At 46.6% G+C, this 115,343-nt stretch carries 91 protein-coding genes and 1 riboswitch (1 of these 92 only partly in view); of the genes, 19 read left to right on the top strand and 72 right to left on the bottom strand.

The features are described 5' to 3' along the window. A protein-coding gene (locus tag MHB46_RS22340) for a PTS ascorbate transporter subunit IIC (protein WP_341163454.1) crosses the window boundary here: on the bottom strand, nt 1–733 show its 5' portion. The gene continues 518 nt to the left of window position 1, outside the view; only the first 733 of its 1,251 coding nucleotides appear in the window; the start codon lies at nt 731–733; the stop codon falls past the left edge of the window. Nucleotides 734–1,053: 320 nt separating this feature from the next. After that, on the bottom strand, nt 1,054–2,076 hold the full coding sequence (locus MHB46_RS22335; RefSeq protein ID WP_341163453.1) for a substrate-binding domain-containing protein: 1,023 nt from the start codon (nt 2,074–2,076) through the stop codon (nt 1,054–1,056). Between the two features lie 335 nt (nt 2,077–2,411). On the opposite strand from MHB46_RS22335, the gene MHB46_RS22330 reads away from it, so the two are divergent. Next, nucleotides 2,412–3,605, top strand: coding sequence for a glycoside hydrolase family 5 protein (locus MHB46_RS22330; RefSeq protein ID WP_341163452.1), 1,194 nt, complete (start codon nt 2,412–2,414; stop codon nt 3,603–3,605). Nucleotides 3,606–3,907: 302 nt separating this feature from the next. Continuing rightward, on the top strand, nt 3,908–4,543 hold the full coding sequence (locus MHB46_RS22325; RefSeq protein WP_071642325.1) for a LysE family translocator: 636 nt from the start codon (nt 3,908–3,910) through the stop codon (nt 4,541–4,543). Between the two features lie 431 nt (nt 4,544–4,974). On the opposite strand, the gene MHB46_RS22320 is transcribed toward MHB46_RS22325, so the two are convergent. The 3 genes from MHB46_RS22320 to MHB46_RS22310 all read right to left on the bottom strand — a co-directional run bounded on the left by MHB46_RS22320 (nt 4,975) and on the right by MHB46_RS22310 (nt 7,305). After that, nucleotides 4,975–5,556, bottom strand: coding sequence for an NAD(P)H-dependent oxidoreductase (locus MHB46_RS22320; RefSeq protein WP_165178639.1), 582 nt, complete (start codon nt 5,554–5,556; stop codon nt 4,975–4,977). 74 nt (nt 5,557–5,630) lie between these two features. After that, complete coding sequence (locus tag MHB46_RS22315) at nt 5,631–6,215, bottom strand: TetR/AcrR family transcriptional regulator (RefSeq protein ID WP_165178640.1); 585 nt, start codon at nt 6,213–6,215, stop codon at nt 5,631–5,633. Nucleotides 6,216–6,654: 439 nt separating this feature from the next. After that, the gene (locus MHB46_RS22310) at nt 6,655–7,305 is read right to left on the bottom strand and encodes a DUF4183 domain-containing protein (protein ID WP_341163451.1); all 651 of its coding nucleotides are present in this window, start codon (nt 7,303–7,305) and stop codon (nt 6,655–6,657) included. 446 nt (nt 7,306–7,751) lie between these two features. Between MHB46_RS22310 and MHB46_RS22305 the strand changes: the two genes are divergently transcribed. Beyond that, nucleotides 7,752–8,165, top strand: a complete 414-nt coding sequence (locus MHB46_RS22305) for a DUF4183 domain-containing protein (protein WP_341163450.1) — start codon at nt 7,752–7,754, stop codon at nt 8,163–8,165. Between the two features lie 149 nt (nt 8,166–8,314). Here MHB46_RS22305 and MHB46_RS22300 read toward each other — a convergent pair whose 3' ends face one another. Next, the gene (locus MHB46_RS22300; protein WP_341163449.1) at nt 8,315–9,052 is read right to left on the bottom strand and encodes a cyclase family protein; all 738 of its coding nucleotides are present in this window, start codon (nt 9,050–9,052) and stop codon (nt 8,315–8,317) included. 362 nt (nt 9,053–9,414) lie between these two features. Here MHB46_RS22300 and MHB46_RS22295 point away from each other — a divergent pair, with 362 nt between their 5' ends. Next, complete coding sequence (locus tag MHB46_RS22295; protein WP_341163448.1) at nt 9,415–10,698, top strand: pectate lyase family protein; 1,284 nt, start codon at nt 9,415–9,417, stop codon at nt 10,696–10,698. Nucleotides 10,699–10,845: 147 nt separating this feature from the next. On the opposite strand, the gene MHB46_RS22290 is transcribed toward MHB46_RS22295, so the two are convergent. The 5 genes from MHB46_RS22290 to MHB46_RS22270 form a co-directional block, all read right to left on the bottom strand. Beyond that, on the bottom strand, nt 10,846–11,913 hold the full coding sequence (locus tag MHB46_RS22290) for an ABC transporter ATP-binding protein (RefSeq protein ID WP_013311421.1): 1,068 nt from the start codon (nt 11,911–11,913) through the stop codon (nt 10,846–10,848). 214 nt (nt 11,914–12,127) lie between these two features. After that, complete coding sequence (locus MHB46_RS22285; RefSeq protein ID WP_341163447.1) at nt 12,128–13,507, bottom strand: sensor histidine kinase; 1,380 nt, start codon at nt 13,505–13,507, stop codon at nt 12,128–12,130. A gap of 2 nt (nt 13,508–13,509) precedes the next feature. Continuing rightward, on the bottom strand, nt 13,510–14,220 hold the full coding sequence (locus MHB46_RS22280) for a response regulator transcription factor (protein WP_103049395.1): 711 nt from the start codon (nt 14,218–14,220) through the stop codon (nt 13,510–13,512). Nucleotides 14,221–14,388: 168 nt separating this feature from the next. After that, nucleotides 14,389–14,895, bottom strand: a complete 507-nt coding sequence (locus MHB46_RS22275; protein ID WP_165178647.1) for a hypothetical protein — start codon at nt 14,893–14,895, stop codon at nt 14,389–14,391. A 158-nt stretch (nt 14,896–15,053) separates the two neighbouring features. Continuing rightward, nucleotides 15,054–21,290 carry a WIAG-tail domain gene (locus MHB46_RS22270; RefSeq protein WP_341163446.1) on the bottom strand — a complete coding sequence of 2,079 codons (6,237 nt, stop codon included), beginning with the start codon at nt 21,288–21,290 and terminating at the stop codon, nt 15,054–15,056. Between the two features lie 189 nt (nt 21,291–21,479). Between MHB46_RS22270 and fabV the strand changes: the two genes are divergently transcribed. Together fabV and MHB46_RS22260 are read left to right on the top strand one after the other, a co-directional pair. Beyond that, on the top strand, nt 21,480–22,667 hold the full coding sequence (gene fabV / locus MHB46_RS22265; RefSeq protein ID WP_341163445.1) for an enoyl-ACP reductase FabV: 1,188 nt from the start codon (nt 21,480–21,482) through the stop codon (nt 22,665–22,667). A gap of 298 nt (nt 22,668–22,965) precedes the next feature. Continuing rightward, nucleotides 22,966–23,118: a DUF1540 domain-containing protein gene (locus tag MHB46_RS22260; RefSeq protein WP_013311427.1), complete on the top strand. Its 153-nt coding sequence runs from the start codon at nt 22,966–22,968 to the stop codon at nt 23,116–23,118. A gap of 155 nt (nt 23,119–23,273) precedes the next feature. On the opposite strand, the gene MHB46_RS22255 is transcribed toward MHB46_RS22260, so the two are convergent. Both MHB46_RS22255 and MHB46_RS22250 read right to left on the bottom strand, forming a co-directional pair. Further along, nucleotides 23,274–23,513 (bottom strand): hypothetical protein, encoded by a 240-nt coding sequence (locus MHB46_RS22255; protein WP_165178650.1) that lies wholly within the window; start codon nt 23,511–23,513, stop codon nt 23,274–23,276. A gap of 93 nt (nt 23,514–23,606) precedes the next feature. Then, nucleotides 23,607–23,978: a DUF4190 domain-containing protein gene (locus MHB46_RS22250; RefSeq protein ID WP_165178651.1), complete on the bottom strand. Its 372-nt coding sequence runs from the start codon at nt 23,976–23,978 to the stop codon at nt 23,607–23,609. Nucleotides 23,979–24,201: 223 nt separating this feature from the next. On the opposite strand from MHB46_RS22250, the gene MHB46_RS22245 reads away from it, so the two are divergent. Continuing rightward, nucleotides 24,202–24,789 carry a hypothetical protein gene (locus MHB46_RS22245; RefSeq protein ID WP_069080313.1) on the top strand — a complete coding sequence of 196 codons (588 nt, stop codon included), beginning with the start codon at nt 24,202–24,204 and terminating at the stop codon, nt 24,787–24,789. A gap of 11 nt (nt 24,790–24,800) precedes the next feature. Here MHB46_RS22245 and lpdD read toward each other — a convergent pair whose 3' ends face one another. The 5 genes from lpdD to MHB46_RS22220 all read right to left on the bottom strand — a co-directional run bounded on the left by lpdD (nt 24,801) and on the right by MHB46_RS22220 (nt 35,817). Next, nucleotides 24,801–25,148 carry a prenylated flavin chaperone LpdD gene (gene lpdD, locus MHB46_RS22240; protein ID WP_341163444.1) on the bottom strand — a complete coding sequence of 116 codons (348 nt, stop codon included), beginning with the start codon at nt 25,146–25,148 and terminating at the stop codon, nt 24,801–24,803. Between the two features lie 302 nt (nt 25,149–25,450). After that, nucleotides 25,451–30,964, bottom strand: coding sequence for a S8 family serine peptidase (locus MHB46_RS22235; RefSeq protein ID WP_341163443.1), 5,514 nt, complete (start codon nt 30,962–30,964; stop codon nt 25,451–25,453). 566 nt (nt 30,965–31,530) lie between these two features. Continuing rightward, complete coding sequence (locus MHB46_RS22230) at nt 31,531–33,156, bottom strand: S8 family serine peptidase (protein ID WP_341163442.1); 1,626 nt, start codon at nt 33,154–33,156, stop codon at nt 31,531–31,533. Between the two features lie 520 nt (nt 33,157–33,676). Then, nucleotides 33,677–35,458, bottom strand: a complete 1,782-nt coding sequence (locus tag MHB46_RS22225) for a SulP family inorganic anion transporter (RefSeq protein WP_341163441.1) — start codon at nt 35,456–35,458, stop codon at nt 33,677–33,679. Between the two features lie 29 nt (nt 35,459–35,487). Beyond that, a complete protein-coding gene (locus MHB46_RS22220; RefSeq protein ID WP_013311437.1) occupies nt 35,488–35,817 on the bottom strand; it encodes an ArsR/SmtB family transcription factor in 330 nt (109 codons plus the stop codon). 544 nt (nt 35,818–36,361) lie between these two features. Between MHB46_RS22220 and MHB46_RS22215 the strand changes: the two genes are divergently transcribed. From MHB46_RS22215 to MHB46_RS22205, 3 genes are all read left to right on the top strand, one after another. Further along, nucleotides 36,362–37,819: an RtcB family protein gene (locus tag MHB46_RS22215; RefSeq protein WP_341163440.1), complete on the top strand. Its 1,458-nt coding sequence runs from the start codon at nt 36,362–36,364 to the stop codon at nt 37,817–37,819. A gap of 1 nt (nt 37,820) precedes the next feature. Then, on the top strand, nt 37,821–39,101 hold the full coding sequence (locus MHB46_RS22210; RefSeq protein ID WP_250239969.1) for an AAA family ATPase: 1,281 nt from the start codon (nt 37,821–37,823) through the stop codon (nt 39,099–39,101). Between the two features lie 260 nt (nt 39,102–39,361). Further along, complete coding sequence (locus MHB46_RS22205; RefSeq protein WP_341163439.1) at nt 39,362–40,516, top strand: MFS transporter; 1,155 nt, start codon at nt 39,362–39,364, stop codon at nt 40,514–40,516. Nucleotides 40,517–40,636: 120 nt separating this feature from the next. On the opposite strand, the gene MHB46_RS22200 is transcribed toward MHB46_RS22205, so the two are convergent. From MHB46_RS22200 to MHB46_RS22190, 3 genes are all read right to left on the bottom strand, one after another. Continuing rightward, a complete protein-coding gene (locus MHB46_RS22200) occupies nt 40,637–41,389 on the bottom strand; it encodes an amino acid ABC transporter ATP-binding protein (RefSeq protein ID WP_341163438.1) in 753 nt (250 codons plus the stop codon). A 14-nt stretch (nt 41,390–41,403) separates the two neighbouring features. Then, on the bottom strand, nt 41,404–42,072 hold the full coding sequence (locus MHB46_RS22195) for an amino acid ABC transporter permease (RefSeq protein WP_023989825.1): 669 nt from the start codon (nt 42,070–42,072) through the stop codon (nt 41,404–41,406). A 73-nt stretch (nt 42,073–42,145) separates the two neighbouring features. After that, on the bottom strand, nt 42,146–42,997 hold the full coding sequence (locus MHB46_RS22190; RefSeq protein WP_043882305.1) for an amino acid ABC transporter substrate-binding protein: 852 nt from the start codon (nt 42,995–42,997) through the stop codon (nt 42,146–42,148). 278 nt (nt 42,998–43,275) lie between these two features. Here MHB46_RS22190 and MHB46_RS22185 point away from each other — a divergent pair, with 278 nt between their 5' ends. Beyond that, the gene (locus MHB46_RS22185; protein ID WP_341163437.1) at nt 43,276–44,577 is read left to right on the top strand and encodes an MFS transporter; all 1,302 of its coding nucleotides are present in this window, start codon (nt 43,276–43,278) and stop codon (nt 44,575–44,577) included. 128 nt (nt 44,578–44,705) lie between these two features. On the opposite strand, the gene MHB46_RS22180 is transcribed toward MHB46_RS22185, so the two are convergent. Next, the gene (locus tag MHB46_RS22180) at nt 44,706–44,963 is read right to left on the bottom strand and encodes a GlsB/YeaQ/YmgE family stress response membrane protein (RefSeq protein WP_023989828.1); all 258 of its coding nucleotides are present in this window, start codon (nt 44,961–44,963) and stop codon (nt 44,706–44,708) included. A gap of 296 nt (nt 44,964–45,259) precedes the next feature. Between MHB46_RS22180 and MHB46_RS22175 the strand changes: the two genes are divergently transcribed. Both MHB46_RS22175 and MHB46_RS22170 read left to right on the top strand, forming a co-directional pair. Then, complete coding sequence (locus MHB46_RS22175) at nt 45,260–45,523, top strand: YkgJ family cysteine cluster protein (protein WP_013311446.1); 264 nt, start codon at nt 45,260–45,262, stop codon at nt 45,521–45,523. A 36-nt stretch (nt 45,524–45,559) separates the two neighbouring features. After that, nucleotides 45,560–46,510 (top strand): acetylxylan esterase, encoded by a 951-nt coding sequence (locus tag MHB46_RS22170; protein WP_190297773.1) that lies wholly within the window; start codon nt 45,560–45,562, stop codon nt 46,508–46,510. A gap of 128 nt (nt 46,511–46,638) precedes the next feature. On the opposite strand, the gene MHB46_RS22165 is transcribed toward MHB46_RS22170, so the two are convergent. Further along, nucleotides 46,639–46,962 carry a DUF3817 domain-containing protein gene (locus MHB46_RS22165; protein ID WP_250260713.1) on the bottom strand — a complete coding sequence of 108 codons (324 nt, stop codon included), beginning with the start codon at nt 46,960–46,962 and terminating at the stop codon, nt 46,639–46,641. Between the two features lie 152 nt (nt 46,963–47,114). Between MHB46_RS22165 and MHB46_RS22160 the strand changes: the two genes are divergently transcribed. Next, complete coding sequence (locus MHB46_RS22160) at nt 47,115–48,119, top strand: LLM class flavin-dependent oxidoreductase (protein ID WP_341163436.1); 1,005 nt, start codon at nt 47,115–47,117, stop codon at nt 48,117–48,119. Nucleotides 48,120–48,441: 322 nt separating this feature from the next. On the opposite strand, the gene MHB46_RS22155 is transcribed toward MHB46_RS22160, so the two are convergent. The 4 genes from MHB46_RS22155 to MHB46_RS22140 all read right to left on the bottom strand — a co-directional run bounded on the left by MHB46_RS22155 (nt 48,442) and on the right by MHB46_RS22140 (nt 53,834). Then, nucleotides 48,442–50,055: a cellulase family glycosylhydrolase gene (locus MHB46_RS22155; RefSeq protein ID WP_341163435.1), complete on the bottom strand. Its 1,614-nt coding sequence runs from the start codon at nt 50,053–50,055 to the stop codon at nt 48,442–48,444. Between the two features lie 406 nt (nt 50,056–50,461). After that, the gene (locus tag MHB46_RS22150; RefSeq protein WP_025723818.1) at nt 50,462–50,713 is read right to left on the bottom strand and encodes a hypothetical protein; all 252 of its coding nucleotides are present in this window, start codon (nt 50,711–50,713) and stop codon (nt 50,462–50,464) included. A gap of 225 nt (nt 50,714–50,938) precedes the next feature. Beyond that, nucleotides 50,939–52,699, bottom strand: a complete 1,761-nt coding sequence (gene dhaK / locus MHB46_RS22145) for a dihydroxyacetone kinase subunit DhaK (RefSeq protein ID WP_341163434.1) — start codon at nt 52,697–52,699, stop codon at nt 50,939–50,941. Between the two features lies 1 nt (nt 52,700). Continuing rightward, nucleotides 52,701–53,834, bottom strand: a complete 1,134-nt coding sequence (locus MHB46_RS22140; RefSeq protein WP_341163433.1) for a glycerol dehydrogenase — start codon at nt 53,832–53,834, stop codon at nt 52,701–52,703. A 189-nt stretch (nt 53,835–54,023) separates the two neighbouring features. Between MHB46_RS22140 and MHB46_RS22135 the strand changes: the two genes are divergently transcribed. Beyond that, nucleotides 54,024–55,055 (top strand): PocR ligand-binding domain-containing protein, encoded by a 1,032-nt coding sequence (locus MHB46_RS22135; RefSeq protein WP_341163432.1) that lies wholly within the window; start codon nt 54,024–54,026, stop codon nt 55,053–55,055. Between the two features lie 249 nt (nt 55,056–55,304). Here the strand turns inward: MHB46_RS22135 and MHB46_RS22130 are convergent, their stop codons facing one another. The 23 genes from MHB46_RS22130 to MHB46_RS22025 form a co-directional block, all read right to left on the bottom strand. Next, entirely contained in the window at nt 55,305–55,793 is a 489-nt protein-coding gene (locus MHB46_RS22130; protein ID WP_341163431.1) for a hypothetical protein, read from the bottom strand. A gap of 338 nt (nt 55,794–56,131) precedes the next feature. Next, nucleotides 56,132–56,389, bottom strand: a complete 258-nt coding sequence (locus tag MHB46_RS26280) for an SUKH-3 domain-containing protein (protein ID WP_445667598.1) — start codon at nt 56,387–56,389, stop codon at nt 56,132–56,134. Between the two features lie 23 nt (nt 56,390–56,412). Beyond that, a complete protein-coding gene (locus tag MHB46_RS22125) occupies nt 56,413–56,577 on the bottom strand; it encodes an SUKH-3 domain-containing protein (protein ID WP_341163430.1) in 165 nt (54 codons plus the stop codon). Nucleotides 56,578–57,458: 881 nt separating this feature from the next. Further along, complete coding sequence (locus MHB46_RS22120) at nt 57,459–57,938, bottom strand: DUF6985 domain-containing protein (protein ID WP_341163429.1); 480 nt, start codon at nt 57,936–57,938, stop codon at nt 57,459–57,461. A gap of 4 nt (nt 57,939–57,942) precedes the next feature. Continuing rightward, a complete protein-coding gene (locus tag MHB46_RS22115) occupies nt 57,943–60,690 on the bottom strand; it encodes an HNH endonuclease (RefSeq protein WP_341163428.1) in 2,748 nt (915 codons plus the stop codon). A gap of 21 nt (nt 60,691–60,711) precedes the next feature. Then, nucleotides 60,712–61,104, bottom strand: coding sequence for a DUF4280 domain-containing protein (locus MHB46_RS22110; RefSeq protein WP_341163427.1), 393 nt, complete (start codon nt 61,102–61,104; stop codon nt 60,712–60,714). A 15-nt stretch (nt 61,105–61,119) separates the two neighbouring features. Then, nucleotides 61,120–61,644 carry a hypothetical protein gene (locus tag MHB46_RS22105; protein WP_341163426.1) on the bottom strand — a complete coding sequence of 175 codons (525 nt, stop codon included), beginning with the start codon at nt 61,642–61,644 and terminating at the stop codon, nt 61,120–61,122. Further along, on the bottom strand, nt 61,626–62,273 hold the full coding sequence (locus tag MHB46_RS22100; protein ID WP_341163425.1) for a hypothetical protein: 648 nt from the start codon (nt 62,271–62,273) through the stop codon (nt 61,626–61,628). Before MHB46_RS22100 ends, MHB46_RS22105 begins: the two co-directional genes overlap by 19 nt. Then, nucleotides 62,270–63,682 carry a phage tail protein gene (locus MHB46_RS22095; protein ID WP_341163424.1) on the bottom strand — a complete coding sequence of 471 codons (1,413 nt, stop codon included), beginning with the start codon at nt 63,680–63,682 and terminating at the stop codon, nt 62,270–62,272. The genes MHB46_RS22100 and MHB46_RS22095 overlap by 4 nt, the downstream gene beginning before the upstream one ends. Next, nucleotides 63,679–64,278 carry a hypothetical protein gene (locus MHB46_RS22090; RefSeq protein WP_341163423.1) on the bottom strand — a complete coding sequence of 200 codons (600 nt, stop codon included), beginning with the start codon at nt 64,276–64,278 and terminating at the stop codon, nt 63,679–63,681. The genes MHB46_RS22095 and MHB46_RS22090 overlap by 4 nt, the downstream gene beginning before the upstream one ends. Nucleotides 64,279–64,303: 25 nt before the next feature. Next, nucleotides 64,304–65,080 (bottom strand): DNA and RNA helicase, encoded by a 777-nt coding sequence (locus MHB46_RS22085; RefSeq protein WP_341163422.1) that lies wholly within the window; start codon nt 65,078–65,080, stop codon nt 64,304–64,306. 18 nt (nt 65,081–65,098) lie between these two features. Beyond that, entirely contained in the window at nt 65,099–65,251 is a 153-nt protein-coding gene (locus tag MHB46_RS22080) for a hypothetical protein (protein WP_023989850.1), read from the bottom strand. A gap of 60 nt (nt 65,252–65,311) precedes the next feature. Further along, nucleotides 65,312–65,824 (bottom strand): RDD family protein, encoded by a 513-nt coding sequence (locus MHB46_RS22075; RefSeq protein WP_341163421.1) that lies wholly within the window; start codon nt 65,822–65,824, stop codon nt 65,312–65,314. 63 nt (nt 65,825–65,887) lie between these two features. Further along, nucleotides 65,888–68,539 (bottom strand): molecular chaperone, encoded by a 2,652-nt coding sequence (locus MHB46_RS22070; protein WP_341163420.1) that lies wholly within the window; start codon nt 68,537–68,539, stop codon nt 65,888–65,890. Nucleotides 68,540–68,570: 31 nt separating this feature from the next. Further along, a complete protein-coding gene (locus tag MHB46_RS22065; protein WP_103049362.1) occupies nt 68,571–69,260 on the bottom strand; it encodes an iron-dependent peroxidase in 690 nt (229 codons plus the stop codon). Continuing rightward, nucleotides 69,257–70,576: a normocyte-binding protein gene (locus tag MHB46_RS22060; RefSeq protein WP_341163419.1), complete on the bottom strand. Its 1,320-nt coding sequence runs from the start codon at nt 70,574–70,576 to the stop codon at nt 69,257–69,259. The genes MHB46_RS22065 and MHB46_RS22060 overlap by 4 nt, the downstream gene beginning before the upstream one ends. A gap of 46 nt (nt 70,577–70,622) precedes the next feature. After that, nucleotides 70,623–72,500, bottom strand: coding sequence for a serine/threonine protein phosphatase (locus tag MHB46_RS22055; RefSeq protein WP_341163418.1), 1,878 nt, complete (start codon nt 72,498–72,500; stop codon nt 70,623–70,625). Nucleotides 72,501–72,522: 22 nt separating this feature from the next. Continuing rightward, nucleotides 72,523–73,353, bottom strand: coding sequence for a PP2C family protein-serine/threonine phosphatase (locus MHB46_RS22050; protein ID WP_341163417.1), 831 nt, complete (start codon nt 73,351–73,353; stop codon nt 72,523–72,525). A 35-nt stretch (nt 73,354–73,388) separates the two neighbouring features. Then, nucleotides 73,389–73,916 (bottom strand): FHA domain-containing protein, encoded by a 528-nt coding sequence (locus tag MHB46_RS22045; protein ID WP_069290165.1) that lies wholly within the window; start codon nt 73,914–73,916, stop codon nt 73,389–73,391. Between the two features lie 67 nt (nt 73,917–73,983). Beyond that, nucleotides 73,984–74,532: an FHA domain-containing protein gene (locus MHB46_RS22040; protein ID WP_023989858.1), complete on the bottom strand. Its 549-nt coding sequence runs from the start codon at nt 74,530–74,532 to the stop codon at nt 73,984–73,986. A gap of 32 nt (nt 74,533–74,564) precedes the next feature. Continuing rightward, nucleotides 74,565–75,014, bottom strand: coding sequence for a J domain-containing protein (locus tag MHB46_RS22035; protein WP_322173606.1), 450 nt, complete (start codon nt 75,012–75,014; stop codon nt 74,565–74,567). 130 nt (nt 75,015–75,144) lie between these two features. Then, a complete protein-coding gene (locus MHB46_RS22030; RefSeq protein WP_025685506.1) occupies nt 75,145–75,570 on the bottom strand; it encodes a hypothetical protein in 426 nt (141 codons plus the stop codon). Between the two features lie 119 nt (nt 75,571–75,689). Next, a complete protein-coding gene (locus MHB46_RS22025; protein ID WP_023989860.1) occupies nt 75,690–77,858 on the bottom strand; it encodes a hypothetical protein in 2,169 nt (722 codons plus the stop codon). A 638-nt stretch (nt 77,859–78,496) separates the two neighbouring features. Between MHB46_RS22025 and MHB46_RS22020 the strand changes: the two genes are divergently transcribed. Next, on the top strand, nt 78,497–80,584 hold the full coding sequence (locus MHB46_RS22020; protein WP_341163416.1) for a vWA domain-containing protein: 2,088 nt from the start codon (nt 78,497–78,499) through the stop codon (nt 80,582–80,584). Between the two features lie 43 nt (nt 80,585–80,627). Here the strand turns inward: MHB46_RS22020 and MHB46_RS22015 are convergent, their stop codons facing one another. From MHB46_RS22015 to gcvH, 15 genes are all read right to left on the bottom strand, one after another. Next, on the bottom strand, nt 80,628–81,539 hold the full coding sequence (locus MHB46_RS22015) for a serine/threonine protein kinase (RefSeq protein ID WP_254325064.1): 912 nt from the start codon (nt 81,537–81,539) through the stop codon (nt 80,628–80,630). 177 nt (nt 81,540–81,716) lie between these two features. Beyond that, nucleotides 81,717–82,970 carry an L-lactate MFS transporter gene (locus MHB46_RS22010; RefSeq protein ID WP_341163415.1) on the bottom strand — a complete coding sequence of 418 codons (1,254 nt, stop codon included), beginning with the start codon at nt 82,968–82,970 and terminating at the stop codon, nt 81,717–81,719. Nucleotides 82,971–83,160: 190 nt separating this feature from the next. Then, nucleotides 83,161–83,925: a LytR/AlgR family response regulator transcription factor gene (locus MHB46_RS22005; RefSeq protein WP_341163414.1), complete on the bottom strand. Its 765-nt coding sequence runs from the start codon at nt 83,923–83,925 to the stop codon at nt 83,161–83,163. Next, nucleotides 83,922–85,583 carry a sensor histidine kinase gene (locus tag MHB46_RS22000; RefSeq protein WP_341163413.1) on the bottom strand — a complete coding sequence of 554 codons (1,662 nt, stop codon included), beginning with the start codon at nt 85,581–85,583 and terminating at the stop codon, nt 83,922–83,924. Before MHB46_RS22000 ends, MHB46_RS22005 begins: the two co-directional genes overlap by 4 nt. Before the next feature lie 45 nt (nt 85,584–85,628). Next, entirely contained in the window at nt 85,629–85,877 is a 249-nt protein-coding gene (locus MHB46_RS21995; RefSeq protein WP_039272912.1) for a hypothetical protein, read from the bottom strand. 186 nt (nt 85,878–86,063) lie between these two features. Beyond that, nucleotides 86,064–87,560, bottom strand: coding sequence for a methyl-accepting chemotaxis protein (locus MHB46_RS21990; protein ID WP_341163412.1), 1,497 nt, complete (start codon nt 87,558–87,560; stop codon nt 86,064–86,066). A 284-nt stretch (nt 87,561–87,844) separates the two neighbouring features. Beyond that, a complete protein-coding gene (locus tag MHB46_RS21985; RefSeq protein ID WP_061828704.1) occupies nt 87,845–88,486 on the bottom strand; it encodes a 50S ribosomal protein L25 in 642 nt (213 codons plus the stop codon). A 231-nt stretch (nt 88,487–88,717) separates the two neighbouring features. Then, entirely contained in the window at nt 88,718–91,252 is a 2,535-nt protein-coding gene (gene pulA, locus MHB46_RS21980; protein ID WP_341163411.1) for a type I pullulanase, read from the bottom strand. A gap of 255 nt (nt 91,253–91,507) precedes the next feature. Then, entirely contained in the window at nt 91,508–93,163 is a 1,656-nt protein-coding gene (locus tag MHB46_RS21975) for an amino acid ABC transporter ATP-binding/permease protein (protein ID WP_341163410.1), read from the bottom strand. After that, the gene (locus tag MHB46_RS21970) at nt 93,156–95,321 is read right to left on the bottom strand and encodes a DUF454 family protein (protein WP_341163409.1); all 2,166 of its coding nucleotides are present in this window, start codon (nt 95,319–95,321) and stop codon (nt 93,156–93,158) included. The genes MHB46_RS21975 and MHB46_RS21970 overlap by 8 nt, the downstream gene beginning before the upstream one ends. A 214-nt stretch (nt 95,322–95,535) precedes the next feature. Beyond that, entirely contained in the window at nt 95,536–96,681 is a 1,146-nt protein-coding gene (locus MHB46_RS21965; protein ID WP_341163408.1) for a mannitol-1-phosphate 5-dehydrogenase, read from the bottom strand. Continuing rightward, nucleotides 96,678–97,112, bottom strand: a complete 435-nt coding sequence (locus MHB46_RS21960) for a PTS sugar transporter subunit IIA (RefSeq protein WP_341163407.1) — start codon at nt 97,110–97,112, stop codon at nt 96,678–96,680. The genes MHB46_RS21965 and MHB46_RS21960 overlap by 4 nt, the downstream gene beginning before the upstream one ends. After that, nucleotides 97,109–99,187, bottom strand: a complete 2,079-nt coding sequence (locus tag MHB46_RS21955) for a BglG family transcription antiterminator (RefSeq protein WP_341163406.1) — start codon at nt 99,185–99,187, stop codon at nt 97,109–97,111. Before MHB46_RS21955 ends, MHB46_RS21960 begins: the two co-directional genes overlap by 4 nt. Before the next feature lie 81 nt (nt 99,188–99,268). Next, a complete protein-coding gene (locus MHB46_RS21950) occupies nt 99,269–100,747 on the bottom strand; it encodes a PTS mannitol transporter subunit IICB (protein WP_341163405.1) in 1,479 nt (492 codons plus the stop codon). Nucleotides 100,748–101,124: 377 nt separating this feature from the next. Beyond that, nucleotides 101,125–101,523 carry a glycine cleavage system protein GcvH gene (gene gcvH / locus MHB46_RS21945; protein WP_341163404.1) on the bottom strand — a complete coding sequence of 133 codons (399 nt, stop codon included), beginning with the start codon at nt 101,521–101,523 and terminating at the stop codon, nt 101,125–101,127. A gap of 395 nt (nt 101,524–101,918) precedes the next feature. After that, a riboswitch (glycine riboswitch) is annotated at nt 101,919–102,017 on the top strand. 176 nt (nt 102,018–102,193) lie between these two features. On the opposite strand from gcvH, the gene gcvT reads away from it, so the two are divergent. From gcvT to gcvPB, 3 genes are all read left to right on the top strand, one after another. Next, nucleotides 102,194–103,294, top strand: coding sequence for a glycine cleavage system aminomethyltransferase GcvT (gcvT, locus tag MHB46_RS21940; RefSeq protein ID WP_341163403.1), 1,101 nt, complete (start codon nt 102,194–102,196; stop codon nt 103,292–103,294). A gap of 126 nt (nt 103,295–103,420) precedes the next feature. Beyond that, nucleotides 103,421–104,776, top strand: a complete 1,356-nt coding sequence (gene gcvPA, locus MHB46_RS21935) for an aminomethyl-transferring glycine dehydrogenase subunit GcvPA (protein ID WP_341163402.1) — start codon at nt 103,421–103,423, stop codon at nt 104,774–104,776. Then, on the top strand, nt 104,773–106,269 hold the full coding sequence (gene gcvPB, locus MHB46_RS21930) for an aminomethyl-transferring glycine dehydrogenase subunit GcvPB (RefSeq protein ID WP_076294374.1): 1,497 nt from the start codon (nt 104,773–104,775) through the stop codon (nt 106,267–106,269). The genes gcvPA and gcvPB overlap by 4 nt, the downstream gene beginning before the upstream one ends. 120 nt (nt 106,270–106,389) lie before the next feature. Here the strand turns inward: gcvPB and ptsP are convergent, their stop codons facing one another. The 7 genes from ptsP to MHB46_RS21895 all read right to left on the bottom strand — a co-directional run bounded on the left by ptsP (nt 106,390) and on the right by MHB46_RS21895 (nt 115,270). Beyond that, nucleotides 106,390–108,102, bottom strand: a complete 1,713-nt coding sequence (gene ptsP / locus MHB46_RS21925) for a phosphoenolpyruvate--protein phosphotransferase (protein ID WP_165178699.1) — start codon at nt 108,100–108,102, stop codon at nt 106,390–106,392. Beyond that, nucleotides 108,095–108,370, bottom strand: a complete 276-nt coding sequence (locus MHB46_RS21920; protein WP_341163401.1) for an HPr family phosphocarrier protein — start codon at nt 108,368–108,370, stop codon at nt 108,095–108,097. Before MHB46_RS21920 ends, ptsP begins: the two co-directional genes overlap by 8 nt. Before the next feature lie 110 nt (nt 108,371–108,480). Then, a complete protein-coding gene (ptsG, locus tag MHB46_RS21915; protein WP_250260684.1) occupies nt 108,481–110,526 on the bottom strand; it encodes a glucose-specific PTS transporter subunit IIBC in 2,046 nt (681 codons plus the stop codon). A 252-nt stretch (nt 110,527–110,778) separates the two neighbouring features. After that, a complete protein-coding gene (gene glcT, locus MHB46_RS21910) occupies nt 110,779–111,639 on the bottom strand; it encodes a glucose PTS transporter transcription antiterminator GlcT (protein ID WP_023989882.1) in 861 nt (286 codons plus the stop codon). 190 nt (nt 111,640–111,829) lie between these two features. Next, a complete protein-coding gene (locus MHB46_RS21905) occupies nt 111,830–113,365 on the bottom strand; it encodes a flotillin family protein (protein ID WP_061829261.1) in 1,536 nt (511 codons plus the stop codon). A gap of 48 nt (nt 113,366–113,413) precedes the next feature. Beyond that, entirely contained in the window at nt 113,414–113,932 is a 519-nt protein-coding gene (locus tag MHB46_RS21900; protein WP_341163400.1) for a protease, read from the bottom strand. A gap of 174 nt (nt 113,933–114,106) precedes the next feature. Further along, entirely contained in the window at nt 114,107–115,270 is a 1,164-nt protein-coding gene (locus MHB46_RS21895) for an iron-containing alcohol dehydrogenase (protein WP_341163399.1), read from the bottom strand. Between the last annotated feature and the right edge of the window lie 73 nt (nt 115,271–115,343).

Here is a 115,343-nt window from a genome sequence, read left to right as displayed (position 1 = left end):
ATTTGCTGACATAATCAGAACCAGCAACCAGTCCAGATACCAGTAAAAGCACAAGCATCGTCAAGGTCGTTGCAACATTGGGGTCGCGCAAAAAACTGATGCGGTCATTAATGTTCACATTTTCGGTGTCATTTTCACGGTTGCCAAAAACTTTCCCTAAATAGGTACCCAGAATGTAAGAGGTCATGGAAGCATGAGCAATCGTATATTCATCCGATTTAATAATGTTTTTGCTGGCATTCCGGAGTAGGTAAGGAAACACCGCCATATAGCTCCCAATTACCAAAGAACCGACGATAATCGTAGTCAGCGAACTGAGACCCAGACCTTTCATAACGGCTGTAGCGGCAAAGCTCATAAACAAAATCAAGTGAAGAGACAAATAAATGTACTTGAACTTGGTCAGGCGTGCAAGCACGATGTTAAGGATCATGGAAAAGAGTAGAATGAGCGCAGCATCCGCCCCGATCTGATCAATGGTCAGTGCCATAATGGCTTCATTGCTTGGTACGACACCTTTAAGGTTGAACGCATAAGAAAAAATTTGGCTGAAGTTAGTGAGAACGCCACCTAAAATGCCGCCGCCGACCTTGATCATGGTGAAACCCATAAAAGAAAGGGTAGTTCCCGTAATGATCTCTGATACTTTCTTCCTCTGGAATATAAGGCCGAGTAATGTCACAATCGCGATAATGATGGATGGCTCCCTGATAATGCTCATAAACATTTTCATAGTGATCTCCGACTTTCTTTTATTTATTTTCCATTCTTACTAAATCGATTTAGTAATACTCGAAAAAAATTTCCCTCTCGGGAATGTAAAAAGAAGCAGAATCATTTTTTGTGAATTAAATCACAACTTACCCCATACATTATTCGTTAAGTTCCATTCCTCCCCTCTCTTCAATCGCAATCATCACTAAAATCAGGACATACATAAATGAAAGGGTATTCATGACTCGAATCATAAGATCATTATAGCTCTTTATTTTCTTTTTACAATAGAATTTATAAAAACGTTTTCAAAAAGATGAAAAGGACTTATTCAATCATTCAGTTCAGTTTTTGGACAGATTCTCTGTGGTTAATGACCGGATTCATTCGGATGATTTCTGACAGCTCCTCAAGATCCTGTTCTTTTTGATCAATTTTCTCCAGCAGTAGCCTCGCACTTCTTTTCCCCATTTCAAAACTCGGCTGGGAAACGGTTGTGATCGGCGGATTATAAAAAGATGCAAAGGATACATCATCGATGCCAATCAAGGAAAAGTCATTAGGTATGGTCAGATGATTATTTTTTGCATAAATCAGCACCTGCTCCAAAATCATGTCATTCGTAGCAATAATTGCGGTGGGCGGATTCTCCATGTGGAATAGTTGTCCAATCAGATTAGGCATTTCATCCAACCTGCCGCTTTTGATATAGTTTTCATTCACTGATATGTCATGTTTGCCCAACGTATTTCGATAACCTGACAGCCGCTCACTTCGTGTGGTGATCGCTTTTTTGCCTAAGGGGAACGTGATAATCCCAATGTTGTTATGACCATGCTCAATGAGTGCTTCAACCGCAAGCTCGCTGGCCTTTTCATTATTCAACAGCACTGTGTCTACGCTGATTTCATCGATTTTTCGGTCCACAAACACGAAAGGATAGCCATTTTTGACAAGGGAAACATATAATTTCTTGTTCTCTTCCGTCGGGAAAATGATAAGTCCATCCACTTGCCGAGCAATCATCGACTGGACATACTTTTTCTCTTTGAGCGAATCATCATCGGTATTGCAGACAATGACCTGGACATTTTCCAGTTGGCATTCATCTTCAATGGCACGCACGACTTCTGTTGTAAATCTCGATAAAATGGTTGAAGAAATAACCCCCACAATGAAGGTCTTCTTCTGCTTGAGACTACGTGCCACCTCATTAGGTATATAACTGAGATCCTCAATCGCTTGCTCGATCTTCTTCTTGGTGTTTTCACTCATATAGTTGTACCTCTTTTGCAGAAACTGCGAAACTGTACTCTTCGACACCCCGGCACGTTCTGCAACTTCCTTCATCGTTGTCACCATAATTACCCTCCTTTCTTTTTCTGCATGTCAGGCGTATTAATTTTCAAATATAATTCTGCAACCTGTATGTAAAGTGAATTTCACTTTATTATATACCTTCTTTTACAGCAGGAAAATATAATAAATGAGGAGTTAGAGCGTGCCCTCAGCCCCTAAACAACCGCTCCCACAAAAGCTGGACACTTAGCTTAACCATCCGTTGCTACGAATCTATTGAATTCGAACGAAATCTTAGAAATATACGAATTTTATGAACTTGTTTGATGGAAGATTTGAACATAAAATGAAATTGTAATCGGTTACAAAAACATTCATATAAAGGAGGAAGCAAAAACATGAAGAAAAAAGGACTGAAAAAAACATTTTTCGTCATTGCCTCCCTCGTAATGGGCTTCACACTGTATGGCTATACTCCCGCTTCAGCAGATGCAGCCAGTGTGAAAGGATATTATCACACCCAAGGAAACAAGATTGTAGACGAATCCGGGAAAGAAGCGGCATTTAACGGCCTGAACTGGTTCGGTCTGGAAACCCCTAATTACACCTTGCATGGACTGTGGAGCCGCTCAATGGACGACATGCTGGATCAGGTGAAGAAAGAAGGCTACAATCTGATCCGTTTGCCTTACAGCAATCAGTTGTTCGATTCCAGTTCTCGTCCAGACAGTATTGATTATCACAAAAACCCTGATCTGGTCGGATTAACTCCGATTCAAATTATGGACAAGCTGATCGAAAAAGCTGGACAACGCGGTATTCAGATTATCCTTGACCGTCACCGTCCAAGCTCAGGTGGGCAATCCGAGCTGTGGTACACATCCCAGTACCCTGAGTCTCGCTGGATTAACGACTGGAAAATGTTGGCTGATCGTTATAAAAACAACCCTACCGTCATTGGTGCGGATTTACACAATGAGCCACACGGTCAAGCAAGCTGGGGCACAGGCAATGCCTCCACAGACTGGCGTCTGGCGGCACAACGTGCAGGGAATGCAATTCTGTCCGTGAATCCGAATTGGCTGATTCTCGTAGAAGGTGTAGACCACAATGTACAAGGCAACAATAGCCAATACTGGTGGGGTGGCAACCTGACAGGTGTAGCCAACTATCCTGTAGTTCTGGACGTACCGAACCGTGTCGTATATTCTCCACATGATTACGGCCCTGGTGTGTCTTCGCAGCCATGGTTCAACGACCCGGCCTTCCCGTCCAACCTGCCAGCGATCTGGGATCAAACCTGGGGCTACATCAGCAAGCAGAACATAGCTCCGGTGCTGGTCGGTGAATTCGGCGGTCGTAATGTTGATTTGTCTACTACTGAGGGGAAATGGCAAAATGCACTCGTAGACTATATTGGTGCCAACAACCTGTACTTTACGTACTGGTCCCTGAATCCGAATAGCGGCGACACAGGCGGTCTGCTGCTGGACGACTGGGTTACCTGGAATCGTCCAAAGCAAGATATGCTGAGTCGAATTATGAAGCCTGTTATTTTCGTAGCGGAACAAGTAAAAGAAACCGCCGAATAAGCCTGTCGCCTGCTCCGCGGGTGTATGACAACGGCCCATCCTTTGGGCATTTGATACAGGACAGACTGCCCATGTTTTTTGCTGATTATCGTGAATGAGTAACTACGTAGTATCCTCATTATAAAAGCCGCTTTTTCCCCCTTCAGGATCAGGTCATGCCAGACCTATAGAGGGGTGAAAAGCGGTTTTTTTAGGTAAACTTACATATACGTATAACAGATATTGAAGATTGACAATGAGCTATTTACTAAATTATCATTACCTTTTAATGTATTTCATAATGAATAGGTGGTGTTCACAAAATGTTTGGAATCGTAAATTATGAAGTATTTTTGCTTACTGGAATCCTCCTAAATCTAATTCCTGGTGCAGACACCATGTATATAATTGGGAAAAGCATTGCACAGGGGAGAAAAGCCGGTGTGTATTCTGTTTTCGGTATCATTAGTGGTTCTTTGATCCATACGTTGTTAGTTGCTTTTGGTTTATCAATTATACTTACAAAGTCAATTATCGTGTTCAACATGATTAAAATAATTGGAGTTATTTATTTAGTTTATCTAGGGGTTAGAATGCTATTAGATAAAACAAATGCAAGTTTTAGAGCATCTGAATCCAATAAACAACACAGCAACAGAAAAACATATCTACAAGGGATGTTGACCAGTCTTACGAATCCCAAGGTTTCTTTGTTTTTCATTGCCTTTCTTCCACAATTTATTGATACAAAGGCTTCTGGGCCCATTCCATTTATCATTTTAGGACTTACATTTTCGTTCACTGGATTGTTATGGTGCTTGTTTATTGCCTATTTTTCCTCTTACATTACCCATAAAATAAAAGTCAACCAAAGGCTTAGCAGCTATTTAAACAAAATAACCGGGATAATCTTCATCGGATTAGGATTAAATCTTCTTCGAACAAAGGCTCCTCAATAGACCTGAATAATTGTTCTCAAATGTTCCACTAACAGGAACGTTTTTGGATTCATCATATGACCGCCTATAGCTAAATGGTGGTCATATTTTTTTCAAGAATCAAAACAGTACAATAACAGCTAAGCTTTCCTCTTCTTCTTGACGCCTTCTTTCCAGTTTTACACATTGTAAATTTCCCATCGAATGGGAACCCAGCACAGTCTGTTTTTTATCCCCATGCATTATTGGGGCCCTGCCGGTCTAGCGATCGGATTTATTTTAATCGTTGCATCGATATTTATATAACGTTGATTGCAAAACATGAGCTATTCCAAAGACCACAATGCGGGCCAGTTGCTCCCATTGTGGTCTTTTTCCTTTTCGCAGGTCAATTATGATCGGTTACCGTCATGGTTTACCTGTAGGCCAATGGATTTGGGGCAGGTGAAAACCTAGCTCATGCTTCGCCCCAGCTGCTCCACCTTGCTCAGCCAATCGTTGCGCTGCTGATCCGATAATTTATTCATGAGATCAATCGCAGTAGAATGCACTGGTTTGACCCCACATAGATGCAGCGTGGAATCCTTCATCATCCGATGCCCAGGCTGTCCCTGGAAAAATCGGTAATACCAGTGCGGACCATCCATCGTTGTAATGAGGCGGGCCGTTCTTCCTTTTAGAAGCTTGTCAGGCAGGGGTTTTCCTTTTTGATACTTAAACGCAAACCCCGGCATAAAGGTACGGTCAATGAATCCTTTCATTAATGCAGGCAAGCTGCCCCACCAGATCGGAAAGACAAAAACGAGATGTTCTGCCCATTTAATCGACTCCTGTGCTTGGATCAAATCAGGTTCCAGCGGCAATTTATTACGATATCCCCCTAATAGATTTGGATTAAAGTCCAACGCGGATAGCTGCAACAAACGAACCTCTGCCCCTGCAGCCTTCGCTCCTTTTACATAGGATTGAGCCAATGCTTCTCCATAACTGCCAGCGACTGGATTCCCTTGAATCACCAATATTTTTTTAGACATATAAGCCACTTCCTACCTTCATATTATGATTTTGGTTAGAAAACACTAACTTTATATTTAAAAAGAAAAGGTCACTACTGACCTTTACTTAATAAAGCAGTTAAACGTTGTTTGACCTCTGCTGCAAATGGAACCAACTGCTGTGGAAGTTCACCTTCCAGGCTGGACACGGACAAGCGTGTAATGGCTCCAATGATGAGCACACCGGATAGCAGAGCATCCTGCTTCGGCAGTTCACCTTGTTGAATCCCCTGTTCGATGAATTCAGTCAACGCCTCCAGCGGCTGACGCACATTCTGGCTCTGGCTTGCTTCAACATACAGCTCATGATGCTGTGATAGTAGAAGCAAACCATACTGGTCCTCATCATGCATATTCAGCACTTCATCCACCAGTTGATGGAAACGACTGACGAAGCTCCCACTCTGCTTGCGATAGAAGTCAATTAATGTGGTGTAGCTATTGCAATATTGCCCGAATACTTCCAAAGCCATCGCATCTTTACTCTTAAAATGCTTATAAATCGCGGCATCCGTCACACCGGCAGCCTCTCCAATTTCTTTGACCGAAATCCCGTCAATTCCTTTGGTTGCAAATAAGCACATCGCTGCCTGCAGAATATCTTTCTTTTTGCTGTCTATATGTGTTTTCTTATTCATAAGATTATAGTAAGTGATAACTAACTAAAATGCAAATTATATTTATGCAGGCTCATTCCTTCTTTAATACCTTCATTTAAAATCTATTGTAATTAACTAAAAATACCATTTTTTATAAGTGGATGTTCTTAAATACGTTAAATGATACGTGTATCATCCCATTTTATTCATATAAAAAAGATATGTAACCGAATAAAACGGGCGCTAGGACAGGTGGGACTCATTATGCTTGAGGTGCATGCAGTCACCCAGCAGGGAAAAGACTCAGGCAGTCTTGGATATGGAGCGACGAGCACATTTCCCCGCTGCAAAAAGTCGTGCAAGCCATCCATGACCAAGGCCCCAAAGATAGTCTACAGCTTTGGCATGTCGGACGCAAAGGCTCGTTGCCCCAAGAAACAGCTATATCTGCCTCTGGGTTGCCTCACCGCGAACAGTATCATCCACTGGATCGCACACTAAACCGAACAATTTCCACAATAATAGGTGTGCCGGGGAGAATTGCTTCCCCTTCGTTAAGGCGAATCGTCAGCGATGCAGGTGTCAGGCTGTACAATGTGCTTTCTTGTATCATTCCATTAATGTATAGATTGGCGTAACTGTTGCTTCCGACATTAAAACGCTGAAAGACCTCCTGTACACCATCTACAGAAAATTGATCTGCCATAATCGTGATTGAAGATTCAATTGTAGCAGGCGCAAAATAAAAATACCGCTCAGCCGTAGGAACAATTTCAATATTTGAAATGTCAGTTGCCGGGCCGGTTGGGCCTGTTATACCTTGGGCTCCAGTAGGGCCCGCTATACCCTGTGCTCCAGTAGGGCCGGGTGCACCTGTTGCACCTGAAATACCTTGAACTCCAGCCGGACCTGGCACTCCTGGCGCTCCCCGTGTTCCTGCTGGACCCTGTATTCCTGGTATTCCTTGGACTCCCGGTGCTCCCGCAGTTCCCGGTATGCCTTGCGCTCCTGCTAAACCTGGAATGCCTTGTACTCCTGTCAAACCAGTTTCACCCTGTAACCCTGTCAAACCGGGAATGCCTTGTGCTCCTGCCGAACCCGGAACACCTCGCTTTCCAGTCTGGCCCATTCTTTTCCTCCGCATGACAGGAATATTTCTACACCGCCGTTGCATGATTAGCTTTGGAAGCTTTTTGGCATGGAAGCCCGTTTTTGTTCTACCTTTGAATGGATAACTTGTTTTACACTTTTTACGTTTGTTGATCTTGCAATGTACAGTTCTCTTTCCTTGCCTTCTTAGTGATGAATCGCGTCTCCTCATACCAGCCGTATACACCTCCTTCTCACATGCTTATTTATGTATTGTATGCATATCCCCCTTTAGGGTTTTAGGCATTTGTAGCATGCCGATCCCAAGTATCCGCTTCCATTTATATTTGTAGCAAAATAGGGCTTCTCCATTTACCCTATTATTAATAGAAAGGTTAATATGCCGTTTCCAAATAGGTTAAAAAATCATTTATTGATTAAGAGCCAGCAAAATGGTTCATACCACAAAGAAAGGAGATAAGAACCATGCCAATCATAAAACCTGTATATACAGCAGTAGCTACTGCTCCCGTAGCAACTGGTGGTGCCGTAACCACGACTGTAACCCCAGCCGTGACTCGTTTTTTTGCAACAATTACAGCCGGGATGATCGGCGCAACAACAACAACTGTTCCTGCCGCAAGCTTTGTTGATGACGCCGATGCTCCAGTTGTTGCTCTGCCGACATTAGCGGCTACGGATTCTGCTAATTATTATATTAATGGAGTGATTCAGCAGAGTTCCTTATTCACCCTAAGCACGGCAAGTCTGGTCATTGACTCCGTAGATATTACACCAGGTGTCCCTGTTGTCATAGAAATATCCGACTTTAGCGGCACGACCTCTACTATCACAACTCCGCCTACCATCTCTGCGCCTACGGTCACTATTATCACTTAACACTTTTCATATTTTTGATTCAAGATGGACTGAACGGTCATTTATGCTGTACATTACCCCGTATAAGCTAGAAAAGACCGCTTCAGATGTCGATATCTGAAGCGGTCTTTTAAATTATATAATCGTTTTCAAATGACTGGGTACTATGATTAAGGCAAAATAGCAAAGGAGCGCACCGGAAATCCGGGGGAATCTTGAATGCTCGGAACGATATTATATATGACCGCGCCCGTCGGGGGCAGCTTGTCCAAATTCGTCAGCACCTCAACCTGATAACGATCTTGCTCCAATATGTAATATTCCCCTACCAGCTTGCCCGCTTTGCGATAAGCTACAGAGGAATCGGTATCTAGTGTTTCATGTCCAATGGCAGCCACATTCCGTTCTTCTACCAAAAAGCGCAGCGCCTCCAGCGACCAGCCCGGGCAGTGTGCTTCTCCGGCGTCGTCCTTGTTTGAGAAGGCATCTGAATCAGGCCAACGTTTGCTCCAATCACTGCGAAAAGCGACAAAGGACTGATCAGCAATGCGTCCATGCTCTTTCTCAAAGTCCAAAATATCCGCAACCGTAAGTTCATAGTCAAAATTGGCTGCAACGGCTGCTGAACGATCAATGACAACTAGCGGCAAAACCAGCTCCTTCAACGAAAGCTCATGCAAGTAACGTTTGCCCTTCACAAAATGAACGGGTGCGTCAATATGAGTCCCATACTGACCCGGAAAGCAGTATTGTTTTACAAAAAAGCCATCGTCGTGGGTAAACAGGGTATCCACCTGAACATTATCGAATACTGAAAAATGGGGGATTTCAGGATAAAAAGCGTGGGACAAATCTACCCACTCTTTTTGCTTCAACAACTTCAAAATATCTGCTAAATGCTCTGCCATGATGCCCATTCCTCCTCAGCTTTATTACAAGCCATTTTACCTGAGGATTCTTCAAAAATCTATAAATCGAAATGAAATCGTTAACATTCTGAGAAAAACACATAAACAATTCCATATATTCATATATACATTTCCTATTCCGTGTGATTGTTAACGTTTTCATTATTACATATACGTCTTGATTGGAAAAAGAAGGGGTCTATTGAATTATATAAAAAATTCGACAAAAATTTTAGTATGTAACTTTTATTATATTAACAAATACTGGAACACAAAGTATGATAGAAAATGTAGAAACCACAGGAGCACCCGGGACTCCCTTCGTTCATCTACTCCATTAATCCAATATACGGAGGTATTTTATGAAAAAGAGATTTTCACTCGGAATCGCAGCAGCTCTACTGTTCACTACTCTGGCTCCTATAGGTGCACCTGCTCATGCAGCCAGCGATATTGGCAAGGAGACGCTCGGCAGCAAAAACGGATGGGCAGCCTTTTCTACAGGCACAACAGGTGGAGCTGCGGCGACTACCTCCAATATTTTCACCGTAACGAATCGCAAACAACTTGTTGATGCCTTAGGCAAAAACAGCAATAGTACGCCTAAAATCATTTATGTCAAAGGCACGATCAACGCCAACGTCGATGACAATAATAAACCGTTAGGATTGAACGACTACAAGGACTCTAAATATGAGTTTGACGCCTACCTCAAAGCGTATGACCCGTCCACATGGGGTAAAAAGGCCCCGTCTGGCACATTGGAAAAGGCACGTGAAGCTTCACAAAAAAATCAGGCCAGTCGTGTCGTCATTGAAATTCCGTCCAATACAACGATTGTCGGTCTGGGAAGCGACGCTGTCATTAACGGCGCAAACTTCCAGCTGAAAAAAGGGACAGACAACGTTATTATCCGTAATATCGAATTCCAGGATGCCTACGATTATTTTCCTCAGTGGGACCCAACGGACGGCAGCACAGGCAATTGGAATTCGGAATATGACAGTATTACAGTTAACGGGGCCACACATGTGTGGGTAGACCACAATACCTTCAATGATGGATCTCACCCCGATAGCCAAAACGGTACCTTTTACGGTCAAGAATACCAGCATCATGATGGACTTCTTGATGTGATTAACCAAGGCGATCTGGTTACGGTTTCTTACAATCATTTTTACGATCATGATAAATCATCGATTATTGGCAACAGTGACAGCAAAACAGCAGACGAAGGGGCTTTACGTGTAACCTTGCATCACAACTATTATGAAAACACGGTACAACGCACACCACGTGTACGGTATGGACAAGTCCATCTGTACAACAATTACTATACAGGTGATGTAAAACGCTCCGAATATCCTTCACTGTATATATGGGGCGCAGGTAAATCCTCCAAAATCTTCGCCGAAAACAATGTCATTGACGTTGCCGGTTTATCTGCAGCTAAAATCGTGACTGTCTTTGGAGGAACTGCCCTGTCAGATACGGGCACAATCCTGAATGGACAAGCTGTTAACGCAGGCTCCAGCGTGGGTCTTAGCTCCTCTGTAGGCTGGAAACCATCGCTGAACGATAAGATTTCCCCATCCGCTAGCGTGAAGGCAGAAGTCACTTCCCAAGCCGGTTCCGGTAAGCTGTAAGCACCGCCCGCTAACACAAATAACTACAGGCTCCTACAACCTGCGATTTTACACCAAAAAGGCTGTTTCCTCCGTAGAATGGATTCCACACGGAGAGAACAGCCCTTTTTTATTTCTCATTGGTTTAGTTATAAATTACGTTGCGCATTAACTGCCGTATTGTTCTACCAAAACCGGCTTTTCAAATGCGTTATCCAACTTGCGAAGTTTAGCCTTTACCGCTTCTGGTGGCTCAACCGCAGGCGCATCTGGATGCAGCAACCATGATTTCACAAAGTGCGTATCGGATAATTGAAAGAGTGGAGGCTCTTTCTCAAAGTCAATTTTCATAGCATAAGAACTGCGGGCTGCAAAAGCATCCCCTACAGGTGGGTGAAGCAGATCCGGAGGGGTTCCCGGAATAGCTGCCAGCTTCTGACCATGGCTGTCCAAACTTGGCATAGAAGCGAGAAGGCCCCATGTATATGGATGTTTCGGGTTGTAGAAAATTTCATTAACCGTACCTGTTTCCACGATTTGTCCTGCGTACATAACGGCAACACGGTCCGCCATCTTCGCCACAACACCGAGGTCATGCGTAATAAAGATGATGGAAGTATCGATCTTTTTCTGAAGATCCTTCATCAGCTCCAAAATTTGAGCTTGAATCGTTACGTCCAACGCAGTCGTCGGCTCATCGGCAATCAGAAGTTTCGGATTAGCAGCCAATGCCATCGCAATGACGACACGTTGACGCATACCGCCACTAAATTCATGCGGATATTGGTTAAAACGCTGTTCAGGATGTGGAATACCTACCAGATTCAGCAACTCAATACCCCGCTTGCGAGCAGCATCCTTGGATATTTTTTCATGCTTGAAAAGCACTTCCGTGATCTGCTTGCCGACTTTCATCGTCGGGTTTAGCGAAGTCATTGGGTCCTGAGAAATCAGGCCAATTTCCTTACCACGAATTTTTTGCATCTGCTTTTCTGTTTTATTAATCAGCTCTTGTCCGTCAAACATAATTTGACCCTTTTGATAGATGCCCGGAGGGGTCGGAATCAACTTCATAACAGCTTGTGAGGTTACGCTTTTGCCTGAGCCGGATTCGCCCACAATCGCCAGCGTCTCTCCTTTATTGACATGAAAGTTTACGCCACGAATGGCCTGCACTAGTCCCTGACGGGTCTTGAAAGATATCGTTAAGTCCTTCACTTCCAAAAGGCGGTTCATCTCATCACTCTTTCATTTATTATTCATCACTATTATTGACCACTATCTAAAAAAACGACGTCCAGGAGTCAAGGTATATACGATTAATTTTACTCAGTTTACTACCTACCAGTCAAGCTATATCTAAAATATCATCAAAAACCTGTCATTACATGTTATATAAATGGGATGTTTGTCCAAAAAAACAATCATTTTTAACCATTTCTGTACTCATTTATAACATGCGCTGGATATAGCTGAAGCGCGCTCCACCCAATGGCGAACGGGTGCAGAGTAGTTCTCCGTTCAATCGGGTAGCAATTTGACGACAAATAGCCAATCCAAGACCTGTGACACCATTCGAGCCTGCATAGAATCTTCCGAATACCTCTGCTGCCTCTTGTTCGGTCAGCCCTTCCCCATCATCATCCACATGCATAACCCATACAACCTCCGATGTTGTCCCTGTCTCCAAATGAATGACAACCTCCGTAGAGGTGTGCCGAACTGCATTTTGCAACAAATTCAACATCATACGGAACAATTGCTCGGCCGGAACGGCCACATGCAGGCCCTCTCCCTCCACTCGAAGCGAGATAGAACGTTCAGCAGCCACCGGCATCAATAGATGAACAGCATCCTCCGCCATGCTTCTAAGATCAACGAGAGAGACAGGCCATTCCTCATTCAGCGCTTCCAGCCTTGATAGCTGCAGCAGCTTTTCCACCATGTCAATTAACCGCTGGGACTGCACTTTGATGATACTCAGCCCCTCGTCCTGGGATACCACTTGATCCTGAATGGCATATACATAGCCTTGAATGGACATTAACGGTGTCCTTAGCTCGTGAGATACATTTTGTAGAAATTCAATTTGACCCTGGTGGTGCTGCTGAATACGGGCGGACATGGAATGAAAGGTACCGATCAGCTCGCCAATCTCACTTTTATCCGCCTGCGGAAAATCACTATCCTGTGGCTGATTCGGTTCGTAGTTGCCTACCGCCTCTTTCAATCGTTTGAGTGGACGCACTAGACGTGAGACAACCATCAGACCAATGACGAGAATCACCAAAAACCCCGCGATGATAGACAGTAATGTGGTTCTCATTAACGGTACATACAGTGCTCTCAAGGAAGATAAGGGTGAGTATACAAAAATACGAAAAGGTTGTCCGGGCAATTCTTCATTCGTAAACAGTACCTTTTTACCTTGAAGCACAGCTACCCCTTCATGTGTAGCGGTCAGATCCTGGGGAGACGGATGAACCGATGCAAAAAATCCCTGGCGGATCAAAAGCAAACGCTCGATCTTTTTGCCTTCCATTCCAGAGACGCTTGAGTCGATGATACGGTTATCCGTGCTTAAAATAAAGTAATCGGCAGATAAAAGCACGCCCTTGATAACATAGTTGAATTCAGCATTATCCAGTCGATCAAATCCTCCGTCGCTCATAATATGGACGGCTTTGCGCGCCTGCTCATGAAGCTTGGATTTAGCCTGATTCACCAGAATGTCGTCGATAAGCCTGATGAATAAAACGACCGTAATACAGACGGTAATAAGCATGGCGATGGACAGGGAAAGCAGTATTTTAGCTCTCATCGTACGCATGGTTACAACTCCTGAACCGTTGCTTTATAGCCGAAACCCCATACGGTGTTAATGACGAGCGTAGAGTGATATTCAGCTAACTTTTTACGAATCCGTTTGACCAGATCATCCACGACTCTCACATCACCTATAAAATCATAGCTCCACACCTGCTGAATCAGATGTTCTCTGCCAAAAGGTCTCTCCAGATGATTCGCAAGAAACAGCAGCAGGTCGAATTCACGTGAGGTCAAATTCAACTCTTGTCCGTCCACTGTGACTTTACGAAAGTCAGCAAAAATACACAGATTGCCCGCATGGCATATATCTGCGCTTTCTGCCGCTTGCCTATCGTCCGATGCAGACATTCCGGCCTTGCTCAGCCTCAGCATCGCTTTGACCCTTCCTACCAACTCTCTTGGATTAAAGGGCTTGGTCAAAAAATCGCTGCATCCCAGCTCCAGTCCGTGAATACGGTCGTTTTCTTCTCCACGGGCAGAGATCATAATGATCGGCATTTCTGTAAAATCACGAAGCTGAGTCAGTAGAGAAAGCCCATCAATGCCAGGCATCATAATATCAAGAACGAGACAATCCGGACGGTTCGTACGGATATGCTCTACCAGTGTTTTACCACTGGAAAAGGAAGTGACCTCGTAGGATTCTTTTTTCAAATATTCAGATATTAATTGCAAAATGAACACATCGTCATCCACTACTACTATTTTTGTCATGGCCTTAACCCCTTGCCGTTGTTCTGGATGCTTCCATCCTCTCTTTAAGCTTAACAGAAGCCCAGCAGAATAGACAAAAGACGGGTATACCGTTCCCGGTCCCGTCTTTCTTATCATGAATCGCTGCTGTATATGCCAGGCGAGCTGAAAGCTAATTACACATCAATCTTATTTCTTGGTTGTTACTACTTTAGCAGCTGTTTTTGGCGCTGTTTTCACTGTTTTTGCTGGGACGACTTTCTTAACTGGAGCTTTGTGGGTCACTTTTTTAGCTACGGCATGATGTGCACGAGTTTTATGAGTTGTTGCTTTGTGTTTAACAACATTATGTTTTTTTGCATGATGTTTAACTGTACGGTGCTGCACTTTCACTGCTTTTGTTTTGTGGCTTGCCACTTTTTTCGCAACGGATTTTTTGGCAGGGGCTTTCTTCGCTTTGGTTGTTGTTTTATGAGCTGTTGCAACTTTTTTAACGGGTGCTTTCACCACAGGTGTTTTCGTCACAGGTTCTTTCACCGGTGTTTTGGTAGCCGGAGTCGTAACCGCAGGAGCTTTGATCGCTGGTGCAGTGCTCGCTGGAGTCGTTGTTGCTGTAGCAGCGAATGCACTGCTTGCTCCTCCCAGTACACTTACTACGGTCAATACAGCTGCTGCATTTTTAGTCCATTTTTTCATGATTGAATCACCTCTCCTTTAAAGTATCTTTAGCTTATCAGGAGAATTCGGGATAATTGTGGAGCAAATGTGTGAAAAGTATATGAAATAGCGTGCAGACTCATGTATTTAGAAAATACATGAGTCTGCACGCTATGAGTTTTACAATAACCATCTTCCTAACCAATGGCGATCCAGGAAATAATACCGTAGTTATGCGCGGTTTCGTTCCACTTGGTTACGACGATCACTGCTCCATTCGGCGTCTGAGATTTCAGCGTCGCATGAAAGAGAGGGTGGTTCGTCATCGCTACCAACGTGTAGTCTGGGTTTACAAAAGGCTCCCCGAATACAATGGTCACTTCCGTCTCTCCTTCACTACCTTTCAAAAGAAACGGCGCTCTGCCAAACTGCTGCAATGCGGGCTGATTCGCACAAGTACGAACCGGAGTGATGCTCAAATGCTCCGGCTTCACTGCGTTCAGTTCCAGCTCACGTGAGCCTACAGAGCCTTCCACCAGATGATGACCTTCAATGCTCTGCTCTGCCACATGATGGCTTTGTACCGCAGCAGCCTGCAGATGCTCTGGTCCCACAGCTTCCGGGCTCAGTACCTCGCTGTCGACGGCCTGAGCTTGCAGATGGCTGCGAGATACACTGTTTGCCTGAAGTCTGTCGCCACTGACACCTTCCTCCGGCAAAAGTCCCGAGAGATGAATATCTGTGGACAGCTGAGCCAGTGTCACTGAGCCCGGTTTTAGGTGATGCGAATCAATAACTTCCTCTCCAATGTGGTGGCTTTCAATAGCTTCCTCAGCCACATGGCGGGACTGTATCGTTCCGTCTGCCAACTTGCTGGACGTCACCGCTCCTTCCTGTATAGCATCCTCAGCCACCGCCTGCCAACCTACATGCTGTGGCTGAATAGCCCCTGCTTGCAGATGTTCCGACTGGACTGAATCCAGCGCGATATGCCTGGACTGCACCACGCCCTCTGCCAGTGCTGACCCTTGGATCGCCCCCTCGGCCAAATGCTGAGCGTGTACGGCATGCTCCGTCAAATGCACGGAGTTTACGCTGGCTTCTGCCAGATTCGAAGCACGCACCGCCCGAAGCGCAAGCTTCTCAGCGTTCACGCTGCCTGCCTGAAGCGCGTGAACCGATATACTCCCCGGCGCAATATGCCGAGTCAGCACTGCCGAAGCCTGCAAATGGTCAGAGGTGACGGATTCAGGAGCCAGATGGCTCGACTGGATGGACTCTTCTGCCAAGTGATTGGCTTGCACCGCTTCGTCTGTAATGTGCCACGGCTGGACCGAATGAGGAGATATTTTGGCAGCAGTCACGCCATCATCCGCCAGTTTATCGGACGTAACGGACTCATTCTGCAAAGCATCAGTCGATATTGCTTGTGAGGCGATATGCACACCCTGAATGGTTCCAAGGTGCAGGTGGTGCGGCTGAATCGACTCCGGTGCGATATGCACGGACTTCACTGCCCCCTCTGCCAGCGCTCTGTCCTGTACTGCGCCAGGTGCCAAGTGCCGGGGGTGTACGGCATGCTCAGACAACTGTGAAGGGCCGACGCTTCCTTCCGCTAGATTCGTAGCTTGCACCGAGCGTGCCGCCAGCTTTTCCGAGGTGACGCTTTCTGCTTGAAGCGCACGACCTGACACACTGTCCGGGGCCAGATGGCTCGCAAATACCGAGGAAGCCTGTAAATGATCAGAGGTGACGGATTCAGGAGCCAGATGGCTCGACTGGATGGACTCTTCTGCCAAGTGATTGGCTTGCACCGCTTCGTCTGTAATGTGCCATGGCTGGACTGAGTGGGCAGACAGCTTGGCGGCAGTCACGCCCTCATCCGCCAATTTGTCGGACGTAACGGATTCATTCTGCAAAGCATCGGTCGATATCGCCTGTGAGGCGATATGCACACCCTGAATGGTTCCCATTTGCAGATGATGCGACTGGATGGACTCCGGTGCGATATGCACGGACTTTACTACCCCTTCTGCCAGCGCTCTGTCCTGTACTGCGCCAGGTGCCAAATGTCGGGGGTGTACGGCATGCTCAGACAACTGTGAAGGGCCGACGCTTCCTTCCGCTAGATTCGTAGCTTGCACCGAGCGTGCCGCCAGCTTTTCCGAGGTGACGCTTTCTGCTTGAAGTGCACGACCTGACACACTGTCCGGGGCCAGATGGCTCGCAAACACCGAGGAAGCCTGTAAATGGGCAGAGCTGACGGATTCCGGGGCCAAATGGTTGGACTGGATGGACTCTTCTGCCAAATGATTGGCTTGCACCGCTTCGTCTGTAATGTGCCATGACTGGACTGAGTGGGCAGACAGCTTGGCGGCAGTCACGCCCTCATCCGCCAATTTGTCGGACGTAACGGATTCATCCTGTAAAGCATCGTTCGATATGGCCTGTGAGGCGATATGCACACCCTGAATGGTTCCCGTTTGCAGATGGTGCGGCTGAATGGACTCCGGTGCAATATGCACGGACTTTACTACCCCTTCTGCCAGCGCTCTGTCCTGTACTGCGCCGGGTGCCAAATGCCGGGGATGTATCGCCTGCGCAGACAGATGTGAAGGGCCGACGCTGCCTTCCGCGAGATTTAACGCTCGCACCGAGTGTACCGCCAGTTTTTCCGAGGTGACGCTTTCTGCTTGAAGCGCACTACTGGATACGCTATCCGAGGCCAGATGGCTCGCAAGCACCGTCGAAGCCTGCAAATGGGCAGATCTGACGGATTCCCGGGCCAAATGGTTGGACTGGACAGCCTCTTCTGCCAAATGATTGGCTTGCACCGCTTCGTCTGTAATGTGCCACGACTGGACCGAGTGGGCTGACAGCTTGGCGGCAGTCACGCCCTCATCCACCAGCTTGTCGGACGTAACGGACTCATCCTGCAAAGCATCGGTCGATATCGCCTGTGAGACGATATGCACACCCTGAATGGTTCCCGTTTGCAGATGATGCGACTGGATGGACTCCGGTGCGATGTGCACGGATTTCACTGCCCCTTCTGCTAGCGCTCTGTCCTGTACTGCGCCCGTTGCCAAGTGCCGGGTGTGTATCGCTTGCGTGGACAGATGTGGAGGGCCGACACTGCCTTCTGCGAGATTCGTCGCTTGCACCGAGTGTGCCGCCAGCTTTTCCGAGGTGATGCTTTCTGCTTGAAGCGCACTACTAGATACGCTATCTGGAGCCAGATGGCTCGCAAGCACCGCTGAAGCCTGCAAATGGGCAGAGGTGACAGATTCCCGGGCCAGATGATTGGACTGGACGGCTTCTTCTGCCAGATGTTTGGCTTGCACCGCTTCGTCTGTAATGTGCCACGGCTGGACCGAGTGGGCTGACAGCTTGGCGGCAGTCACACCCTCATCCACCAGTTTATCGGATGTAACGGACTCATCCTGCAAAGCATCGGTCGATATGGACTGTGACGCGATGTGCTCTCCCTGAATGGTTCCAATTTGCAGATGATGTGGCTGAATGGATTCCGGTGCGATGTGCACGGACTTCACTGCCCCCTCTGCCAGTGCTCTATCCTGTACTGCTCCAGCTGCCAGATGCCGAGTGTGCACCGACTGCGCAGAAAGATGTGAAGGGCCGATGCTGCCTTCCGCGAGGTTCATTCCTTGTACCGAGCGCGCTGCCAGCTTTTCCGAGGTGACGCTTTCCGCTTGAAGCGCACGACCGGACACACTATCCGGGGCCAAATGTCTCGTGAGCACCGAGGAAGCCTGTAGATGCACCGAGGTGACCGCTCCTGCAGCCAGATGTGCCGAATCCACGGCCGCCACAGCCAAATGGTTGCTTTGTACAGCTTCGTCCATAATATGTCCGGACTGCACGGCATGGGCAGAAAGTTTGGTGGGAGTTACGCTTCCCTCCGACAGTTTGGCAGAGGTGACCGATTCATCCTGTAAGGCCGGAGTCGCTATAGCCTGCAATGCGATATGCTCTCCCTGAATGACCCCGCTTTGCAAGTGCTCCGATTGGATGGATTCGGGCGCAAGATGTACAGACTTTACAGCGTTCTGGGCTAATTCCGTCTCCTGCACTGCTCCTGCAGCCAAATGCTGAGTGTGTACGGCTTGCGCAGCCAAATGTCCGGGACCCACGCTGTTTTCTGCCAGATTGGAAGCCTGCACAGCACGGGCCGCTAGCTTCTCAGAGGTGACACTTTCTGACTGAAGTGCATGACCGGATACACTGTCGGGGGCGAGGTGTTTGGTTTGGACCGATGCAGATTGCAAATGATTAGAGGTGACAGATTCCGGAGCGAGATGATTCGCCTCCACCGCTTCAACAGCCAGATGGTTACTCTGCACCGCTTTATCCGTAATATGCCACGGCTGCACGGAACGAGCAGACAGCTTAGAGGAAGTGACACTACCCTCAGCTAACTTAGGAGCCGTAATCGCCAAATCATTGATTTTATCCGTGGCCACACTTTCCGGCGATAGTTTCAGTGAAGTAACGGCATGATCCTGCAAATGATGGGAGTACACCGCTCCGCTGGCCAAATGCGCGGTTTGAACAGCGCCTTCCCCTAGTATGTCTGCGGTAACGGACTGTTCTTGCAAAGCCGAGGTTCCAACACTGTCTTCCCCAAGATGTTTGCTCAGCACAGAACTCTGGGCCAGATGGGTCGAGTCGACGGATTGAGCCTGCAATGCCTTTCCACCCACACTGTTGTCGGCAAGGTGGTTTTCACGAATTCCCCCCGTTGCAATGTGTGCGTGTGTAATGGCTTGAGGGGCAATCTTATTTCCAGTTACCGCTCCTGTGGCAATTTTAGGTTCTGTCACTGCTTCGTCAGCAATTTTGTCAGACTTAATCGCGCTCGAAGCAATGTGATTTTCCTTGACAGCCTGATTCGCCACATGGTGTTCCAACACTGCCCCCTTCCCTAATTTTTCGCTCGTCACAGCCCCGGAATGCAAATGTTGCTCCGTAACCGCCTCCGATGCAATATGATCTTTTCGAATGATTTCCGACTGGAGGTGTACGGAAGAGACTGCCTCCGGAGAAATTTGGGGACCTTGTATGGCTGCTGTAGCAATATGTCTGGTAAGTACCGCCTCGTCGGCAATTTTGTGTGGTAAAATGCTCTGATCCGATATCTTGGATGAAGTGACGGATTGATCGACAATTTGCAATGAGCCTACAGACTGATCTGCCAGTTTATTGGACTGAATGCTCCGATCCGCCAGGTGGCGGGCTGTCACTTGGCCCGTTCCAATCTGCTCTTCCCCGATGGAGCCAGGACTCAGATGCTTTCTTTCAATTGCTCCAGCCTGAATGTGCGCACTGGTCACTGCCTCAGACTCCAGATGACGCCCGCTGACAACGCCTTCCTCCAATTGTTCCTTGCCCACAATTCCATTGGATAGCTGCTTGCGATTAATCGAACCAGGGGCCAGATGCCTTGCATGAACGGCATGCTCGGTCAGGTGTGCACTCTCAATGCTGCCAGCTTGGATTTTAGCTCCATCCACAGCACCATCCCGCAGTTTGGAAGTGGTCACAGATTGATCACCCAGCTTGGAGCTGTCGACAGCTTCATTAGCCAAATTGTTCGATTGAATCGTACCACTGCGAATTTTATCCGAGGTGACCGACTGATCTTGAAGCATATCTGAAGACACGATCCATTGCTTGAAGTGACGGCTCTCAATGGAGCCATTCGCAATATGATCACCGCTGATAATCTTATCAGCCAGCTTCTCAGGAGTGATGCTGCCATCTCGAAGTTTTTCACCACCGATGGAGCGATCCTGCAATTTACTGCCTGACACCGATGCGTCCGACAGATGTTCCACCGTAATGGAGTCTGCGGCAATCTTCGAAGAAGTCACAGCACCGTCGGCTATCTTAATCGTTTGAACGGCATAATCCGCCAGAGATTCCGTGTGGATGCTCTCTTGTTTCAGCTTGCTGAAATCTATGGAAGCGGGAGCGATCTTCTCACCCGTCACAGCGAAATCGCTCAAATCGTCTGTATAGATGAAAGCATTGTTTACATGTGGGGCCTTCTTATTGCTCAAAATTTCCTCCACATCAATTGGATCAGGTTCTGGCTCTGGCTCCAGCTCTGGTTCTGGTTCTGGTTCTAGCTCTTGGGGTTCCTCTATCGACACTTGAGTCTCCTCAGCATCCGCACCTTCAACCTCTGTCTCATGCGAAACCTCGATTTCAGGTTCGACAACAGTCTGTAGCTCCGGCTCCTCTTTGATTGGGGGAGGCGGAGAAGCAACTTGATGAAGTCTTGCTTCTGTCTCCCTCTCCGCAGGCTGTGGCTTCACGCGCTGTATCATACTTAATTCATTCATATCCGGGTCAATTACACTATAGAGCGGCTTTTTGTTTCTTATGGTTTTGCGGCTCTTATTCTTCAAGCAGCTCTCTCCCTTCTCGTATTTATCGTTACAGCATCATATGCAGGCCCTTAGGCACTTGCCACCCCGTGCAAGGATACACTTTTGGGTAAAAAGGATACTTACTGAAATCCACGTTTGAAAAAAAATAGTTAAAAGTTAAAATAGTAAGGGTGAAGATCGCTACAAGAAGAGAGGAATTACAATAACATGATTATCAAACCAAGAACACGTGGCTTTATCTGCACCACTGCTCATCCGGTGGGCTGTGCCCAACATGTTCAGGAGCAAATTGACTATGTACAGGCCCTTCCTGCTATCCAGGGACCCCGTAATGTACTTGTGATCGGGGCATCTGCCGGATATGGGTTGGCTTCTCGCATTACTGCCGCCTTCGGTGCGCGTGCCAATACAATTGGTGTATATCGCCCTAGTAATGCTACTGCCACACGTACAGCATCGGCAGGCTGGTACAATTCTGCTGCATTTGAAAAAGCTGCTCAGGAAGCTGGGCTTAAATCCTTAAGCGTGACAGGCGATGCCTTCTCGGATGAGGTCAAAGCCAAAACGGTGGAAGCCATTCGCGAAGAACTGGGACAAGTCGATCTGGTGGTTTACAGTGTCGCTTCAGGTCGTCGTACAAATCCTCGCACAGGCGAAACGTTTAATTCCGTGCTCAAACCTATTGGTAAGCCTTACACAAACAAGACCGTTAACTTCCACACCGGGGAAGTCAGCAGCGTGACGCTTGAACCCGCAACAGAAGAAGAAGTACAAGCAACGGTAGAGGTTATGGGTGGTGAAGACTGGAAATTGTGGATTGACGCCTTGCGTGAAGGCGGTGTATTGGCTGATACTGCAACAACCTTCTCCTTTTCGTATATTGGTTCAGATATTACGCAAGCCATCTACAGAGAAGGCAGTATCGGAAGTGCAAAGGATCATTTGGAGGAGACAGCGCATCAGCTGAACGATCAGCTGAAAGTTACAGGCGGACGCGCCTTCGTCGCAGTCACCAAAGGACTCGTTACCCAATCTAGCTCCGCTATCCCTGTCGTTCCTCTGTATATTTCTGCTTTATATAAGGTAATGAAGGAAAAAAGGCTGCATGAAGGGTGCGTAGAACAGAGCTACCGCCTGTTTGCTGAGCGTCTGTACGCACCAGAAACTCCTGTAGATGAAGAAGGACGTATTCGTATTGATGATTGGGAACTGCGCGAAGACGTACAGGCAGAGGTTGAGAAGATATGGGAGGCGCTGACGACCAACAATATCTACGAATTGTCAGATCTTGAAGGATATCGTCACGAATTTTTCCAACTGTTCGGCTTTGAGTTCGAGGGCGTAGACTATGATGCTGACATCGATCCCATCGTAAATATTCCTAACGTGCGCTAAGTCTTTTCATATCGTCATTATGTCAGAAAAACAAAAAAAGCTGTTCTCCAGCAGAGAAACATTTCGTTCTGCATGGAGGACAGCTTTTGTTTTTTAATTAAAAGGGACACTTGTGTCCGCTTTGAACTGCAAAATGAAGCAAACATTGCAATTTTAAATTTCATTTGATATTGTACCAGTAGGCATAGCAAAGTCCCTCTTCCTGACAAGAGGGTAAACACAGTTGGACAAGTCCTACCTTGACTGACCGTGATACTATTTGCTCAGCCCATCACAACCATATAAGGAGGTGTACAACATGGCAAAAGACGTTCTGTGTGAAGTCAATTCATGTACGTACTGGGCCCAAGAAAATAAATGTAGCGCTAGCTCCATTTATATCGTAAGCAACAGACCTGAAGACACTCACAAATCCGAAGAAACAGACTGCAAAACCTTCGAAGCCAAGTAAATCTTTGATTTCAAGCCTAAGCTTTATAATGAAGGAGCCCATGCCCGGGTTCCTTCTTTCTTATGATATTCTAACAAGAATGATAATTATTATCAAGTCCTTTTTCGGTACAGAAAAAATGCTATTCGCTTGTATACAATCATTTCTCTGCTACTTTATAAAGCCACGCCGAAAAGGACCCTGCTGTTCTCTCTAAAAACAAAAAAAGAAGCGTCGCTCTGAACGATTCGCTTCTTGTGCTTGACCTTTTGTAATTGTTCTTGCTTGGTCGGCTTCATTCGTATGTGCTGTGAAATCTCGCCATAATGGCCATTCGTTTTGCGGCTCTGTGCCGCACAATAGATTCCAGCGCGTTTTGCCTTGCTCAGCGCTTTTTGTGTTTGAGTACGTGCCATACGGCTTCACTCTCCTTCATTGGACTCCTTTTATCATAACATCCAATAGTCAAATCGTGAATGGTTTGTCTGACTCAAGCATTCTTCAATTCATTAAATGTCTGAAAAAATATCCGGATCGCCACTGGAGGCTGCCACAACAAAAACAATGACCAAGAAAATGATGATCAGTGTATAAATCAGTGTACCGATAATACTACATACCAGTCCAGCAATGGCCATACCTCTGCCTTGTTCGCCATGACGGTTAATTTCCTTCAGGGAAAGACTGGACAAAATAATACCCACAATTCCGATAATCAACCCGATATAGGGAATGACCACAGATAAAATCCCGAGCACCATCGAGGCAACAGCTTTACTATTCGTAGGTGGAACTACTGGGGGCGGGTTAAATGGGGCGTTATAATCGTTCGTCTCCTGAAAAGGATCGGAAGATCGAGGCTCCTTGTACAAATCACTCATCCGTTAAATTCAACTCCAATAAGTAAAATAGCAATTATATAAGTTCTAGGGTACCACAATCTTACAAATCAGGACAGTACTTATTTCAATTTTTTAAATTAGAACGTTAAAAAGAAGAAACATAGCGATATTAGCACTTTTTGAGGTAACCGGGCATACAGTATTTTACCTGTTACAGATCAATTGCGCTCCATGAGAGCATCCTGCCAAGGAGGTCGGAGCTATGTTATATCGTGCAACATCCCGCAGAAAGGGCTCGCCTCACAAACGATTAAATGCAGATACACTTAGGAAAATATCCGCTGCCATGCTGCCCTTTTACAAAGCTATTGCAACCCGACGTGCTTTTGCCGTCCAATGGTCACGAGCTGTCGTTCAGGGCAATTTGGATCGGATGAAATCCCTTCTCTGCTCAGTAGCGCCATTTGCCGCCAAACAAGGCTTAGGCACGAATGGCATTGGCTACTTTATTTCCTTTTTAGCTCAGCCACCGATGCTCTATTATACGAATGGAACGACGATTCCACCCGGGACTGTGCAGTTTACGTTTGAGCCGAGAGTTCATCGCGCCATCGCAAAAGCCGTTTTTCCACTGTATCGCGAATTGGCACGCAATCCATGTTTTGCTTCTGCCTTAGCCAAAGCAATCAACAGACAAGACCAGCGTGCAGTTCATGTCATGATCCGTAGTTTGATTCCATCCTCTGCGCTGAAATCCGTACAAATTGAGGATGATGGCTTTGCCTTACTTTTTAAGTATCCCTTTAGCAAGTATCCCTATCGCAATCTGCTCTTTCGGGAGTTCACTTAAAAAGGTCGCTACTAGCGTTCTTGCTTGAGTTTTCCAATGAGCTCTTTTCCCAGTTGTATAGCCATATCTGTCAGCACTCTGATTTCGTCCTTGGTTGCATGATCCAAATGTGCTCCGCAGCAAATGGCAAAATTGCCCGCAAACTCTTTTCGCAAGCGAACTGCAATTTCTTCGGTAATATAAAACTCCTTGTGATTTTGTAATTGCACAGTTTGAATCGGCTCGAGCCTGGCCCCTGCTGTAATCGTTCCCAAATGCGGCTGATCACCGCCAGAAATGAGTACAATGATATCTTCCCCCATAAAATAGGCATCCAGCACAAGACGGATACGTCCGTTTTCTTTTTGCAAATGAATCATATAATCCTCTCCTGCTAAAAATTTTATTCAGGATTTTGCAAAATTCGATTCCAGTCGCTCCAAAGTGCAATATATAGACGAACTAGACCATTTCGATCTATATATCGTTTATTGAAAATCGCTTATTGGATTTTTGCAAAATCCTCTATTGTGAAACGATTCACTTTATAGAGTTCTACTCATTGTATCGCTTCTTGAACGGCTCGACAATTAAAAATGGCCCACAGCAGCCTCTATAAACCGTGGCTTGCTGTGGGCCTTCATTGCTATTCTAAAAGAAGCCTTCCCTTTCCTACTGGCTGTTAACGGATCGTGATCGTATGCACAGTCTTACCACTTGCGCCGTCATTATCCGTCACCGTTAGCTCTACGGTATACGTTCCAGCTGTGGTGAATTTATGCTTCACCTTGGAACCGACTGCCGTATCGCCATCGCCAAAATTCCAGCTGTAGCTGACGATTTCACCATCTACATCACGGGAAGCTTTGGCGTTAAATTGTACATTTTTGTTCTTCTTAGCTGATTCATTAGCCTGAATAATGGCTACTGGCTTTTCATTGGATGTAGGTGGATTCGGATCAGGGTTCTGTCCTCCACCATTGGTTACATACAATTTTCCCGGCGCCTCCGTCTCCACTTCATTTCCCGCTGCATCCCTTACCCGGATCACGATGACTCCGCCTTCCAGGTTCAGAGAAGATGAAGTGAAATAAGTACCTTCATAGTGGCCTGACGAAGTTTCATTTAATGGAATATCGTTGCGGCCCAAAGTGGACAGGTTGAAAGGCAGCTCCACATGAAAGGACGCCTCCAAACCGGATGCACTGTCAAAGGATACTCGTACCGGCTGCCCTGGAGTAATACGCACATCCTCAGCAGGGCTAATGTTTTCAAGCTTCGGCAGAGCTGTATCGACATACACCGAGCGCGTAACGGTTGTTTCGTTTTCGGCAAGATCCTTGGCCGTCACCGTAATTTGATTTTCGCCTTCGTTGATAAGCAATCGCTTGTTAAAGCTGCCATCACTTCCAAATTCAGCGGGCTCACCGTTAATCGACAATTCGGTGAGGAACTCGTCGTACACGGTACCGATAACACTAACTACACCCGCGTTCGTACGGGCTCCTTCATCAGGAGAAGTCAGGATCAGACCCGGTTTAGTCTGATCGAGCGTCACAACTACCGTTTCGGAACGATCCGTTAATTTGCCGTATACCGCTGCTTGAACACTTAGCGGATTAGCACCTGGCTGAAGATCAACCGACAAACTGAACTGACGATCCTTCACTTTCGTTGTGCCAGCCAGCTCCTTACCGTTAAAGAGCTGAATATCGGCTCCTTCTGCCGGGGAAGTTCCTGTTACGGTAATCGACTCTTCCTGCGTATACGTAGCCTTCGTAGGAGTTGTAATCGTTGGGGCATTTACCGGATATCTGACGATAGCCCGGATCATGTAGTTCCCTTCCTCCTCAGGTGATTGGCTCCATGCTCCGCTTACACCTTGCCAGCTGCGAAGTGCATTCGGGCCACTCTCATCTGTAGCAAGACCCGGCGACTGTGTGCCTACAGCAGACTGTGTATATACGATGTAGAAGTCACCTTGAACCGTTACCGGCTCTGGAAGCTGCACCGTCGTCCATTGTGTCTCATCCCTTACGGCAGTCCCGTCGAATGGACCAGCCAATAATCGTCCAGGTGCTCCTGCCGCACCAGAGGCGTCATAGATAGAATATTGGAATGCCGTTCCTCCCGGATTCGGAAAGGCAGAGTTCCAGAACAAAAGCGATGCTCCTGTCACTTGAGCCACTTCCGACTCAGGCGTCATTCTGACTGCCCATGAATTGCCTGCCGCGTTAAAGGCTCTAGCATTTTCTCCTGTCCCGTCATCGTAGGCAATGCCTCCTTGGAACCCGATGAAAGGTTTCAACGTGACATTCGCTTCCACACTACCGTTCGCAGGAGCAGTAACGGATACACTGTCACTATAATAATTCTCAGCTGAAATGGACAATGTGTATGTTCCTTCCAGCACGTCCAGCGTAAATTCTCCAGCCTCATTCGTCTCTACCGGAGCAATACGCGCATCCTCCAGCACCAACACTTTCGCTTTTTGGATCGGTTCACCGGATTGCTTGTCGGTAATGACCCCGTGAATCGTACCGTGAGGTACGGCCTGAAGACTAAAGTTTGCTCTGATGACTTTGTTATTCTCAATCGTGACTGCTTTCGTTTGAGGCACATAACCATAGGCTTCAGCCTTCAGCGTATAGTCGCCCGCTACATGGGTGAAGCTGTATTTGCCCGTGGTCGGATCCGTTTTCACCGAACGTCCGGTTTCCAATACCGTAACCGTAGCGCTGGCTGGAAGACTGTCGAGCCCGACACGTCCACTATCCACCGTTGTTTCTGCCGGCTTCACTTTCTCCTGGAATTCACTCTTTTCAGTGCTTGTAATTTTGTACAGCGGGAATTGTTCTTCCGCTTTTTCCAGCTTGATATTCGACTCAGGTACGATGTCCTTGGTCACTGTCGCAGCTGGAATGCCCAGCACACGGAAATCGTCAATGTACCAGCCGTTCTTGTTCACACTGTTATCCGATTTCAAACGGAAGCGAATTTGAATCTCATTGCCGGTGTAGCTATCCAGATTGTAATAAACTGGAGTCCACTTTTTCCCGTTCGTGTTGTGAGAGAACTTGCCCAGCTCGCTCCACGTGTCGCCATTGTTTTTGGACACTTCCACATAACCGTAATCATAGCCGGCCTCAATTTCAAACCAGTGATTGAAGGTCAGTGTTGCGTTGCGTACAGCCTGCAAATTAATTTTTGGAGAAACCAGCGAAAATTCAGCTCCGTTCTCATAATTGCTATCAAGATCGGTTGCCCACACATTCGGTCTGGACACTGCGCTCTCTGGTCCTACTTCCTTCGGAATGCCACGTTCCCACTCATCCTTGGTACCGGAATGAGTCCAGCCATTATCCGAGCTGCCGTCAAAATGATCGCTATACAGCGTATCCGGCACGTCTACTCTCAGAGAAGCCTCATTCGACTTGATTCCTTCATTGCCACTATAATCCTCAGCCGCCACTGCATAATGATAGGTTGCTCCACCGACCGTGATGGTATCTGTGAGTGTCAGTGCTGAGGTTGTACCGATGGAAGTATAATTTTTGCCTGATTGGGTAGAACGATACACCTTGTACTGCTTTACATCCTCATCGGAGGAAGCATTCCATGCTAGTGTAACGTTGCCCACAGTATCTGCTTCAGCAGTCAAATTGCTCGGCGCAGCAGGTGCAACGGTGTCTGGCTCCTGAATCGACAGATCGTCAATATACCAGCCATCCTTCACAACCGTATTGTCACTCGTAAAGTTGAACAGGAGGTATACCTTTTGACCCGCGAATGCCCGCAAATCAAGATATTGTGTTTTCCAGCCGTTGCTGGTGCCGGTAAACGATAATACCTGCTCAAACGCATTCTGATTGTTTGTGGTTGCTACGTACACTTTGCCGAAATCAGAATTGTTTTCAAGATCGTACCAATGCTTGAAGCTGACCAGTGCCCCTTTTGAGCTCTCGGTCAGATCAATCGGAGGGGCCATAAAATAACTGTTGGAGTTGGCCTGATATTGGCCTTCGAGATTAGTTGCGATGACCTTTGTACCCGAATGTGCGTTTTTAGGGCCGCTTGTCGGAGTTCCCCATTTCCAAACACTGCCCTGTCCACCGATATTAATACCGGCAATGTCTTTTTCGAAGTCTTGTGTGTAGCCTGGTTTTACGCCTTTTGAGATTTTAACCTTGTATACTTCAGTTTCAAATCCATTATTACCATAATCATTTACACGAATATAGTATTCCAGACCAGCGCTGTCCACCAAAAAAGTCGGGATAGACGCTTGATATGTACCATCTTTGCTGTCGCCGGAGGTCCGTTCTAACGGAATATATACATAGTTTGACGTACCTGCTGTTTTGGCAAATGCCTCAACGGCTGTCACGCCGACATCATCCGTTACATGAGCAGTCAGAGGTATATCAATACCCTCGAATGCCGCTGCGGGCGGTGTATGCTCGAGAACAGGTGCTTCCAGATCGTCGCCCCCCGTTACAACTTTACCAGACACGGAGCCCAGACCTTGCATGACCGAACCGACTGCATCCAGCGCATTAATAACACCATGTCCGTAGCCATTATTTGGCGAAGTAGGATATGTGCTGTCCGTGCGCGGTGTAGCTGTGTTCATCAAAATTTCCTCAAGCTGATCTACGGTAAGCGAATGATTCGCTTGCAGCAACAGAGCTGCAAGGCCCGCAACATGAGGTCCCGCCATGGAAGTACCGTTATACCCGCCTTTATAGGCGCCACCAGCGACAGATGACCGGATATTAACACCCGGTGCGGAAACTTCTGGCTTCACCTCACCATAGGGTGATGGTCCTAACAATGAGAAGCTGGCCAGATTATCATTGCTATCCGTGGCTCCAGTAGCGAAGGATTCCGGATAGTTTGCCGGATTGGCTACCGAGGCAGGTCCGCCCGGATTGGAAAGAGAGGTATTACCTGCGGAGAATTCGGGGAAGATTTGAGCATCCCGCCATGCCTGAACCACAGGCCGGAACCATTCATCAAGACCCGGTCCACCTCCCCACGAGTTGTTCACTACGTCTGGAGCAAGCTCGGGATGAAGATTCCCTTGGGCATCTTTTGGCGCAAGCAGCCATTGACCGCCATCCAGTATAATTGCATCCGTCGTTTCCGGATTAAAAATCCGAACCGCAATCCACTTCGCACCAGGAGCAACGCCAACTCGGTTCGTTCCGTTTTCCTCAGAGCCGACCATCGTGCCCATCGTATGTGTACCATGGGAATCGTCTTCCTGATCGACCGGAAGCGTCGCATGACTATGCGGATCGTACCAGCTCAGCTCGGGATTCACGACATTGCCTGCCGCGTCCAAACCCCGCCATTTACGATGAAGGGCCGGATGTGTATAATCTACACCTGTATCCAGATTGGCAACCACGATTCCGGTTCCGTCAATTCCCTTTTCCCACACTTGTGGTGCGTTAATATGGGATATGTTCCATTCCACCGTAGATGGGTCTACAGCGTTCTTACCTGCATTGCCAGGCTTAGCCGATGTTTTGCCATCGTCCTTCTCCAGCTCTACAGCCTTCTCTACCGTTGCAGACTTTGCCGTTGCTGCTGTGGCTGTTTCAGCTGTTTCAGCCGTTTTGGCATTTGCTCCCTCTGCTTGCTTGTCAACCGTCACCTTTTGCAGATAACGCGTTTCATTCGGCAAGACTTTATCGACCTCAGGCAACTGCGAAATATGATCCAGCACCTCCTTGGTGCTTGTTACAGCCAATGCATTCACAATAAAAAAGCTTTTATATTCCTTCACTCCGCCGCTCTCTGATTGCTTATCCAAATAATTTTCAAGCCCATATTGGGTTCTTGAAGCCGTTTCACGCAGAGAACTGATCACATGGCTGCGCGCAGCCATTTTTGCAGCGGAAGGTGTTATTTTCTCAAGTGAGGCCTTTTGGAGTGCATTTTTAGAAACCTTGTTGGTGTCTACCTGTTCTTTTAATTTGACCAGATAGGTAACATAGTTATTTTCCTCAAACTGTTTGGTCAGTTTCGGGGATACCTTCGCGGTCGTGACCTTGTGCGAGGCGGATTTCAGCTCCAACTTGGAGCCATCCGGTGTGTTATTCGCCAAAGCAGGTTGAACAAAGGAAAAGGCCATTAGCAAAGATAGTCCGATAGATAGTGGTTTCTTGAATCGTTTAGGTTTAATCAATTACTTCTCCACTCCTTTTACTAGGTTTAATGTTTCTGGAATAACCTGTACAGAGTAAGACCTCATACCTTACACATCAAACACACGGGTTGCGCAACACGATATGGTTGGCGACCACCTCCTTCATAGAATATAGAGGCATAAAAATATTTGGCTGTTCATAGGTGGTGGTACTTCATAGGTAAGTTTACAATTCCAATAGGAAGCGATGAAATTCAGTAGAAACCAAGGAGAAAAAGCAGGAGAACTTCGAAGAAAAACATGTTATATCATTACAGTTTATATTAAAAATTGATATATAATCATATATTATGGAATAGTATAAAGTTATCAAAACAGATATACAAGTCATTTTTTTGCATTTTTCTTGAAATTCTATGACTTTTATATTCTTTTATGTACGAAAACCCCTTTTTTGCGGCTACGTAATAGTGCATTACACGGTTAACAGGTGTATGCAATCTCTGTACGAGCCGCTCAAAGGGATTTTGGGGGTCTTTCTTAATCCTATCTTTCGCTCTATATCTTGTTCATTGGAAGTCGCTTATGGGATTTTTGCAAAATCCTCACTTAAGTACGGAGTTCACCGCAGCAAGCGCGTCGATCAGACCATATCCGTAACCATTGTTCGGTGAAGTCCGATACTGGCTGTCTGTCAGCGGTGTCGCTGTTTTTGAAATAACATCCTCCAGTTGATCCACAGTCAAAGATGGTTTGGCCTGAAGCAGTAATGCTGCTAATCCAGCAGTATGCGGGCCTGCCATGGAGGTACCGTTCCATCCCCCCTCATACACTCCGCCCGGTACAGAAGAACGGATGTTGACACCAGGAGCCGAGATTTCAGGCTTCACTTCGCCATAAGGAGAAGGACCGCGCAGCGAGAAGCTGGCCAGCTTGTTGTTAACGTCGGTGGCTCCTGTCGCATAGGCTTCCGGCAGATTTGCCGGATTGGCTACAGACCCAGGTCCGCCCGGATTGGACAATGTTGTGTTGCCTGCGGAGAACTCAGGGAAAATCTGAGCCGCTCTCCACGCCTTGGTGACTGGTCGATACCATTCATCCAGGCCAGGTCCACCGCCCCAAGAGTTATTCACCACATCCGGTGCAAGCTCAGGGTGCTTTTTACCGTTTTTATCTACAGGAGCAAGAATCCACTGTCCACCGTCCAGTAAGATGGAGTCGGTCGTATCTGGATTGAATACTCGAACCGCAATCCATTTGGCGCCAGGGGCAACACCGATTTCATTCGTACCGTTGCTGTCCGAGCCAACGCTCGTACCCATTGTATGTGTACCATGTCCATTTGAATCAGTCGGCAGCGATGCTCCATCAACCGCATCATACCAGCTCAGTTCTGGATTAACGACCTGACCGGAAGCATTCAGACCACGCCATTTTCTTTTCAACGCCGGGTGAGTATATTCAACGCCTGTATCCAGATTGGCGACAACAATGCCTTTGCCGTCAATGCCTTTGGCCCAAACCTGTGGTGCTTTGATTTTAGAGATATTCCACTCGACACGGCTTGGCGTTACCGCATCCTTATACACGGATTCTTCCACTGATTTTTGCGCATTCTCTTCCGTCACAGCCGTATCTACAGCGGCTTGATCTGCAACTGCTTGGTCAGCTGTAGATTCCTCAACTACGGGCTGGGCATCCTTATCTATTTCTACCTTTTGCAGTTCCCGCTTTTCATCCGGTAAAATTTTGTCGATCTCAGGAAGTGTGGCGAGATTATCCATGACCTCTTTGGTGCTGGTTACCGCAAATGCGTTCACGATAAAGTAACTCTTGTACTTTTTGACGTTTCCGTTATTGACTTCCTTCTTTAAGTATTCCTCCACGGATTGTTGCGTTTTTTCTGCTGTATCCATGAGAGAGTTCACAACCGTTGTACGTACAGAAAGCTTAGTAGCAGCGGGTGAAATTTGCTCTGCAGAGGCCTTTTGGAAAGCATGCTTGGCAACTGACTCCGTATCCACCTGATCTTTTAATTTAACCAGATAGGTGACATACTCACTGGCACTGAATTGTTGGTTCAGCTTGGCAGAAACCTTGGCGGAAATCGTCGATGCTCCTGCTGAGGTGGTTGTGCTGGAATCACCATATACCGGAGAAATCAGAGAAAAAGCAAGAAGAGCGGTAAAACTGACCGACAGCGTCTTTTTGATATTTTTCGACTTAATCAATACTTTTCACCTCCCTTTACTTGGTTTTTTTAATTCTCAAGGACAACCTTCCAGGCAGCTACGTCAAAAGCTCACAAAATAGCCTCTGGTACTCACCTCCTTTAAAAAATATAGATTCCGCTGGGGTGAAATCCATAGGTCATCATTCTGAGGTGAACAATCCTTGGTGCAGACCGCAAAGAACAAGCATCGGGTAGAAACAGGTGAACAAGTTTGAAAATAGTAAGTGAAAAAAATGAAGAAAAAGGTAGGGTAAGAAACTAGAAGTGATCGAGGAGGTTGATAAGCAAGTATTAAAATACAATTTAAAACAAAAGAATGAAACATATGGTATCTTTTGAATCTAGTATAGTGTCATAAAATCAGATATTCAAGCATTTTTTTTGAGTTTTATTCCTTTTTTTCTTTAAGAAGAGAAAAATCTCTTCCATTTTCGAAGCAAATGCAAGTCTTCATTGTGCACTTGGTTTCGGGGATTAGAAGAGATTTTTCGGCATTCAGCAACAAATTTAAAAGAGTGTTATCTGCCGCTATTTACAGGTATGGGAACCGAAACGGCTCCATCTGGAAAGGAAGATTTGGTTTGCTGCGATCTGCGGCACAGACTCGTACATTCTCGGAAAGCCATTTGCCTGCATCCACAGCAATGATCCTGATTCACCAGCGCAAGGGCAGCCGTCAGGGCCTCTCCTGTATGTTCGAAAAAATGCTTTTGTCCAATCATGTCGTAGCATCCGGTTTTCTGTAGTAATGCCAGCGGTTGAGGCTGGAGTCCGGAAACAAGCACCGTCCCGCCAGACTTCCGGTATTTCTGAATTAATGCGGTAAAGTTACCTTCTCCCGTCATATCCATAAAAGGGACCTTCCCCATACGCAACAACAAAATCCCTTGTAGGTGGTCAGTCCGACCTCCCACACCAGAGTTTTCCAATACCGAGGCTGCACCGAAAAATAAAGGGCCTTCCACATTGTAAATAGCCACCTGTGGACAATCATGCTGATCTGTGACCATATGGGCGCCTACTTTTTCATGTTTTACAGAAGGATCAGGAAGTACCTTATCTACTGAAAGTGTACTGCTCATACGTTTAACAAACAATACAACTGCCAGAATTAAACCTACCTCCACAGCCGTTGTCAGCGTCGTAAAAACTGTCAGCAAAAAGGTGACAACCAGCACAATAGAATCCGCTGTCCGCGTTTTGAGAATGTGCGCAAAATGCTTGCGCTCACTCATATTCCAAGCTACTACCATCAGCACCGGAGCCATACTGGCCAACGGAATGTTAGACGCATAAGGTGCGAAAAGCACCAGGATGAGGAGCACCACGAACCCATGTACGATGCCTGACATAGGAGAAACAGCACCGTTACGGATATTTGTGGCGGTGCGGGCAATTGCACCTGTCGCAGGAATGCCACCGAACAGCGGTGTCAGCAAATTAGCTATCCCTTGTCCAACCAGTTCACGATTGCTGTTATGCCGGGCTCCCGTCATACCGTCAGCTACCACCGCTGAAAGCAAAGATTCAATAGCTCCCAGCATTGCAATAACAAGTGCTGGCGGCAAGAGTTTCACGATCAAATCCCACGTCATCGCAGGAATATGTAGCTCAGGCAAAGATGCTGGAATTGCGCCATACGCAGAGCCAATCGTAGCCACCTGCCCTGGAAAAAGTAAAGCTGCCACCAGTGTTGACAAGAGTAGACCAACCAGTGAGCCGGGTATCTTGGGCCATTTTTTAGGCACCAAAATAAGCGCGGCAAGACAGATACAAGCCGTCAGGATACTATATACATTCAGTGAAGGAAGTCGATGGATGAGCTCTGCCATGGAAGGCAGAAAAGTTTCATGCCGCTCTACCCCGCGCAAGCCGAGAAAGTTAGCAATCTGACCACTGAATATCGTCACGGCAATTCCGGCCGTAAAGCCAATTGTTACTGGCTTGGGAATAAACTTAATCAGTGCCCCCAGCCTTAGCACACCCATTAAAATGAGCATAATGCCCGCCATAAAACCGGCTATGAGTAAGTTCTCATAACCGTATTGCATGACAATAGCCAGCAAAATCGGAATAAATGCACCTGTAGGTCCTCCGATCTGGAATTTGGACCCTCCCAACAGCGAAACCAAAATTCCCGCAACAATGGTCGTATACAGCCCATATTCCGGCTTTACTCCCGATGCAATAGCAAACGCCATACCGAGCGGAATCGCCACAATCGCTACAATACTTCCGGAAATGAGATCCTTTCGCAAAGCCCCTGCGTTATAGCCTTCGAACCTTCCTATCCACTTCATTCCTGTAACCCTTCTTTTCTGTAATAGCATTACTTCTCGTTACGTATACCTTCCAGCAACGAGATCGCTTCGACCAAATGATTGTCAAAAATCCGCCGCGCCACCGCAAGCAGCTCCGTCAAAAGCGGATCACGTAGTGAATACACAACCGATGTACCTTCCTTGAAGCTGTTCACCAAATTTTTGGCCCGTAAAACGGCCAATTGCTGCGATACGGCAGAACCTTCGGAACCTAGCGCAGTCTGCAGCTCGTTCACATTCCGTTCTCCTTCACTCAGCACCTCCAAAATGCGGATGCGCAGAGGGTGAGCCAATGCTTTGAAAAAGTCGGCCTTAAACTTCTGGAGATCTCCTTCCACGCCTGCTCCGTCCCCCTCACAGAATTGTCCTATAAACGATCAACAATATCTGAATATTTGAATATTCAGTACAATAACAGCTTTGGGCCAATTGAACTATGATGTTACTCACACTTCACCATGAGTAAAGGCACATTCTCCCACACTTCTATCTTTCAGGGTTGACAGCTTCCACAGGTTTCCATTAACATAGCAATTAACTTTAAGAAAAGGGGGCCGACAGACATGACTGAGCTTTACATGATAACGACAGACAGACAGCATGATACAACCACATATTTGAGTTTTCGTCTCATCGGCCCCGTTCGGGCGACATGATGGGTGATATCACGCTGTCTGACGGCGTGATTAGCCAGGCTTTTTTATTTTTTTATGCTATTGGAAGAACAGGTTATTTTACGTATTTATGATGTGTTGATCATAAAATGTAATGACACTTTCGGTGCAGGAAGCCGTAGACGACAAGTCTGCGGTTTTTTTTGTTTTTTTAATCTTTTATGCAAGTATTTATGAATTTACTTGAAGAAGGGAACTACCCATTTATATGAATATACAACATACAACCGACTCGTCCTTGCATGAAGGACCATACAGCCATCTGATGAAGCTTCCGGCAGGTGATCTGACCGTATATGCTTCTCAGCAACTTTTCTCCTCACTAGATTACAAGGTGTTCGAGATGGCTAATAACAATTTACAAATTCCGGGTATCCGCTATATGGGATACACACCAGATGTACATGTAGGCGTCGGAACCTGCATCGGTACGACTGCTGTATGGGGAATGGAGGACGGCTATGTATCTCCCTCCATCGTTGGCAGTGATATTGGCTGCGGCATGCGCGTACACCTGACCAATCTGCACAAGGATGCTTTGAAGGAAACCAAGCTGCGCCGTAAGCTGGTCAAAACCATTGACAAATACTTGCCCATGGAAGCCCACCAGCGCGGGCATTATTCGGATATCCGACTGGAGCATATTGTACGCAAGGGTCTGCACGGCTTACCCAACAAATATATTCCGGACAGCTACACTCCTAAGAAATCCACCTCACTCACCCATGTAGAGCACAGTAAGTTCTCCTTTGACGAGGAGGTGCTGAATCTTGTCGAAGATCGTACATGGCATCGGGCTCACCGACAGCTCGGCACGCTGGGTGGAGGCAATCACTTCGTTGAAATTCAGGCGATTGAAATCGCGGAGGAAAACCGCGAAACAGCTGAAGCTTGGGGGATGTTCGACGGTCAGGTGGCTGTGATGATTCATTCGGGATCACGGGCTTGGGGTGGAGCAGTCAGCCAGGCCAGCTCATCTGCCATTGCCAAGGCAATGAGCCGTCTCGGGCTCGGTACCTCCGACCCAAGACTAGTATTCGCACCGCTGGACCATCCCGAGGCTGCACATTATGTCGATATGATGTATTCGGCGCTGAATTATGCTGTGGTGAACCGACATCTCATCGCATACTCCGTGCGTGAAGCCTTCCGCGATGTCTTTGGTACAAAGTGCGAGTTGCGTACTTTGTACGATCTAATGCACAATTATGCTTGGGAGGAATCCCATCCGGATCACGGCAGCGTGTTTGTGCATCGTAAAGGTGCTACGCGTGCTCTTCCAGCAGGACACCCCGACAATCCGCGGCCTTATCAGGCGACAGGGCATCCAGCCCTGATCCCCGGCTCTATGGGGACAGCCTCTTATATTATGGTAGGTTTACCGGGCGGTCAGGATAACTTCTACTCCATTTGCCATGGAGCAGGCCGGATTCGTTCGCGTTCTGCGACCAAACGACTCGTCAGTGTGGAGGATTTTGCAGGGGCCCTGGGTGTAGGGACAGACGATGAAATTGTGGTCAATCAGGCATCACTGGAAAGCATTATCGACGAATCTCCGCAAGCCTACAAAAATGTAGATGATATTATCGAAAGTGTCACCGGGGCAGGACTCGCAGCAGTTGTAGCCAAATGCAAGCCGCTAGCCGCCCTGAAAGGAGCCAAATAATTTGAGTATAGACATCCCAGCTATTTACGAATTTGATGAACGTACAGATGGACGCATTACCGGTTATGCCGCTTATGCCCGTCTGATCGACGGTATCAGTGAAGCACTCTATAACCGCTACGGCGTAAAATACGTGCTGTATGCCAGCGATGATCCCAATATTGAGTATTGGGATCTGCTGGAGGAGGACATTCGTTCAGGCAGTCCCGATCTGGAGCATGTGGCACGAGTCTTCGATCGTTTGGAGGAACGCACCATCCAGTATGACGATGACGGACCGACTCCTGAATACGGCGTGCATCTGTCGATGCGTAATAATGTATTCGCCTACCCCAAGTGGGGCATCGCGCTGGCGCGAGTTCCCTTTTTCCGTGAGAATGGCGTGTACAATGAAGATTACGTATTTGCGATAGGCGACCAGGAGCTGCAAGGCTTCCTCGCGGGAGTACGCGGTCGTGAACGTAAGCAGAATATGAAGCGTGTCACCGTTTTTACCGACACAAGCCGTGGACTTTCTCGGCAGGCAGAGCCGATAACCCGCGCAATTACGCGGGATGACGTGATTTTGAAAGCGGAAATCAAACGGGATATTTTCCGATCACTTGATCAGTTTTTTGAAGCGGATCGTACCTTCTATCAGACTTATAACATTCCTTATAAGCGTGGTATTTTGCTATATGGCCATCCGGGCAACGGTAAAACAACACTTGTAAAATCTATTGCCAGCAGTGTACCGGGCCCGGCAGCCTACTGGCAAATTACGGAGTATACAACCAGTGAATCGGTCAAAGAGGTGTTCGAGGCGGCTACTCGCCTGGCTCCAATGGTGCTAGTCATTGAGGACATTGATTCCATGCCTCAGGAGGTGCGTTCCTTTTTCCTGAATACCCTCGACGGTGCTACATCCAAGGAGGGCATCTTCCTAATCGGAACGACCAATTATCCCGAAAAAATCGACCCGGGTCTGATGAACCGGGCAGGGCGTTTCGATCGGGCCTATGAAATCAGTTTGCCTGACGAAGCGCTGCGACTGGCATATCTCAAGCTGCGCAACTTCCTTGTTTTTGCAGGGGAAACAGGTACACAGAAGGCGGCAGCCATGACTGACGGGTTTTCGCTGGCACAGCTCGGAGAACTGTATGTCAGCACTGCTCTGGAGTGGCATGAGCAGGGAAAAGCCGATATTGAGCTGATTATTAAAGGTATGCGAGGCGAGCTCGATAAGAGCCGTAAGCAGGACTGGTTAAAAAATGTGGCCGAAGGACGTGTTGGGTTCTTCTGATTTATCCTTTCATTGCCTTATAAAGAAATTTATGTTATGTTGATAAACAATAAAGTATCGAAAGGGTGACCTTAAGCCAATGATCTACTAATCCTATTCCACCAAAGAAAAAATCGTAATTTTACGAATTTTCTGGATAGGATTAGTGTAGGCTTTGGGTATTAACAATAAGCGCATTGCTTCTTTGACGGGAGCAGTGTATCTTCTTGTTCGTACGTCTACCTCCTATCCAGAAACCAATGGATCAGGAGGTTTTTTGCATGAAAAGAATACTTGGAATCCTAATGATTAATATCTTCATCGTTATGGTGGGCGTTGGTTTAATTACCCCCATCCTGCCAGAACTGATCATTGAATTTGGTGCCAGTGGGCGGGCGATCGGTTTATTGGTAGCAGCCTATGGAGTGACACAATTCCTGCTCTCTCCAATGACTGGGCAACTGTCTGATCGATATGGGAGAAAAGCATTCATCGTCGTAGGTGGCATTATTTTTGCTGTAGCTAAATTTATCTTTGCTATCGGAGATGAGTTATGGATGCTGTATACCTCAAGACTTCTGGAAGGAATGGCAGCAGCCCTGATTATTCCGCCCATGATGGCATATGTGGCGGATATTACAACAACCGAAGAACGAGCCAAAGGAAATAGCCTGCTAGCCGCAGCCATGTCATTCGGATTTGTCATCGGTCCTGGACTTGGTGGTCTTCTTGCAGGATATGGAACGAGAGTGCCACTGTATATAGCAACGGGTGCGGCTATTATTGCAGTTATTTTTTCAATGATTTGTTTACCTGAAAGTTTGTCGAAAGAACAAATGAAGGCAGCTCGGGCAAGAATTACTCGGAAGGAATCTATGTACAAGCAATATGTGAGATCGTTAAAGTCAAAGTATGCGATGCTCTTTGTACTTGTCCTGGTGATGACCTTTGGGCTTGCTAATTTTGAATCTGTTCTTGGTTTATATGTAACGAACCGCTTCCAATTCTCGCCGCAAGATATTTCAATTATTCTAACCGCAGGTGCTGTGATCGGAGTCGGTATGCAAGCACTAGTTGTTGCTAAAATAATTAATAAGTTTGGTGAACAAAGGGTGATCAAAGGTTCGCTTCTTTTCACCTCAGCTGCTTATATTTTGTTTCTCTTCACCATAGATTTTTGGAGTATCTTCCTTCTCACTTCCCTTATTTTCTTTGCTACCGCTATGCTTCGTCCAGCTCTTAATACACAATTATCGAAGATGGCAGGGAATGAGCAAGGATATGTAGCTGGTATGAATAATGCCTATATGAGTGTCGGGAATATTGTCGGCCCCACTCTAGCGGGATTTTTATTTGATACAAATATGTTCGCACCATTCATAGCAGGCTGTTGTATTCTATTGGGTACTTTTTTACTTACATTAAAAATGAAATAAAAGAGGACAACTGATGAGTAAAAGGCAGCTACGGGTGTGGGGCTTATTTTTCAACGCCCGCCTGTAGCTGCCTTTTTATTCAGTCTAATCGCTTATATTTAACAAACACTCAGATTCCCTTTATTCTGCTTCCCCGCTTAGACGATTCAAAAACTGAATAGCCCGCGAGCTGGTCGGCTGCTCCAAAACCTCATGCGGCGTACCCTGCTCAACGATTACACCCTGATCCATCAAAATCACATGGTCCGCCACCTCGGCTGCAAATTTCATTTCATGGGTGACAATAACCATGGTCATCCCTTCAACAGCCAGTTGCTTTATGACCTTGAGCACCTCGCCTACTAACTCAGGATCAAGCGCAGAAGTCGGTTCGTCGAACAATAGTACCTCAGGTTCGACCGCCATTGCCCGGGCAATACCGACCCGTTGCTGCTGTCCTCCCGATAACTGATGCGGATAGGATTCCGCTTTATCAGCCAACCCCACTTTTTTTAGCAATTCCAATGCACGTTTGCGCGCCTCGTCCTTGCTCTTTTTCTGAACCGTGACTTGTCCCTCCATCACATTTTGTACGGCTGTCATATGCGGGAAGAGGTTGTAGGATTGAAATACCATCCCTGTCCGCTTGCGCAGCGCCAAAATGTTTTCTTGCCGGAGCTTCGTTCCTTTCGCAAAATTCAGTGCAATATCCCCTACTTGGATCTCTCCTTGGTCAGGAACCTCCAGCAAATTCAAGCAGCGTAAAAGCGTTGTTTTACCAGAACCGGAAGGACCGATGATAACAAGCACTTTCCCCTTACCCAACGTCACGTCAACACCCTTAAGCACTTCCAGCGAGCCGAACGATTTGTGTATATTCCGAATTTGGATCACCGGTACAATCTCCTTTATCTGACGGAAAAACGGCCTAGTCGCTTCTCCAGGTAATTTTGCAGCACAGTCAAAATGGTGCTAAACAGCAGGTAAATAACTCCCGCCTCGGTATACACCAATAGCGGTTCGTATGTGGTAGCTACAATCTGGTTAGCCGTTCTGAACATTTCCACATAGGTGATGGTCGCAGCCAGTGAGGTATCCTTCACCAAGCTGATGAATGAATTAGCCAACGGAGGTACGGACACACGGGATGCTTGCGGAAGCACGATACGACGCAATACTTGCCAGCGCGTCATCCCCAAGGAGTACCCCGCCTCCCATTGGCCTTCCTGAATGGATATGATAGCCGCACGCATAATTTCAGAGCTATAAGCCCCTACGCTGAGGGTAAAGCCGATCACTGAAGCAATAAACGGGTCCAGTGTAATACCTACGGAAGGTAAACCATAGAAAATAATATACAATTGCACCAGCAAAGGAGTTCCTCGAATCACCCATACATAGAAGCCGAAAATCAGCTTGAGTATTCTCCATTTGGACAGCCGGGCCAACGCTGTAATCAGCGCCAGCACGAGTCCAAGAGCAAAGGAGATAAGCGTGAGCGGAATCGTAAAAGAAACCCCTGCTTTTAGCAGAGGCAATAATGAATCGATAATGATTTGTATTTGGCGATCATCCATTGTACAGACATCCTTTGAAAAGATAGGTTTGAGAAGATTCGGTTCGACTTGGCGAACGTTGGGTCTTCATTTATTATTTGGATACGTCGGCTCCAAAATATTTTTCGGAAATTTTCAGGTACGTACCGTCAGCCTTCATATCAGCCAGCGCTTTGTTTACTTCCTTGATCAAATCTTCGCTGCCCTTATTGAATACAGCTGCGCTGTGTGAAGCATCTGAAGATTCGTCCACCTTTTTAATTGGTGCGTCAGGCTTTTGCTTTTTCAGATCAAGATAGGATAATCCATCATTGACGGTCGCATCCACCCGCTTGGAAGTCAGGAGGTCAATGGCTTGGTTGAATCCCTCTGTTGCCACAATTTCTGCTCCGTTGCTTTTCGCGATTTGAGTCAGGTTACTGGTCAGGGATTGCCCAGCCTTTTTCCCTTTTAGATCAGCAAATTTCTGGATGTCTGTATTGTCTTCGCTTACGATCAGAACTGCCTTGGAAACAATGTACGGATCAGAAAAATCATATTTTTGCTTGCGCTCATCTGTAATGGATACTTCATTGAACACCGTGTCAAACCGCTTGGAGTTCAACCCTGCGAATATGCCGTCCCATTGCGTCTCGATAAACTCCGGTTGTACACCCAGGCGTTTGCTCACTTCAGTCGCAATATCGACATCGAAGCCTGTCAGTTTCCCTGCAGCATCATGGTAGGTAAACGGAGCATAGGTGCCTTCCGTGCCAATTCTCAGCTTGCCGCTTGCTTTTACAGATTCAAGAGTAGCTGTAGCAGTAGTATCTGCTTTTCCATTATTAGATCCGTTATCTCCGGTAGATGCATTATTGGTACTGGCGCCTTTATCGTTGTTACCGCAGGCCGAAACCAGCAATGCCATCACGATGAGTACAATCGGCAAAAAACTAAATTTTTTCATGGTATCCACACTCTTTCCCTTTTTCTTGATAACCTAGCACGCGGCTGGTCATTGAATAGTACATCATTCATTTTCACGCGTCAATGCTTTTATCCAATAATCCCTATGCAAAAGGTAAGCTATATATCTTTGCAGCCTAAAGTTATTCTAGGTTGACTCTTTCATTGGCAGGCTATTCATTACAACTCCCCTCACAGCAACTTTTTCTGTACCCTTACGTTAGAGATTTCGTATAATAGGTTTTAATATGCAGTTTAGAAATATACCGGAGTGTGATCATGGATACCCAAAATTCAACCTTATCCTCTACATCACCTGAAGGAAGTCACTCGGCCTGGGCTACCTTCACTTCACCTTTAAAACAATCCAAAGCGTTCACCTTGTTGTGGCTTGGACATTGGATCGCAATGTTGGGGAGCTCAGTCACCACAGTCATTTTGCCACTGGTTATCTATTCCCTAACAGGCTCAACTACTATCATGGGACTGGCGATGACTGTTTATATGCTGCCTAACGTACTTATTCTGCCTTTCGCAGGCATGATCGTGGACAGAATTGACCGAATCCGTCTCCTTCTGTTTACGAATATCGCCCGGTTTGGACTGATGTTCATTGCGGCGGTGCTGATGTTTACAGGCGGGATGAAATTGCCGCTACTATTCGTTGGCCTAGCGTTGTACGGATTGATGGACGGTATCTTTAATCCTGCTTATTCTGCCTTACGTGCACAGGTGTTCACACCGGACATACGTAATGCAGCCAACGCGCTTAGTCAGATCAGTATACAAGCCGTCCGTCTACTTGGCCCTCCGTTAGGAGGCTTCATTGTATCTTTTTCCTCACCGGGCATCGGCTTTGGACTGGATTCTATCGCTTATCTCATATCTTTCGCCTGTTTTTGGATGCTGAGCGCTCATTTGGCCTCCATCATCGGCAAAGGTCAGGTAGATCCAGAACAGCAAGATCAGGGTGGACAGCATTTTCTCAAGGATTTTATCGCAGGCTTTACCATTCTCAAAAGCCATCCTTGGCTATGGATTACGATTCTTGCCTTTTCCTTCATTAATATTTGTTATTCAGGCATTATCGCTGTACTCATTCCGTGGCTGTTCAAGGTTCATCATGGCTACAGTCCAGTCGTATACGGCATTGCGATGGCAAGTAGCGGCATTGGCGCTATGCTGGGGGCCTTTGTGTATGGATCACGCAAGCATTGGAAGCATCGCGGTCTACTCGCTTACTTAGGAGCTTTTGTCAGCGGTCTTGCTTTACTACTGTTGTCTGTAGTCACCTGGATGCCAGGACTGATTATGAGCATGATGCTCGAAGGATTTGGCATTATGATATTTGCGATTATCTGGGAGACAAGCCTTCAGGAATTAGTCCCAGCCGAGTCCTTTGGACGTGTAGCTAGTCTGGATCTAATGTTTTCCTTTGCCCTGCTCCCTGTCGGTTATCTGGCAGTAGGTGCTGTGGCGGACAAGCTTGGTGGTATGATCACAATTGGCATGTTTGCAACCATCGGCATGTGTATCGTACTTGGCGTCCTAAGTGTTCCGCATATCAGGCGGTTTCAATAGGAAAAATTCGTAATTTCCCCTCAAAAAAAGCTGCTCCCACAGGTTCATTTTCGAACCTTGCGGAAGCAGCTTCTTTTCCATTTTAGCCTTGCGCCCCATAGGGCTAGTCTATTCAATGATTCGTAAAGTTAGCCTCTACTCCGTCCAACGGAACGGAAGATCAAGCTTACAATCACGACCAGCACAATCGCACCAATTAATGCAGGAACGATGTAGAACGATCCGATCTCAGGACCCCAGTTTCCCAGAATCAAGCTACCCAACCATGCGCCGATAAAACCAGCAATGATGTTACCGATCACGCCACCCGGGACATCACGACCTGCAATAATTCCTGCCAACCAACCAATAATACCACCAACAATCAATGCCCATAACCAACTCATTTTGCGTCACCTCGTTTAAGTTTTTATCGTTGTGTTCTATTATTAACCACTCGAACTCCTTTTGAACACACAAAAGACAATTGGTTAATATTACCACAGAACGGAACACTAATTTAGGGACTTGATACCATCTTACGTGCCTCTACGACTATTTATACCCCTTGTGTGAAAAGTGTGTCTAATATGCGTTTATCCTTGTATTCCTGCTTTTTTTGTGCCATCCTCACATTATGGCTTCATTAATATCACTTCATGCATAAGTTACAAAAATAACAGATTTTAAGGAGTGACCCCAACTGGAGTGTCGAGTAGGATGTGCCGCGTGCTGTATTGCCATTACGATTTCTTCCCCTATTCCCGGCATGCCAGATGGAAAACCAGCTGGTGTTCCTTGCCCTCAGCTCACTTCCGATTACCGTTGCCGATTGTTTGGCAAACCTGAGCGCCCAGTTGTATGCAGTGGATTCCATGCTGATGAGGATACGTGTGGAAGCACTAATGAAAGAGCATTTGAACTGCTGAGAGAGCTGGAGGAGTCAACTTTACCGGGTAAAGCTTAAGGAGAAGTTCATTCTATATGAAGGAGAATTTTAATTATGAATGTTATTGAAAAAAGAATTGCCGAATTGAAGCAATATCGGCCCGATCTTACCGCACCGAAGGATATCGATTTATTCTGGGCCAAAACATTGGAAGAAGTCCACACCAAACCTGTACGTGCGTTCAAAGCTCCCGTAGAAACACCATATCCTCATATCCTTGCCTACCGGGTTACTTTTGAGGGTGTCGATGATACGCCTCTGCATGCCTGGTATGTACGCCCCCGATTTGCCGGAGATCAAAAGCTGCCGTGTATCGTTCTGTTTCATGGCTATACAGGCGGAAAAGGCTATCCTGAAGATTATTCCTCTTGGCTCATGCTTGGCTTTGCTGTATTGGCCGTAGATGTACGTGGTCAGGGAGGAGAAACGGGAGACCGTCTGGGTGATCCTCATGGTACGGTTAAAGGCTGGGTAACGAAAGGAATATTGGACAAGGATACCTGCTACTACAAAACGATTACAACCGATGCCCTTAGAGCCGTAGATTGGGTAGCGGAGCAGTCGGATGTCGATTCGGCTAAAATCGCAATCAGTGGCGCCAGTCAGGGCGGCGGACTTTCATTAATGGTGGCTGCGCTCAGCGATAAAGCTGCCATTACGGTAGCGGATATCCCCAATATGTGTCATATGGATTTTGGTATGATGAATTCTACCAGTTCACTGACGGAAGCAGCTGAATTCGCCAACCGATTTCCGGAGCATTTGGAGCAGGTACTACATACATTAAGTTATTTTGACGTGATGAATCTGGCTCATCGCATTCGTACCCCGATCATGGTATCGGTAGGGTTCAAGGATACGGTGTGTATGCCAGAGACGATTTTCGCCGCTTATAACCGTATTGAATCACCGAAAACGATTGAAATTTATCCGTTTACCGGACATTGGGTTGAAGGCTTTCAAAGACGCAAAACGGCAGAATTTTTAGTTCAGCATTTTTCATAATTCCTCCGGTGCACAAAAAAAGAACACCACGCATCAAACTGCGTAATGTTCTTTTCTACTGCATCGGGGCCAGTCCCGCTTACGATAGACAAACTCCTCGACACTTCACACGAAAAAATCTTCTAAGATTACGATGCAGCCCGCTGTTCTGCTGCCGAATCCCCTGTCCATTTTCGCACCCAAACAAAATCCATAATCATCAGACCAAACGGGATGAAGGAGGCAAACATAATAAAAAGAGGCCGCCGTATAGACCATTGCAATGCTGTTTTTCCATAGATTAAAGCAACGAGGAGCAACAAAAAGCTCACTCGGTATATGTTACCAATCACCATAACCGCCTGGGTCATGCCCGCGGCTTGCAGGGGCTGGTGGGTGAATAGTATCGCCAAATAAGCTATAGCTTGAATCCAGAGCATGAGTCGGACACGCCCCAAAGGTGTTCTTAACACAAATTTAATCCCCTCTCCATAAGCAAGGATGTTCTCTCATCCTTTACACATCCTTTATTATAACGAAAAGATCCCCAAACTCCAACCTATCCATTTTTGAGTTTTGACCTAATGAGTTGTGTCTGATACAGTTGTGTAAGAGGTGATTATAAATGCTTAAACTGGGTATACTGGACCAGTCTCATATTCCTGAAGGCGGTACTGCTCAGGATGCATTATCCAATACAACAGATTTAGCGCGTGAAGCTGAGCAACTGGGATATAGCCGTTATTGGGTATCCGAACATCATGCGTCCAAAACACTAGCGCACTCCAGCCCTGAGGTGCTGATTGCGCATTTGGCTGCTCACACATCACGCATTCGTGTGGGTTCAGGCGGTATTATGCTGCCACACTACAGCGCGTATAAAGTCGCCGAAAACTTCCGCTTGCTGGAGGCGCTCCATCCAGGACGCATCGACCTGGGAATAGGACGTGCTCCCGGTGGTTTACCCCTGGCTACTCGTGCCCTGCAGGAAGGCAAGTATCAATCTGTCGAACAATATCCACAGCAGATTCTCGATTTAATCGATTACTTCCATGATTCGGTGCCTGACAATCATCGATTTGCCGGTCTTCATGCCTCCCCGATGATATCGACCGTTCCTGAATTATGGTTGCTCGGCTCCAGTGGAGAAAGCGCTAGATTGGCTGCGATGATGGGTGCCTCCTATGCCTTTGCCCAATTTTTCGGGACTCCAGGTGGTGTAGAAGCTACCGCACGTTACCACGAGCAATTCCAGCCTTCGATCCTGGGTGATAAGCCCCATTCCATGGCGGCAGTTACGGTGGCCTGCGCGGAAACCGAAGAGGAAGCTGAGCAACTGGCGTCCAGTGCTAGTTTGTATTTCCTTTTGCTCATGCAAGGTAAAGAAATGAGTTCTCTTCCGTCAGTGAAAACAGCAATGTCCTATCCGTACACGGAGTTGGATCGTGAGCGGCTGCGTCAATCCGCAGCATGGCGTGTTGTTGGTACCCCTGAACAGTGTAAGGAACAGCTGCTAAGACTGGCTGAGCAGTATCGTACCGATGAGTTGCTGATCGTTTCATCCATACATGACTTTGATAAACGTGTTCAGTCCTACCGTCTGCTGGCCAAAGCTTTTGATTTGGTATAGACACAGTTGAACGGAGGCTGAGCTTCAGAAACATAAAAACCCCCGCCTGCCTATAATGGCAACAGCGGGGGTTTGTCGTATGAGAGGGGTTCATTGGAACCACCCACTCTGCACTATGGAAGTAATTCAAGCACCACAAAAGTCGAACATCATCTGGTACTTTGGTAGTATATATACCGAAACTAAAGTGTTAGTCGTTACCTTCTAAAGTTCCAGTCCTCATATACCAAAGGCGCATATTCTATACTCCAAACCTGGGAAATCTTCCACCCAAAAGTCCCATATCTTTACTCGTTCCGATAAAGTTAGTAACGATTAAATTCTAAGGCTCTATCCCCCAAACCAGCTTACCCTGCTGATATACAGTGCCATGGTCCCAGTCTGCGAATACTGTTTGGGTAGCACCATAGGAGTAATCGTTGGTCTCATCAAAATTGCTCCAATTTGCAGCATGAATACGGGGTTGAATTTCTCCACTTTCCCCGCCGGGCTGAATCGTTCCCGCTCCATCTGTAAAAGAAATCTCCACATATTTATCAGCCTTGGCCTTTGGATTTGGCAATGTTACAAATGTTGCTTTTACCTTTTCATTGCCAATCCTGGCCCAGTCTACAAAAAACTGCTGAGCTTGTTTGCTTTCATCTGTGTAATAGTAGCGAATTTTTAGATCACTCAACTTCACAGCTGCTTTTCCTGTGTTTTTGATATTAAATTCAGGACGGATTGCGTTATCCTTGACATTTGTGTCACCGCTGCGATACTGAAGCACAATTCCTTGATCGTTACTGCCTGGTGTACTTCCTCCGTTGCCGTTATCGCCGCCGTTGTTGCCACCACCGTTATTACCGCCAGTGTTGCCATCTCCACCGTTATCCCCACTGTTATTTCCGCCTCCACCATTGTTGCTGGAGCCTTCCAGAATCGCCTGTTTTACGAATTTGCCAGAAGCGGATAATTGTGAATCAGGCCATCCGCCTTTACGGTCAGCACCAGGCAACAGCGCAGCAGAGGTCTCATTTTTATCTGCCAGCGACCAGTTAGTCCAGCTGATTCCACGGCTTGCAAGAAAATCAGTCCATATTTTGGATTCATTCAGGAACGGACCACCGTTACCCGAAGCATCGCTTGTACCCCACTCGGTAGCAAATATGCCCACGCCTTTGTTCAGCGCATAATCGACCCGATCGCGCAAGTACTGTCCATGCGTACCCGCATAGAAATGTACGGTATACATTGTATTCTTGTCTGGAAGTGGATGGTCTGCTGCATCATGTACATCCTGACTCCATGTGCCTGTTCCTACAATAATAATATTGTCCGGGTCCTTAGCTCGAATAACCTGAGATACCTCAGACGCATAAGGTCGGATTTGATTGTTCCAGTTCACATTCCCATTTGGCTCATTGGCAAGTTCATAGATTACGTTAGGCAAATGGCCGTACTGAGTCGAAAATTCATTAAAGAAAGCTTTGGCTTCATTTTTATGAATGTTCGGATCGCCATCTGAAAGAATGTGCCAGTCAATAATGACGTACAAGCCCAGTTTCTGTGCTGCCTCAATCGCTTCCTTCACTTTATTTTTCAAAGAAGGGTTGGCAATATAACCATTTTCTTCAGTGTACAGTGCAACCCGGAATACGGAAATGCCCCAATCGTCCCGTAGCCATTTCATAGAGTCCTGATTTACCAGATCCCCAAACCATTGGACACCGTGAGAGCTAATACCTTTGAGTTGTACAGGTTTACCGTTTTTATCCACCAGTTTACCATTCTTTACCGAAAGTTGTCCGTAACGTTCCACAGGGGTCGTCCCGGCAGCCTCTGCTGTTTGCGTATTCCAGTTGAATCCGTTCGTTAACGTTAATAGCAATACTGCTGTTAGCATCACCGCTACTCTTTTTGCGATCCTTGGCAGGACCCATTGCCCATTCATCATTTACACATTCCTTCCTTTTTATAAAGTAGATGAGACTTATCAGTACGTTGTTCTCCGCTCTTTCGCCCCCTCCTTCATACAACAAGAGGATCAGGTCCAAACATCGATGTCACTTACCTGTATATGGATGATACTACTATTATAGTTAGTTTCATGTTACATTTCGACTTTATGATAGAAAATGAACAGGAAGTCACGGTTTTGGGATGTGTTCTGCTTAGTTGGCTACTATAGAGTACTAAAGGGACAAAAGACTCATTTACCAATTGCGAAATTTGGATAATTTTAGTTGTTTAATAAAAAAAGACTGCTTCCCGATGCCTTGGCTCGGTATAGCAGTCTTATAAATGATCTTATATGTGATCGAATAATGTTACAAATTTCGTCTTAACGTAGGATCTCCCTATTACCCCTGAGCAGTTGCTTGAGGTTCTTTGGTCGTCTGATCTTCCTTCATATCGCCGCCATCCGTCGCTTGATCTGTCAGTACAGTCTCAGATGAGTTACCTATTACCTTGTCAATAAGTTGCAGCCAAGGCTCTTCACTACCTCCACAGCTCTCAATATCACCGAGCAGGGACTCTAGCGTGGTTCCTTCTTCTGGCAAATCAATAACTAAACTGTCTTCGTCAACTTGGATGGTGCAGCAGGTTTTCATTGTAAATCCCTCGCTTAATTCATATTTGAGCATGCAGTAAGCTAGCTCAGATGGGATGAACTCCCATGGATTCCGGGATAAGCCCTTTGAATCCGTCTGAAATTATAAACCTAATGCACATCAATTGCAATGAACAAACCTTGAATTTTTAAGAATTAGCGAGTGTTACAGGCAGGAAGGATATCTAAACGAAGTGTTCGCGCCAGTAATTTTGGATTTATAGAATTAGTTCAAACATGCAGCAAGCTCCGTAAAAATCACTCCAAGCGCATAAGCCCCCGCGTCTGGATAACCAAGGCTTCTCTCTCCTACCGTTCCAGCACGGCCCATGCGCGCCACGATGTCTTCCGTCTTTTTGGCCCCTGATACAGCGGCTTGAGTACCTCTTATAAAGGCTGTCTTCACGTCAAAATCTAATTTCGCGCTCTCCACCCAGCTATCCGCACATGGCACTAATGCATCTATAAGCGTTTTATCGCCAAGGGCGGCTCCTCTGCCGAAAGAACGTTCGCCTGTCGATTGTATGCCTTGCACCGCATCCTGCATCATATCCGCGAATTCAGAAACGGTGAGTTCGGTTCGTTCGCCCGCAGATCGTGCCGCTGCCCGAAATGCTGAGCCCCAGATCGGACCCGAAGCGCCACCGCAGTACTCCATGATGACGAGCGAGCATGAATGAAGAAAGGCTCCCATCGTCAAAGAATCTTGATTCAGGATGTCTCTCCATTCCCGTTTCAGCTGACGAAATCCCTTAGCAACGCTCATGCCAAAGTCTCCGTCGCCTGCATGAGAGTCAAGATCGCAGAAAGATACCTCATTCTTGATGATAACCTCACTCATCTTATCGACTAGGTAGATAAGATTGTTCAACGTAACTTTGTTGTTCTTAATAACCGCGAAGGCAGGGTCCGTTTCTACCTCAAAGGATACTTGCCGATTTTCGTCTGCTACAGTTGAAATATCCGTGAATACGACATGATCAACAGGTCCAGCCACCTTGAACGCAGGTGCGTTGCTTTCATAGGAGAGGAGCGTTTTCAGTTCGTTGTCCAGCTTCATGATGGAAACCGAGATACCTGCCATATCGATACTCGTCATATAATTGTTGACAAAAGTGCGATCGATCGTGATCCCCTTCGCTGCTAGTTCGCGAGTGACCGAATGGTTGAAAAGGTACAGTTCTTGCAGAGGCGTACCGCCGAAACCATTGATCAACAGGGCGATTTCTCCGCTGAAGCCAGTTTCGATCTGCATGTCTCTAAGGAGATCGGTTACCATTCTGCCTGCCAGCGTATCCGCATCCGTCAGCTTCTCGCGGCTGGTCCCAGGCTCGCCGTGAATGCCGACGCCGTACTCGATTTCATCATGCCCGAGCTCTAATGTTGGCGTGCCCTTCGCCGGCACGGTACACGAAGTCAATGCGAATCCGATACTGCGTACATTCGCAGCGGCTTTCTCGGCCACTGCTTTAACTTCCGCCAGACTCCGGCCCTCTTCCGCCGCTGCACCCGCGATCTTATGGACGAGTACCGTTCCCGCCACCCCGCGCCGTCCGACTGTATATAGGCTGTCTTCTACAGCGATGTCGTCCTCAACCTTTACATAGTCCACTTCCAGACCGTCTTCAGTGGCCAAATGGGCGCCGTTTCTAAAGTTCATAATATCGCCGCTGTAATTTTTAATAATCAGCAGCGCACCTTTTTTCCCGGTTGTCGCTCGGATGGCCTGATATACTTGAATCTGTGAGGGAGAGGCGAAGACATCACCGCAGACCGCGGCATCGAGCATCCCTTTGCCAACGAAGCCGGCGTGGGCGGGCTCATGCCCGCTACCACCGCCGCTGATGAGCGTTACTTTCTCCGCGTTCAATTCCTTTTTCTTGAGCACTTTGTATTTTGGCAGAAATTCCAATTCGGGATGAGCAAGCGCAATACCACTGCACATCTCAAGGACCAAATTTTCCGCACGGTTGATGACCTTTTTCATGCTACTTTACCTCCGCTTTGTACTGGCTCCCGATACGGTCGGCCGCAGCGATTGCCGCTGCAACCTGCTCCACTGTGACCGGAAACGGCATGGAATGAATCGATTCCTCCAGAATGCATGCCTTTGCAGCTACTTCCATGAGTTCTTCCTGGCTGATATGATCGACGCCGATATCAGCCAAGCAGACCGGTAAACCGACGGCTAAACAGAAATCAAGGACCTGATGTAATTCTTCCGTCGGTGCGTTTTCGAGCACCAGCTGTGCGATCGTGCCGAATGCAACTTTCTCTCCATGATAATAATGATGTGTGCCTTCCAAAATCGTGAGTCCATCATGAATTGCATGGGCCGCCGCAAGTCCGCCGCTTTCGAAGCCGAGGCCTGAGAGTAAAATATTAGTTTCAATGATATTTTCGAGTGCTTGCGTAACTTGGTTTTCATCACATGCCGCTTTTGCTTTGGCACCGTCTTTCAACAGCATTTCATAGCATAGCGTCGCAAGTGCAATCGCCGAATTTGTACCTACTGCTGGCGCACACTGTCCTTCGCGCACTCCGTTAGGCAGTCCGGCATTGACCCTAGAGTAAGAACGGGAGGTCGCACGGGCTTCAAAGTAAGTCGACAGTGCATCACCCATACCTGATACAAGGAATCGGGTTGGTGCATTAGCAATTACGGTGGTGTCGACTAATACGACACTCGGACTTTGCTTAAAATAGGCGTAATCGTCGAAAGCGCCTTCTGGGGTGTAAAGAACGGCCGAGTGACTTGTCGGTGCATCCGTCGCAGCAATCGTCGGACAGATGATTAGCGCTTCCCCTTGAGCCACGCATTTCGCCGCGTCGATCGCTTTCCCACCGCCGAGACCTACGATACAATCGCATCCATTCGCAGTAGCAATTTCCTGAAGTCTAGACACTTCCTGTCTGGAACACTCACCCATAAAACCGCTTTCAATAAAGGTTACGTTATATTTACCCAAAGTGGAATCAAGCTTATCTTTTACCCGCGCCACATCATCAGGATGCGCAATCAGTAAAGCGGATTTGCCGAAAGTGCTCACATAGTAACCCAAATTCAACAATTCGTTTTCACCTTGTACATATTTGCTTGGGCTGATAAAAGCTTTTCTCATCTATAATTCCTCCTTATGATTGTGTTGGCTTCGTTCTGATTAAAACTATAACCGAACCATGTAAACTTTACATTGGAGGAATCAAGGAATATATTATAATCTACAATCGTATTTTTTTGCACTGAAGATCACGAATTGTACTTTTTTGTTATTGCTTACAGGATAATTTACCATTAAGGGATGAGAATCTTGATACGTGAACATTTGAGCATCCAGAAAATCTTTGATTTGAAAAAGTGGGAGCAGTTGCAGGATTCATTAGCATCCGTTACCAAATTAGCCATTCTCACCGTCGATTATAAAGGGAATCCCGTAACTAGCCACAGCCAATGCCAATCGTTCTGCAAAAAGGTTCGCCAGGATGAGAATCTCCTTCCTTACTGCCAAAAATGTGACTCTCGTGGTGGACTTGAAGCGGTGCGTTCCAACAAACCTTATATTTATCTCTGTCATTATGACATCGTCGACATCGCGGTACCGATCATTATCGACGATAAGTACATCGGCGCCGTCATGGCAGGTCAGGTCCGCTTAGCCGATCCTTCGAGCGCCTTACAGCTCGAGCAAATCCTCACCTCAAAAAATGAAAAACTGTACAGTTCCAAATGGGAAGAACTTAAGAACGACTACGCCGATCTGCCATCCATGACCTATCAGGAAATCCAGACGATCTCCAGCATGTTATCCTTATTGTGTAATTATATTGTTGAAGAAGCGATGAACAAAAATCTTCTCGCAGAAATGTTCGAGAAGGCGTCGGCCACACAGTCTACTCCGCAGTTGTCCGAGATCCTTCCTGGCTACTCGCTGGAACATATCGAAAACCTTAAGAAAGAAATGAATAATTTCTTAGCAGATGCCTATCTGAATTCCTCAGGAGATGTGGATATTCCGTGCGGAAATCCCGTACTAAAACCCGCCTTTGAATATATTTTTGAGCACAAGGGTGAAACTTTTTCTCTCAAAGCCATGGCTGACTTGTGCCACATTAGCCCAAGCTATTTTAGTCGGCTGTTTGCGAAGGAAACGGAGGAGAACTTTTCCAGCTATCTTTCCCGCCTGAAGATTAAATGGGCGAAGCAATTGCTTGAAGCTACAGATATTCCTGTATCTCAGATCAGTAGCGAGCTCGGCTTCAATGAGCCGGGGTATTTTATTAAAATATTCAAAAAGTATGAAGGCACTACGCCCGCGGTGTACCGAAAGTATTACAAAGGATAAAATAAACGAAAAACAGATGATTCACGGGTCTAAGTCACCATGATCATCTGTTCATGTAAATTAGTTCTGCTCAGCTACTTATGTCCTGGTGTGCTTCTCAAGCTGCAAGAGATGGTGATTTGCGCTCAATCACCATCCCCTTTTTATCAGCAATTTTATGTTGGAGTGTTCTTTTTCTTTACTGTAGTGTTTCAGACTGATCCTGAGCGTTCATTTCATTGTGCAAAGTAAAGAAAAACATTACTGTTTTTAAGCAAAGTAAGCAATAAGTTTTCCTTCTTCTGGGTAATCACCATCCCACCCACATGGAAAACCACCAGCCTTATAGATTCTAAAAATTTGTTCGTAAAAATTTTCAATCTCACCATTTATTGCACGATTTATTGCGCAGTTTCTCAAATCTACTACAACACTTTCAAAAAAATCACTATAAGAGTCCGTTATTTGACTTCTAAGACCATCAGCTATTAATCCAGTTAATTCATCCAAACCACTAGGTTTTTGGGAAGAATCTAATTTATACAACTTCCCCTTAACTTTTCCCATTTCAAGTTGTCTTATATCGGACCAAGTATATTCATCTTCACCGAATACTTCAGTAATGGCTAGCCTTTTCGCCTCTTCATATTGATTAATTGCAACAATATTTTGAGGCCTCTCTGTTTTTGGAAAATCCATCATAGAATTTGAGAATTGAATAACATCTTCAACTAAATTACTATGTATTCCGTACTTCATAACTTATCAAACCACCTTTCCCACAAATCTATTGTTGCGCCCCCGCCTCTGTCCCAAACAGGCTCACGCCCTAGAAACAAAGGCGAAATTAATTTCGGATTGCTTTAGAGGGTAAGAGAACTAGCCTAAAACTTATCCTTTTATCTGTATAGGTTGACTGGTCGTCACCAAATGGTTTTCTCACACAATAATCCCTACTACGAATAGTTAAACGGCGATTAAAGTAACTTTCTTTGTCTACCTTCATTACTATAGTTGTTGTACTATCCTTATTAAAAGTTCAATTCATGTCCGCTGTCATCTTGCCTAGGTTCCTTTCAGCGGATAGCTGAACTTTATTATACTACCTCTTCTTGTTTTCTAAATAAACATAGAGTATCTAGTGCTTCGAAGATGTTATCTCCGAACTTGAATAATGAATATCCATTTTTTCCGTATACCTTCCCAGATTTCGAAATAAACATTATTAAATTTCCGCGATATGCTTCTCCAACTACAACAAGCGGCTCTTTTACTCGCGCCTCGAATTCCTTGAAGTCTCCTTTTTTATAATAATCCCCTACAGCTTCTTCAGGGCTAAAAATAAAGGTTTCCAAACTTCCATCGGGATGCTTAAATTTTATTCGATTCCACCAAATACGCTTAGTGCATCAATCACTGAATCGAATACTTGATACCCCATTGCTTCTAAAAACTTTACTGTTGCAGTTAAGTCAACCTCATTATTTGGTTTCCATCCTGCTTGTATTAGTATTTCTCTCGCATCATATGATAAGTTATCCATAAGCCTTCTCCTATTTATTCAAAAATACTATTCATGAAAATCATTAATAAAATCAAAAAATGTCTTTTTACAGTTTTACATGGCTGGTAGTGCTTCTCTTTACCTTTAAAGGTACTTACTAGTATATTTTCTATTTTTGATGCTGACCATAAAAGCTGATTGACCGTCTGAATTTCAGCACAATTTTCAATATGGCCATAGTTGGAAACTTTCATCGTCCTTGTACGGATTATTGGGGGCGTTTTTCGCTTTCTTCCTTGTTCCTTGTGCTATCTAATTAAGTCAGGATGCAGTTCCGTTACCACTTGGATTGAATTGTCCCTTCCTAGCACCATTATAGCCAAATGTTATTTTAGTTTTTTTACCACCTACCGTCGTTATATCTATTGTAAATCGTTAATAAAATCTAAAAAAGTCCGCTGACAGTTAACACAAGGAGCTTTGTATTTTCCTTGTCCTGTAATAGTGCTGATTAATATACTTTCAACTTTAGCCTCAAAATGTAGCAGTTGAATTACTACTTGTATTTCCGCACAATTTTCAAAACTCTCTTTATGTCCAAGTTTATTTGAAGGCCAGGTGAACAGCTTTTGAACATATGACCTTTCCAGTTAATCTATCAATTCCCTACATAATAACAGTGAACTACCCCACCGGTTTGTTGCGAAAAATGAGGTTAATTGATCTCCTCACTCTCCAAATTAGAACGGATAATTTCTCCTATTCTGATTTTGGGTATGCCAAAAAGCTCATTCCTACTCAAAATTCAAGTTGGAATAAGCTTTGGAGAATTTACCAAGTACTCAGTTAGTATAAATTTTCTTTGTAGTAAGTATTGAATAAATACAAACAAAATATTACAAATAATCCCATGATTCAATTTATAGAACTATATCTTGAAATCCGACTTCAGTTATTTCCTCATCCTCAATCTTTACAGCAAGTCCATGTTCTATTTCCCAAGTACAATTAAAAAGCAAACCGATTCTTCTAATACCATTTTTGCGTACTCTTCTAATGATTAATTGAGTAGGCTCAACTAGTTTTCCTAAGTCTTCTATATCTTTTATAACTGGAGCAATTTTATCTGCTTCCTCCTCTCCCACCATATCTCTATAATCCATATAAACTTCTTGGTAATGGTCAAAGATAGATTTCTCAGCTTCTGTCATTATATTATCCATATCGTTCAAAAAATTTATATATGCTTCTTTCTGAGCATCTTGAAATTCACCATCTTCATTTCCATCTATACTTAATATTACCATTCTCTTTTCCCCGAAGATTTTTATTTCCTGTTGTCCACTCCAGTACAAATCGTAAGAGATTTCTCCAAAGAGTTCATGATTAAGTCTATCCATACTATCATTCTCCTAACTTTTCTTTAATATTATGTTCCCCAACTCCACCCAAATGAGTGTATGTACCATTAATTTTACTTGGTACAAGATGCATGCTCTCAAGATCATTAAGTTCATGCCAAGTATATTTATTATCCTCTCTCCAATCAGCGACATCATCTGCAGTCCATTTTTTCTCTGGAGTCGACCATTTCTTTGCTAATAATTCATCAGCTTTAGCAAAGTTTTTCCTTCTGTCACTAGTCATGTTTTGAATCTTAACTTCACCTTTAGAGAAGGGGACAAAATCAGGCATTGCACTTTTATAGTTTACCCCATCAACGCCTGCTTCATCCAGATACTGTTTAACTTCAGGCTTCTCTGAAATAAACTTTGATTCTCCGCGTTCTCCTTCCCACTTACCTTTATTCACAGGTGTTCGTTTAAGTCTATCTTCATAAGAACTATACTTTGGAGTTACATCATACCCTTTTGTTATTTTAGTATCTTTACCCGTCCCATCGACCTTTTTCGCCGCGTTCTCTTCCATTTCCTTCATGACCTTGTTGTAATTCTTCTGCACATCCGTCTGTGGAAGTGGTCCGCTGTCCATCTTATTAACGTGCGGAACTGGCGCTCCATTGGCTGTGGACAACTTACCTGGGCTGAGGCCGTCTGCCATTTTACTTAGTTGCTCATTGAACTTCTGCCCCAGTTTACTGCCGGTCTGCTCCAGTTTGGTTACAGCTTTACCAAAGCCTGCCCCGACTGCATCTACACCTTTGCTAATCCATTGCGGTGTAACTTTGCTGCTTACCTTTTCCGCGAATCCGCCGATGGCCTTGCCTACTTTGGAATCCAGTACGCCCACGGTGACAAAGCCCAGTCCTGCGTCTTTTGCTACTGAACCCCAGTTGATCTTTTCACCACTTAGCACCTGACTCGCCAAATTTTCCGCGGCATTTGTTACACCGCCGATCGCTGCTTTTCTTAGCAACGTTCCTCCTACACCGAGTGGACCAAAGATCGCTCCAGACACTGCCCCGATCCCCGCTTCTTTTAAACCGGTCAGGGCATAGTCACTAAAGTCGCTCACTTCTCCTCGGGCGATATCCGATGCCGCCAAACTCGCTACGCCCAAGCCGCCTGCAAGCAGTGCTCCTCCGGCTACCGCCGCAATGACCACCGTACCCGCTCCAAGCGTCGCTACCGTAACGGCCGCCACCACGGCTACAGCTGCCACAACCGCCAAACCGCCCAAAATATTCATCCCCAGCTTGCCCCAGTTAAACGGTTCAGGGGGTGGCGGCGGTGGAGGTGGCTCGCCTTCCTTCGGTTCATCATCAAACGGCGGGTATGCAGTTCGGTCGCTACCGTCCGCCCAGACGTTTCCTCCCAACACGTGGTATTCGTTTTCTACCGAAAGCCCCGTGCTTCCTCCCGACTGATACGCCATGACTTGACTAGTTCCGTCAATAATGATTTTCTTCGGCGTATTCAGAATGATTTCCTGCTCTGCTTCTAACGATAACTTCTTGGGACTAGTTATTTCAATCCCAGTAGCATCGTCCAGACTCATCTGCAATGTCCCACCCGGATCACCCATGATATGGATGCGACCCGGTGCCATTTTCAGCTCACTTCCATGCTCCGTACCAAAATATCGATCATTGGGATTACTCGTTTTCGCGCAACCGTCTCCATTTGTACGAACCGCACCCAAAATCATTGCTCTGGAACCAGACGCATCTGGAAAATACAGGCTTGCCTGTGTTCCCACCTTCGGCATACTGTACATCGCACTTCCTGTAGGGGGAGCGAACGGGTACCAATGCGGCTCGGATACCCCGTCATCCTTATCAATCGCCAGCCGCAGCTTCACTTCCTCTCCCCGTACCGCCAGAACCTCTCCTTCCAGAGAAATTCCGATTGTTTTGGGATTGGGGATGAAATCGCTGCGAATGCCCTCCGCGCGGGCCAACACATAACTGAATAGCAAATGCCCCTTTTCCATGCGGCTTCGCAATTCAGTTACAATCATCTTTTTCTGGCGAAATTGCACCTCGTCTCCAAGAGCATACCGTTCTCCGCTTTCGATCTCGTATTTGAAAAAGTCGGTATCATGTAGCCCGGCTGACGTTCCGCCTGCCCGCTGATAGCCCTTTAAATCTTTACTTGCCGTATAAGGCATATCCTTCCGAATCGTTCGCTGGGTGCCAGCTGGCATGCCGAAATACAGCTTCGGCGCGGCGGACTCCCATATGTCGCTGACCACCACTGTATGTAAACGGCTCGCCATCCGTTTCATAAGCTCCCAGTCGGTTTCATCATATTGTAAAATGGCTTCGCCTACCGACTGCTCTCCGGTCTGGAACAAGACATCACTTCGCTCATAGCCTTGAGCAAGCTTATTCACTAACTGTTTATATGTTTGTTTTTCCTCAGGAAAAGACCGCTTTCTTTTAACAATATCCAGCTCAAATGAGCCACTGATTCCTTCCAGGGTAAGTGTATATACTCCATTATGGTTCTCAACTTCCACCGTATGGACGACACCCTTAAATATGCTGATTTCCTCTTGTCCATTCTGCGCATACACATGTAGCTGATCCTCTGAGGTCGCATCTAGCGCAGCCGTGGCATGACTCGACTCCTTACAAATGCCTGTGAGTGTAATACGCCCATGCTCCCCCGGCTTCCACTCGATCTGAACATCCTTTAAGACCTGAATGGGGTAAGGGGAATCTATTCGAATCTGATCATATCCTATCATGTTTTCAAACCTCCCTTCCAGCTACTCCTCCTGCTGGCCATTCGTATGAAATTCGATAAATCCATGATATAAACAAGTCTGAAATGAAGAGGTCGTCAAGGCTGGCTGGCCTTCCACCTTTGTCTGTTCTTTTGTGTTTTTCCACTTATCCGTCAGCATCGGCAGGCATGGCTTGCCTGAGATTGTGGAGCCATCTTCGGCGATCAGATATATAGTCTCGGCACTCGGCTGTTCTGGACTGTTACAAATTCCAAAATGAGGGACATTCTCATGAGAATAATCTCCTTCATTCATCATGGGTTTACCATTAACAAAAGCCCCGTGGCTGTTCGGCAAATTGATCTTTCGAGGATGGGTCCCGCAAGTGCAACGCATACAGGCCCCCCGTACGACATAATACTCATTGTCTGACATGTGCCCTTTCCCTCCCTATTTCACCTGGACTTGCTCCAAAGCGATCCCGGTATAATCACGCCGCAATATACTTTCCGCCACATCCAAACGGACGATGATCATTGGGATAGCACTCTCCTGGATTGTAAATATCTTGTGGCCCCGAATAGCATCTGCTTGTAATACCAGCTTTCGAAGCACACTTTGATCCAAATTCCATTCACTTTCTGGATGTACTGCTGAAAGCCGCTCCACAAAAGGAATATAGTAATTCTTCTGTATCTTCTGTTCGATCTGAGTAAGTATCGTTAATTTCATAGGCATCTCCGGCACATAGGCCTGGACAAGGCGTTTTAAAGCATCTGAAATGAGTGGAATGGGACCTTCTAGATAATCAATAAAAATACTTTCTGCATCTGCCTTCACGTGAAACATCAATGGCTTGACAATATCCTCCGGCTGCAAATCATACAGCTTCCACGGATCAATCGTTTCCATCACCTTTTGTAGCCTAGGAACATTGGTATACCGCACATCCTGCTTTAAGAGGAAATAATCCATGAAGATTCCTCCTCTCGTGCCTCGGCTCCCTCACTACGCGTAAAACGGCACAATATTTCGCTATCATCTCGATATTCTCCAGCAAATATCGTGCATGCATTTGCTTTTGGCATCCTTTCTAACGAAGGGGAAGCGATAAAAACTGGCATCTGGCTTTTCAAGAACTCAACAGTGAGCAGATGGTATTTGACCGCCTCAATTTGTTGAATTTGTTCAATATCCATCGTCGTGATCTTACGAGCATAATCTGATTTAAGCTGTTCCAGCTTAGTCATGCGATTGAACAGAGGCTCGAAAACAAAGTCTGCCGACCATTCCACAGCGCATTCAGTCTCATCCAGAAACCAATTTTCATCATAGGCATCTATACGATAAACCGCTTTATTTTTCATAACACGAGTTCTGAGCAAGGAGATATAAATATATCGAATATCCCCCTTACGACCTTGCTCGTGCTGATGGGTAGCGAGCTGGCATAGCGACTCTAAAGCTGCTATAAGCTCGTCTTCAATGGCTTGCTGGCGCGTCAGAAAGTTGTTTTCAATAAGAGCCAAATCATGTATCCATTCCGTAAATACGTGCTTTTCCAGCAAATCCTGCAACGCAGCATCCCGATCCATGAGCTTCATTCAATGTTCACCTTACCCCCGGTTAATCTCACATCGTCCATGATGTCGAGTTTGGCTCCGGATTGAATAAAACTCACGCCTTCTTTCCCCTCCATAATAATTTTCGCTCCCCCTGTAATTTGGATATCCTCCTGAGCAGACAGGGTTATTTTTTTGTTACTGTTAATTTCGATCCCGCCTTCATCCGTGAGGCGCATGAGCATTTGCCCACTGTTGATAATTTCTACTGCACCAGGCTTGAAAACGACTTGTTTGCCGTACTTGGTGCTGATACTTTTGACCGCAGGATCACTTCTTTTAACGGGATCAGAGGAGGCAAGATCGACAGAACTGGCGGCAAAAGCATGCTGCTCCCGTTCATCCGGAAAGTACAGACGAATTTGATCCCCTGCTTCCGGCATAACATACCAGCCGCTGCCATCAGGAGAAGAATAAACCGTAGAATAGGGAAACCACATAGCCCCGGTTGCAGTCGAGCCTTGATCAATTTCCAGCTTGATTTTCACTTTTTCTTTGGAAATATCAATCACCTTGCCAAACAGAGAGGCTCCTGACAGATCATAGGCATAGACGGTTGGGCATTTTAACCCATGTGCATCCCGTAAAATGTAACGATTCACGATCAGATTTCCTTCTGTGGTCGTCTCCGCCCTAGCTATGTAAAGCGTTCTTTTATGAAAAATGACGGAACTGCCCAGCTCCAGCACTTTGTTGCTGGTCACTTCATAGCTCAAACTGTTAGACTCACCATATTCCGGCAGTCCGTTACGGGACATGAGCTTGTGCTCCTTCAAGTCTTTTTTTATGGAATAGTTATGTTCGTTCAGCGGTTGAGGGGCACTAGAATGGGGGACACCAATCACATATTTCAATCCTTGTTGCATCGTAATTGGAATTAAAGCAGCATGTAGCCGAGAAGCAATTCTTTTGACAAAAGCCCAGTCTGTTTCATTGTATTGCACTAATAATTCACCGATAGCTGCGCCATGAGAAGCCTCATCAATCACTTCTGCATCAGTATATGAACTTGTAACATGCGAAAATAGATTGTTATATGAATCTCCTGTTTTTTGGAATGAACGACGTTTGGGGCGAATGTCCATCATTAAGGTTTCACTGCTAGCCTCAATCGTAAGCTCGCGTACTCCGTTTACAGCTTTTACAGCAATATTCGTGACGATTCCCTGAAAAAACCGGATCTCCTTGCCTTCACTTTTTAAGAAGACTTCGATGTGCTCATCTTCATCTGCTTTTTCTACGTATTGATCCAGCTTGTCCTCCGAAACAATTCCACGTATGCAGAAGCTCACATGTTCGTTTAACTGTTTAATAAGATGGATACTTAATACACGCTGAAACTGATAAGGGGCCACCTGAACATCTGCTGTGGTGTAAATGGGGTTACTCATTCATATCCCTCCTTTTCTGCCTCGTCAACCGTTTGAATGGTACGAATCATCTGCAGGGCGACATCCCGCCATTCAGCATACTGCTTATACGGACAACAAAATGTTCCCATGACCGTCTTTCCTTCCAGCTCAAAGTAGAACATATTGTGGTAGATGGGCTGGTCCAGTGCAGGACTTTTAAAGTCAAAATAGCCAATCTGCTTACCATGTACCTCTTCTATTTTTTCTTCATAAAATACATGGGCAGGATTCATATTTTTCATCATTGCCTTCATGCCAGAAGTGAGCTGTTCCACCCATTCATCTTGTAGCGTCTGGTCCACCCGATTCAGGGTAACATCCACACTGCCCAAATCATTCGTCAAAATCATTTCTGGACGTTGCTCATGAGGATATTTAATCTTTTGCAAATGCTTGGGCATTGGACTAAAGATAGAGGGGACATGCATTTTCAGCCGATCTTTAAAGAAAGATCGCTCTTCAAACACATAGGTTTGACCGTCAATGATTATGGGTCCTGCTAAAATATTGTTAGGCCTCTTCAGCTTCTCCATCTCGCGGAGCTGATCCAAAATCTTTTCATCCTCATATTTCATAATGCACACTCCTCTACCTGATTTTCTAATCCACAATCATCCGTCCGGCTCCGCCGCCCTGCCAACGGCCTGCTGTTCGTTTTCCACGTCCGGCGCCTTCTAGAATAAGAACTAGCTGTCTATGCAACTGAGCATGAGAATAATCTCTGTATTCCGCACCATTTCGGTTTGCAATGTAATGCTGAATGGAATCTCTGTCTACGGCTTCTGAGTTCAGGCATATGAGCGCAAACATACAATCCATCGGATCTGTGGCACCACTTTTAAGCAGCTCGGATGCGAAGTAGCGCATCGTCTCTGGCCGCAATGTACTCTGCTTCAAACCCGCAAAAGGAGCATGGATATCACTCCATGTATTGAATTCGGTTGCCATGTCGGCAAAATCCTGATAATCCGAGCGAAGCACGGCTCCATCTTTGAGCTTGAATCGGCCCAGCTCCATCTTATCCAGACCGATCTCTGCCTCATCCTCCAGCACGATATCTGCATGATGGGCTGTGAAATCCGGGCGATCTGTTTGTTCCAAAAAGAGCAACTTCAACACCGATAGCCGCCCCGTGGCCGCATACGGCACTTCCTGCTCCTGCTCCAGCAGGTATAGTCTATCCTTGTGCTTCACGATGCCTCTACCAATGGTCAGCGTGTTCTCCCCGACAGTTACGTTCATTCCGGTGATAATGCCATCCGAAAAATCCTGATACCGGATATCCAGAAAACTGCGAGGATAGTCTCGCAAATTTTCTAGCATTTCGGTTTTTAGAATACGGCCCTTCTCAAACTTCGGAACGATATGCGTTAACATGGTGCTCCCCTCCTTTCTCTATTCTTCTTTATTTAGGGGAACAGATAGCCGATTCACACCGGGCGCAGGAGGTGGAACAGGAACTGCATCATCGATGGGTTGAGCTTTACTTACTCCAAGTAATCCAGTAAATAGGCGAATATTCTTTTCTAAAAATCTGCGTATATCCATCTTGCTCCCCCTGTTTGAAGACTACGGTTCATTATGATCTTAGAATCTATTTATCTACCTTTACATCCCGGCTCCGCGTTGAGCCTGCTCACGAAGGATATAGTCCAGCTCGCGTTTGTCCACAACATAGGTACGGGCGATCAGATCGTGGAGCGCCTGTTTTCTCGCCGTAAAGGCTGCCATAATAAAACCGACGAACAAAATGATGACTGATAGAAGCTTACTCCAGTAGCGTGCACTTGCACGTCCAAAGCTGAGCTTGTGGTTAAACTCATCTACCACAACGATGCCGAGAGCCAGCTTTCCCACCGTTGCTTTGCATTTGGACGATTCCATAAGCGCATAATATAGCCATATAGCTCCCCAATTCAGCAAGGTCTGTCCTATTGTTTTCATTGTAAAAATATAAGTCGATCCATCTGAGAGCAAAGAGCTTTCTGCCGGAGACGGTACCCAATCCCCTAAGGTCCGAATCACAAGCCAGATCAATCCAATTATTAAAAATACAAACCATAGAATAAGGCTATCGATGATATAAGCCAAAGTTCGCTTCCAAAAACCTGCATACAGCACGTTATCCCCTCCAATGTGTTGTGTACTTTTCTGATTTCAGCATTTTGTGAAATCCTTAATTTACTATTTCGTGCCGTCAAAGAAATCCAGCTCGGAGAGATCATTTTCGAAAGCAAAAAAGCGTTTGGGTCCCAGATGCAGCAATTCATCTCGGCGGGTAATCGGGACTACATAAAAGCCCCAGCGGCTATCCCCGACAAAAACAAAATATTTCGTTTCCCCATTACGAATGGAGTCCGTATCATCCTGCGGGATATCCCGCCCGTACAGCACGGCAATTTCCTCATACGGCATGGGTTCAAAAGCTTCTGGCCGACTACGATACACATGGCGCTGACGCAGCTTGCCACCGTCGGCCGTCAGGAAGAACTCCACCTCAGCCGCATGAGACGGCCGGGAAATAGAACCGCGTACCCGGTTGCTTTCCAAACTCGCAATCAGCTCCTTCTCGCGTCCCGTATGTGTCCATGCGCTGACCGTGTACGGAATGGCCGGAATATGATTGGTAATGACAGGCTCAATCGTGCCCATTTTTTTAGCGTTCAGGTAACGGATAGCCCCGCGCAGACAGGCCATTTTCAACTCAGGTACCCGGCTGAGGTCCTCTGCCTTTTGACGGAACTCAATACTGCGCCCTGGTACAAATTCCTTGAGTGCTTCGCGAAATACGTCAATCCGGCAGGACTGCCCGGTTAGCTTGATAATCGAATAATTCTGCAAGCGCCCCTCCAGATAAAATTCATCCAAAAACTTGCGCACAATATTGTAGATGTCTGCCTTAAGAAGCTGCTGTATTTCCCGAATGTTAAACACTACATCAGGCAAACCATATTCATCACGAAACCGTCCGTTCTCAATGACTGATACCAGCCAACGGTCCATCACTGCAATGTTCAGGTCGCTTTCAGCAGATAATACCTGCTCAGATTCGAAGCGACTGCGCAAGATCCCCGTACGTAGAAAAAATTCCTTTTTCATATTTTCTGCCGCGCTCCATAACAGATGAAAATTACTCAGTACCCGCTGATATTCATCCCGTGTAGCATGCTCATACTGTTTGAACGCGGTAGGCAAGATGGCCTCTGCCTCTCGGTAGCGTTCCTCCAGTCCCGCATATACAGCATCTACGCCAAACTCATCCACATGACGGTACAAATCTCCCGAAGGAATGCCGATCAGGGCATCAATATCGGTGTCAGGCAAACGAGTCTCGGCAGCATAATAACCTGCAAATACAATTTTCATAAACTGCATAATCCGATACGTCAGATTGTTTCCACCAAAATTGGTATCCCCATTTTCATACGTTGTGTGAATATCCAGCTTGTAAGCAATACGTCCGTCCTCAATTCGGAATCGGCAGGAAGACAAATCTGTCGTGCCTCCTCCACAATCAATGACAAGTGCCTGATACTCCTCACCGTCCGCAAAAGTCCCTCGTTCCATCTGGTCTGCCAGCGTGTTGTACAGCACAGCCAGCCCTTCGTCCAGCGCATCCTCCGCTTCAATCTGGTAATCCGGCAAAATATCACTAAACATCTCTATAAACTGGGGCTGCAGCTTTACGGGAGCAGAAAAGTGCAGGTTGCGAAACCGACACTTAAATTGCTGCTCGGCTGTGGCAATCACATAACGGATAAAAGCAGCTAAAATATCACTGCGGGAAGCGGTTGCTGTATTCCCCTCGGAATCCATTAATTCCTCGATTCGCTTATAATCGTTGACCCACCGCTTGATCCCTCGCAATACTGTCGCACGGCTGCCTGCCACGTCAGATCCACGTAGTGCATCCTCCCCAAATACATAAAGGATATGTTCTGGATTGGAGCAGTCTGCGACGCGAATAACAGTCGGCAATACTTCGATCCAGTCGCCTTCTGCCCCTTCTGGGCCGGGGAATGACACATAATTGATGGCGTTCAGCCTTACCGTGCTGCTCATACCTGTATCAGGGGCCGTAACGTAGGAACTATCCAAATAAGCACCTGCTGTGGTGTTCGAGGTGCCAAAATCAATCGCAAGTACCGCATCTGTTGTTTCCGTACCCCGAATGATCAGCTCTACCACCGGAACCCGGTGACCTTGAAGCTTCAGCGGCAGCATCGGCTTATCTCCATAGTAGAGGTTATAAAAATATTCTGATTCCTGTCTTCGCAGAAATAATAGGCTATAACTATGATTAGACGTCTCTCGCAGTTCAGCATCACGATGACGAGAAAGATAATATACGCCTGTTCGTCCCTCATCCTTCACCAAATTCAAAACACCGCACAGTTCTCCTGTCGCATTCACCAGCAGCACATTAGATGAGCTCAGCCAAGGCAAATCGGATTCAATCCGGTAGTTGTCCATGCGACCTGTGCGTACACCCTGATACAGTGTGATTTTGGCGGGAACCCGGATACCGCTGCTCTCCTGCCGACGGTCGTTCCAGTTTCGCTGTAGTGCCGATTCCATGCGTTCAAAACCGACAGGGTTCGGCCTTGTGATGAGTAGATGCTCCTCCGCACTCCGAAATCGCAAAATCACGCGAATCAATTCTTCACGTGCCAGGCGATTGGCAAATCCCTCGACCAGTCGTTCCTTATCGCATATCCCGCGTAACTGAAAGGTCGTCATTTGCTCCAATTCCGCCCGCGTGTATTTCGCCGTGAAGCGTATGCTTTTTCGATCGGTGAGCGGGTCTAGCAACCTGTATGTATAGGGTCCGTTCATCGTTCACATGTCCTTTCTTAGCCATTTAGCCTTAATAGAGGGCGATAGCGTCTATTTTCATCGTAGGATCTTCCTCTAAAATGCCGAAATGACTTGTCCAATACAATTCCGTCGTAAAACGTGCCGGAAGAAACAAATCCAAAATCAAATCCACTTTAATCCGTGACAATGGCGTCTCCTCTTGGCCGATATAGATGAGTAATTCGTCTTTTTCCTCACAATTGGTGTAAATGATTGAGCGATGAAAGACGCGCCGCATCGTTTCTTTTAGCAGATGTACGGCTTCTCCCGTCTCATACAGGCGCAGCAGTCCTTCAGCAATCGCGTCCTGATCCTCACGGTTTAATTGTCCAAAGCCTTCCTTTACCTTCGGGCCAAAAATGCCCTCTGCAATATCACGCCGAACAAACTGGATATGGTACTCCCGCCGATTCATCCCTTGATACAAGTCCATTTCCGCCAGAAAATGCATCATAATATCAAATAGCGATTCTCTCAGCTCCAGATACTCTTCAGCATCCGGTGGAAATAGATCCCGAAAAATAGAATAAAAGCGGTAGTACGGATTTATTTCCACTACCTGCTCCAAATGGGAAGTATTCAACTCTGCCAGACTAAGCTCCATATACGGAGAGTAGCTGACAGCGGGTACGAAGCGGAATTTATCTACATCCAGCCCCTGTTCTCTCGCTCGCATGAGCAAATCCCAGACGTAATTCACACCCATTCTCCTTCACACTTGTACTCTGGAAAATACATCTGCACTTCCGATACCAGAAAGCTCATTAAATCGGATAAAATATAAGCAGGCGCGGTGGGCAAAACATCGTCTGAACCACGTCTGAACCCCAAACGCATGATCTGCTTGCCTTCCTCTGTCCGTACGTTATCGCTGACAAACGGATTTAACGGATACGTCTGGGTTTTGGTTAACAGGTTGCTTACATCATTTCTCCCTGCACCTCCCCAGATTTCCACACGTTCTAGTTCCAGCCCTTGCGCTGCTTCAAACGAGTTTACGATGCGCATGATTTCCGCCTTGGCACGGACAATCACGGCCTGTTTTCCTGCATAGCGGCCCAAAAAGCTGTCCTGTCGCCGATTGGACAATAACGGATAAGTCTGACGACTAAGTCTCGTTGTAACAGGCTTCGTAACCTTCAACACATTCCATTCGCCAGACTTATCACGTGGTGTAACAATCGTCAGTTCCTCTTCTGTACGCTTGATATACCGGATATCGCCTTCAGTCCCGTCAATCAAATAACCATGCTCAGGACCTGTTTTTCGCAAAGGCAGCACATGCTCATAATTCACACGATCCATAGCGGGTATAGGAAAACCGCTGTTCTTTAGAGATAGCCTTTCAATGTTCCAAAGTGGAAAAACGTCGCCCTTCTTAAAAACGTCGAATTCCTCCAATGAAATTGTAATTTCATGAATTTCTTCATGGGCGGCCGGCTCTCCGTCTCCACCAATCAATACGCAGTCCACAAACTTATAAGCGTACGGGTGATTAATTGTTTTCCACGGCATGCCATTTTGCATAAAGGTGTGATATAACTGCTCAATCTCCAAAATATAAGAACGGTTATGCTCCAGACGAAAACGAATCGGATAATTGCCAGTTTCCGTGACCAACATTCCTGAGAAAATTCGCTTGCTGCGCACCAACGCTGAGATTCGTTCGGTCTCCATCTCAAGAAAAAGCGTAAACAGCGGCATCGCACCGCCTTCGCGTACCACCTCTGCCACACGGCTGATGTCCATCTGCTTTTCCTCCGTATCAGACGGTAACACAGGATATAAAAATTCATGAATCGGGTCATAGTCCTCACGCGATGTCAATGACACGTACACATCAATCTTTTCTTCCGTATTCTCAATTTCCTCAAATACCCGCCGTTCTAGCTGGCGGGTCATTTCTTCCTGATATTCGACGAGGTTCATAAATACCCCCGCCATCATATTTTTCAGTAAACGTCTCTGCTCTAAATCGTCCATCTTACTCAAACGGTCCTGTACCAGCTCTTTCACGACGTCTCACTCCTTTCCGGCTCCAGCTTCATTGAACATGAAAAACTTAACTTCCGTTCGCAGCAGCCCGATCTTGGTTCTCTGAATCAGACGCCCCTGCTGCTTTAGAAGCGGAATCAGCAGTTCCTTGCTCTTTGTTGGTATCCACCTTGGCCGAAGGGGCAGTTCCATCGCCTGTACCCATGCTCTTTGCAGCCGAAGAGGCTTCCTTCTTCGCGGGTGTAGTTCCCGCTGAAGACGTTGGCACAGCCTTCGTTTGCGATTCTGCAGCAGGGGTTGCAGTAGCGGAAGATGAAGCTCCACCCGCTGTGTCCCCTGCGTCCGTGTCGTTCAACGCTCCGTCAGACAATCCCAATCCAGCAGGAAGCTGACCATTTTTCTGCTGTTCCGCGCTCTGCTTTTCCTCCGCCTTGGCAATGCTCCGCTCCAATGCCAGAACACTTTCGAGCTTATCAATCTCCTGATAAATTTCCTGTGCCCCGCTATAGGCATCAATGGCCCCTTCATAATCGAGATCCTTCATCATCCGATCCCCTTTGGCCTGAAGTTTTCCAGCTTGAATCTCCTTGAGCTGCTGCTGAATAGCTGTCAATTTATCGTTGGCCTCGGTAATTTTCTTCTCCAGTTCTTTTTGCGCGGACGTATAACCGGATTCCATCGCAGCCTTGTTTGCTTTCTTGTATAGCTTAAGCGCATTCGTGTAATCGCCGCCCTGAAATTTTAAATCTCCGTCCTTCATCCAGCTCGCTGTCTCGGCATAGCTGTCCAATTGATCGATTTTATGCTCAATATCCTTCACATTAAATGGTGGATATAGCCCGGCGCTTTTCCGTGCTTTCTCGTAGCTGGCTTCAGCTTTGGTAAAGTCCGCCTTTTCCACGTAGCCGTCTCCGTCCACCAGCAATTGAGATAGTTTCTGCTCGGCTGTATACAGTCGCTTATGAATCTTATCGTTAATTTTAACCGCCGCGTTTTTCGCTTCGCTGTAGGACTTGAGCGCCTTCGCATAATCTCCTGTCCTTGCATAATCGTCTGCGGCTTGGGCTGATTCGATCATCGTTTCCAGTGCAGCTGCCTTATTCGCAGCCATACGAGCCAGCGTAATCCATGCTCCCCCGCCCACAACAATAAAAACAAGCAACGCAAGCAAAATCCGTTTGATCAACTTGCGGCGGTTTTTAGGCTTTTCCTGAAAAACTTTATTTACATAAATGGCCGCAGCCGTGTAATTATTCACCGTCCGGTGCTGTTTGCTTAGCAGAACCTCTTCCAAGGTGTCCGTCAGCATGACCGGGTCCTTCGCTTCCTCCAGCGCCCCCAGCATTTCCGCCAGCTCAACGTCCTCCCACATCCCTGAGGTGGCAAGCAGGATTACATCTCCATCTGCAAGCTGCGTTTTTTTGGCGTAATGGGCATGAACTCCATTCGGATTTCCCAAGTATTCCAGCAGATTACCTCGTTCCTCATGTGTGCTGGTCGCTTCGTCTGGAATGCGTCCATCATCTGCCAATGACTGAGCCAGACTATGATCCTTACTGCGAAAATTAAGCCTTCCATTACGAAAATGATAGAGCCGCACATTACCGCACGAAACATACACCATTTTGTTATAGTTGGTCACTACCATCAGCAGACTGGCTTTGAGCCGAACGCGACGGCTTTCAAATTGCAGCCATTCCTGCGCTTCACGCAGATCTCTCATCAAGCGCCGTTTGGACATGGAAGGCTTCTCCATGAAGTTTTCCAGCACTGTTTTGACAACCATTTCTGCGCTGCGCAGCTCCTGATCCGAATCCAGACCGTCTGCGAGGACATAACAGGCCATGTCGTCCGTCTCCATGAATGCAAAATAGTCCCGGTTGTCTATGTAAGAGCCCGCTTCCGACACAAAGGCGGTACTAAAATCGCTGTTGTCCTTGCGCATCGCTACCCCCGTCTTTCTTGTTTCATCCTATCGCCAAAATAAGTACTGTCGCATTATCCTGACTTTTAAAGCCTTTATCATTAATCGCGTCGATCATGGCATCCGCTGTTTCCTGCGGTGTTCCACTCTTGCGCATAATCTCTTCCAATTCAATCTCCGTCAGCGCCTCCTGAATGCCATCGCTGCACAGCAGCACATGATCGCCTGAATACAGACGAATTGGTGCACTACCCAGTTCCATGCTTTCAAAGCCCTCATAGCCCAAGTAGTTGACCAGTTGATTGCGCACTGGACTCGTTTTGGCTTCCTTCGAGGTCATTTGTCCAGCAAGCACTCGTTCCTCCAGCAGTGTTTCTGCTGTATGCTTGGAATTGACTGTTTGGAAATGACCATTGCGGTAAATCGTAATCAGGCTGTCGCCCACCGCTCCGTAATACAGCTGATAGCCGCACACAATGACCGCAGCCAGCGTCGTTCCTCCGCCCTGTCCATTCAAATTTTGCAAAATGCCGCGATTGCTTTGAGTTGCCGCCTCTGCAAAATATCCATTCAAATTCGTTGCATCTTCCAGCTTGGCAAACGCCTTCGTAAAAGTCGTCACAGCCAAGGTACTGGACATACGCCCATTGGCCAGCCCACTAATACCGTCTGCGACAACAGCCAGCGTACCGACAGGTGTCGTCATACTGGAAAAATAATCATCCTGCTCGCTCCGGCTCCCGATCGTTTGACCATTTCCGATCTCAATTCCACTCACGGTACGGCTGCCGGAACTTCGCGTCAGTCGTATACGGATCATGAGCAGAACAGCGAATAGTACCGCAGCTCCACTTACAACAAAATAAGGCTGCATATCGTTACCTCCCTGCACCATTGCCCAATTCCGTCCTAGTTTTCGTTATCCCACTCAAAATGGGCGCCACACAGCGGGATAAAGATAAATTTGCTGTGTCCCAGCTGAATCACGTCATAGGCAGCCAGCTCTGCTGGTGAATATACCGCCTCGTTATTGTGGTACGCCAAACCTGATGAATCGCCTGGCAGCAAGTAAAAGTTACGTTTCTTCGGATCATACACAATGACCGCATGATTTCTACGGGAAATCGTGTTGTCCCCGATAATGCGGACATGCATTTCCTCTGCGCGCCCGATAAAGTTTTTCTCCGCCATAATGCGATAATCCTGACCCACCTGTGCTCCTTCGATGCATACCAGCCATCCGGTTACCGGATGAATGCCCACCGTCTCGCCCAAATACGGCATTGTTTTGTCGTTATCTCCTGCGACGTTTGTTTTCGCCACTGGCTCTGCGCTCTTGGGTGCAGCTACATTTACTACCGTGTTGCAATAAGGACACGTATTTCCGTGCTTTCGTGTACTGAACATGTGTCCGTTCGGGCATCTTGTCAAACTCATAGTCGGTTCCTTCCCCCATTGTCATGATTGTCTTTTCAGCGATCTGAGGATTTTGCAGCATCCTCATCTATTTAACGAGCAGTCTCGTATTGGCAATATATAATAAATCACCTGAGTAAATCCGGTATGGCTCACCGCTTTCCAACTTCTTGGTTACACTTTCGTTGGCAGACCGCAAGCCTGTACCATTACCGGAATCCACATCCTCCACAAACCAGTCGCTGTTCACCCGGTTGAGTACCGCATGCTCCACACTTACCAGGGAGGCATAATCTGTACCTACCAAATCAATATCCGCCTCCGAACGCGACGTTGTTTTACCAATTAAGAGCGACGTTTCGCCTTCGATATACCATTCTTTAATGGACTCGCCCTCTTCATCAATCAACACCAGCTTGGCAATCCGCTGACGTTGCGCCTTTGGCTTGGCCACGGGTACAACGGACACCAGATTGCGCAATATGTATACAAGCACGCCGATTCCAATACCTATCGCGACCACGGTTTTCAAACCGCTGTAGCCTGTACGATTAAACACATAAAAGGCGATCGCCAGCATCAGCCCGAACATGGCAACATCTATGATGAAAACCCATCTGTTCTGCGCCGTTTTCACTGCTTGCTTCCCCCATTTCTATCCTGAAATCATCACTTTTTACGAATACCGAAAAATTGGTTAAACATCGCTGAGGTATCCGTCGGATCACCGGGTTTTTTCGTTTTTTTCCCTGGTGAGCCCTCCTTCGTTTTCGGATGAAAACCAAAAAATTGCTCAAAATCAGTTCCTATATCAGCCGGATTGAAACCTTTGGCTGCCGTACGTGCACCGCCGGAGGATGCAGCCCCTCTCCCTCTCTCTTGCTGTTCCCCGCCAGCTCCCTCAGTTTTTCGGATGAGCTCGGCATCGTATGCCTGCCGCAATGCTTCGTCACGCAAGGTATTGTAAGCCTCGTGAATCAGCTTGAACTTGCGCGTTGCTTCCTCGCTTCCCTGGTTGGTATCAGGATGATACTTTTTGGCCAGTTTACGGTAAGCCTGCTTAATCTCTGCCTCCGAAGCATCCCGGCTGACACCGAGCAGCTCATAGTAGTTGGTCATTGTGTGATGTTCCCCTCTCCGAAAAAAATAAATATTAAGAGACCCGTAGGCCTCTTAATATTTATCCACCCTGCACTTGTGTGCCGGATGAGTGTGTGTTTAAGCTGCACTTAACGTGAAGACGTTAAGCTTAAACCGGATATCCGCCGTCGATTGTAGCCAACTCGGTTTTGTCTTTCTTTTGTTTGATGTAGAGTGTAAATGCACCTACACCTTCTGTGTCGCCGAAGTGCTCGGTGTAGTCTACAACGAAAGCATTCGGGAAGTGGATTTTACGCACAACTTGATCAGCTGCGATAACTTCCAGTGTTACTTTACGGTAGCTGTCTGCTTTTTCAGCAGGAACCAGAGACCACAAAGCCAGTTTCAGCGTGTCATCTGCGCTGTCACCGTCTACTGCTGTGATGATTTTACCGCTGATGCGCAGCGTGGAGCCTACGTCAGTGGAACGTGCATTGGAATCGTCCGGTGTATCGGTGTCATAAATAACCGTTTGGATGTTATCCAAGCCCAGCTCGATTGTTTCTTGTCCTTCTACTTTCAATCTGAATCCCATGTGTGTTGCCTCCTTGAAATTAGGTAATATGATGGCGGGAGATGCAGAGCTTCTCCGCGATTTATGTATAAAGGCGGTTCTGGATAGAAACGCCTCTAACATCTTTCGTAGTGCTCGGATCATGATTTGACCGAGCTGGTTCCCTTAGTGATCATGACTTCCAGGTTCTTCACATTACCGTTGAAGACCAGATCGATATGGCACATATTGCTTTTCTCATCAATAATGAAGCTCATATCGTCTCCGTCCTGAATGATCGAGTTAACAGATCCTCTGCTGCTCAGCCACTTGCTCTTCTGACTGCTCGGATTGTTACTGAAGAAGCGGACGATATTTTCGTGTTTGAAGTCCCCTGTCTGGTAGCGCAAAATACGTTCAATGTACGTGCTGACCAGCGTCTTGTAGATGGAGTCAAAGCCGTCCTCGGACATCGCCATGCTTCTCGCCTTGTAGACGGTAATCCGGCGGATATCCTTATCCTGGATCTGAGCATTCTCCGACGAGAATACAAAGCCGAAGTTTTTACGGTTGATGGCATCCTTGATCGTGTTGGTGAATCCGGTGATTTCCTTGGCCATCGTCGTCACCGTGCGTAGACTGTTGTCTCCCGCTTCAATGTCGAAGCGTACGCCAGGGAAGTTCTTATTGACCGTTTTGAACGTCTCACGCAGGTATTCAGGACACTGATAGGAAGCGACCAAGCCGGCGGCAACATAGGCTGCACCCACATAAACGCCCTCGATCCACAGCTTGAGAATATCCTCTTTCTCCTTAGAGAGCTGTACACCATCTTCGGTCTGTAGCATTTTGCTGTCGATAATGACACCCGATTTGTCCTTCGGAATAATCGTAAAGTTCGGTACACAAGGAATGGCAAATTCGCTATATTCTCTGCGAACGAGACTGGCGCATTTATCGACATATTTATCGATGCCTGCTGTCGCCATACTGTTGAAAGTCGTTTCTTCACCGGATTCAAAGTTAAAGAACATTTGAATTTTGTAATCCTTCACGACTTGCAGCAGCATCGAGAGCGATTCCATAGAATTTCCGCCCTGCTTAACGACCTTCTCGTTACCCTTGAAGCGTTCACGTGAAACCTTTACCTTACCGGCTGCTTCCAGCTCAACGGATGGAACGATACCGAACCAGATCGTGTCGCTGAATTCATTCTTAGCATTCACAGTGTTCAGGTACGTTTCCAGGCGCGGGATATTGCTGCTTTTCACCAGCATGTCCAGCTTGTTGTTCGCCACCAGCATTGTCGGCAGCATACCTTTGCTCTTCGTTGCATATTGATCGAAGAACATTTTGACACCGAGGATTTTTTCCACAAGCGGCTTAACCGCCTTTACGAAATCGTCCTTGGCATTTTTATAGAACTCCAGATACGTGTTGTAGTTTTGAACTTCAACCGCTGTATCCACCTTGGTCTGAACAGCTGGCAGTGGCACAAATGTGCGAACCACCAAATCCTTCACATAGTCAGAAGGCGTATCTGTGATGGAGTTATAATCTTCTTCGAATACTTGGGAGAGATCGCCAGTGCTGTTCTCATCCAACAGCATCAGCTCAGTACTGTCGCTCTTCGGCGCTTCAATAATTTTCAGTTCGCCGCTTTCCCCAATGGAGAGCATACCCACCTGGATCAGCTCACCGGAGTTTTCCTCTTGGGCGCCACCGAGCAGAAGGCGGGTTTTGATGTCCTCAATTGCCAGTGGGAGCATAGCCATAACGTTGTTATAGTTCTGACTCGCTTCCTCGAACATTCCATTCAGCTTGTCACCCATGTCGAGTTTCTTCGGATCGCCATCATCCAGCTTGTCGTATTCACCGTACATATAGTGAATCTCTTTGCGGACTTGACGAATATCATCCATAACCTTTTTCGGTGAAATCATATCCAGCAGATTTTCAAATTTGAAATCTACATTGGTGATTCCTTGACTGCGCTTGGTATCAATGAGCGTAAACAACATTTTCAGAAAATCATTACTTTGATTTACACGAATTTCAGAAATGCTATCCTCATCAATTCCCTCTGGCTTTTTAAGGGTGTAGACGACTTTTTGATTGGCCGCGTTAAAAAACGAATACACGGTCGGTGAAAACTTATCCAAAAATTCGTCAAAGCTGCGCACCAGAAGGTGCTGATTAATTTCCTTGATCTTCTCATCGCTCAAGCTGTCAATACCCTTCACATCACCTACAATGGTGATCAGGTCCAGCTTTTCCGGGTTAATCTCTTCAAAAAGCATTGTCCGGTTGGTTTGATAAATGATTTCCATCGCTGTCGGCAAATGAACAAAGTATGAGTTATAGGTCCATTGCTCCATATACGGACATGGGATGTCCAATTTGAAACGGACGAAACTCATTTTTAGTTCTTTTGCCTCCTCCCCCCTACTTAACATTTAAATTCGTCAAAGGATTGAGCTTATACCACATTTAAGGTACAGGCATGTAACCTCGAAAATCGGTCCGAAGCGTTATTCGGCTTTTAACGGCAAAGCATGCAAATGAGATGTATTTCCAAAATTAAAAGTCAGATAACACAGAAATTTTAAATTTATGATTTCGTATTCCTAACTTCAATCCCAATTTTTGCCGTTGATACGAGAGCTATCATACAAAGCACCCTTCAGTTTTGTCAATTTCTGTAGTCTCAGATTGAAACAGGGCATTTTGACTCATTTTATGCGTGAATACGTAATTTTCATGATATGTTAGACCTGTTTCTTCAGGGAAATATTCACAAATGGAACTCAATTACCGATAGAAATCCATTGGATATTTCTGATAAGCGTAAAAGAATCAAATTCATGGCTAATGTGAGGTTTATCAGCTGTTTTGATCCTTTATCCCTTATATCCCAAGGATTAGGAGAGTTGATCCCCCCACGTAGGCCTCGGCGATGGAGGAGCTTATGTTCAGAATAAGGAAACTAGGGATTATCGTTTTCATGACTTTTGTACTATTTTTACAAATGAGCCTAAACGGGGTCATTTGCACTGTAAATCAGGCTAATGCAGCATCTTTAGGTGCTGTCCCGATCGAGGGTTACGATGCCGTTTTTGTACTGGATACCAGTTATTCCATGAGGGATACCGATCCTGAAGGCATTGCGGCCGAAGTCATCAATATGTTTATGGATTTGAGTGATGCAGACCGTACGCGCGTCGGATTCGTTGCCTACAATCACCATGTGGTCGCCTCGAAACCACTGACTTCGATTGCCGTGGCAGCGCAAAAATCCCAGATCCAACAGGAAATCAGAACGCTAAACCGTTCCGGTTATACGGATTTGGGACTTGGGCTGCGCAAAGGCTCAGAGCTGCTAGCGGCAGGAGCATCCCAAGGGCGTCAGCCTTTTATGATTCTGTTGTCTGATGGAGAGACTGATTTTGGTGCCTCCTCTGGTTCCCGATCCAAAGGTGACTCCAATAACGATGTGTCCTCTGTCATCAAATCTGCACAGACCAAGGGATATCCGGTGTACACAATTGGTCTGAACCATGATGGCACAGTGAACCGACAAGAACTCGAACGGATCGCTTCTCAAACGGGTGGAGCTTCTTTTATTACGAGTAGTGCCGAGGATCTGCCGGAAATTCTGAACCGTATTTTCGCCAGTCAAATTCGTTCCAAGCTCGTCCCAATTGCTGCAATTACGACTACTGGCGAGATGCAAGAATTAACTGTAACTCTACCGGACTCTAGTATGGAGGAAGCCAATTTGGTGCTTTTGTCGGAGCATCCCCTTCTGGAAACACAGCTATATTCCAATTCAGAAAATGTCCGCAGGTACAAGTCGAGCCGATATGCGATTTTAAAAATCGAGCATCCACAGGCAGGTAAAGTGAAGTTGAAGCTACGGGGCATACGCGGAGATTTGGTGAAAATCAATTTACTTGGTAGCTATCGACTGGAAGCCGAGGCTACCATGGGAGGAAAGCAAGCAACGGCAACTGATGGCGACAAGCCTGTGCAGTTGCTGAAAGGTCAAGCGACACCGTTTCAAGCTCAGCTTCTGTTGCCGAACAATCAAAAGCTTACAGATGAAGCCGTATATACGTCTCTCCAAGCCCATATTGTAGTTACTCCCAAGGGGGGCACAGCCAAAAAGGTGCCTATGACCTATAAGTCAGGAGCCTTTCATACCGAATATGCGTTCCCTCAAACCGGGGATTATACATGGCAGCTATCTCTGGATAGTCCGCAATGGTACCGTAAGGGAACTGTACATAAGGTTCACGCGGCCAATGCAGCACCACAGGTCTTAAAAGACCTGACGATTCACCTGGTAAAGGAAGACGGTGATTCCCGTCGAAGTTTATCAGATTTTATTGTTGACCCGAATCATGACAAGCTGAACTATAAGCTGGATTCAGAAGCCTCTGGGGATACGATCCATGCTGAGATTAACGGTAATGATCTGCTGCTATCCGAGCTCCACACAGGTGACTCACAGCTGAAGATTACCGCTACCGATCCGGAAGGAGCATCCAGCAGCGCTACACTAACCGTTTCTGTACAATCCCGGTATACAGCCATTAAATGGACGGTAGCCATCAGTGTCGTAGTAGCCGCTCTTCTGTATTGGTTCTTGCGGCCGAAGCCGCAGTTTGCCGGAAGAATTGAAGGATATTTTCTCGCTACAGCAAGTGGACAGGAGATTCCGGTAAAATCTTGGCCGCTCACCTCCTTTCCGGGCCGTAAGGTCAGCTTGCAGGAATTGTTCCGTACGCTTGACGTTCACGAACCGTTGCCAGAAGCGGAACGGATCGTATTTTCCGCAGGTAAAAAAGGGAGCCTAATCGTAAAACATGATACACGCTGCGCCTTACAGCATGGAAAGATCAGATTAGCCCGTAACAAAAAAGCGGTCATGGAGTACAGCGACAAGCTGTACATTACATTCGAGGATGGTGTCACTGAAATCGAGCTGCGATACAAAGCGATTAAACCGAATACTTCAGTGTACACCGACCATATCCAAGCTCCGACAGGATAATGTCCGTCACAACGTAAAAAAAGAGAAGCACCGTCTCTTACGATTAATGAACCGTAAGAGTAGGGCGCTTCCCTTTTTTTATCCAATATTCCGCACGTAGTGCGGCTTTAAACCATCGAAGTGAGCGACAACGCTTGTTAGCCTGTACCTCCAGACCACGCCGAATGACATACGGCAGCAGAGAAAGTCCTGCATTTTCAATCTGAATCCGCTCAGAATGATCTGCAAACAATCGGCCTGGCACATCTGGCGGAGGTGTTCCTTTTCGGCAATAATACAGCGTGGCGGCCAAACTATAGATATCCGACACAGGTCCCTGCTGCGAACGATTAGAGTAAAATTCCAGCGGAGAATAGCCCGCCGTGGTGAAGATCGGATGCTCTTTGCCTTCAAAATGCACAGCCGAACCAAAATCAATCAGCTTGATGTTGCCATTTTCCCCAATCATAATGTTGCCCGGCTTAATATCCCGGTGAATAATTCCTTTGTCGTGAATATACTCCATGGCATCAATTAAAGGTAGCACCGTGTGGTACAAAAAAGTGGGATCAGATGTTGGCACAGCTTCTTCTTTCATCATTCGATCCAATGTCTTGCCTGCACAGTATTCCATGACCAGATAGGCAGTTCCATTTTCCTCAAAGTGATCTATATAACCGACAATTCCCGGATGACTTAACTCCTTCAACATTTGCCCTTCACGCAAAAAATAATGCATAAACTCCACGTATTTGGATTGCATAGAAGCACCGCAAGTGACCGTTTTTCGATCCATCCCTCGCAAAGCCAGGGCATTCGGAAAAAATTCCTTCACAATGACCTTTTCTCGGTTATCCAACAGCCTTGCCGTATACACGATGGCCAGCTCACTGCGGGACAAGGCGCTTCGAATTTGATATGTATTTCGCAGCTTCGTATTACGGGCAAGCAGATTCCCGCTTGTATCCACGATCATGACTCGTCCTCCTGTCAGGTTCTTAGCTTATGTCTTTTGTATATATCGGCTTATTACACATCTTTTTATTATACCGTAAAATAGATTATTGGAAAAACAAATAACCTGCCATAATCTCCCTTAGAGAAATGATGACAGGTCTTTTGGCATTCATCTGGTTCTTTTTTCTCAAATCGTTTAACCCAGTTTCGTTCCAGGCTTCATGCTGCGCACACTGTTCGTATTTTTCTTCCGTTCACTGCGCAGTTTGCCTTTGCCTTGTTCTGGAGTGCGAATGGTGAGGGCAATCAGGAACGATACGACACACAGCACAGCAATCGTGGTAAAGGTCGGGATGAATCCACCGAGCAAGGCTGCAATAAATGACCCCGCCAGCGCACCCAGGCCAAAGCCTTGATACACAATACCATAGTTTTTGCTTTGATTTTTCAGACCGAAGAAATCAGCTACAATGGCAGGAAAGACTGTAATGTTGCCGCCGAAGCAAAAAGCAATTCCTGCTACACAGGCAAAGAATAAACCAAAATTCAGCGGTACCAGACTCAGCACTGTGACTGCGACCGCCGTTGTCAGCAACGCACCCGCTACTACTTTCAGACGACCTACTTTATCCGATAGCGCACCCAGTATGATCCGGCCCGCCGTGTTGAAAATTGCGACCATAGCGACCGCATTAGCGGCTGTTGCTACATCAAGGCCAGCCATCCGTACGCCGATATCTTTGACGACTCCAATCAGGTAGAGACCACTCATACAAGCGGTAAAGAACATTACGAACAGCAGGTATGCCTGCTTGGTGCGCAGCATTTCTTTAACGGTGTAGTCCCGCTGTACAACCCCATTTTGTACCGAAGGCTTGTTCAGGACTACAGCTTCTCTTACCAGGAAGGAACCACCCACAATCATAATCAGCACGATCATTCCCCAATATAAAAACGCTTGTGATACGCCAACGGACTGAATCAACGAACCATTAATATACTTGAATATAAGACTGCCTGTTCCATATGCCCCAACCGAAATACCGGAAATAAGTCCTTTTTTCTCAGGAAACCATTTAATCAGATTCGACAGTGATGTAATATATGCCGTTCCATCCGCAAAACCTACGACAATACCCGCCAAAATGTAAAGCAGGGACAGCGATGTTACCTGCGAACTGAGCATGAGACCGGCTCCTAAGACGACACCTGCACACAAAATCAGACGACGTAGTCCCCATTTATCCTGTAGTTTGCCTGCGAATAACGTAGCAAACGCCAGTGCAAAACTGGTAATTGAAAATGTAATGGCAACCGAACTGAGGTTCCAGCCAAAGCGGTCCACCAACGGTTGATTAAATAAACTCCATGTGTAAATGGTTCCTAATCCCATCTGGACAATTATTGTTCCAAGTACGACAAGCCAACGATTTCCGTTGTTTGTTTTCATTTCAATCTCCTCTTTTCATTCCGGCTCTACAGCGTCAATTTGTGATCATCATAACCGGGAATCCCGTACGCTTTGCGCCTGTGGAGGAGCAAGTCTGTAAGGATTCTCTCTACATGGATTATTATAACCCTGCATGTTAGCCAGAAATCGTTTGAGGAATGAAATGCACATATAGCGGAATGAAATGCCTTTAAAGTCGCATAATTTGCCGAAATTCCTTGGCCTTGCTACGGCTTACCGGAATTTCAGCTTCTAGTCCACGCAAACGCAAGAGATACGTATGATTAAACCAAGGTACAATTTCACGGATCTGCGACAGATTCACCGTGTACGATCGGTGACAGCGGAAAAAGTCCTGCTGCGGCAGCCGGGCATGAAATTCCGAAATGCTCATGGGCATCGTATATTCTTCGTGCCTTGTAAAGACACGGGTCACCTTTTCCTGCGCACACGCATAGTAAATATCGTTTGCATCCGTTACGATGATTTTGTCATTTTTCAGCAGATTAATACGACCTGGCGCAGCAACGGTGCTGGCCTCGGCAGCTCGGGGTTGCGCCGTCTGGACAGGCTCCTGTATTGGAACTTTCCGCTGCTCATAGGCATTTTCCAACTTGCGCAACATGGCGGCGATCCGTTTTTCATCATACGGCTTGAGAATGTAGTCGAACGCCTCCAGTTCAAAAGCCTGCGCCGCATGTTCTTTATAGGCGGTCGTAAAAATAATATAGGGCTTTTTAGCAAATTTGCTAATGTTCTGTGCCAGCAGCATCCCGTCCAATGAAGGAATGTTAATGTCCAGAAAGATCGCGTCCGTCTCCTGATCTTGCAGAAACCGAAACACATCTAGCCCATCCTCGAAACTATCAGTCACCTCAATGTTGCTATGAGTCTGAACAAGATACTCCAGCTCTTCACGTGCCGGAAGCTCGTCTTCTACAATTATGGCCTTCATGACTTCTCCTTTGGTATGTCAAAATAAACTTCGGTGCCCGGCTCATGCTTTAGAATAATAACTCCTTCGCCGTACATAAGCTTGAGCCGTCTGTGCACATTGTACAAGCCGATCTGTTTAGCCGGAACCCGATCATGATACAGGTTATCCACAACATCATCGCGTATACCTACCCCGGTATCTGCCACAGAAATACGCACCTTTTCTCCACGATCCTTTACAGAAATAGTTACTGTACCTGACCCCTTTTTCTTGAGGATTCCGTGATTAATCGCATTCTCAACCAGGGGCTGGATAATAAGACTTGGAATACGCACAGACACCTCATCCATTACATATTCTACCTGAAGCCGGTTGCCGAAGCGTGCTTTCTCAATTTCCACATAATCAGACACCTGCTGAAGCTCTTTATGAATTTCGATCAAATCATCATTCAGTTCCAAATTATAGCGCAGGTAGCCCGATAAATTAATGATCAGCTCTCGTGCCTTATCCGGCTTGGTGCGTGTCGTAGAGGCAATGGCGTTCAGCGCGTTAAACAGAAAATGGGGATTAATTTTCGTTTGGAGCGCCTTTAGCTCGGCTTTATTCGCCGCTTCCTTAATTTGCTCCACACGCGACACTTCCATTAACGTGGAAATGATTTGAGACAAGCCAATCGCCATCGTCTGCAACGGATACGTGATTTTATAAGCTTTGCGATAGTAAATCTTCAAGGTGCCAGTTACCTCTCCCCGCTCCTCTAACGGGATAATGAGCAGAGACTGGATTTGGGGTGTTTTATCGTCTGCAATATGGTTGCGAATCGTGATTTTACCGCTGCGGATCGTCGATTTAGTCACATCGCTAATAATCTCATCTCCGATGTGATAACGCTCTTCGCCAAAACCGACATAGGCCAGCACATCTCTGGTATCGGTAATCGCTACCGCGTCTGCCTTGATATCTTCTTTTATGATCGAACAAATGGTATGTAAGGATTCCGCATTAATGGAGCGAAAATAAGGCAACGTCTTATTGGCAATATCCAGTGCCAGCTTGGCCTGTCTGGCCGCGATATTCTCCTTTTCCCCCTCCACACTCTGGATCAACAGAACGATTAAACCGATACTGACTTCTCCGATAATCATGGGTAGACCGATCTTGGAAACGATGTCCACACCAAGGCCATGGGGTTGTGCCATCACCAGAATGAGCAGCATCGTCAACGCTTCACAGACCATACCTGCGGCGATACCGACCAGCCATCTCTTGGAACGGTTGACTTGGCGGCCGATATATCCTGACACCACACCTGCCAGAATACTTGTAATCAGACACGGAATCGAGGTCACTCCCCCGATATCAATTAGATAACGATGGATCCCTGATACAATACCTGTAACGATCCCAACCCAGGGTCCAAACAAAATACCGCCCGCCATAATTGCAATGATTCGAACGTTAACCAGCGAACCTTCGACTTCAATCCCGGTGTACGTACCGAACAGTGCAAACATGCAAAAAATCAACGTTAGTAAGGTTAGCTCTGCCGGGGAATGACTGTTCTTTTGCAAGGTTTCCTTAAATCGTGGGATACGTGTAATAAAAAACAAACAAATCAGTAACAACGCTGCGCGCTCAAATAGCTGCATCAGCATTTCCAACAAGGCGTTCACCTGCGTTCCTCCCAAATAAAAACGGATATGCCTACATAGGTTATGTTATCGTGTACGTCGTTCATACACACCATACCCAAGTATCATCAAGCCACATACGAATAAAATAATAACAAATATATTGTCAACAAAACTCGGCATATCAGGTTCTGACATAGAGATGCCCGAACTATTTAATTTAACAGGTACGGAATTCGCAGCCCATTGAATGACCGATATAAAGCGCTCCATCGTATAAATCACTCCGCTACCCAATAGGCTCAACACACCGATCAACAAATATTTAAGCTCCATAAGAATTTATTCCCCCTTAATTACAAAGCATTTAAACTGCCACAAATTATACCATCAACTTCCATCTAATTATAGCTTCTAGAAATCCCCTCTTCATTTCCCTTCTTCAAACGCAGTAAAAAACCGGAGAGTACCGCTTGATAGCGATAATCCCCGGATCTCTAGTCCGATAATGAAGCATTTCAGTTATTTGCTTTTGCTGATTTCGGTAGGAATGTTGTCCTCCTTCTGATCATGTACCAGTTCTTTTAACTGGATAATCAACGTCTCCAGCTCATTAAACCCTGTCACCATATTGGAGGTTATATTTCGTTGCTCCTCTACTCCAGCCAAAATTTGCTCTGACGCTGCACTCGCTTGTTCTGTAACGCTTGAAAACTCCTCCATCTCTTGAACGACCTGAGATGAGAATTGCTGCATACTATTCGTACTGGCTTCCACCTCCACGGCCTGCAGCAGCACTTTATTGGCATTTTGCAGGATATCCTCCAGTACAATTTCGGTCGAATGGGCCGATTCCATACTCTGCTGTAGTCTTTGCTGTCCCATGTCAAATTGGCTTACGACAGAATCCATCTGAGTTCTCAGTTGGGTTAAAATACCTTCCATTGCCACCGAGGTATTCCCTACCATTTCAGCCAAATTACGCACTTCGCCAGCCACGATGGCAAATCCTTTTCCATGCTCTCCCGCTCTGGCGGCCTCAATGGATGCATTCAAGGACAGCAAATTAGTTTGTTTCGAGATTTGAGTAATATCTTTGAGCATGGCAGACATATTATCACTTTGTGTTTTAAACTCGTCCAACTCTTCTTTGGTACGACTCATAACCAGACCCAAATCCTTAATTTGAGACGTTAATGCAAGCAGTTGATTGCTCCCTCTGCTCCCGGCACTTTTCGTATCTTCGGAGAGCTGCTTCAATTCTCGGGAATGATCGGCAACCTCGCGCACGTGCTGGTCAGACTGAGCCAAGTTATCCGTTACCTCAGTGATATTCGAAGCTTGCATTTCTACCCCTTTGGCAACCTCCTGAAACCCGATGGCGACTTCATTTGTCACGCTGCCGGTAGCATCCACTTGATTCCTGAATCGTTCTGTAAAGCTATGCAGTCCAGTTACAGCTTGTCTAACTTGTTCAAACAAAAAATCAATACGTTGCCTTGTGGCATCCATATCTTTATTTTGCTCTTCCGTTTTCTTAAACTGCTTTTGATTTAACACCGATACCACTAACAATAGCAAACCAATCAGTAAAACAATAATAAACTCGTGCACATAACGCAAAGGACCGGTAGCCGGGGGAATTGCTGGCGTACCGATGGTAATTTGTATGAAAATATTACACAGATTTAAGACCATTGCTATCAAAAAGTATCGGTAAGATGGGTAGAGCAACAACAATGAGCAAATAAAGATCGTAGTCACTGCCTCCACGCTAGATAAGTTTACAAATATACATATTAATACGCTATACAACGTAATAATCCAAGGAATAAGGCGGATTCCTTTCTTTTTCATATTCAGAATCGTCAAAACTGCGGCGACTACAAATCCTACACCACTAGACACCCACACCGATGGATTAGATAATGCCGGGATGGTGCTGCTCAAGGTCATAATCCAAAAAATAATGATCACCAATTTGTTTCTTTGCCACAACAATTCATTCGTTCTGTCCATGATTGTGTACGCGCTCCTTAGATATATATTAGGTATTTATAAAATAAAAATGTAAATACCATACTATATATATCGTCATATCAGAACGCGTATTGAATGAAAATCGTACAAACACCACATTCCCTTTTAAACACCAAATCACAACAGGACAACTTTTTAAAGAGAAAGAGTATGTAAGTGTAAATAAATGAATGCAAAAAATCGCCCCCTAGCAGGGAGCGATTTTGAATACCTTTTTGATGATCTTCTGCAATTGAAAAAGATTCATAAACCAACTGAAAACATTAGGATTCCTTGTTTTCGGAAGCCTCTTCAGTGCCTTCAGTTGCCGCTGCATCACCTTCCACAGCAGCATTTTCTACTTCAACTGCACGCGGAACGATAATAGAAGCAAGCAGTTCTTCTTCAGGGACGTGCAGTGTTACTCCTTTAGGGAGCTTCAAGTCGCTAGCGCTCAGCTTGTCGCCAACATCCAGTGCGGATACATCCACCTCAATGGTAGATGGTAAATCAGCAGGAAGACCTTCGACTTCAACTTCCGTTTCCTGAACTTGCAGAATACCGCCTGTTTTTGTACCTACAGGTGTACCCTGATAATCAATAGAAACACGCACGCGAAGCGGTTTGTTTTTGGCAATTTTCAAAAAATCGGCATGCAGCCATTGATTGTCACGCTGTTGATAATCTTTAATAATAACCGGAATGGTTTCTCCACCCTCTACAGTGAGGTTGAACACCTCTGAACGTCCGGTTTTGACTACTTTATTAAATTCCTTGGCATCGACATGTACAGGGGTTCCTTCAAGCTCAGAGCCGTAAACCACAGCTGGAATCCGTCCTTTTAACCTCAATTCACGAATAGCCGAACCCTTCTTCTCTGTTCTCGGCTGGGCGGTCAGTTGAATACTTCCTCCATTAGAACTCATGATATACAACCTCCTTCAGGTTACCTTACAAATGATTTTCCTCCAAGAATCTTGCCTGTTTACCAGTCGTACTACAGGATATAAGCCAGCAAGCTGGCAAAACTAAACAAGTCCATAATTCTATTTTACCCCTTTTTTCTGAAACTGACACACGTTTACATAAAAAAATAGCATTTCTCGAAATAATCGAAAAATGCTACTTTCGTATATATAGCGACCAAGCATACAAGTCTATCCGGCCCGATTATCATTTACCAGTAGCAAATATTCTTCTCTGCCACTATGAATCAATACCTGCATCACAGACTGGTTCAGGTCTATATCAATATAGCGATCTGCCTCAACATCCTTGGCATCCCAGTGATTAAGCCGGACAATGTAGCCAATTCGCTGTATATCAGGAGACACCTGAATACGCGCTATTGCACGACCATCATCCAAATCACGAAATTCAACATGTCCATCGCGGTGCCCAGTTCCCCATACCCATACGTTCCAGCCAGTGTATTGCCGATCTGCACGCTCGTAGATCAGTTCAATCGTGCGAAATGGAGCGACTTCACTATCGTTTCCAAGCTGCACATCTGTCAACGTCATAGCTGTACCTGCAATTTCTTGATCTGTTCCCTCATCCGAGTCTTCCAATTCGTTCTCCGCCTGACGATTAACCTGATCTTGTTCAGTCAAAAAGGAGACTCGTGCAGGTTCTTCCTGATCATATAACACCATCATCGACCAGCGCGATACAGTCACACGATGGCCTACCACTTCATACCGTGTCTCATTACCAGCCCCGTGTGCGTCCACGACCACATGCCAACGATCCGATTCCGCAGGCAATAATATCGTTTGCTCTGTATCCGAGCCGTTATAAATCACCACAATATGATTCCAGGCATCGCCGTTAGCATGGTGCCTCAAAGCAAAAGCCACCACATGCCCACTGCTTTGCAGCACTTCCATATGCTGCTCCACCAGCTCACGATGGTCCATTCGGAATGCCGGGTGGTTGCGCCGCAAAGCAATTAAGCCTTGGTAGTAATCAAACACTGGGCGAAACCTCGCCTTGTTATCCCAATGGATGGCATTCACCACATCTGAGCTTCGGTAGCTATTATGGTCTCCATATTTGGAGCGCAGCAGTTCATCCCCTGCATGAATAAAAGGGATGCCTTGCGATGTGAGTACCATACTGTTAGCCAACAGGGACTTGCGTACGGTTTCGTTCTCTAGCAAGTTATCTTCATCCAGTTCCCAATACGGGTCTGCTTCGGCAACAGCTTGTTCCGGTGTCCTCCCATCCTGTGGCTTCCCCTGCTCCCATTGTGGAAAACGACAGTGCTCCCGCAAATGTCTTACCGTCAAAATTTTATCCCACAGATTGAGATTATCGTGGGCAGATACATAATTGACGGTCTCCGATGGCTGAGCTGTGAAATCATGAATAGCCCCAAAAGCACCTTTGAGCACCTGTTCCTCCTGATGTCCTGCCCCCGTGGCAAACCCGCTCCCAGTACCGTCGCTATCCCCCTTTATAGCAGAACGGTAGTTGTCGTTAAAAACGGCAAAGCCTTTGTCGCGTTGCGTTCCTTTTAGCGTAAGCAAGGGTTGCGGAGATTCTCCTCCCGTCCAAGGCTCACCATAGATCAGCAGATCAGGACGCACTTCAGAGCGAAGCTCCTGGGTAAGCTGCACCACGGTTGGGGTATCAATCAGCCCCATCAGATCAAATCGAAAGCCGTCTATATGATATTCCTCTGCCCAATAGCGTAGTGAATCCTTGATATACTTGCGCACCATCGGACGTTCGGTTGCCACCTCATTACCTACACCTGATCCATTGGTGAGCTGCCCTTGCTCATCCGTGCGGTAATAATATCCAGGTACAACAGGCTCAAATGGCCCCTGTTCCACCGAATAAGTGTGGTTGTACACGACGTCCATAATGACACCGATGCCGGCAGTATGCAAAGACTGTACCAGCAGTTTCAGTTCTCGTATACGCGTCTCCGGGTCAGCCGGATTGGAAGAATAAGACCCCTCCGGCACATTATAATGCTGTGGATCATAGCCCCAGTTATATTCAGTTTCTAATTCTGCAAAGTCATTCACCGTATGAAAGTCAGCCACTGGAAGCAAATGAACATGTGTAATGCCCAGCTCCAGCAGATGATCCAGCCCGATGCTGTTCCCCTCAGTATCCTTCAATCCCGTATACGTAAAGGCCTCAAACCGTCCCTGAGCAGCAGATAAGTCTTTTTCCCCCGTATTAAAATGGGTATCCATCGAAAAATCACGTACATGAAGCTCATAGAGAATGGCATCTGTCGGCCGCTTAAGGGTAGGCCCCGCATCCAATTCCCATCCGTCCGGGTTGGTTTGAGCCAAATCAATGATCGCTGTACGCTGCCCGTTGGCTGATACCCCTGTGGCATATGGATCGGCAACATAATGAATGGTGTTGTCCGCCCACTCCAGCCTGTACATGTAATAATATTTGTTCCAGTCCCCTTCCAGCTCTATAGACCATACACCTTGATCATCACGGCTCATGAGAAATTCCTGACCACCGCCGTGCTCCTGAACGTTCCCTTCCTGATCGTACACCCCCGCATCGTTATACAACGCTATATGGACCTGCTGCGCAGTCGGTGCCCATACCTTAAACTTGCTGCCCGCAGGCGTATAAGTAAGACCCAAATCATAGCCTTCATATATGGGATATGTTGTGTGCTCAAGCTCATTGAGCTGATTGAAATCTGACATTCCTGTTCACCACCCATTTCTGTACATCGGCTTACAGCCTCTGTTCATCCATCATTTATGATGTTTATGACTTGTCAATATACCTCAGGATTTTGTAAAATCTTCACCTAATAGGCTATCAAAATAAGACAAGCTTGAAAAGCTGGATGATTTAAATAAGGATGACGCTTCCATTTCAACGCACACTCCATTTTATGACAAAACTATGAACAGGCTACAGCTTTTGCCCTCAAGGTATAACAATAGTTAGAAAAGTCAGGACAATCTACGGTTATCCATTTCAAAAATATCGTCTGCAATCCGCATGGTAGAACTTCGGTGCGAAACAAGGACAATCGTTTTATCTTGCTGCTGTTCCTTTAACGATTTTAAAATAATTGCCTCGTTCAGGCTGTCCAAATTGCTGGTAGGCTCGTCGAGCAGTAAGAGAGGAGCATTATGAACAAAGGCTCTGGCCAGTCCCAAGCGTTGACGTTCTCCACCGGACAGCCTGTCCCCCAATTCTCCAACTCGGCTGTCATACCCTTGAGGCAAGGTCATAATAAAATCGTGCACGGATGCCTTACGTGCTGCTTCCACCACCTGCTCATGTGTAGCATCAGGCTTTCCAATTTTGATATTAGCTGCAATTGAATCATCAAACAGGAACGTATGCTGGTCTACATAGCTCTGTAAGCCTCTCAAATGTCGGGTCCCAATTTCCTTCAAATCGTGTCCGGATAGCATAATTTCACCTTGCTGCGGGTCCCTAAATCGCATCAGCAACTTTAGCAGTGTAGACTTGCCAGAGCCGCTTTTACCCTGAATGCCTAAAATCCGCTTATGCGGTATCGTGAGACTTACATCATTCAGTACCGTTTGACCATCGTATGCAAAAGTCACCTTGTCTACTCGTGCCCCAGTAAAGGCGACACTCATCCCTTCGATATTTTCCTCTACCTCCGGGGGTTCCTCCAATAGACTCAACACTCGTTCCCCGCTCGCCAGCGTTTGAAGCAAATTGTTGGACAAGTTGCTCAGTGCGACAACCGGACCAAATGAACTAAACAGGGCAATGACAGAAATTAGCATACCTGTAAAGTCAACCTGACCCTTAGACATACCGTACAATCCAGCCAGTAGCATCAAGAATGAGAATCCAACTACAGCCGCATCTGTGATGGCTCTTGTGATGCCTTCATGATGCTTCAAGTCCTTCTGCTTGGCATCCAATTGATCCGTACGACGGTTAATCTCATTCAAACGTTGTTCTCCTTGCCCATATTGCACAATTTCCTTCATCCCCCGTAAGCTGTCCAAAAAATAACTGCTCAGCTTGCCAAAGCTGCTTCGGTATTCCATCCCCTGACGTTTGCCCATACGTGACGTGAGTAAGGGAATAAATAAACCGACAGTTAGGTAAGCAAGCGCAGCGAGCCAGCCTAATAGAGGCTCATAAGAACCGATAAAAAATACCATGAGCAGTGAAGTGATGATGCCGATCATAACAGGCGCTATCGTATGCGCATAAAATACTTCCAGCAGCTCAATATCACTCGTAATGAGTGATATCAGATTCCCCTTGTCCTTGCCTTCCAATTTGGCTGGAGCGAGTCTTCGCAGGGCTTGAAGCACCTTATCACGCAGTACAGCCAGCAGCTTGAAAGCGAGATAATGACCACTCATTTGCTCGCCATAACGGAATACGCCGCGCAGTACGGCACAAACCACGATCGACGTCAGCAAAAACGACATGGTGTAGCCTGTCGTGATGCCCGTTGCTGTAAGCAGAGCAAGGGCTCCATACACTATAATGCCAATAGCACAAATAAAACCAAGCACTCCTGTCACAATCGTGATGAGCAGTACAGGTAAAAGAGGTCCCGCCAATATCAATAATTGGCCCATGATCCGTAATCCGTGTCTACGCATATACAGCCCCTCCTTTTGCAAACTGCTCTACCCGGTGTTGACTGAGATACATATCCGCATAGTGCCCTTGCTGGCTCAACAGTTCATGATGCGTTCCGGATTCTGCCACCAATCCGTTTTGCAGCACATAGATACAGTCGGATTGAACTACATTTTCCAGTCTGTGAGAGATAAGAATCACTGTTTTTTGACCTGCCAGCGCATGTATTACCTCCATAATGCCTTCCTCACTCTCACTGTCAATGTTAGAGGTGGCTTCGTCAAAAATGTACACACGACTATCATGCAGCAATGCTCTGGCCAGTGCTAGCCGTTGGCGCTGTCCTCCTGACAGATTTGCCCCCTGCTCCTCCAATTCTGCTTCCAGTCCTCCTTCTGAAAGGATAAAATCATACAGCTTCACTTGTCGCAAAGCTTCCAGCATTTGTTGCTCATCCGCGTGCTCATTGCCCATTTTTAAATTTGCTTCCACTGTGCCTTTAAAAATATAGCTGTTAAAACCGATCCAGGTCATGTGACGCATGCGGCTTTCTTCCGAAATATCAGTAAGCTCGGTTCCTCCAATCGTCAGACTTCCTCGATACCCCTCGTGATGCCCAACGATCAATCCGGCTACCGTACTTTTACCAGAGCCTGATTCCCCAACAATTGAAACCAAGCTGCCCTGGGGAATATCCATGGATATATTTCGTAAGGTATCTCTTTCGTCGTAGGCAAAACTCATCTGCTCCAGTCGAATATCTGTGTTTTCTATGCTTTCTTGTCCTTGTATAAGATCCTCTGTACTCAACATTTGAAATATTTTGTCGCTTGCTGCCATTCCGTTCATGGCGATATGGAAGTAAGAACCCAGTAAACGCAGAGGAATGAAAAACTCTGCTGACAGCAAAACAATGATGATCGCTCCTGCCAAGCCAATATGGCCTGAAGAATATTCACTTATCGCGACCAGTACACCCGCAGCAGCACCACCAAATGCGATAAGATCCATAATGGCCACGGAGTTAAGCTGCATAGTCAGCACTTTCATCGTCATTTTGCGAAAGTCCTCAGCTGCTGTGTTCATTTCCTGATGTTTATCCTGGTCTGTTCCGTACATTTTGAGCGTAGTCAGACCTTGTACATTCTCTAAAAAGCTGTGCCCCAGATTGACGTAACTGCCCCAATATTTCCGAAACAGCTTTTTAGCCATCCTCATAATGACAATGATCGACACTGGAATTAAGGGAACGCAGATCAATAGTATAATGGCTGCTTTGAAGCTGACAAAAGAGAGGGTGATGAACAACGTGACGGGGGCAAGCAGACTGTAAAATAGCTGAGGCATATATCTACCGAAATAGGTTTCAAGCTGCTCTACCCCTTCTACAGCAACCTGAATAACTCCCGAGGTGGAGGTATGATCTGTATATGCGGGTCCCATCTTCAGCAACTTGCCGTAAATTTGCGAGCGCAGCGTTTTTTTAGCATTTACCGAAGCACGATAAGATAACATACTGGCTGCATAATTGCTCAGGCAGCGAACTGCAACAGCAGCAATAACAATGACCGTCATAGATATAATCAGCTTGCGAGTCACTTGTCCTTCCCATGCCTGCTGCATAACAAAGGCCATAGATAACACAGCGGCTATACTCCCCAAAAGACCGATCCACTGCACAAGCACACCCAAGACGATATATTTCCGAGAATGTTCCACTAGACCGAGCAGACGGCTATCGACCATTTTAGACCTTTTTTTGGGAGTAGGTGTAGGTATAGGTTCAGATGAACATGAGGGCGTTATTTCTGCTGCAGCATTTCTTATTGTTCCGATGCGGAATATAAAGTAATAATATTTAAAAAGGATGACCAAGACGATGAGCGCTTTCCCCCACACATTAGGCGTGAAAATAAAGCCTGTAATCAGCATCGCTGACGCTAAGCCCAATGTCGTGATTTTCGTAGACAGCTTCAACGATCTTGTTTGAACAAAACTCTCTAGATGCTTTTGGTACAGAGAGGTATTCGAAAACCACTGGTGAATCCTTTCAGACCCCCGCATAAAGAAAAAGGTCGCTAGCAGCAGAAACGGTGTAGTCGGTAGCAACGGTAGCACTACACCAATAACTCCAAGCGCCAAAAATAAAAACCCTAAGGTAATATAGATCGGTTTCACTATAATCCTCCCTAATAGTTATAATAGTAATGATTTCATTTTATAGATAATGATAATCATTATCAATATAAACAATTTAAGCAGGTTGTTATGTGATGTAAATCACGCATATAAAAAGCCTCTTGAAGCACATCTCTACAGAACACGTTAGTGTTGATGTGGATGCTTTGTCTTCAAGAGGATTATCGAAAGTATATGTTGATAATTCGTTGTTTTATGAATTTATAATATCATATTGCTCCAATACCTGCCGATGTAACGGGTGGTCTGCGGTTATGGAAGTATAACGCGTCAGCGCCGCACCCAGTCCTTCACTGCGGATCACCTGCTGAAGCTCGACTGCCTCGGGGTCTTCCGTAATATCAAATTTACAGGCAGCAGCCATTCCTAACGCCAGATGATCCGTAGGGATGCCATACTCCTGCGCTTGGAGCGCGGGACGTACAAGACGATCATTGGGAGACAGCTTGCGCAACGGTGAACGTCCGACCCGAGTAACATCGTCTGTCAGATTAGGATTGCGGAAGCGATCCAAAATTTTAGAGATGTACTTCTTATGCTCCCCTTGATCCAAACCGAAGCGCTTCACAAGCACTGCTCCTGTCTCCTCCAGTGACCCTTGTATCGAATCCACCACCTTGCTATCCTTCATGGCCTCCTGGATGGTAGCATAACCTGCGGTATAACCAAGATAGGCTGCCACGCAATGCCCCGTATTCACCGTGAACAGCTTTCGTTCAATGTAAGGCTCTAGATCTTGAACGTACAGGATACCTTCGATTTCTTCATGCTCAGGTGCCATTTGTGAACGATCCACCACCCACTCGTAAAAAGGCTCTACCTGCACATGTAACGGGTCCTTGTGGTGCTGGATCGGCACAATCCGGTCTACAGCAGCATTTGGAAAATACACCGAAACCTCAGCCTTGGCACGGGTCGTCTCATCCAATAGCGCAAAAACATGCTCTTTCAGTTGGGCGCTGCCTCCGATTGCATTTTCACAGGCAATCACATGCAGCGGCCTTGCTCCTCGCTCTACCCGCCGCTTGATTCCCTCCGCAATACCTGCTGCAATGTGCTTGAGGATGCTGACACCTACTGCGGTCGTTACCAGATCAGCGTGGTCTACCGCATCGGCTACAGCCGCTGCATCCTTGCCGTCAATTGCCGTTACATTCGTGACCAGCTCCGTATCCTTTGTATCATTGGCTAATTCTACGGTGTATTGTTTACGACGGCGTAACTCGGATACAAGGGTGTCGTTGACATCTGAAAAAACAACCTCATAGCCTGCACGCGACAGAATTAATCCGATAAAGCCGCGACCGATATTTCCTGCTCCAAAGTGGACGGCTCTCATAGCTCCATCTCACTTTCGAACAGATCTATAATTTCCTGTGGGGTCACTGCGTTGCGAAGTTTATCCATATTTTCTTCCTCCGCACACACCACAGCGATACTCGTCAAAATCTCCATATGATCGCCGCCTTGTGCTGCAATGCCGATCACCATATATGCTTTCTCTTCCCCAAAATCTACGCCTTGCGGGAACTGAACGATGGAGATGCCTGTGGATTGAATAAGCATCTTGGATTCCTTGGTGCCATGTGGAATAGCCAGCCCGTTCCCGATGTAGGTGGACACGATCTCCTCGCGTTCCAGCATCTTGTCAATGTAATCACTTGAAATATGTCCTGCATCCAGCAGGATTTGTCCAGCCATACGAATCGCCTCATATTTGTCTTTGGCGATTGCGTTCATTTTTACTTTGTCTATCGTCATAATACTCACGGTAGGTTCCTCCCTGTCCCTAATTTACTGTGGAAAAATTCAGCCAGCTCACTCGATATATAATTGACAATATGATCCCTGCTACCGTGTTCCAGTAGCGTAACCATGTCTTCCTGCAAAAGTAATGCACTAATCTCGCTTAATACCTCCAAGCTCTCTCTCGGCAGCTCACGAGGTCCCAACATGAGCAGCACGCATTCTACCTGTTCACCTGTATCCGCCAACAGTGGCTCTGCCAGCTTATACAAGGTAAGCGAAGGCTTGCGAATATAGTGGCTGCGCGTATGAACTAAGGCAATGGAGGTATCAGAGATCACCTGACTACCTTGGCGCTCTCTTTCCATGAGTTGTACAGCAACCGCAGAAGGCTCTGTAACATTCCCCCGCCCCGTCTCCAACATGCATATCGCCTCTACGGTCGCCGCCATATCCATCCCCTGATTTTCCAGCGGATACACTTGAAATTGCTGTACAATGTGTACAATTTCCTCGAGACTTTTCCGCAGACCGGTAAGCCACTCCATATCCTGACCAGGCTGAACGGCCTGTTCCTGCTGATGATCATTGAGATGATGGAGTGTAATATGCTGGATGAAATGACGCAGACGATCACTCTCCTCCTGCGTCAGCAGCGGGCTGATCTTAAGATACCGATCTGGTTCAAGCGGTAGCTCTACTGTCGAAATGATCAGATCATAATCCTCCTTGGGAATCCGCGCCGCCTCGTACCATGAAGCCCTATCCACAATTTTGATCTGTGGGAGCTCTTTGGCGAGCCTTGTTGCCAGAAGTCTGGATGATCCAATGCCGCTCGTGCAGACTACAATGGCCCGCACCTCCCGCCGTAATTGTCGCAGCCGCTCCAACGAAGCGCCGAAATGCATGACGAGAAATCCGATCTCTTCATCAGGCACTTTCATTTCTGTCATGCTCGCCGCAGCCTTTTTCACTGAGTCAAATAAGCTGCTGTAATCCTTGCGGATTTGCTGAAGGAGAGGGTTACGAATCGACCTGCCTTCCTTCAAACGTTTGAATACCGGAGCCATATGGGCAATCAGTCCTTCACGCAGAACACGGTCCTCTTTCAATGGCGTGCCTGTCTCTTCCTCCACACGACGAATCAACTCATGAACCGACTCCAACAGTACGAGATCATCCAACGGCAGTAGTCGGGTAGAGTGATCTTCGGCATCACGAAATAGCAGCCTGAGATAAGATCGTTCCGGCTCTGGAAATTCAATATCCAGCGCCTCTGACAACTCCGTGCATATGCGTTCCACCATAGCTGTGCGAAGCATGATATTTTCATCCGAATCTGTTTTTAAATACGAGAGAAGAGGATCTATAACATACCCGAGTCGCAGACGTACCAGCGAAACGCAAATTTGAATCAGCAGCTCCATGTATTTGCTTTCCACCATGTTTTCTAACCATTTTTCATGAGGCTGCCAGAGGGCCTTTTCCACGATTAGCAGGTTATCTCTGCCAATCATCTCCAGCAGCTTGTCGGCAACACGGGTTACAGGACGAAGTTCTTCCCGGGCTGAAAACAGATCGGATTCATCCAAATATTCGAGAGCCAGCTCGGAAATCGCCCGTCTTTTGTCTGTCTCCCGCCCTGTAATCTCGACCCCGTACCCCCGTCTGCGCACAAGCATGAGTCCACGTTCCTCAATCCAGTCTTGCAATTCGTCTAGATCATGACTGACCGTAGTTACCGTGACTTTCAGATCTGAAGCCAGCGCCAACAGCTTGATCGGCTCCCGTGTATCCAGCAGCATGCAGAGTACCACGATCTTTCTCTCCTCAGCCGAATATTCGTCTGACTTCGTATGCAGCAATTGTTTCCGCAGGCATACAAGCTGAGCTGGATCAGCATCTATACAGATACCGATCCCTGACTTTTTCTCCAGTTTCACCTCATGAGCTGCCAGCCAATGCTCGACTGCGCCCAGTTCCCGATGAACCGTCCTTGTGCTGACATTGATCTTCGTGGCAATTTCCCCGGCTGTAACCTCTTTGGACTGCTCCAGAAGATATTCCACGATGTCACGTTGTCGTTTCGTAATATTCATAAGCGCATACCGTTCCTTCCCAAGCTCATCCCTCCAGCAGGAGACGTACATTGCATACAGTCCGCCTGACTTCGATGGGGATTAAGAATCGGATTTCAGACGTTCAACCAGCGCTTCGTATTCAGGACTCTTCAGAAAATTGTCAATGGAAATGTGCTCAGCTTTCGGAGCTACTGTTTTAGCCCGGTCTGTCAACGTTTTTTGCGTAATGACAATATCCGCATCCTGTGGAATTTCACTGATTGCCGTATTCGTAACTGTTACGCCCACACCCGCCTGCTTCATTTTTTTGCGTAAAATTGAAGCACCCATAGCGCTTGAACCCATACCTGCATCACAGGAAAAGACGATTTTGTTCACTTCGGATTTATTCTTGAGCGTTCGATCTGCAGCAATTTCTGCAGCACGATCAGATTCGTGGTTATCTTCCATTACAGTGGCGTTAGCACTTGCACTCTTGCTTTGATTTTTCATATCTTTCAGGCGGGATGCAGCTTCCTCCAGCCCCTCTTCTTGTTGCTTACCAGTCTTGAGTAACACTGCGGCAACAGCAAAAGATACGACCGCAGCAGCGATCACCCCGCTTAACATTGGCAAATATCCGCCTTTTGGCGTCATTAGAAAATAGGCGATGATGCTGCCCGGTGAAGGAGCAGCAACCAGTCCGGCACCTGTCAACATGAAACAGAAGGTTCCCACAACGCCCCCAGCTATAGCAGCAAGAATCAAAATCGGCTTCATCAAAATATAAGGGAAATAAATTTCATGAATCCCGCCGAAAAAATGAATGATGACTGCGCCAGGAGCCGACGACTTCGCAGAGCCTTTACCGAACAGGCAGTAGGCCAGCAAAATACCGAGCCCAGGCCCAGGGTTGGATTCCAGCATGAACAGTACGGATTTCCCTGTTCTTGCAGCTTCCTCCAACGCAATCGGACTTAATACTCCGTGATTCAGCGCGTTGTTTAAAAATAATACTTTTCCGGGCTCAATAATGAGGTTGACAAGCGGCAGTAGCCCTGCGTTCACGAGGAACTGTACCCCTGCCGACAATACTTGACTGATCATTTGTACAACCGGGCCGATCGCCACATGGGCAAGCAGTGCTAGAATGGCACCGATAATCCCGGCCGAAAAATTATTGACCAGCATTTCAAAGCCTGATCTGACTTTGCCTTCAATGGCCTTGTCGAACTTCTTCAATATCCACGCAGCCAGCGGACCAGCGACCATCGCGCCCAGGAACATCGGGATATCGGCTCCCACTATGACACCCATCGTCATAATGGCACCAATCACACCTCCACGTTGTCCGTGAATCATCGTGCCTCCCGTGTAACCAATCAGCAGCGGCAGCAAATAATTTTTCATCGGATCAACCAGTTGTGCAAAACCTTCGTTCGGGAACCACCCGGTCGGAATAAAGAGTGCCGTAATCAATCCCCACGCGATAAAGGCTCCCATATTGGGCATAACCATACCGCTGAGAAAACGGCCAAAACGCTGTACGGCGACACGAGTGCCTCCTTTTGAACTTGGCTTTGCGTCCAATGTACTCATATTCAAATCCTCCTTGTAGGTAAGCATCACTACCTTTTCTTAAAATTCATACTAAATGACAGCGCTATCTTCATCAACGAAATGAAAACGTACTTTCGTCATGAACGTTGATGACAACATTTAAATTTAAATTATCCGAGAAGGTATTAGACCTGCATAATTCTTCTTAATATGACCTGTAGCTATAGAAATTAGTCGAAAAACCGTGCTGGTTTATATATGATTCTTACTATAGGGACAACCCTCTACATCAGAATAAAACACGTAATTACGTCTGAAAAAAGACAAAAAATAGCCGCTATGTCAAATCATAGCGACTGTTGTATACAAAAATCGAGCAGACAAATAACACTCTTATTCCATACTACATTGCTCCATTACTGCTCATCGGAAATCAACTGCTCGTATTGATCCGCAGACAGTAGCTTGCCCAATGCTTCCTCCACATCTTTACCCATCTCTACTTCGATCATCCAACCTTTTTCATAGGGAGATTCATTCACTAGCTCAGGCGTACCTTCCAGCGCTTCATTCACTTTTAATACGGTTCCCGTCACCGGAGCAAAAAGGTCGGATACCGTCTTCACCGATTCAATCGTACCGATCTCCGCTCCCTGCTCAATCGTTACTCCCGCCTCCGGTAATTCTACAAAAACAATATCACCCAGTTGATGCTGTGCAAAGTCTGTAATACCAATCCGCACCGTTCCATTCTCTGTGCGCTGAACCCACTCATGTTCGTCTGTATACCAAAGTTGCTGCTTTACTTCACCCATCCTGTTCCCCTCGCTTCCATATGAATAAAATCGCTTTTGCTCACCTGTATTAGACAGGTTAAGATTATGACAACAGGAACACTCATGTCAATAATACTAACAAAAATACTTCATATGACCTCATATGGCGTACTATATAAAAATATGATAACTTATAACAAACGCTTACATATCCTTATTTATATATTAAATGTTTTTTCTATTGTTTTTGATGACATTTTTATTGACATTTCGAATGAATTTGCGTATTAATGGGTTATAGCAAATGCTTTGGGAAACACCCCGACAACTGCAAACGCGGATGAACGCGGAGGGAGAGACTGCCAAAAAGATTCGCATAGCTGTTGCCGCTTATGAGACATAAGTTGCACGCGAATCGGATCAAGTTGTTATCTGCAAAGCCAGGTAATATACTGTTGATCCCGAAGGTAGCGCCGAAGGAGTAAGCCTGCATTGCAGGTGAATCTCTCAGGCAAAAGGACCTCTGCCGGACGCATCTCTGGAGAGCATTCGCTATTGGAGCGGATCACCCAAGGGGAAACCCGGTACATACCGGGGTAACTTTCTGGTATCAAGGACAGAGCTGAAAAAAGAGTGTAGACTGCCGTCTATACGTTTTTTTCGGCCTGTCTTTTTTGTTTAGCCGATCACACCCGATAGGAGTGGAAAAATGACTAATTTGCGAAAAACACCGCTATATTCGTCCTACGGGACGCAGTCTGGGGTTCGTTGTATTGACTTTGGCGGCTGGGAGCTCCCCGTTCAGTTTAGCGGCATTCAAAAGGAGCATGAGGCCGTCCGGCAACGTGCGGGTTTATTCGATGTATCGCATATGGGCGAATTTTTGGTTGAAGGCAAAGAGGCCGAAGCTTTTCTGCAAAGGGTGACCACGAATGATGTTAGCCAGTTGGAACCAGGTCAGGCACAATATTCACTCCTGTGTTACCCCGATGGAGGGGTAGTAGACGACCTGCTTGTTTACTGCAAAGGGCCGGAGCGCTACATGCTCGTTGTGAACGCCTCTAACATCGATAAGGATTGGGATTGGCTAATTCGCCATATGCCTGCATCCGTTCACATGGAGAATGTGTCTGATGCGATAGCATTGCTGGCGTTGCAAGGACCGGAAGCAGCACGTATTGCCGCAGCCGTGGCAGATACGGACATTACGAATCTGGCATCTTTCCGCTTCCATGAGAATGTGCCATTGTTCGGAGCAAAAGCACTCGTCTCACGAACCGGATATACGGGTGAAGACGGTTTTGAATTTTACGTACCTGCCGCGGAAGCACCAGCCGTATGGGAGGGTTTGCTTCGTTCCGGTGAGTCGTATGGGCTGATTCCCGCTGGACTTGGTGCTCGGGATACCCTACGCTTTGAGGCACGGTTGCCGCTGTACGGACAGGAGTTATCTGCCACGATTTCACCGCTCGAAGCCGGTCTAGGGTTCTTCGTCAAGCTGAATAAGGGAGATTTTATCGGTAGAGAAGCACTGCAACGTCAGAAAGATCAAGGGATTCCTCGCAAATTGATCGGGCTGGAAATGATGGATCGCGGTATCCCACGCGCCCATTATCCGGTATTCGCAGAAGGTCAACACATCGGTGAGGTCACAACGGGAACTCAGTCGCCCACCTTGAAGCGTAATCTCGGCCTCGCCTTGATAGACAGTCGTTTTAGCGCCCTCTCCACACCGCTGGAGGTTGAGATTCGTGGCAAACGCCTGCGTGCCGAGGTGGTGGCAGCCCCCTTTTATAAACGCCCGCGCTGATCTTAAACTCTCTTCATTTCAATAAAGCAAACATGTCAGATATGAACTTCTGGGTTTTCCATCTCACACTTTTTTATTAGCTAATTTACGATTTAAATTTTGCTTTTCGAAAGGAGCCAAGAACCTATGAAGCAGCATCGTTATCTCCCTATGACTGAACAGGATCAAACCGAAATGCTGCGTGTGGTCGGCGTTTCATCCATCGATGATTTATTCAGTGACATTCCAGAGGCCATTCGATATCAAGGGGAACTTCCTCTTTCTTCTCGGCTCGACGAGAGAGCCTTGACCCGACATTTGGCCGAGCTGGCCGGACACAACGCCAATACAGACACACATGCCAGCTTTCTTGGCGCAGGAATTTATGATCATCATATTCCGTCTGTCATCCAGCACATCACTTCACGCTCGGAATTCTATACAGCCTACACCCCCTATCAGCCGGAAGTAAGCCAAGGCGAGCTACAAGCCATTTTCGAATTTCAGTCGTATATTTGCGAATTGACGGGCATGGCTGTAGCTAATGCCAGCATGTACGACGGAGCGACTGCACTGGCGGAAGCGGGCACACTGTCCGCTGCGGCTACCCGCCGTAAACAGCTTATCGTATCAAGGTCCGTCCATCCGGAGGCACGTCAGGTATTGTCAGCCTATGCACGCGGATTGGATTTGGACATCGTGGAGATCGGCTGTTCGGACGGCGTAACGGATGCTGATGCGTTAGCGGCGGTCGTATCGGAACAGACCGCGGCTGTTTTGGTCCAAAGCCCCAACTTTTTCGGAGCCGTGGAAAACCTGAAGCCGATGGCTGATCTCATCCATGCGCACAAAGGTCTTTTGGTCGTCAGTGCCAACCCACTGGCACTTGGCTTGCTGGAGACACCTGGCAAACAGGGCGCGGATATTGTGGTAGGAGACGCGCAGCCACTTGGCATCTCCTCTTCTCTCGGCGGTCCGACCTGTGGATACTTTGCCGTTTCTCAGGCACATATGCGCCGTATCCCCGGCCGTATTGTGGGTCAGACCACAGACCGCAACGGTAAACGCGGCTTCGTGCTGACCTTGCAAGCGCGGGAACAGCATATCCGCCGCGAAAAGGCCACGTCTAACATTTGCTCCAACCAAGCGTTGCTAGCTTTATCTGCATCTGTATACTTGTCTGTCATGGGTAGACAGGGGATCAAGGAAGTAGCCGAGCTAAATTTGCATAAAAGCCGTTATGCTTTAGAGCAATTGCTGAGCTTGAAGGGCGTAACTGCCTCATTTAACGCACCAACCTTTAACGAGTTTGCCCTTAGACTGCCTGAGGGTACGGATATGAGCAAACTCCAGGCCGAACTGCTAGCTGCTGGATTTATCGCTGGCTACGATTTGGGCCGGGACTATGAGGAACTTGCTGGTCACATGTTGATTGCCGTGACGGAGCAAAGAACCAAAGAAGAGATTGACCAATTTGTACACACCTTGGGGGGATTGCTATGACACACACCGGACAGGATCAAAAACAAGGGCTGTTGAAGGAACACGATCAAGCGCTCATTTTTGAATTGAGCCGTCCGGGTCGCATCGCCTATTCCCTTCCCGAGTGCGACGTTCCCCGTCGCCCGGTGGCAGAGCTTTTGCCAGATTATGCGCTGCGCAGCGAACCTGCGGCATTACCCGAGGTATACGAAGTAGACGTTATTCGGCATTATACCGCCTTGTCCCGGCGCAATTTCGGCGTGGATAACGGATTTTATCCGCTCGGCTCCTGTACGATGAAATACAATCCGAAAGTAAATGAGGATGTCGCCCGATATACAGGCTTCGCCAAAATCCATCCATATCAGCCCGAGGAGAGCATCCAGGGTGCCATGGAGTTGCTGCATACGCTCCAAAATGATTTGGCTGCATTAACTGGCATGGATGCCGTCACGCTTCAGCCCGCCGCGGGCGCCCATGGCGAATGGACCGGGCTGATGATGATTCGCTCATACCACGAAGCACGTGGTGAGCGACGTACCAAGGTGCTCGTGCCGGATTCCTCGCACGGAACGAACCCCGCCAGCGCAACCGTCGCAGGCTTCGAAACAGTCACCCTTCCCTCCACCCCTGAGGGGCTGGTGGATCTGGATGCGTTACGTCAAGCCGTAGGCAACGACACCGCTGCGCTCATGCTGACCAACCCGAACACGCTTGGGCTGTTCGAGAAGCAAATCACTGACATTGCTGCCATCGTGCATGACGCGGGTGGTCTGCTCTACTATGACGGGGCGAACTCCAACGCCATCATGGGAATTACCCGCCCCGGCGATATGGGCTTCGATGTAGTGCATCTCAATTTACACAAAACGATGAGTACCCCGCACGGCGGCGGCGGCCCCGGCGCTGGGCCTGTCGGCGTAAAGCAACGGCTCATCCCTTATTTGCCCAAGCCGCTTGTCGTACGGGATCCGCAGGGGGTGTACCACTGGGACCGGGAACAGGGAGATTCTATTGGACGGGTTAAGGCCTTTTACGGCAACTTCGGTATTCTCGTTCGTGCCTACACCTATATCCGTAGCTACGGTCCTGATGGCTTAAAGCGTGTATCGGAATGCGCTGTGCTCAATGCCAATTACATGATGCATCGGCTCGCTCCACATTTTGACCTGCCCTACCCTGGACATTGCAAACACGAATTCGTAATGTCGGGGCGAGGCTTGAAAAAATTTGGAGTGCGCACGCTTGATGTAGCCAAACGGCTGCTTGATTTTGGCTACCATCCGCCCACAATTTACTTCCCGCTGAATGTAGAGGAGTGCATCATGATCGAGCCCACGGAGACGGAAAGTAAGGAAACACTTGATGCTTTTGTCGACACTATGATTCATATTGCGCGGGAAGCGGAAGAGAACCCTGAGCTGGTGCTCAATGCACCATATACTACTCCAGTCACACGATTGGACGAAACTACCGCAGCCCGCAAACCTGTACTGAATTGCTCATGCAGTTAAAAACAAATTCTACTTAAAGGATGCAAAAAAGCCGGTATCTAAATAGATACCGGCTGCTGTATGTACACAGCAATTTTTTTGTTGGAAAAAGATATAACCTTTGAAATGTAATACCCTTCCTTAGCCTTCGATGCTTTGAACCAATTCAACAACCTGTTCTGCTGTTTGCATGTCCAGAGCTTTTGTAGCCAGTTTTTCCATGTCCGCACGGGACAACTTGGAGATTTGGCTACGTGCTGGCAGAATGGAAGTTGCGCTCATACTGAACTCATCAAGTCCAAGACCCAGCAGCAATGGAATTGCTGTTGTATCTCCTGCCATTTCACCACACATACCAACCCAACGTCCTTCACGGTGAGCGGCGTCAATAACCATTTTCACCAGACGCAGAATGGATGGATTGTATGGTTGATACAGGTAAGAAACCCGCTCGTTCATGCGATCCGCTGCCATTGTGTATTGAATCAGATCGTTTGTACCGATACTGAAGAAATCCACTTCTTTTGCGAATTGGTCAGCCAATACCGCTGTAGAAGGAATTTCTACCATGATGCCCAACTGAATTTCTTCAGATACGGATACACCCTCGGCTACCAACTTTTCCTTTTCTTCCATCAAAACAGCTTTAGCTTCACGGAATTCGTTCAGCGTAGCAATCATCGGGAACATGATGCGCAGGTTACCATGCACACTCGCACGCAACAAAGCACGCAATTGAGTGCGGAAAATATCCTGGCGATCCAGACACAGGCGAATAGCACGGAATCCGAGGAACGGATTCATTTCTTTCGGCAGGTCCAGATAAGGAAGTTCTTTGTCGCCACCGATATCCAAAGTACGGACTACAACCGGCTTACCTTCCATTCTTTCCAGAACGGTTTTGTACGCCGTATACTGTACTTCTTCGGATGGAAGCTTATCGCGTCCCATGTACAAGAACTCCGTACGGTACAAGCCCACGCCTTCACCACCGTTGTCCAGAACACCAGCTACATCATTAGGCGTACCAATATTGGCTGCCAGTTCGACATGGACACCATCGACAGAAACTGTAGCTTCGCCGCGCAGCTTGCGCCACTCTTCGCGTTGCTTGTCGTATGCCACCTGTTTAGCACGGTATTCCGCAACAATCTCTTCGGTAGGGTTCACGAATACGTGACCATCCAAACCATCAACGATAATCAAATCGCCGCTTTTAGCTTGAGACAATATATTTTTCGTTCCCACAACTGCAGGAATTTCAAGTGAGCGAGCCATAATAGCCGAATGCGAAGTACGTCCGCCGATGTTCGTTGCAAAACCTTTAACAAATTCACGGTTCAGCTGAGCTGTGTCGGAAGGTGTCAAATCTTCTGCAAGCACAATCGTTTCTTCGGCAATTTCTGCAGGACTAACAAAATGAACACCAAGCAGGTGATTCAGGATCCGCTTGGTTACATCACGCATGTCCGATGCGCGTTCTTGCAAATAGGCACTTTTCATGTTTTCAAACATGGAAATGAACTGTGTAGCTACTTCATTCAAAGCATAGTCAGCATTAAGCTGCTCGTCTCTGATTTTAGCTTTAACCGGATCGATCAATTCAGGATCATTCAGGATGAGCAGGTGAGATGCAAAAATTTCTGCTTTTTTCTCTCCCAGCTCCTGAAGCGTTTTCTCCTTAATCGATTCCAATTCGGTTTGAGATTTTACCAAAGCCGCATCTAATCTCGCGATTTCAGCCTCAACATCACCAACCGCGCGTCTCTCTACAGCGTAATTCGGATGCTCCAAGATAAACGCCCGGGCAATGGCTATGCCTGCCGAAGCGGCAATCCCGGAAATTTTAAGCATGAACTTCGCCCAGCCCTTCGTTAACGATTACATTTTCAAGAGCTTTCAGTGCTTCGGCAGCTTCAGCGCCTTCGCAGATAATGTTAATAGTATCACCTTGTTCCAGACCCAGAGACAATACACCCAGAATGGATTTCAAAGTTACTTTTTTACCGTTAGCTTCGGCAAAAGATTCAGTACCGCTGAATTTGTTAGCTGTATTTACCAGTGCAGTTGCAGGACGTGCATGGATACCGTCTTCATCCGTAATTCTAAAAGTTGTTTGCATAATTTGTTCCTCCCACTTTCCTAAAGATAATATTTGTTTACACGCAGTATACCAGATAATTGATCAGACGGCCTAAGCCGCCTAATCAACTAATCCGAAACACATAGAGTTTATTTTATCGTAATTATACCATCTTCGCCAGCCTTCAATACTCCAGTTTTGTTTAAAGTTACCGAAGAACCTTCTGGAAGGTTGGTAAAAATGACAGGTGAGATGATGGATTTGGCGTTTGCCTTCACGTATTCCAGGTCTACTTTCATAATAGGCTGGCCGGCTGACACAAGATCGCCTTCGTTCACCAAAACGTCAAATCCTTGCCCTTTAAGCTTCACTGTATTCACCCCGATATGAACAAGCACTTCTTTACCGCCATCGGATTGAATACCAATCGCATGCTTGCTCGGGAATACATTGAATACTTTACCATAAACAGGGGACACAATCGTTCCATCATTTGGCACGACCGCAAAGCCGTCACCTGTCATACGTTCTGCAAATACCGGATCGGGAACCGTCGAGATATCAACCAATTCGCCGTTAACAGGCATTACAATATCTTCTACAATAATGGTTTGTTGTTCTTCCCCAGCTTCCTTCTCCTCGTGTGGAGCAGGTTGCGCCGGAGCTGGTGCAGGTGTACGTCCAGCCATGATATCAGCCATTTGAGTTTTAATGGTGTCGGAACGTGTACCGAAAATTGCCTGTACGTTGTTGCCGACTTCAAGGACACCCGATGCGCCAAGTTGTTTCAGACGAGCTTTGTCAACGTTCGATTTCTCATTAACCTCGATCCGAAGACGTGTGATACAAGCATCCAGGTGCTTGATATTTGATGAACCACCGAAAGCTGCCAAAATGTTGTGCGGGAGCTCATCACTACTACCGGCTGCTGCACCATCCACATTTTCTGTAGCTTCTTCACGTCCTGGTGTTTTCAAGTTGAACTTCCGTATGATGAACCGGAATCCGAAGTAGTAAATCACTGCCAAAATCAGACCGACGATGATTACATACCACCAAGGCGTACGGGTTGGAATAATCCCGAAAATCAGGAAGTCAATGAATCCGCCTGAGAAGGTCATACCGATTTTGACATGTAAAATTTGCATGGTCATAAATGACAGACCTGCGAATATACAGTGTACTGCAAACAGCAGTGGAGCTACGAACAGGAAGGAAAATTCCAGTGGCTCCGTAATACCTGTCAAGAACGAAGTCAATGCTGCTGAACCCATGATACCTGCTACATATTTTTTGTGTTCTGGTCTTGCTTCATGGTACATTGCAAGCGCTGCTGCTGGCAAACCGAACATCATGAATGGGAATTTACCCACTTGGAACGTACTTGCTGTCAACGCCACTCCATCACGAAGCTGGCTGAAGAAGATCTGCTGGTCACCATGAACGGTTTGACCTGCTTTGTTAACATATTCACCAAACTCAAACCAGAACGGTGAATACCAGATGTGATGCAAACCAAATGGAATAAGCGCGCGTTCGATAACCCCAAACAGGAACGCCGACAAAGTCGGGTTGGAATACACCATAAAGTGAGATACTGCGTTAAGTCCTTGTTGAACTGGAGGCCAGATCAGAACCAGCGCAAGTCCGACAATCAGTGAGGACACCGCCGTTGCAATTGGAACGAAACGCTTACCCGCGAAAAAGCCCAGATACGAAGGAAGCTCAATTTTGAAAAAGCGGTTGTACATGGCCGCGGCCAGTATACCGATGATTATCCCGCCGAACACCCCGGTTTGAAGCGTTGGAATACCCAACACGTTCGCATAACCCGGTATTTTTTGAGCAATCAGACCAGGTGTGACACCCACGGCTGTACCCAAAGTAATGTTCATAACGAGGTAACCGATGATAGCAGCTAAACCTGCCACACCTTCACCGCCCGCCAGACCGACGGCTACGCCGACTGCGAACAACAGGGCCAGATTATCAAAAACGATTTGTCCGGCATTCATCATGATCGTCGCTACCGATTGAACCCAGCCCGCATTTAATGCCGGAATGTACTGGAGAAAATCAGGATTGACCAGCATGTTACCGATACCCAATAAAAGCCCCGCAGCTGGCAAAATCGCTACAGGAAGCATTAATGCTTTACCGACACGCTGTAAAACGCCGAAAAGCTTTTTAAACATACCTTCCACATCCTTCTCTGAAATTTAGAACAGAGGCAAAACAACAAAAAAGGCATGAGCCGATTTAAGTATGTTTGAAAACAACCTTGGGATATAGCTTGCCCCAGTAGGCTGTAAACAATCATAACTTAAAACAACTCATGCCTGATCGAATCAGTAACACGTTAAATGTTCAGTTGTTGTCTTCCTCATTGCAGAATTGATTATAGCACCCCGCTAAATGCGAGGCAATACTTTTTTATTCCTGTTTTATCACTTTTGTTGCTCCCCCTGCTCTTTGCGTTGGGACAACCGTTGCAGATGCATTGTCAAATAACTAACCTCAGCCGGGTACACAGATTTACGGAGTCTTTTCTCCATAATTTTCGTGAGCTTCCAGGCCAGCATATACATTTCCGGATACTCCTCATTCAAAAGCTTGTCCAATCGATAAATCTCCTGCACAATTTCTCCCCGGCGCACACGTTCAATCGCAAACCTCAGATGAGTCAGCAGTCGAGAATAATCAAGGGATTGAAGAGGAATACGATAATCCAGTGTCGTCTCGACAACCTGAACCATATCAGCAATCAGACGAGAATCCTTCCTAACCTCGGAGATATGCTGGTTTGTCATGGCGCTATAAATATGCAGGGCCACGAATCCGATTTCATCTTCTCCCAGATCTACATCCATCTTATCCCTGATTAAAGCAACAGCCTGCTCAGCCATCTTGTATTCCTGAGGATATATTTCCCTAGTCTCATACAAAAACGGATTATGAATCGTAATTCCCTGTTTATGACGGTTGATGGAAAACGCGATATGGTCAGTTAAAGCAATCAGTATGTGCTCATTTAGAGGCTTCTTTGCTTGAAGCTGAACAAGATGAAGCACCTCACCGATGACCTCAATGAGCTTTTCATCCAGCTCAGGAAGCAACCGTTTGTATTGCTCCTGTTCTTCATGGCTTTTTAATATAAATAATTTTTCAACTGAATCCAACGGCATAAGATCGCCGGGTCTGCGATTGAAACCGATTCCTTTTCCAATCACGACAACCTCATCATGCTCGGGATGCATCCCTATAATCACATTGTTATTCAGCGCTTTGGCCACTTTTAGGCTGCTCACATCCGCACCTCTTTTATCAGAACCTTGATCCTAAGAATTATAGCATGAAGCTCAGAGGAATCCACGTTAAAGTACCAAATATTCGGCTAAAGGTCAATAAAAAGAAAACGCTTTTCATCACATTGCCGGGAAATGCTGTGATGAAAAGCGGTCTTTTGGTTAGGGATAAATGCTCCCCAAAGACTTATCGTTATTCTTTATCTGTTAGCGCTACCTCCACCGAGGCTGGAAGAGGCTGCTTATTCGCTTCACCGGAAGGCGGCACGGAATGAAGGCCTTTTTTCCCCGTGGTCAACCCCTTGATTAACTGCTCCACATCAATACCGGATACACTCTTCAGCATCTCGGGTGCCGTAGCCATCAGTTCGGTGACATAATTGCTGACACGCGCTGCTCCTTCTCCTTTTCCCGTATCAACTACGGTGAGTTTATCAATGGACGCAATCGGTTCGGCAATACGTCCAGCCAGATCAGGCAGCATTTTCACGATAATATCGAGCACGGCGGCCTCTCCAAACTTCTGGAACGCCTCCGCCAGTTTTTCCTTGGCCTCCGCTTCTGCAAGTCCACGCAAACGGATGACATCTGCGTCTGCCGTACCTTTGGCGCGTTCGGCATCCGCTTCTGCTTGCCCGTTGAGACGTTTTTGTTCAGCTGACGCTTTAGCCTGTGTCTCAATCGAGTATTGCAGCGATTCAGCCTCACGCATTTTACGCGATTTATCTGCTTCCGCTGCTTGCTCGACCGCATACCGATCGGCTTCTGCCTTCTTTTTCACTTCCGCATCATATTGCTTTTCACGTACCTGTATTTCCTTGGATTGAAGATCAATTTCCCGTTCTTTGCGCACCAGCTCGACCTTCATCTGCTCTTCGACAGCAGTCTGCTTGGCACGGGCCTCCTGAATGTGATAAGCCTGATCGGCTTCTGCCTTCGCTGTATCCTGTTCTTTCTTAAACGAAGCCACTTTCAGTTCCTTCTCCTTGGCTGCCTCCGCAATGTTGGTATCCCGCAGCAGTTCTGCCTTCTGGCCTTCCTGTTCCGCACGCGCCTTCTGAATCCGGGCATCCCGCACAGCCTCGGCTTCTGCAATCTCAGCATCCCGTTTCACAGCGGCAATTCTCGGCTTACCAAGCGCATCCAGATATCCGTGCTTATCACGCACATCTTTGATGGTGAATGAAACGATTTGCAAGCCCATCTTTTTCAGATCACGAGCAGCCACGCCCTGTACTTCCTGCGCAAACCGATCCCGATTACGATAAACCTCTTCCACTGTCATCGAACCGAGGATTGCGCGTAAATGTCCCTCCAGCACTTCCTGAGCCTCTCCTCTAAGAGCCTCCAATGGCTTCCCGATGAACTGCTCGGCTGCTGTAGCCACATCCTCAATGGAACTGCCGACCTTGATAATCGCCACACCATCCGCAATCACGGGAACTCCTTGCTCCGTATACACTTCCGGTGTGGTTACATCCAGTTTATGGGACAACAGAGAGATGAATTCGGACTGCTGGAAAATAGGCCAAATGAAGGCACCCCCGCCGCGTACAATTTTAATTTTGCGTCCAGAGTCATCCTCGGAAATATTTTTATTTCCCAGAAAAGAACCCGTCACGATCATCCCTTCATCCGGTCCTACCGTTTTGTAACGGGCCCAAAAAGCGATCCCTAATATAACGATAACGATGACAACAATCCCAGGGACCAACACAATATCTTGCAAATTTGACACTCCCGATCACGCTCCCTTCAAGTTAAGCGAATGCGCCGTCTATGTGTCTAGGTACGCTACGCGGACGACGCCCTCTGCGACCTCAACCACGACGATACGGGTTCCCGCAGCAAGCGGTTTGTGATCGAAGCTCGATGCTGTATGTATGGTGTTGCCTGCACCCAAGCGGATCATAACCTCCCCGTAACCAACCTCAGGTACAGGAATGGTGACCTCACCGATCCGGCCAGTCAGCTCACGCATGGAGAAGCCGCTGGATACTTCTGAATTCACCATGGGCTTGATAAACGCAAAAAACACGAGTATTCCGATGACAAACGCAATCCCTAAAGCAAGCACGACGACCCACCCCATGCTCAGTCCAGTATACTTTGTCAGCAGTACTCCAGCTCCGCCAAAAGCGGTCATGGCTCCAAGTAAAACGACAGGTCTGAACCAATCGAGGCTCGGCAGCTCCAATGCACCATCCAGCCAACCACCGAGTACATCTCCAATCAGCACACTGACTACGGTAAAGATAGCGCCTCCTGCCAATAACCACCAAAATATGGTTTCCATGCGACTCCTCCTTCCATGTACCTTTTCAGTCTGGTTTCCAGTCTATAACTATGTTTACGTATTCAACCTTAAAAAGTTTCAAAATTTTCCTCCAAAATCCCACGTTGAACCCAAAAAAGCACGTTTGTACGTCTAATGACGCACAAACGTGCTTAAAATGATACAAGTATCAGTTTACAGAGATGCTTTGTAAATTTCGACTACATCTTCGCGATTGAGCTTATTAAAACCACCAAAAGATCCGAATTTCACAGCTTTTTCAGCCATAACATCGATCTGGGACGCATCAATATCGTAATCAGCCAGACGGCTTGGTGCACCAATCGAGTTCCAGAAATCACGCAACGCCTGAATACCTTCCAGCGCCACTTCTTCATCACTCTTGCCTTCTGGGTTTACATGGAACACATTGACGGCCAGTTGTTTGAAGCGTTCAGGCTTCACATGCAGATTGTGTTTCATCCAGTTCGGGAACAGAATAGCCAGTCCTCCACCATGTGGAATATCATAAACAGCAGACACAGCATGTTCGATATTGTGAGTAGCCCAGTCACCTGTCAGCCCCATGTTCAGGAAGCCGTTCAGCGCCATCGTACCACAATACATAATCGTTTCACGCAGCTCGTAGTTTTCCAGATCGTTGACCAGACCTGGAGCCGCATCCATGACCGTACGCAGTATCGTTTCGCACCAGCCAAGTTGGACCGGAGTATTGGATTCCAAATGGAAATAATGCTCCAGCGTATGTGACATCATATCTACGATTCCGTAAACGGTTTGATTTTGTGGCAGTGAGTATGTGTTTACAGGGTCAAGAATAGAAAACGCAGGGAACGCAAATACGCTGCCCCATCCCAATTTTTCCTGTGTTTTTTCATTTGTAATAACAGAACCCGCATTCATTTCAGAACCGGTAGCTGCCATGGTCAAAACTGTACCTAATGGCAATGCTGCCTGTGGTGCCGCTTTTCGCTCTGCAAAATCCCACATGTCGCCATCATATTTTGCACCAACAGCAATGGCTTTGGAACAATCCAGCACACTACCACCGCCTACAGCCAGAACGAGGTCGATTTGATGTGTTTTACACAATTCCACGCCTTTATGTACTGTAGATAAGCGAGGATTCGGTTCTACACCAGCCAGTTCCGTTACCTCTGCACCAATTTCACCAAGCAAACTTATTACATTATCGTACAAACCGCTGCGCTTAATGCTGCCGCCGCCATATACAAGCAGTACACGTTTACCATATTTAGGAACTTCACGCTTGAGAGCCTCCAATTGTCCTTTACCGAAGATCAATTGTGTAGGATTATAAAATTCGAATGCTTTCATCGCAAACGCTCGCCTCCAATAGTTCTAAAGTTTAATGTTAAGAAACTACTCTATTATAACCTTTTCGGTTACA

This window comes from Paenibacillus sp. FSL H7-0703 (assembly GCF_038003485.1).
Classification (GTDB): Bacteria; Bacillota; Bacilli; order Paenibacillales; family Paenibacillaceae; genus Paenibacillus; species Paenibacillus polymyxa_B.
Note: the sequence above shows the minus strand (reverse complement) of the source record. Positions and strands in the feature narration are given on the sequence as shown.

Coding starts and splice junctions, on each gene's coding strand:
- lpdD (WP_341163444.1), bottom strand. CDS start 25,148: ATGATTCATTTGCAAAAAGAAAACGGACGTATCCGTCTTGTGCTGGAT.
- MHB46_RS22250 (WP_165178651.1), bottom strand. CDS start 23,978: ATGAGTGATTTGTACAAGGAGCCTCGATCTTCCGATCCTTTTCAGGAG.
- MHB46_RS22295 (WP_341163448.1), top strand. CDS start 9,415: ATGAAAAAGAGATTTTCACTCGGAATCGCAGCAGCTCTACTGTTCACT.
- MHB46_RS21955 (WP_341163406.1), bottom strand. CDS start 99,187: ATGAATATTACGAAACGACAACGTGACATCGTGGAATATCTTCTGGAG.
- MHB46_RS22170 (WP_190297773.1), top strand. CDS start 45,560: ATGAATGTTATTGAAAAAAGAATTGCCGAATTGAAGCAATATCGGCCC.
- MHB46_RS22300 (WP_341163449.1), bottom strand. CDS start 9,052: ATGGCAGAGCATTTAGCAGATATTTTGAAGTTGTTGAAGCAAAAAGAG.
- gcvT (WP_341163403.1), top strand. CDS start 102,194: ATGACTAATTTGCGAAAAACACCGCTATATTCGTCCTACGGGACGCAG.
- pulA (WP_341163411.1), bottom strand. CDS start 91,252: ATGTCAGATTTCAATCAGCTCAATGAGCTTGAGCACACAACATATCCC.
- MHB46_RS22050 (WP_341163417.1), bottom strand. CDS start 73,353: ATGCAGCCTTATTTTGTTGTAAGTGGAGCTGCGGTACTATTCGCTGTT.
- MHB46_RS22030 (WP_025685506.1), bottom strand. CDS start 75,570: ATGGGATTCAGATTGAAAGTAGAAGGACAAGAAACAATCGAGCTGGGC.
- MHB46_RS22070 (WP_341163420.1), bottom strand. CDS start 68,539: ATGAACGGACCCTATACATACAGGTTGCTAGACCCGCTCACCGATCGA.
- gcvH (WP_341163404.1), bottom strand. CDS start 101,523: ATGGGTGAAGTAAAGCAGCAACTTTGGTATACAGACGAACATGAGTGG.
- MHB46_RS21990 (WP_341163412.1), bottom strand. CDS start 87,560: ATGGACAGAACGAATGAATTGTTGTGGCAAAGAAACAAATTGGTGATC.
- MHB46_RS22115 (WP_341163428.1), bottom strand. CDS start 60,690: ATGATAGGATATGATCAGATTCGAATAGATTCCCCTTACCCCATTCAG.
- MHB46_RS22290 (WP_013311421.1), bottom strand. CDS start 11,913: ATGAACCGCCTTTTGGAAGTGAAGGACTTAACGATATCTTTCAAGACC.
- MHB46_RS22110 (WP_341163427.1), bottom strand. CDS start 61,104: ATGTCAGACAATGAGTATTATGTCGTACGGGGGGCCTGTATGCGTTGC.
- MHB46_RS22195 (WP_023989825.1), bottom strand. CDS start 42,072: ATGGATGATCGCCAAATACAAATCATTATCGATTCATTATTGCCTCTG.
- fabV (WP_341163445.1), top strand. CDS start 21,480: ATGATTATCAAACCAAGAACACGTGGCTTTATCTGCACCACTGCTCAT.
- MHB46_RS22150 (WP_025723818.1), bottom strand. CDS start 50,713: ATGAAAACCTGCTGCACCATCCAAGTTGACGAAGACAGTTTAGTTATT.
- MHB46_RS22255 (WP_165178650.1), bottom strand. CDS start 23,513: ATGGCACGTACTCAAACACAAAAAGCGCTGAGCAAGGCAAAACGCGCT.
- MHB46_RS21920 (WP_341163401.1), bottom strand. CDS start 108,370: ATGCAAACAACTTTTAGAATTACGGATGAAGACGGTATCCATGCACGT.
- MHB46_RS22260 (WP_013311427.1), top strand. CDS start 22,966: ATGGCAAAAGACGTTCTGTGTGAAGTCAATTCATGTACGTACTGGGCC.
- MHB46_RS22015 (WP_254325064.1), bottom strand. CDS start 81,539: ATGATCGTGGATACAAGCGGGAATCTGCTTGCCCGTAATACGAAGCTG.
- MHB46_RS22275 (WP_165178647.1), bottom strand. CDS start 14,895: ATGAAAAAATGGACTAAAAATGCAGCAGCTGTATTGACCGTAGTAAGT.
- MHB46_RS22205 (WP_341163439.1), top strand. CDS start 39,362: ATGAAAAGAATACTTGGAATCCTAATGATTAATATCTTCATCGTTATG.
- MHB46_RS22120 (WP_341163429.1), bottom strand. CDS start 57,938: ATGGATAGACTTAATCATGAACTCTTTGGAGAAATCTCTTACGATTTG.
- MHB46_RS21985 (WP_061828704.1), bottom strand. CDS start 88,486: ATGAGTTCTAATGGAGGAAGTATTCAACTGACCGCCCAGCCGAGAACA.
- MHB46_RS22160 (WP_341163436.1), top strand. CDS start 47,115: ATGCTTAAACTGGGTATACTGGACCAGTCTCATATTCCTGAAGGCGGT.
- MHB46_RS22130 (WP_341163431.1), bottom strand. CDS start 55,793: ATGAAGTACGGAATACATAGTAATTTAGTTGAAGATGTTATTCAATTC.
- MHB46_RS22185 (WP_341163437.1), top strand. CDS start 43,276: ATGGATACCCAAAATTCAACCTTATCCTCTACATCACCTGAAGGAAGT.
- ptsG (WP_250260684.1), bottom strand. CDS start 110,526: ATGTTTAAAAAGCTTTTCGGCGTTTTACAGCGTGTCGGTAAAGCATTA.
- MHB46_RS22005 (WP_341163414.1), bottom strand. CDS start 83,925: ATGAAGGCCATAATTGTAGAAGACGAGCTTCCGGCACGTGAAGAGCTG.
- MHB46_RS22315 (WP_165178640.1), bottom strand. CDS start 6,215: ATGAATAAGAAAACACATATAGACAGCAAAAAGAAAGATATTCTGCAG.
- MHB46_RS22280 (WP_103049395.1), bottom strand. CDS start 14,220: ATGACAAAAATAGTAGTAGTGGATGACGATGTGTTCATTTTGCAATTA.
- MHB46_RS22080 (WP_023989850.1), bottom strand. CDS start 65,251: ATGGATATACGCAGATTTTTAGAAAAGAATATTCGCCTATTTACTGGA.
- MHB46_RS22330 (WP_341163452.1), top strand. CDS start 2,412: ATGAAGAAAAAAGGACTGAAAAAAACATTTTTCGTCATTGCCTCCCTC.
- MHB46_RS22025 (WP_023989860.1), bottom strand. CDS start 77,858: ATGGAAATCATTTATCAAACCAACCGGACAATGCTTTTTGAAGAGATT.
- MHB46_RS22320 (WP_165178639.1), bottom strand. CDS start 5,556: ATGTCTAAAAAAATATTGGTGATTCAAGGGAATCCAGTCGCTGGCAGT.
- MHB46_RS22100 (WP_341163425.1), bottom strand. CDS start 62,273: ATGAAGCTCATGGATCGGGATGCTGCGTTGCAGGATTTGCTGGAAAAG.
- MHB46_RS22125 (WP_341163430.1), bottom strand. CDS start 56,577: ATGGATAACTTATCATATGATGCGAGAGAAATACTAATACAAGCAGGA.
- dhaK (WP_341163434.1), bottom strand. CDS start 52,699: ATGAAAAAGGTCATCAACCGTGCGGAAAATTTGGTCCTTGAGATGTGC.
- MHB46_RS21995 (WP_039272912.1), bottom strand. CDS start 85,877: ATGGAGCTTAAATATTTGTTGATCGGTGTGTTGAGCCTATTGGGTAGC.
- MHB46_RS22335 (WP_341163453.1), bottom strand. CDS start 2,076: ATGGTGACAACGATGAAGGAAGTTGCAGAACGTGCCGGGGTGTCGAAG.
- gcvPB (WP_076294374.1), top strand. CDS start 104,773: ATGACACACACCGGACAGGATCAAAAACAAGGGCTGTTGAAGGAACAC.
- MHB46_RS21975 (WP_341163410.1), bottom strand. CDS start 93,163: ATGCGTAGACACGGATTACGGATCATGGGCCAATTATTGATATTGGCG.
- MHB46_RS21965 (WP_341163408.1), bottom strand. CDS start 96,681: ATGAGAGCCGTCCACTTTGGAGCAGGAAATATCGGTCGCGGCTTTATC.
- MHB46_RS22020 (WP_341163416.1), top strand. CDS start 78,497: ATGTTCAGAATAAGGAAACTAGGGATTATCGTTTTCATGACTTTTGTA.
- MHB46_RS22010 (WP_341163415.1), bottom strand. CDS start 82,970: ATGAAAACAAACAACGGAAATCGTTGGCTTGTCGTACTTGGAACAATA.
- MHB46_RS22090 (WP_341163423.1), bottom strand. CDS start 64,278: ATGAAATATGAGGATGAAAAGATTTTGGATCAGCTCCGCGAGATGGAG.
- MHB46_RS21895 (WP_341163399.1), bottom strand. CDS start 115,270: ATGAAAGCATTCGAATTTTATAATCCTACACAATTGATCTTCGGTAAA.
- MHB46_RS22225 (WP_341163441.1), bottom strand. CDS start 35,458: ATGAAGTGGATAGGAAGGTTCGAAGGCTATAACGCAGGGGCTTTGCGA.
- MHB46_RS22140 (WP_341163433.1), bottom strand. CDS start 53,834: ATGAGAAAAGCTTTTATCAGCCCAAGCAAATATGTACAAGGTGAAAAC.
- MHB46_RS22045 (WP_069290165.1), bottom strand. CDS start 73,916: ATGAGTTTGACAAGATGCCCGAACGGACACATGTTCAGTACACGAAAG.
- MHB46_RS22055 (WP_341163418.1), bottom strand. CDS start 72,500: ATGCGCAAGGACAACAGCGATTTTAGTACCGCCTTTGTGTCGGAAGCG.
- MHB46_RS22085 (WP_341163422.1), bottom strand. CDS start 65,080: ATGTTAACGCATATCGTTCCGAAGTTTGAGAAGGGCCGTATTCTAAAA.
- gcvPA (WP_341163402.1), top strand. CDS start 103,421: ATGAAGCAGCATCGTTATCTCCCTATGACTGAACAGGATCAAACCGAA.
- MHB46_RS22190 (WP_043882305.1), bottom strand. CDS start 42,997: ATGAAAAAATTTAGTTTTTTGCCGATTGTACTCATCGTGATGGCATTG.
- MHB46_RS21900 (WP_341163400.1), bottom strand. CDS start 113,932: ATGGAAACCATATTTTGGTGGTTATTGGCAGGAGGCGCTATCTTTACC.
- MHB46_RS22325 (WP_071642325.1), top strand. CDS start 3,908: ATGTTTGGAATCGTAAATTATGAAGTATTTTTGCTTACTGGAATCCTC.
- MHB46_RS21950 (WP_341163405.1), bottom strand. CDS start 100,747: ATGAGTACATTGGACGCAAAGCCAAGTTCAAAAGGAGGCACTCGTGTC.
- MHB46_RS22095 (WP_341163424.1), bottom strand. CDS start 63,682: ATGAGTAACCCCATTTACACCACAGCAGATGTTCAGGTGGCCCCTTAT.
- MHB46_RS22285 (WP_341163447.1), bottom strand. CDS start 13,507: ATGCGTACGATGAGAGCTAAAATACTGCTTTCCCTGTCCATCGCCATG.
- MHB46_RS22155 (WP_341163435.1), bottom strand. CDS start 50,055: ATGATGAATGGGCAATGGGTCCTGCCAAGGATCGCAAAAAGAGTAGCG.
- MHB46_RS22105 (WP_341163426.1), bottom strand. CDS start 61,644: ATGGATTATTTCCTCTTAAAGCAGGATGTGCGGTATACCAATGTTCCT.
- MHB46_RS22180 (WP_023989828.1), bottom strand. CDS start 44,963: ATGAGTTGGTTATGGGCATTGATTGTTGGTGGTATTATTGGTTGGTTG.
- ptsP (WP_165178699.1), bottom strand. CDS start 108,102: ATGCTTAAAATTTCCGGGATTGCCGCTTCGGCAGGCATAGCCATTGCC.
- MHB46_RS22310 (WP_341163451.1), bottom strand. CDS start 7,305: ATGGGCCAGACTGGAAAGCGAGGTGTTCCGGGTTCGGCAGGAGCACAA.
- MHB46_RS22305 (WP_341163450.1), top strand. CDS start 7,752: ATGCCAATCATAAAACCTGTATATACAGCAGTAGCTACTGCTCCCGTA.
- MHB46_RS22245 (WP_069080313.1), top strand. CDS start 24,202: ATGTTATATCGTGCAACATCCCGCAGAAAGGGCTCGCCTCACAAACGA.
- MHB46_RS22035 (WP_322173606.1), bottom strand. CDS start 75,014: ATGACCAACTACTATGAGCTGCTCGGTGTCAGCCGGGATGCTTCGGAG.
- MHB46_RS22215 (WP_341163440.1), top strand. CDS start 36,362: ATGAATATACAACATACAACCGACTCGTCCTTGCATGAAGGACCATAC.